The organism is Shewanella sp. NFH-SH190041, assembly GCF_024363255.1.
Lineage (GTDB): Bacteria > Pseudomonadota > Gammaproteobacteria > Enterobacterales > Shewanellaceae > Shewanella.
The window spans coordinates 1728190-1843532 of record NZ_AP026070.1; the positions used below are offsets into that span (position 1 = coordinate 1728190).

Annotated in this window: 85 protein-coding genes and 1 pseudogene (2 of these 86 only partly in view); 38 read left to right on the forward strand and 48 right to left on the reverse strand. The window is 47.6% G+C overall.

The genetic code is table 11. The annotated features are described in order from the left end of the window. Positions 1 to 280: the final stretch of a L,D-transpeptidase family protein gene (locus tag NFHSH190041_RS07685; RefSeq protein ID WP_261924644.1), read on the forward strand. The gene continues 1070 nt to the left of window position 1, outside the view; the window shows 280 of its 1350 coding nt (coding positions 1071–1350); its start codon lies beyond the left edge, outside the window; the stop codon is at positions 278 to 280. A gap of 356 nt (positions 281 to 636) precedes the next feature. After that, complete coding sequence (gene rplY / locus NFHSH190041_RS07690; RefSeq protein WP_261924645.1) at positions 637 to 924, forward strand: 50S ribosomal protein L25; 288 nt, start codon at positions 637 to 639, stop codon at positions 922 to 924. A gap of 447 nt (positions 925 to 1371) precedes the next feature. Here the strand turns inward: rplY and NFHSH190041_RS07700 are convergent, their stop codons facing one another. Together NFHSH190041_RS07700 and NFHSH190041_RS07705 are read right to left on the reverse strand one after the other, a co-directional pair. Next, positions 1372 to 5202, reverse strand: coding sequence for a translocation/assembly module TamB domain-containing protein (locus NFHSH190041_RS07700; protein WP_261924647.1), 3831 nt, complete (start codon positions 5200 to 5202; stop codon positions 1372 to 1374). Further along, positions 5202 to 7013 (reverse strand): autotransporter assembly complex protein TamA, encoded by a 1812-nt coding sequence (locus NFHSH190041_RS07705; RefSeq protein ID WP_261924648.1) that lies wholly within the window; start codon positions 7011 to 7013, stop codon positions 5202 to 5204. The genes NFHSH190041_RS07700 and NFHSH190041_RS07705 overlap by 1 nt, the downstream gene beginning before the upstream one ends. A 175-nt stretch (positions 7014 to 7188) precedes the next feature. Here NFHSH190041_RS07705 and NFHSH190041_RS07710 point away from each other — a divergent pair, with 175 nt between their 5' ends. The 3 genes from NFHSH190041_RS07710 (at position 7189) to NFHSH190041_RS07720 (ending at position 14456) form a co-directional block, all read left to right on the forward strand. Continuing rightward, a complete protein-coding gene (locus NFHSH190041_RS07710; protein ID WP_261924649.1) occupies positions 7189 to 8217 on the forward strand; it encodes an isoaspartyl peptidase/L-asparaginase family protein in 1029 nt (342 codons plus the stop codon). Between the two features lie 224 nt (positions 8218 to 8441). Next, the gene (hrpA, locus tag NFHSH190041_RS07715) at positions 8442 to 12314 is read left to right on the forward strand and encodes an ATP-dependent RNA helicase HrpA (protein WP_261925078.1); all 3873 of its coding nucleotides are present in this window, start codon (positions 8442 to 8444) and stop codon (positions 12312 to 12314) included. Between the two features lie 192 nt (positions 12315 to 12506). Further along, positions 12507 to 14456 carry an ATP-dependent DNA helicase RecQ gene (locus tag NFHSH190041_RS07720; protein ID WP_261924650.1) on the forward strand — a complete coding sequence of 650 codons (1950 nt, stop codon included), beginning with the start codon at positions 12507 to 12509 and terminating at the stop codon, positions 14454 to 14456. Between the two features lie 287 nt (positions 14457 to 14743). Here NFHSH190041_RS07720 and phaC read toward each other — a convergent pair whose 3' ends face one another. The 3 genes from phaC to NFHSH190041_RS07735 form a co-directional block, all read right to left on the reverse strand. After that, entirely contained in the window at positions 14744 to 16552 is a 1809-nt protein-coding gene (gene phaC / locus NFHSH190041_RS07725; protein ID WP_261924651.1) for a class I poly(R)-hydroxyalkanoic acid synthase, read from the reverse strand. Positions 16553 to 16608: 56 nt separating this feature from the next. Continuing rightward, a complete protein-coding gene (locus tag NFHSH190041_RS07730; RefSeq protein WP_261924652.1) occupies positions 16609 to 16956 on the reverse strand; it encodes a phasin family protein in 348 nt (115 codons plus the stop codon). Between the two features lie 97 nt (positions 16957 to 17053). Continuing rightward, entirely contained in the window at positions 17054 to 17794 is a 741-nt protein-coding gene (locus NFHSH190041_RS07735) for an SDR family oxidoreductase (protein ID WP_261924653.1), read from the reverse strand. 352 nt (positions 17795 to 18146) lie between these two features. On the opposite strand from NFHSH190041_RS07735, the pseudogene NFHSH190041_RS07740 reads away from it, so the two are divergent. Next, positions 18147 to 19505 (forward strand): annotated as a pseudogene (locus NFHSH190041_RS07740) (DEAD/DEAH box helicase); the annotation flags it as partial. Between the two features lie 498 nt (positions 19506 to 20003). Here the strand turns inward: NFHSH190041_RS07740 and NFHSH190041_RS07745 are convergent. Then, positions 20004 to 21161 carry a porin gene (locus NFHSH190041_RS07745; RefSeq protein ID WP_261924655.1) on the reverse strand — a complete coding sequence of 386 codons (1158 nt, stop codon included), beginning with the start codon at positions 21159 to 21161 and terminating at the stop codon, positions 20004 to 20006. 1481 nt (positions 21162 to 22642) lie between these two features. On the opposite strand from NFHSH190041_RS07745, the gene NFHSH190041_RS07750 reads away from it, so the two are divergent. The 6 genes from NFHSH190041_RS07750 to NFHSH190041_RS07775 all read left to right on the forward strand — a co-directional run bounded on the left by NFHSH190041_RS07750 (position 22643) and on the right by NFHSH190041_RS07775 (position 29750). Beyond that, entirely contained in the window at positions 22643 to 22996 is a 354-nt protein-coding gene (locus NFHSH190041_RS07750) for a c-type cytochrome (RefSeq protein WP_261924656.1), read from the forward strand. Position 22997: 1 nt separating this feature from the next. Then, a complete protein-coding gene (locus NFHSH190041_RS07755) occupies positions 22998 to 24224 on the forward strand; it encodes a sulfite oxidase (RefSeq protein ID WP_261924657.1) in 1227 nt (408 codons plus the stop codon). After that, positions 24224 to 24670 carry a cytochrome C gene (locus tag NFHSH190041_RS07760; protein ID WP_261924658.1) on the forward strand — a complete coding sequence of 149 codons (447 nt, stop codon included), beginning with the start codon at positions 24224 to 24226 and terminating at the stop codon, positions 24668 to 24670. Before NFHSH190041_RS07755 ends, NFHSH190041_RS07760 begins: the two co-directional genes overlap by 1 nt. A 2-nt stretch (positions 24671 to 24672) precedes the next feature. Next, positions 24673 to 25116 (forward strand): c-type cytochrome, encoded by a 444-nt coding sequence (locus NFHSH190041_RS07765; protein WP_261924659.1) that lies wholly within the window; start codon positions 24673 to 24675, stop codon positions 25114 to 25116. Positions 25117 to 25605: 489 nt separating this feature from the next. Then, positions 25606 to 26703 carry an efflux RND transporter periplasmic adaptor subunit gene (locus NFHSH190041_RS07770; protein WP_261924660.1) on the forward strand — a complete coding sequence of 366 codons (1098 nt, stop codon included), beginning with the start codon at positions 25606 to 25608 and terminating at the stop codon, positions 26701 to 26703. Further along, on the forward strand, positions 26703 to 29750 hold the full coding sequence (locus NFHSH190041_RS07775; protein WP_261924661.1) for an efflux RND transporter permease subunit: 3048 nt from the start codon (positions 26703 to 26705) through the stop codon (positions 29748 to 29750). The genes NFHSH190041_RS07770 and NFHSH190041_RS07775 overlap by 1 nt, the downstream gene beginning before the upstream one ends. Before the next feature lie 69 nt (positions 29751 to 29819). On the opposite strand, the gene NFHSH190041_RS07780 is transcribed toward NFHSH190041_RS07775, so the two are convergent. Next, positions 29820 to 34214, reverse strand: coding sequence for a hypothetical protein (locus NFHSH190041_RS07780; RefSeq protein WP_261924662.1), 4395 nt, complete (start codon positions 34212 to 34214; stop codon positions 29820 to 29822). Positions 34215 to 34910: 696 nt separating this feature from the next. On the opposite strand from NFHSH190041_RS07780, the gene NFHSH190041_RS07785 reads away from it, so the two are divergent. After that, positions 34911 to 37307, forward strand: a complete 2397-nt coding sequence (locus NFHSH190041_RS07785; protein WP_261924663.1) for a hypothetical protein — start codon at positions 34911 to 34913, stop codon at positions 37305 to 37307. A 21-nt stretch (positions 37308 to 37328) separates the two neighbouring features. On the opposite strand, the gene NFHSH190041_RS07790 is transcribed toward NFHSH190041_RS07785, so the two are convergent. After that, on the reverse strand, positions 37329 to 37799 hold the full coding sequence (locus NFHSH190041_RS07790; protein WP_261924664.1) for a glycine zipper 2TM domain-containing protein: 471 nt from the start codon (positions 37797 to 37799) through the stop codon (positions 37329 to 37331). A gap of 335 nt (positions 37800 to 38134) precedes the next feature. On the opposite strand from NFHSH190041_RS07790, the gene NFHSH190041_RS07795 reads away from it, so the two are divergent. After that, on the forward strand, positions 38135 to 38737 hold the full coding sequence (locus NFHSH190041_RS07795; protein WP_261924665.1) for a YceI family protein: 603 nt from the start codon (positions 38135 to 38137) through the stop codon (positions 38735 to 38737). A gap of 115 nt (positions 38738 to 38852) precedes the next feature. Here the strand turns inward: NFHSH190041_RS07795 and NFHSH190041_RS07800 are convergent, their stop codons facing one another. The 10 genes from NFHSH190041_RS07800 to rmuC all read right to left on the reverse strand — a co-directional run bounded on the left by NFHSH190041_RS07800 (position 38853) and on the right by rmuC (position 57959). Beyond that, positions 38853 to 39863 carry a D-alanine--D-alanine ligase gene (locus NFHSH190041_RS07800; protein ID WP_261924666.1) on the reverse strand — a complete coding sequence of 337 codons (1011 nt, stop codon included), beginning with the start codon at positions 39861 to 39863 and terminating at the stop codon, positions 38853 to 38855. Between the two features lie 114 nt (positions 39864 to 39977). After that, a complete protein-coding gene (gene recD, locus NFHSH190041_RS07805; protein WP_261924667.1) occupies positions 39978 to 41912 on the reverse strand; it encodes an exodeoxyribonuclease V subunit alpha in 1935 nt (644 codons plus the stop codon). After that, a complete protein-coding gene (gene recB / locus NFHSH190041_RS07810) occupies positions 41909 to 45712 on the reverse strand; it encodes an exodeoxyribonuclease V subunit beta (RefSeq protein ID WP_261924668.1) in 3804 nt (1267 codons plus the stop codon). The genes recD and recB overlap by 4 nt, the downstream gene beginning before the upstream one ends. Continuing rightward, positions 45709 to 49200 carry an exodeoxyribonuclease V subunit gamma gene (recC, locus tag NFHSH190041_RS07815; RefSeq protein WP_261924669.1) on the reverse strand — a complete coding sequence of 1164 codons (3492 nt, stop codon included), beginning with the start codon at positions 49198 to 49200 and terminating at the stop codon, positions 45709 to 45711. Before recC ends, recB begins: the two co-directional genes overlap by 4 nt. A 217-nt stretch (positions 49201 to 49417) precedes the next feature. Beyond that, positions 49418 to 51547 carry a DUF3488 and transglutaminase-like domain-containing protein gene (locus NFHSH190041_RS07820; protein WP_261924670.1) on the reverse strand — a complete coding sequence of 710 codons (2130 nt, stop codon included), beginning with the start codon at positions 51545 to 51547 and terminating at the stop codon, positions 49418 to 49420. Continuing rightward, a complete protein-coding gene (locus NFHSH190041_RS07825) occupies positions 51538 to 52620 on the reverse strand; it encodes a DUF58 domain-containing protein (protein ID WP_261924671.1) in 1083 nt (360 codons plus the stop codon). Before NFHSH190041_RS07825 ends, NFHSH190041_RS07820 begins: the two co-directional genes overlap by 10 nt. Next, a complete protein-coding gene (locus tag NFHSH190041_RS07830) occupies positions 52617 to 53525 on the reverse strand; it encodes an AAA family ATPase (protein ID WP_261924672.1) in 909 nt (302 codons plus the stop codon). Before NFHSH190041_RS07830 ends, NFHSH190041_RS07825 begins: the two co-directional genes overlap by 4 nt. 57 nt (positions 53526 to 53582) lie before the next feature. Beyond that, positions 53583 to 54341, reverse strand: a complete 759-nt coding sequence (locus tag NFHSH190041_RS07835) for an EAL domain-containing protein (RefSeq protein ID WP_261924673.1) — start codon at positions 54339 to 54341, stop codon at positions 53583 to 53585. Between the two features lie 130 nt (positions 54342 to 54471). Next, entirely contained in the window at positions 54472 to 56388 is a 1917-nt protein-coding gene (locus NFHSH190041_RS07840) for a transglycosylase SLT domain-containing protein (protein WP_261924674.1), read from the reverse strand. Positions 56389 to 56459: 71 nt separating this feature from the next. Next, positions 56460 to 57959 carry a DNA recombination protein RmuC gene (gene rmuC / locus NFHSH190041_RS07845; protein WP_261924675.1) on the reverse strand — a complete coding sequence of 500 codons (1500 nt, stop codon included), beginning with the start codon at positions 57957 to 57959 and terminating at the stop codon, positions 56460 to 56462. 196 nt (positions 57960 to 58155) lie between these two features. Between rmuC and msrP the strand changes: the two genes are divergently transcribed. Further along, positions 58156 to 59184, forward strand: coding sequence for a protein-methionine-sulfoxide reductase catalytic subunit MsrP (gene msrP, locus NFHSH190041_RS07850; RefSeq protein WP_261924676.1), 1029 nt, complete (start codon positions 58156 to 58158; stop codon positions 59182 to 59184). Between the two features lie 100 nt (positions 59185 to 59284). After that, positions 59285 to 59875 carry a protein-methionine-sulfoxide reductase heme-binding subunit MsrQ gene (gene msrQ, locus NFHSH190041_RS07855; RefSeq protein WP_261924677.1) on the forward strand — a complete coding sequence of 197 codons (591 nt, stop codon included), beginning with the start codon at positions 59285 to 59287 and terminating at the stop codon, positions 59873 to 59875. Positions 59876 to 59951: 76 nt separating this feature from the next. On the opposite strand, the gene NFHSH190041_RS07860 is transcribed toward msrQ, so the two are convergent. Continuing rightward, the gene (locus NFHSH190041_RS07860) at positions 59952 to 60275 is read right to left on the reverse strand and encodes a hypothetical protein (protein WP_261924678.1); all 324 of its coding nucleotides are present in this window, start codon (positions 60273 to 60275) and stop codon (positions 59952 to 59954) included. Positions 60276 to 60659: 384 nt separating this feature from the next. On the opposite strand from NFHSH190041_RS07860, the gene NFHSH190041_RS07865 reads away from it, so the two are divergent. Genes NFHSH190041_RS07865 through NFHSH190041_RS07875 form a run of 3 tightly spaced genes read left to right on the forward strand, consistent with a single transcriptional unit; the run spans position 60660 to position 63624 of the window. Next, the gene (locus tag NFHSH190041_RS07865) at positions 60660 to 61154 is read left to right on the forward strand and encodes a putative 4-hydroxy-4-methyl-2-oxoglutarate aldolase (RefSeq protein WP_261924679.1); all 495 of its coding nucleotides are present in this window, start codon (positions 60660 to 60662) and stop codon (positions 61152 to 61154) included. Positions 61155 to 61189: 35 nt separating this feature from the next. After that, a complete protein-coding gene (locus tag NFHSH190041_RS07870; protein WP_261924680.1) occupies positions 61190 to 63064 on the forward strand; it encodes an AsmA family protein in 1875 nt (624 codons plus the stop codon). After that, complete coding sequence (locus tag NFHSH190041_RS07875; RefSeq protein ID WP_261924681.1) at positions 63064 to 63624, forward strand: BsuPI-related putative proteinase inhibitor; 561 nt, start codon at positions 63064 to 63066, stop codon at positions 63622 to 63624. Before NFHSH190041_RS07870 ends, NFHSH190041_RS07875 begins: the two co-directional genes overlap by 1 nt. A 75-nt stretch (positions 63625 to 63699) precedes the next feature. Here the strand turns inward: NFHSH190041_RS07875 and NFHSH190041_RS07880 are convergent, their stop codons facing one another. Both NFHSH190041_RS07880 and gloB read right to left on the reverse strand, forming a co-directional pair. After that, positions 63700 to 65247: a LysM peptidoglycan-binding domain-containing protein gene (locus NFHSH190041_RS07880; protein ID WP_261924682.1), complete on the reverse strand. Its 1548-nt coding sequence runs from the start codon at positions 65245 to 65247 to the stop codon at positions 63700 to 63702. Positions 65248 to 65357: 110 nt separating this feature from the next. After that, positions 65358 to 66167 (reverse strand): hydroxyacylglutathione hydrolase, encoded by an 810-nt coding sequence (gloB, locus tag NFHSH190041_RS07885; protein WP_261924683.1) that lies wholly within the window; start codon positions 66165 to 66167, stop codon positions 65358 to 65360. Between the two features lie 165 nt (positions 66168 to 66332). Here gloB and NFHSH190041_RS07890 point away from each other — a divergent pair, with 165 nt between their 5' ends. Next, on the forward strand, positions 66333 to 67091 hold the full coding sequence (locus NFHSH190041_RS07890; RefSeq protein WP_261924684.1) for a class I SAM-dependent methyltransferase: 759 nt from the start codon (positions 66333 to 66335) through the stop codon (positions 67089 to 67091). Next, positions 67088 to 68005: a LysR substrate-binding domain-containing protein gene (locus tag NFHSH190041_RS07895; protein WP_261924685.1), complete on the forward strand. Its 918-nt coding sequence runs from the start codon at positions 67088 to 67090 to the stop codon at positions 68003 to 68005. The genes NFHSH190041_RS07890 and NFHSH190041_RS07895 overlap by 4 nt, the downstream gene beginning before the upstream one ends. A gap of 172 nt (positions 68006 to 68177) precedes the next feature. Here NFHSH190041_RS07895 and NFHSH190041_RS07900 read toward each other — a convergent pair whose 3' ends face one another. The 6 genes from NFHSH190041_RS07900 to NFHSH190041_RS07925 form a co-directional block, all read right to left on the reverse strand. Then, the gene (locus NFHSH190041_RS07900) at positions 68178 to 68855 is read right to left on the reverse strand and encodes a response regulator (protein WP_261924686.1); all 678 of its coding nucleotides are present in this window, start codon (positions 68853 to 68855) and stop codon (positions 68178 to 68180) included. A gap of 13 nt (positions 68856 to 68868) precedes the next feature. Further along, complete coding sequence (locus NFHSH190041_RS07905; protein ID WP_261924687.1) at positions 68869 to 70488, reverse strand: sensor histidine kinase; 1620 nt, start codon at positions 70486 to 70488, stop codon at positions 68869 to 68871. 115 nt (positions 70489 to 70603) lie between these two features. After that, positions 70604 to 72118 carry a tripartite tricarboxylate transporter permease gene (locus tag NFHSH190041_RS07910; protein WP_261924688.1) on the reverse strand — a complete coding sequence of 505 codons (1515 nt, stop codon included), beginning with the start codon at positions 72116 to 72118 and terminating at the stop codon, positions 70604 to 70606. A 3-nt stretch (positions 72119 to 72121) separates the two neighbouring features. Then, complete coding sequence (locus NFHSH190041_RS07915; RefSeq protein WP_261924689.1) at positions 72122 to 72622, reverse strand: tripartite tricarboxylate transporter TctB family protein; 501 nt, start codon at positions 72620 to 72622, stop codon at positions 72122 to 72124. A 3-nt stretch (positions 72623 to 72625) separates the two neighbouring features. After that, on the reverse strand, positions 72626 to 73585 hold the full coding sequence (locus NFHSH190041_RS07920; protein ID WP_261924690.1) for a Bug family tripartite tricarboxylate transporter substrate binding protein: 960 nt from the start codon (positions 73583 to 73585) through the stop codon (positions 72626 to 72628). Positions 73586 to 73617: 32 nt separating this feature from the next. Further along, positions 73618 to 74847: an OprO/OprP family phosphate-selective porin gene (locus tag NFHSH190041_RS07925; protein ID WP_261924691.1), complete on the reverse strand. Its 1230-nt coding sequence runs from the start codon at positions 74845 to 74847 to the stop codon at positions 73618 to 73620. A gap of 358 nt (positions 74848 to 75205) precedes the next feature. Here NFHSH190041_RS07925 and NFHSH190041_RS07930 point away from each other — a divergent pair, with 358 nt between their 5' ends. Continuing rightward, a complete protein-coding gene (locus tag NFHSH190041_RS07930) occupies positions 75206 to 75664 on the forward strand; it encodes a copper resistance protein NlpE (protein WP_261924692.1) in 459 nt (152 codons plus the stop codon). Positions 75665 to 75783: 119 nt separating this feature from the next. Here NFHSH190041_RS07930 and hypA read toward each other — a convergent pair whose 3' ends face one another. The 12 genes from hypA to nikR form a co-directional block, all read right to left on the reverse strand. After that, the gene (gene hypA, locus NFHSH190041_RS07935) at positions 75784 to 76131 is read right to left on the reverse strand and encodes a hydrogenase/urease nickel incorporation protein HypA (protein ID WP_261924693.1); all 348 of its coding nucleotides are present in this window, start codon (positions 76129 to 76131) and stop codon (positions 75784 to 75786) included. 27 nt (positions 76132 to 76158) lie between these two features. Continuing rightward, positions 76159 to 77178, reverse strand: a complete 1020-nt coding sequence (hypE, locus tag NFHSH190041_RS07940) for a hydrogenase expression/formation protein HypE (RefSeq protein ID WP_261924694.1) — start codon at positions 77176 to 77178, stop codon at positions 76159 to 76161. Continuing rightward, positions 77168 to 78343, reverse strand: a complete 1176-nt coding sequence (gene hypD / locus NFHSH190041_RS07945; RefSeq protein ID WP_261924695.1) for a hydrogenase formation protein HypD — start codon at positions 78341 to 78343, stop codon at positions 77168 to 77170. The genes hypE and hypD overlap by 11 nt, the downstream gene beginning before the upstream one ends. Beyond that, the gene (locus NFHSH190041_RS07950) at positions 78343 to 78588 is read right to left on the reverse strand and encodes a HypC/HybG/HupF family hydrogenase formation chaperone (RefSeq protein WP_261924696.1); all 246 of its coding nucleotides are present in this window, start codon (positions 78586 to 78588) and stop codon (positions 78343 to 78345) included. The genes hypD and NFHSH190041_RS07950 overlap by 1 nt, the downstream gene beginning before the upstream one ends. Continuing rightward, positions 78588 to 79397, reverse strand: coding sequence for a hydrogenase nickel incorporation protein HypB (gene hypB, locus NFHSH190041_RS07955; protein WP_261924697.1), 810 nt, complete (start codon positions 79395 to 79397; stop codon positions 78588 to 78590). Before hypB ends, NFHSH190041_RS07950 begins: the two co-directional genes overlap by 1 nt. A gap of 152 nt (positions 79398 to 79549) precedes the next feature. Continuing rightward, the gene (gene hypF, locus NFHSH190041_RS07960) at positions 79550 to 81967 is read right to left on the reverse strand and encodes a carbamoyltransferase HypF (protein WP_261924698.1); all 2418 of its coding nucleotides are present in this window, start codon (positions 81965 to 81967) and stop codon (positions 79550 to 79552) included. A gap of 137 nt (positions 81968 to 82104) precedes the next feature. Further along, positions 82105 to 83931 carry a hypothetical protein gene (locus NFHSH190041_RS07965; protein ID WP_261924699.1) on the reverse strand — a complete coding sequence of 609 codons (1827 nt, stop codon included), beginning with the start codon at positions 83929 to 83931 and terminating at the stop codon, positions 82105 to 82107. Positions 83932 to 84005: 74 nt separating this feature from the next. After that, positions 84006 to 84542: a HyaD/HybD family hydrogenase maturation endopeptidase gene (locus NFHSH190041_RS07970; protein WP_261924700.1), complete on the reverse strand. Its 537-nt coding sequence runs from the start codon at positions 84540 to 84542 to the stop codon at positions 84006 to 84008. 65 nt (positions 84543 to 84607) lie between these two features. Further along, on the reverse strand, positions 84608 to 85300 hold the full coding sequence (gene cybH / locus NFHSH190041_RS07975) for a Ni/Fe-hydrogenase, b-type cytochrome subunit (protein WP_261924701.1): 693 nt from the start codon (positions 85298 to 85300) through the stop codon (positions 84608 to 84610). A gap of 12 nt (positions 85301 to 85312) precedes the next feature. Then, on the reverse strand, positions 85313 to 87016 hold the full coding sequence (locus NFHSH190041_RS07980; RefSeq protein WP_261924702.1) for a nickel-dependent hydrogenase large subunit: 1704 nt from the start codon (positions 87014 to 87016) through the stop codon (positions 85313 to 85315). 3 nt (positions 87017 to 87019) lie between these two features. Then, a complete protein-coding gene (hyaA, locus tag NFHSH190041_RS07985) occupies positions 87020 to 88159 on the reverse strand; it encodes a nickel-dependent hydrogenase small subunit (protein ID WP_261924703.1) in 1140 nt (379 codons plus the stop codon). Between the two features lie 288 nt (positions 88160 to 88447). Beyond that, on the reverse strand, positions 88448 to 88858 hold the full coding sequence (gene nikR, locus NFHSH190041_RS07990; protein ID WP_261924704.1) for a nickel-responsive transcriptional regulator NikR: 411 nt from the start codon (positions 88856 to 88858) through the stop codon (positions 88448 to 88450). 192 nt (positions 88859 to 89050) lie between these two features. On the opposite strand from nikR, the gene NFHSH190041_RS07995 reads away from it, so the two are divergent. From NFHSH190041_RS07995 to NFHSH190041_RS08015, 5 genes are read left to right on the forward strand one after another with little or no spacing between them, the layout of a single operon-like run. Then, positions 89051 to 90619 carry an ABC transporter substrate-binding protein gene (locus NFHSH190041_RS07995; protein ID WP_261924705.1) on the forward strand — a complete coding sequence of 523 codons (1569 nt, stop codon included), beginning with the start codon at positions 89051 to 89053 and terminating at the stop codon, positions 90617 to 90619. Next, positions 90616 to 91596: an ABC transporter permease gene (locus NFHSH190041_RS08000; protein ID WP_261924706.1), complete on the forward strand. Its 981-nt coding sequence runs from the start codon at positions 90616 to 90618 to the stop codon at positions 91594 to 91596. The genes NFHSH190041_RS07995 and NFHSH190041_RS08000 overlap by 4 nt, the downstream gene beginning before the upstream one ends. Then, a complete protein-coding gene (locus tag NFHSH190041_RS08005; RefSeq protein ID WP_261924707.1) occupies positions 91593 to 92456 on the forward strand; it encodes an ABC transporter permease in 864 nt (287 codons plus the stop codon). Before NFHSH190041_RS08000 ends, NFHSH190041_RS08005 begins: the two co-directional genes overlap by 4 nt. After that, positions 92453 to 93400 (forward strand): ATP-binding cassette domain-containing protein, encoded by a 948-nt coding sequence (locus NFHSH190041_RS08010; protein ID WP_261924708.1) that lies wholly within the window; start codon positions 92453 to 92455, stop codon positions 93398 to 93400. The genes NFHSH190041_RS08005 and NFHSH190041_RS08010 overlap by 4 nt, the downstream gene beginning before the upstream one ends. Then, positions 93388 to 93978 (forward strand): ATP-binding cassette domain-containing protein, encoded by a 591-nt coding sequence (locus tag NFHSH190041_RS08015; protein WP_261924709.1) that lies wholly within the window; start codon positions 93388 to 93390, stop codon positions 93976 to 93978. The genes NFHSH190041_RS08010 and NFHSH190041_RS08015 overlap by 13 nt, the downstream gene beginning before the upstream one ends. 144 nt (positions 93979 to 94122) lie before the next feature. Here NFHSH190041_RS08015 and trhA read toward each other — a convergent pair whose 3' ends face one another. Beyond that, entirely contained in the window at positions 94123 to 94800 is a 678-nt protein-coding gene (gene trhA / locus NFHSH190041_RS08020) for a PAQR family membrane homeostasis protein TrhA (protein WP_261924710.1), read from the reverse strand. Between the two features lie 280 nt (positions 94801 to 95080). Here trhA and NFHSH190041_RS08025 point away from each other — a divergent pair, with 280 nt between their 5' ends. The 3 genes from NFHSH190041_RS08025 (at position 95081) to NFHSH190041_RS08035 (ending at position 97652) form a co-directional block, all read left to right on the forward strand. Next, positions 95081 to 95653 carry an SUKH-3 domain-containing protein gene (locus NFHSH190041_RS08025; protein ID WP_261924711.1) on the forward strand — a complete coding sequence of 191 codons (573 nt, stop codon included), beginning with the start codon at positions 95081 to 95083 and terminating at the stop codon, positions 95651 to 95653. Positions 95654 to 95832: 179 nt separating this feature from the next. Beyond that, entirely contained in the window at positions 95833 to 96162 is a 330-nt protein-coding gene (locus tag NFHSH190041_RS08030; protein ID WP_261924712.1) for a hypothetical protein, read from the forward strand. A gap of 2 nt (positions 96163 to 96164) precedes the next feature. Further along, positions 96165 to 97652, forward strand: coding sequence for a putative metalloprotease CJM1_0395 family protein (locus tag NFHSH190041_RS08035; RefSeq protein ID WP_261924713.1), 1488 nt, complete (start codon positions 96165 to 96167; stop codon positions 97650 to 97652). Positions 97653 to 97686: 34 nt separating this feature from the next. On the opposite strand, the gene NFHSH190041_RS08040 is transcribed toward NFHSH190041_RS08035, so the two are convergent. From NFHSH190041_RS08040 to cmoA, 7 genes are read right to left on the reverse strand one after another with little or no spacing between them, the layout of a single operon-like run. Beyond that, positions 97687 to 98778 carry a DUF3541 domain-containing protein gene (locus NFHSH190041_RS08040; protein ID WP_261924714.1) on the reverse strand — a complete coding sequence of 364 codons (1092 nt, stop codon included), beginning with the start codon at positions 98776 to 98778 and terminating at the stop codon, positions 97687 to 97689. A 1-nt stretch (position 98779) separates the two neighbouring features. Then, complete coding sequence (locus tag NFHSH190041_RS08045; protein WP_261924715.1) at positions 98780 to 100564, reverse strand: M3 family metallopeptidase; 1785 nt, start codon at positions 100562 to 100564, stop codon at positions 98780 to 98782. After that, positions 100527 to 101483 carry an alpha-L-glutamate ligase-like protein gene (locus tag NFHSH190041_RS08050; RefSeq protein ID WP_261924716.1) on the reverse strand — a complete coding sequence of 319 codons (957 nt, stop codon included), beginning with the start codon at positions 101481 to 101483 and terminating at the stop codon, positions 100527 to 100529. Before NFHSH190041_RS08050 ends, NFHSH190041_RS08045 begins: the two co-directional genes overlap by 38 nt. A 1-nt stretch (position 101484) precedes the next feature. Next, positions 101485 to 102993: a UUP1 family membrane protein gene (locus NFHSH190041_RS08055; protein WP_261924717.1), complete on the reverse strand. Its 1509-nt coding sequence runs from the start codon at positions 102991 to 102993 to the stop codon at positions 101485 to 101487. Beyond that, complete coding sequence (locus tag NFHSH190041_RS08060; RefSeq protein WP_261924718.1) at positions 102993 to 103748, reverse strand: ATP-dependent zinc protease; 756 nt, start codon at positions 103746 to 103748, stop codon at positions 102993 to 102995. Before NFHSH190041_RS08060 ends, NFHSH190041_RS08055 begins: the two co-directional genes overlap by 1 nt. A 20-nt stretch (positions 103749 to 103768) precedes the next feature. Further along, on the reverse strand, positions 103769 to 104764 hold the full coding sequence (gene cmoB / locus NFHSH190041_RS08065; protein WP_261924719.1) for a tRNA 5-methoxyuridine(34)/uridine 5-oxyacetic acid(34) synthase CmoB: 996 nt from the start codon (positions 104762 to 104764) through the stop codon (positions 103769 to 103771). Beyond that, positions 104761 to 105492 (reverse strand): carboxy-S-adenosyl-L-methionine synthase CmoA, encoded by a 732-nt coding sequence (gene cmoA / locus NFHSH190041_RS08070; protein WP_261924720.1) that lies wholly within the window; start codon positions 105490 to 105492, stop codon positions 104761 to 104763. The genes cmoB and cmoA overlap by 4 nt, the downstream gene beginning before the upstream one ends. 736 nt (positions 105493 to 106228) lie before the next feature. Here cmoA and aspS point away from each other — a divergent pair. From aspS to NFHSH190041_RS08105, 7 genes are all read left to right on the forward strand, one after another. Beyond that, positions 106229 to 108007 (forward strand): aspartate--tRNA ligase, encoded by a 1779-nt coding sequence (aspS, locus tag NFHSH190041_RS08075; protein ID WP_261924721.1) that lies wholly within the window; start codon positions 106229 to 106231, stop codon positions 108005 to 108007. A 473-nt stretch (positions 108008 to 108480) separates the two neighbouring features. Beyond that, a complete protein-coding gene (locus NFHSH190041_RS08080; protein WP_261924722.1) occupies positions 108481 to 109227 on the forward strand; it encodes a YebC/PmpR family DNA-binding transcriptional regulator in 747 nt (248 codons plus the stop codon). A gap of 349 nt (positions 109228 to 109576) precedes the next feature. After that, positions 109577 to 109972: a hypothetical protein gene (locus NFHSH190041_RS08085; RefSeq protein ID WP_261924723.1), complete on the forward strand. Its 396-nt coding sequence runs from the start codon at positions 109577 to 109579 to the stop codon at positions 109970 to 109972. Positions 109973 to 110294: 322 nt separating this feature from the next. Beyond that, positions 110295 to 110816, forward strand: a complete 522-nt coding sequence (gene ruvC, locus NFHSH190041_RS08090) for a crossover junction endodeoxyribonuclease RuvC (RefSeq protein WP_261924724.1) — start codon at positions 110295 to 110297, stop codon at positions 110814 to 110816. A 16-nt stretch (positions 110817 to 110832) separates the two neighbouring features. Continuing rightward, positions 110833 to 111447, forward strand: coding sequence for a Holliday junction branch migration protein RuvA (gene ruvA, locus NFHSH190041_RS08095; protein ID WP_261924725.1), 615 nt, complete (start codon positions 110833 to 110835; stop codon positions 111445 to 111447). A gap of 9 nt (positions 111448 to 111456) precedes the next feature. Then, positions 111457 to 112461 (forward strand): Holliday junction branch migration DNA helicase RuvB, encoded by a 1005-nt coding sequence (gene ruvB / locus NFHSH190041_RS08100; protein ID WP_261924726.1) that lies wholly within the window; start codon positions 111457 to 111459, stop codon positions 112459 to 112461. Positions 112462 to 112819: 358 nt separating this feature from the next. Further along, positions 112820 to 114013, forward strand: coding sequence for an amino acid aminotransferase (locus tag NFHSH190041_RS08105; protein ID WP_261924727.1), 1194 nt, complete (start codon positions 112820 to 112822; stop codon positions 114011 to 114013). A gap of 145 nt (positions 114014 to 114158) precedes the next feature. Here NFHSH190041_RS08105 and yvcK read toward each other — a convergent pair whose 3' ends face one another. Continuing rightward, entirely contained in the window at positions 114159 to 115079 is a 921-nt protein-coding gene (gene yvcK, locus NFHSH190041_RS08110; protein ID WP_261924728.1) for a uridine diphosphate-N-acetylglucosamine-binding protein YvcK, read from the reverse strand. Between the two features lie 162 nt (positions 115080 to 115241). Between yvcK and NFHSH190041_RS19655 the strand changes: the two genes are divergently transcribed. Then, positions 115242 to 115343, forward strand: partial view of a glucosaminidase domain-containing protein gene (locus NFHSH190041_RS19655; RefSeq protein ID WP_315972978.1) — the beginning only. Its footprint extends 1233 nt past the window's final position; 102 of the gene's 1335 nt are visible here — the first part of the coding sequence; it begins with the start codon at positions 115242 to 115244; its stop codon lies beyond the right edge, outside the window.

The window sequence follows — 115343 nt, forward strand, 5'->3', positions numbered from 1 at the left end:
GCATGGGACAACCCAGCGAGGGGATTTTTCTCGTAGTGATCGTGCCTTATCGGCAGGGTGTATTCGTATGGAACAAGAAGGCGAGTTGGCTGATTGGTTAACCACAACGCACTCGGCGGCGAAACGACCATTGTTGTCTGAGTTAGCGACAGGACAGACTCAATCCGTGTGGTTGAACTCATCTTTACCTCTGCACACTGTGTATTGGACCGCTTGGATGGATGGGCCAAATCTTGCGCAGTTTCGCAATGATATTTATCATCTGCAACCTTTGCCTTAGCTTATCGGTTTAAAGTCGGTTTGAAAGATAAACTGACTTTAAAGTTGTTGCTACTGTTGGATGATGAGTTTGGTCAATCATCGTTAATGAGTGGAGGGGGGGAGAGTAATTGATATCAGCAAGCTGTTTGGGGTCGGCTATTTGGGCATTTTGCTCTATTTCGCGACTATGAAATAATATGGCTTTGCGTTCGGTTACGACAGGCCGCACGATAGCTTAAATCCAGTAAGGCGATTTGTTGCTATTGCTGCTTGTGCCACCACATCCCCTATGTTAGTATTCGCGCGCTTTATTTGCGTCGGTATTGGTCGAAAATACTGACACGTTAATTTTTTTATATTTAAGTGAGAAACAACATGTCTTACACTATTGAAGCACAAACCCGCACTGACTTGGGGAAAGGTTCGAGCCGCCGCCTGCGTCGTGAAGGTAAAGTACCAGCTGTAATTTACGGTGCTGGTAAAGAAGCCGTTTCTATTGTTTTTGATCACAAAGCTATCATCAACATTCAGACCAACGAAGACTTCTACACTTCTGAACTGACCATCGTTGTAGATGGCAAAGAAGTTAAAGTACGCGCTCAGGCTATGCAACGTCACGTATTCAAGCCAGTTATCGAGCACGTTGACTTCGTATACGCTTAATACGATTTCTCGAAAAAAGCGCCTTTATGGCGCTTTTTTTGTATCTGCTCGTTGAGCTATCGGTGAGGAAGTCGCGACTTCCTAGGGGCTGTTGACCTTTCGAGTTTGTTTTTGCAGCGATTTGAGGGTTCTTTATACAAGGCAGAGGCTTTGATAGGTAGTTGCGCTACCTGATAAGCCGATAACGCAGTAGAAAGGAACCTCAAACGCTGCCCGAAGGGTTCGGCTAAAAGCGTTTTACTCTTTGTTGAGCGGTTCTTGCTTAGAATCACTAGGCGACAAACCACTCGCCGCGATTAAAATGCTTTTATCTCGAAAAAAATTTAATCACGAAACGTCAACAGCCCCTAGCAATTTAATGCCAAAGGCGCGTTACTCCTTGTACTTTACACCAATATCATATCGGCAGTGGACGCTATCAACCCATTTTTTGGGGCACTGCAAGTATCAAAGATCGAAGCTGTAGTAGATATCCAGAGATTGTTCCAAACTGCCGGAGACGGTTTCCAGATACAATCGACTCATCAAATAATACCGCACAGTGAGTTCATAACCCGGATTAAATACCCCAATACCGTATTTCACCATCAAACGTTTCCCCAGATACCCACTGATCGCTACCCGCCCATCATCGTTAGCATCCAACTGAATATTGGAAATGCCGACTTTTTCCATCAAATTGGTAGCGGTATCTCCTAGATTGCCAATGGCTCCTTTACCCAATTGAGCACTCAAGCTCAACGCCGCGCTCATCATCAGCGCATCATTTTGTTCTTTATTGTTAAAACCGCTACCTTTGATGATATAAGACAGAATTTCTGCCTGCTCCATTGCCGGGTTAGAAAACAGTGTCACAGAGGGCTTTCTTGGCGTACCCGTGATACGTATCCCGGCAGTGACTTCACCTGAGTCTTCTTTTACATGGCGGACGGCTTCAATGTTGAGGTTTGGCATTGCCGGAGGGCCAACAAATTGCAGCTCACCGGTATTGATATCTAATTTTTGTCCAAGGAAACGATAACTGCCGTTAAATACCTGAATTTCACCAAACAGCATAGGGGGACGCAGTGGTTGTTGCTGTAAGGTTAATGTTCCACCTAGGTTGGCGGTTAACCCCATGCCTTCGATGCTGACTTTATTCGCCACCTGTATATTTAAATCCATGCTAATAGGGTAGGGCTTTTGTTTAATTGCTGCGGCAGAAATGGAATCTTTGTAGACTAAATCTGATGATACTGGAACGCCGCCCGCTGCCATTTGTACAATCTTTATTTGCCCAGCCGGAATATTAATATTACCACTGATATTTGTCCCTTTAGGGGAAAAGCGGATATGTAAATCCGGTGAAACTTGCACAATCGCCAGTGGTGGAAAGATAACTCCCAGAGATTGTCCTTTTAATGACACATTTCCCCGTGGGTTGCCATCTTGCCAATTCAGATCCCCTTTGAGCTGACCTTCACCTGCTCCCATATGCCAGTTGCCGTGGATATGAGCTTGTTTGCCAGCAAAACCGAGCTCCAGATTGATTTTATCGGCCAGAGTCGGGTTAGCACTGGCGGAAAATGCCCCATCGTTAAGCTGAACTTTGCCACTGAGCAGTGGGTCGGATAGCGTGCCGCCCAAAGTCAGATGGCTGGCGATTTGGCCTTTTAGGGTTGCTAACTGGGGTAAGAAGGCCAACAGGCCATCAAGCTTGACTTTGTCAATATTGATTTGGCCCTTGAGTTGGCGATCTGGCGTAACATTGACTGCAACATGGGCATTAAGCTGCGCCAGCTCACCTGCATTGATATCGGCATCGATACTAAATTGTTGGGCATCTAATTGCGCGGTGATATGCGCGCCGCGATAGGGAATAAGGGCTGCGGGTTGCTCAGTGCGCGACACGGTAATATTGCCGGGTTCAAAATCCAGTATCATGCTGGCACTGGGCTTTTGCTGGGGAGCCCAATTTAAGGTTGATAACAGCTTGGCAGGGCCATTCCAGCGTACTCTTGGTGGCATAAATGGGGTTAGAATGTGGCCGGGGTTACCGGAGAAGCTAATTTGCGCATCCCCTTGTGGCGCTATGGCTACCGGGTTATCCAAACACAATTGATTTCCGTCATTTGTTAGGCAAAAAGCACTGAGCGAGCCTTGATTTTTACGTGCTGACCATTGTCCTATCACTGGCTTATCCAGTTTCCATCGCCCCAGTTTGGATTGGAGATCTAAGGTGTCTAACACTAAATCTAGCTGTTTTTTCTTTTCATCATATGTACTGTTAAGGTGAGTTCTGATACCAAGATCACCTTGGCTACGCAATATCAGCTGCTGTTTGTCTCTGTTACCGTTAGTGTGTAATTCCACCTGTGTTAAACGGTATTGTTGTAGCTGAAGTTTATTGCCATGCACAACCAGTTCAAATGCATTTTGCCCAAGTAGATCCATCCAGCCAATAATACGGGCTTTAGCCAGTTGTACCCCATTAATAACAAGGTGATCCGCTTTGGCTGTAAATCTGGCTTTGGGGTGATGTTGATCGCCGCTAATATCAATATCGGCTTCTAATTTACCTGCCGCATTTTTCAGCCAGGGCGACAATGTCGGCACCGATAATTTTCCTTGCAAGCGCCAGTTATCATTAACTTGGCCGCTGGCCTGAAATTCAGCGCCCAGTGCTTTGGCGATTAGGGAGTCGGTTTTGATATGCCAGCTGTTATCTAAGGTTAAATCGCCGCTTAAATCTAATGGATAACCCGCTAGTTGCCCATAGATGGCCATCTGGCTAAGACCCACTTGCCAGTTATGGGCATCATAATGCCCCATGGTGGTAAAGCTGGCGTCGATATGGCCTCTGGGTAAAGTGGTGTGATCTGGTAAGGTGACCATTTCCGGGCGCAGTTTTTGGCTTTGTACTTTGCCCTGCCAGTCCAGTGCCAATGGTTGCTGTTGGGTGGGGAAAATATAATCCAGCAGTCCGCTGATATGCAAAGAGCTGTCTTTTGCAAGTAAGGATAAATGGGTGATATCCAGTTTACCGCCAGAAGAGGAAATATGATTTTTCAGCTCTGTTGCCAGTTTAGTCGCAGGGAAATACGGGGTGGTAAATTCCCCCGAGGTGACTAATTGCTGGTGGGATAATGATCCAGACGAGATGATTTGCACCTCTTTACCCACATACTGAGGACGGGTTAGCGGCCAGCGCAATTTATTCGCCGAGGCGAATATTTGATATGGCATCTCCGGGTTAGCTAAATTGACATTGCCTTTCAGACTAAGCCGAGTGTCACCATTTCCCCGGACTGTCAGCGCTAGATGGCTAAAATCACCGGATGCTAGTAGCGCAAGGTTTTGCTTTTTTAATCCCTTAATCAAATTGTTAGCATTAAGGCGGGTGTTGGCATTGACATAGAGTGGGTAGTGACCGCTAAGATCAATTCGGCCTTTAATGTCAGCCCTTCCCAGAGGGTGCTTGACGTGGAGCTTGCCGATTTCAACCAAGGTACCTAAATATTGGCCAATAAGATCAAGCTGAGCGAAATGGTCTTCACGATGACCAAGACGCAACAGACTATCTGTTAAGGCTGCATGGTCAACGATCACGGGCACAGGGTTAAAAACTCTGGGCAGGTGGGCCATCGCCCATTTCTCTACTGAGGCCGTGTGTTTATCCTGCGGGCTTGTTGGTTGGTTATGGCCTGAGCCTGACAAGGGAATATCCACTAATAGCCCTTGGCTGGTCAGATTGTGCACTCGTATCCCTTCTCGGGGCCAGTCAGCGGCTAAGGTCAGTTGCTTTGCATTAAAATGCATATCATCGACCCTGACTTTGACTTGGTTGAGTTTGGCGTGTTCTAAGCTGATGGCAAAGGGGAGCGTGACAACCTCATCTTTGCGGGGCTGGGATGTTGGCTTTTTGGGGGTACCACTGGTAAATGCATTCGTATCCACAGCAACATTAACGCTGCTGGCTTGCAGTTGGGAGACGCATAGCTGGCCATTGAGCAGACAAGATGCCTGCCAGCCCAATTTAAAGTCAGTAACAGCAACATGCACCCCATCCATAAACCAGCTGGCATCACTGAGTTCAATATCCCGGTTGAGACTGCCAGATTTGTAATGCACGCTAACATTAGGCACAAAAGCATTGGCCAGCATCACTGTGATCCTGCTGCCAAAAGGGGTGCCAATTAGCAATGCGGCGGTGACCAGCAGTAATAGGGGGATATAAATGACCACCCGGATGGTATTTTTAAGGACAGCGCGCATCACAGACCAGGCTGATATCACCATCAGAGGACGCTCCCCATGGTTAGGTGAATACGCCACTGTCTATTTTGGGTATCGGTTTTGTTGAGGCCAAAACCAACATCCAATTTGATAGGGCCAACTGGCGAGAGCCAGTGCAATCCGGGACCCACAGCGATAACTGGTTTAAACTGGCCTTTATCATAGGCGTTACCAGCATCGACAAATGCGGCAATACGCCAAGTTGGGGTAATGTAATACTGATATTCGATGCTGCCAACAGCCAGATAGCGGCCACCAACGACTTCGCGTAGTACATCATCGCCTGTTTTTGTATCCAGATAAGGCCCCAGTTCTTGATAACTGTAACCACGGATACTGCTGTCACCACCGGCAAAATAACGTAGTGATGGTGGGATTTTAGCTAAGTCACTATCACTGGCAATATTGATCCCTAAATCAAGCCGAGTAACAAAGCGATGTTTTTTGAAAAAAGTGTCCACCCATAGATAACGAGCCTGTAGTTTGATTAATTGTGTTGCAGAGCCTAAATTCGGGTCGCCATATTCCACGCTGTAAGAGGTTCGGTACCCCGACATGGGATCCAAGGTATTATCGCCCCGGACTGTTTTCTGCAGCCCAACACCAAATAGCACAAATTGAGGGTCATATTCTGTGCCAGATTGTTTGTAACTTTCCTGCAATGCCTGGATGGAATAGCCTAATAACCAGTTACTGTGCAGTTTTTGCTGACGGATAATTTCAACCAGCCCTTTGGTCGACTCCAGTTGACCTGTATTAGTAAAGTCCCGCGCTTTGGCATCATAAATTTGTGTCACACCATATTTATCCCGTAATAACCCCAGTTTAATTTGCAATTTGTCATCCAGTGGATGCGACAAAGGGATGGTATAGGTTGTGAGAAATTTGGGTCGTTGGCGTGACCACTCGATACTGGTCTCTTGGCTGTGTCCCCAGCGGTTTAATCTTGGGGTTCGCCAAGTCAGACTGACTCTGGGCTGGAAATTATTGTCTGCGGTGTTGCCCAAGTCGACCCCAAAACCAAGATCTATGGTGTCATGGGGTTTTGGCGTCAGTTGTACCCGGACTGGCACCTTATCGTTGCGAATGGCTTCAATTTCCGGGATAACTTTAATATTGGCAAAATAGCCGGTCTCGATAAGTGCACTATTCAGGGCACTTAGCTTACCGGTGGAGTACGGCGCATCGGGTTGAAAAGGAATTAAACGTTGCAGAAACTCTGGTGCCAACTTGCTGCCATCGAAACTCACGCGACCTATATGGTAGCGCTGCCCAGAACTGAAATGCAGCGTGATGGTGGCAGAATTGATATCGCGATTAACCGTAATACGCGACGTAATATATTTGCCATCAAAATACCCCTGAGCAAGGGCCAAGCTCAATAACTGACTTTTGACTTCTTCATAAGTACCCTGATCCAGCACATCACCGGGGCGCATATTGACGCTTACAAGCCACTGGTTAAAGGCAGGATCATTGCGCATTTCACCATCCACGCGAATATCCACATAGCGAATATGCACGGCAGGTCCTGGGGTGACTTGAATATTCAGTAGCCAGGGCCCGTCACCATCCCGGGTGACCTTTTGCTCGTTTTTACCATGAAAATAGCCCAGTGACTGCAATGCTGCAGTGACATTATCACTGACATTAAACAGATAGGCTCGGCGCTGCACATCAGAATCAGGCAGGGGACCTAGGTGAGCAAAAACATTGTTCGTCAGTGCTTTATTCAGTCCATGTACTTCAACCCGTAACCAGTCATTTTTATCACTGCCATCAGCCCGTGCTGTAGCGGAAAATATCAGAAACATGAGTAACAGGCAGGACAGAATAACACGTGACTTTAACATTATGGGGGTAATGGCCCGGGTAGGATGTTACAGGTTTTGTATATTGTCGCTGTAATGCTGGTTAGAGGCAAGCAAGCATTGAATTTAGTCGCGCAAATGGCTACAAAGAAACCTCTTATGAAAGAGGAACATAATAATGAAAAAAACCATCTTATCTGTACTTACCCTGCTGGCACTGTCTCAAGCAAGCTTTGCGGCCGATGAAAAGCCCTTTGCCATAGCCATTCATGGTGGCGCCGGTACGATTTCTAAGGCCAATTTAACCGAATCACAAATTCAACAATATAAAGATAAATTGACTGAGGCGGTGAATGCGGGCCATCGTATTTTGGCCAAAGGTGGTGACAGTACCCGGGCGGTACAGGCAGCGATTAATGTTCTAGAAGACAGCCCATTGTTTAATGCTGGTAAAGGGGCGGTTTATACCTATGATGGTGGACATGAGTTAGATGCCTCTTTTATGGACGGACGCACCATGAATGCTGGCGCTGTAGCTGGCGTGCGTCATATTAAAAATCCCATTGATTTAGCCATTGATGTTATGAAACATTCCCCCCATGTCATGCTGTCTGGCAGTGGGGCTGAGGAGTTTGCCTTGTCTCGTGGCTATCAACTGGTAGCACAAGAGTATTTTGATACCGATCACCGTTACCGCCAGTTAGTTAAGGCCAAACAGAAACTGATGGATGCCCAAGTTGCGACCAAGGACTATCAGGCAAGCATTTATCGACTGGATTTGGAATATAAATTTGGCACTGTGGGCGCTGTAGCGCTGGATAAACAGGGCAATTTGGCCGCCGGGACGTCAACGGGGGGGATGACAGTAAAACGGTTTGGCCGTATTGGTGACTCACCTGTGATTGGTGCTGGCACCTATGCGGAAAATGGTGTGTGCGCAGTATCTGCTACTGGGCATGGTGAATATTTTATTCGTTACCATGTGGCTGGGGATATCTGTGCCCGGGTGAAATACCAACAAAAATCTATTATTCAGGCGGCAGATGAGGTGATCAATCAACGTTTAATTACTGCTGGAGGTACCGGGGGGGTGATCGCTATTGATCAACGCGGCAATATCGCTACCCCATTTAATACCGAAGGCATGTATCGTGCTAGCCGCAGCAATAATGATGTCGCTACTGTGATGATTTGGCGGGAACAATAATTTCTTGTGTTTATGCACGGGGTTTAAATCGCCGTTATAAGGCTTATCTGGCAGCAGTAAAGGACGCCATCTGCCAGATGGCGTCTGATTGCGATAAGTCTTGCTGTGGTGAATTTTTCACCTGTAAGGCTACAAAAGTGTCACAGGTGTGAATCTGTCATACCAATTAAAGGGTTAAGTTGCTAGGATCGGCTCTCTTTGTTCCCGGTATTGGTATTTGGATTTTGAAATCGGACAATCATCCCCTGTCACCTGCCTTTCTCTCCCAGTGTTTTCAGCAGGATGCGGCTTATATCCGCCGCCGTCTGTACAGGTTAAATAAAGACGCGGATTCCCCGGAAAAAACAGCTGCACTGGAGGCGTTGGTTTCGCGGGCTGAGCAAGCCCGGGAAAAGGTGCATGAGCGATTAGCCAATCGGCCGGAAATCCAGTACCCGGACAACTTGCCGGTATCGCAAAAACGCGATGATATTGCCAGTGCCATTATCAATCACCAGGTGGTGATTGTGGCCGGTGAAACAGGCTCAGGTAAAACCACCCAGTTGCCCAAAATCTGCCTTGATCTGGGTCTTGGCTCCCGTGGTTTGATTGGCCATACCCAGCCCCGTCGATTGGCTGCCAGAAGTGTGGCAACCCGGGTGGCAGAAGAGTTGGCAACGCCACTGGGTGAGGCGGTGGGCTTTAAAGTTCGTTTCGCCGATGCTATCAAGCCTGAATCATATATCAAGCTGATGACTGACGGTATTTTGCTGGCAGAGCTGACATCAGACAAATGGCTGGATCAGTACGACACCATCATTATTGATGAAGCCCACGAGCGTAGCCTTAATATTGATTTTATTCTTGGTTATCTCAAAAAGATGCTGCCGAAACGGCCGGATCTAAAGGTGATCATCACTTCGGCAACCATTGATGTAGAGCGTTTTTCCAAACATTTCAATGATGCGCCTGTGATTGAAGTTTCGGGCCGTACCTACCCGGTGGAAACCCGTTATCGGCCACTTTTGCAGGAAAATGATGCCGATTTAGATTTGATGGACGGCATTTTTGCCGCCGTCGATGAGCTGGTGGCTGAAGGGCCTGGCGATATTCTGATTTTTATGAACGGTGAACGGGAAATCCGTGATACTGCTGAGCAGTTGAATCGGCGTAATTATCGCGATACGGAAGTGCTGCCCCTGTATGCCCGCTTGTCCTACGGTGAGCAGTCTAAAGTGTTTAGCAGCCATACGGGTCGACGTATCGTGTTGGCGACTAACGTGGCAGAAACCTCATTGACCGTGCCCGGGATCCGTTATGTGATTGATCCGGGAACCGCGCGGATCAGTCGCTACAGTTATCGCACCAAGGTGCAGCGTTTGCCTATTGAGCCTGTCTCTCAGGCCAGTGCGAACCAACGCCAGGGGCGTTGTGGCCGGGTCGGGCCTGGTATTTGTATTCGTTTATATGATGAACAAGATTTTTTAAACCGCCCGGAATTTACCGATCCTGAGATCCTGCGTACTAACCTCGCATCGGTTATTTTGCAGATGTTGGCTATCGGTCTTGGTGATATTGCCGCATTTCCATTTATTCAGCCGCCAGATTCGCGCCATATTAAAGATGGCTTCTTACTGCTGGAAGAGTTACAAGCAGTACAGTTACGTCAGGGGCGGTTACAGCTGAGCCAGTTGGGACGGCAATTGTCCCAGATCCCATTAGATCCCCGCTTGGCTCGTATGGTGGTGGAAGCTGCTAAAGAAGGCTGTTTGCAGGAAGCCTTGGTGATCACTGCCGGTTTGTCGATTCAGGATCCCCGTGAGCGACCACTGGATAAAAAGCAGGCATCTGACGAGGCGCATCGCCGATTTGCTGATAAGGATTCAGATTTTGTCAGCTGGGTGAAACTGTGGGATCACTTGAAAAGCCAGCGCCATGCCCTATCTGCCAGTCAGTTCCGCCGTACGTGTAAACAGGAATATCTGGCCTATCTGCGGGTACGGGAATGGCAGGATCTCTATACCCAATTGCGTCAGGCAGTGCATGATCTGAAATGGAAGCTCAATGATACGCCAGCAGACTATGACAATCTGCACCGGGCATTGCTATCGGGTTTGCTTAGCCATATTGGCTTTAAGCAGGAAAATAATGAGTATCTGGGGGCGCGAAACCGAAAGTTTTTTGTCTTCCCCGGCTCGCCACTGGCGAAAAAAGGGCCGAAATGGATTATGGCGGCAGAGCTGACGGAAACCTCGCGTCTGTTTGCCCGCTGCTGCGCCAAAATCAATCCCGAGTGGCTGGAAACCTTGGCGGCACATTTGGTGAAAAAACAGCATGTGGAGCCACACTTTGAGGCGAAACAAGGCAGTGTGGTGGCATTTGAAAATCAAGTGCTCTACGGCCTGACCATTGTAAACCGTCGCCGAGTGCAGTTTGGTCCGATTGATCCGGTTGAGGCGCGAGCCATCTTTATTCGCAGTGCGCTGGCTGAAGGACAATTGAAAACCAATGAAGCCTTTTTCCGTCACAACCGTGCACTGGTGGAAGATGTCGAGGCATTGGAGCATAAATCCCGCCGCCGGGATATCCTGGTGGATGAAGAGGTATTGGTTGAGTTTTATGATCAGCGTCTGCCCCAAGGCATTTATAATGCGCCTAAGTTGATGCGCTGGTGGAAACAGGAAAAGCGTACCCAGCCTGAGTTGCTCAATTTCGATCCTGAACTCTTGATGAAACGCAGTGGCGATCATGTCTCAGCACTGGATTTCCCTGATACTTGGCATACCGGCAATCTGACCTTGCAGCTCAGTTACCATTTTGAACCGTCAGCAGAGGATGACGGGGTCTCTGTACATGTGCCGGTAGCACTGCTGAATCAGATTGATGATGATGGCTTTGACTGGCAGGTTCCGGGGTTACGGGAAGAAAAGTGTATTGCGCTGATAAAATCGCTGCCGAAAAATTTGCGGCGCAATTTTGTCCCTGCGCCAGATTATGCCCGGGCCAGTGTGCAGGCAATGACGCCATTTAATACCAGTTTGACTGAAGCGCTGTGTAAGCAGTTATTGCGCATGACGGGTACCCGTATCAGTCCGGAGGATTTCGATACAGCCCAGCTAGATAAACATCTGCTGATTAACTTTAAGGTCGAGGATGATCAGGGCAAATTAGTCGAGCAGGGGCGGGATATCAATGCGCTGCGGGATAAGCTGCAAGGTGTGGTCGCCAAGGCCATTCGCAATGTGGCACAAAAAGGCATTGAACAGCAGGAAATCACCCAGTGGAGTTTCGGTCAGCTGCCTAAGCAGTATCAGCAGCGCCGTGGCAGCTATGAAGTGAAAGCCTTCCCTGCGCTGGTGGACAACCAGTCTTCAGTGGAAATTAAATTATTTGATGATGAGTTTGAGGCAGAAAAAGTACACCGTCAGGGGCTGCGTCGTCTCTTGCTACTCAATATGCCATCTCCGGTGAAGCACCTGCAGCAGGCGCTGCCCAATAAAGCCAAACTGTCGATGTACTTTAACCCCTTTGGGCAGGTGCAGTGGTTGATTGATGATATTATTGATGCCGCCGTGCAGCAGTTACTGGATGAAAAACAGCTGGATATCCGCAGCAGCGATGAATTTGATGCCGGTAAAGATTATGTCCGTGCCAGCTTAAATGAAACCGCCGAGGGGATTGCCCTGAAAGTGGAGCAGGTGCTGACGCTGTACAACCGCATTAAAAAGCGGCTGAAAGGTAAAATCAGTTTGGATATCGCCTTTGCCATGAGTGATATTCAATCTCAGCTCGATGCGTTGGTGTTTAAAGGTTTTGTTGCGGCCACTGGCTGGCAACGGATGGCAGATTTAGTGCGTTATCTGAAAGCCATTGAGAACCGGTTGGAAAAATTACCAGTAGACCCGACCCGTGATCGCTTGCATATGCAAACGATTCATCGAGTACAGGATGAGCTGAAAGCCCAATTGGCCAAGGTACCTCGGTTGCAGCCGGTACCAGATAATTTACAAGAAGCCCGTTGGTTGATAGAGGAACTCAGAGTGTCTTTCTTTGCTCAGATGTTAGGCACCAGTGTTCCGGTATCAGAAAAGCGGGTGATGCAGGCCATCGCTCAGTAATTCTGATATTTGATCAATCAGTGCAGGCTAAAACCGGTGGCAACAAGCAATGTTGCCACCGGTTTGTTTTATTAGGGGCAGCAGACTGTTTATGGTTGAATTTTGTTCGATATAACAGCGTTTTAATCGCAGGGAGAGGTGTGCCGCCTAGTCATACTAAGCAAAATCTCTCGTAAGAAAAGGTGACAAATTATGTATGCAGACAATGTGGCGCAAACCTTGGCAGGCGTCTTTGGTTTTGCCCAATTACGGCCGGGACAGCAGCAGGTGGTGGATACGGTATTAGCTGGCCGCTCTGCCGCCGCGATTTTTCCGACAGGTTCGGGTAAATCTCTGTGTTATCAGCTGCCAGCTCTGCATTTACCCCATCTGACGTTAGTGATTTCGCCACTGATTGCACTTATGCAGGATCAATTAGCATTTTTACGCAGTAAAGGCATTGCCGCAGCGGCACTGGACTCTAGTTTGGAGCAGCACGAGCGGCAGCAGGTGATGCAACAGCTGCGCAATAATGAGTTAAAGATTCTGATGATTTCTGTCGAAAGGCTAAAAAATGAGCGATTTCGGCAGTTTCTCAGCGGGATCCCTATCAGCTTGTTGGTGATTGATGAGGCCCACTGTATTTCTGAATGGGGGCATAATTTCCGCCCAGACTATCTTAAGTTGCCGCACTATTGTCAGCAGTTCAATATTCCTCAAGTGTTGCTGCTGACTGCGACCGCTACAGCAAAAGTCATTGCCGATATGCAGCAAAAATTTACGATTGCTCCGGATGACGTGGTGGTGACCGGATTTTACCGGTCGAATTTGACGTTAGCGGTGCAGCCTTGTGCTGAAGCTGATAAACACGAGCAATTATTGGCACAACTAACGACTTTGCCGCAACCTGCCATCGTTTATGTGACGTTGCAGCATACCGCTGACACAGTTGCAGACTTTTTGTGCCGTCAGGGGATGAATGCCAAGGCGTATCATGCCGGTATGGACAGTGAACTGCGCCGGACGATACAGCAGGGATTTATGGCCGGCGAATATGACTGTATTGTGGCCACCATTGCATTTGGCATGGGGGTTGATAAGGCCGATATTCGCACAGTGATCCATTACGATTTGCCTAAATCCATTGAGAATTACAGTCAGGAAATTGGTCGCGCTGGTCGTGATGGTAACACTGCTTATTGCACCGTATTAGCTAACCGTGAAACCTTGCCGGTGTTGGAAAACTTTATTTATGGTGATACGCCGGAGCCGGAGGCCATTGCAGCCGTCATTGCCCAAATCGCCACTCACAATGAACAAGGGCTGTGGGAGGTGATGATTAATCGCTTATCTCAGCAGTGTAATATTCGCCAATTGCCCCTGAAAACCCTGTTGGTGTATCTAGAGTTGCAGGGCATTATTTCGCCACAATACAGTTATTTTGCTGATTACCGCTTTAAATGTTTGCGCCCAGAGGCGCAGATCATCGCCGCATTTCAAGGCGAGCGCCAACAGTTTGTGTCGGCGCTATTTAGTGCATCAGCAAAATCACGGATTTGGCATACGGTAGATTTCACTACCCTGTGGCAAGCTTATGGTGCGGAACGTAAACGGGCGGTGGCTGCATTGGATTATTTTGCTGAGCAGGGCTGGATTGAATTAGAAAGCAAACAGATGACCGAGGTTTTTCAGGTGACGGCGCCACAGCAGCTTAACGGGGCGGCAGGGCAGCAATTGACGGCTGAGTTGGCCGGGCTGTTTGCTGCCAAAGAGCAAGGGGATATTGCACGAATACACCAGATGTTGTCGTTATTTGAAAGCCGGCAGTGTTTAAGCCATGGATTAGCGGCTTATTTTTCGGATCATCAAGCCCCTCATATCTGTGGGCATTGCTCTGTTTGTCAGGGACATGGTGCGATTCTTCCTGCGCCGACTGATAGCCCGCTGCCACCATTAAATACCTTGCAGACTTGGTGTCAGCCGTTGCAGGCAGCAGGGCAGGCACAAGGGCTGGCCATCTCAGCCGGTACTTTAGCGCGTTTTCTATGCGGTATTTCCTCGCCACTGAGTGGTCGGCTAAAGGCCGGTAAAATGCCAGGATTTGGGCAGTTGAGCCGCTATCCCTTTGCCCGGGTACTTGAAGCGGTGAATGCTTGCCTTTGAATGGCTGCGTGCAAACAGTACTTAATACAGCACTTGATACAGTATTGAAAAACACGCTGCCGAGCGAATGGGCTCGGCAGTGTGGTTAAGGGCTAAGGCTTTGAATATGCACTATTAGAGATTGCTGGGAATCAATAGTGCAACGAGTAAAGAGTGCCGTAACTTAAGAGCACAGTGACTTAAGAGTGCACGGAATTTTATCTTCAGTACAGCTGACGGGCTAAATGCCCACCTTGATTGAGCTTGTTGATTGACATTAAGCCTTAATACGTCAGTGTGATAGTCGTTTATAAGCTAGCTTTTGCCTCGTTAATCGGCAGGGTTTGCATCACATATTGCCCCGGCGCGGGCCGCTGATTGGGGTATTGCCCGTGATTATCTGCGGGTGGCTTGATGCGTTTTTTCGGGCTATGACCACATAGCCATTGGTGCCAGCTTGGCCACCAGGAGCCACTTTGATGATGGGCTTGACTGAGCCATTGTTCAGCTTGCAACTCACTGTCGTTACTGTCATCCCCAGCGGTGAGCGCTGAGCCTTGCCAGAAACCGTATTTCTGTTGTGCTGGGGGGTTGATAATACCGGCAATATGACCTGATTCTCCCAGAATAAAGGTTTTCTCACCGCCTAATTGCATGGCGCCGCGCAAGGTACCCTGCCAAAGAGCAATATGATCATCCCGCGTTGAGACAAAGCAGCTAGGCTGACTGATTTTGGCCAGATCCAGATAGACGCCACCAATTTTGATGCCGCGCTTATTAACCAGTTGATTGTCAAGATAGAGCTGGCGTAGTAAGAAATTATGTACCTGCGCGGCCACATTGGTGCTGTCACTGTTCCAGAACAATAGGTCAAAATCCACCGGACTTTCACCCTTTAAATAATGCTTGATGTAATAGTGCCAATAAAGGCTGTTTTCTCGCAATAAACTGAACGTGGCACTGAGACTGCGACCATCAAAATATCCCCGCTCATTGTTTTGTACCGTCAAGGCTTGGATCAGCGTGTCATTAATATATGCGCTAAGTTCACCGGGTTGGGAAAAGTCCAACAAGGTAGTAAAAAAGCTGGCAGATTTAATCCTCGGCTTCATCCGTTTAGCGGCGAGATAGGCCTGTGTCATGGCCAGTAACGTACCGCCAATACAGTAACCGGCTGCATTACATTGTGATTGGCCACTGATGCTGAGCACGGCATCAATGGCGCGATTTACCCCCTCAAGAACATAGTCATCAATACACAAATGCTGTTGGGCTTTGCCCGGGTTACGCCAGGAGATCAAAAATACACTGTGTCCCTGCTTAACTAGCCAGTCCACCATGGAATTTTTGGCACTTAAATCGAGGATGTAATATTTATTGATAAATGGCGGCACAAACAACAACGGGGTCTGCAAAACGGTCTCTGTTTGCGGGCTGTAACGGATAAGCTCAAATAATTCATTGGTAAACACCACTTGTCCTGGTGTTGCCGCCACGTCTTTACCCGGCGTAAATGCCTGTTTACCTGTCATGGCAATATTTAGAATATCATTGCTGGCATCAATATCTTGCTGCAACTGTGCCATCCCTTTAAATAGATTTTGCCCTTGCTGTGCCAAGGTTAATTGCAGTAATTCAGGATTGCTCATGATGTAATTGCTGGGTGACATAGCATTGAGCATTTGGCGAGTAAAAAATAACAAGCGTTCCTTACTCTTGGGTTCTAGATCTTTTAAGCTATCAATTGTTTTAATGAGGCTGGCGGCATAAAGCAAATAGGATTGTTTGATAAAATTAAACCAAGGTTGTTGCCATTGCTGTGCCTGAAAGCGTTTATCATCTTTAGCTGGCTGGACAATGTCGTGATCAGTATTGCCTGCCATTAACTGTTGCCAAATTTGTAACTGTGTTTCCCACCATTGTTGTTGTATCTGCATGGTGCTTTCAGGCTGCGCTGATGCTGCAGAAAAAAGATTCATATTATCGGCAAGATTAAGCTGTTGCATCGCATAGTTCACCCCATTACTCTGAGGTGTTTCTGTCTGATAATTCTGCCACCATGTTTGTTGGGCTTGCTGCATATCTTTGAGATAGTCAACAAAGAAAGGGGGAAACATAATCACATCCTTGTTAAGATAAATGCCCCTAGTACAGCACTAGGGGCGGAACAACATTATGCTTTAGTTGCTGTTTTAATATTGTCTGATGTTAATTTGTCGATATCTTCTTTAAAAGATTTAGCAATAGTTTGCATTTGATTACTATCATCAATTAACTGTTGAGATAGCTTATTGAGATTGGCAAGTTGTTGACCATTAAACGCTACCATAGAATTAATATCTTTAATTTCACTAGCCGCTTTAAACTGTGATAACCCCAGTTCGCCATATGATTTCATTGCATTGAGTTGCAATTGAGTCATTTGCTCTACGTGTTTAGCTAATAAACAATTGAATTTATTCAGTGGTGCTAAGGTTTTTTCTGTTTGTTCAGAAAAGAGTTTGAACATTTCTGTATACATAGTATTTCCTCTTATTATCGCCATTACATCTCTTCTGGCTAAGCTAATGGCTTAACGTATTTTGAGTTCAGAAGAGAAGATCCATTAAAAGCCGTTATTAGTGCATATAAAGGCCACCATTAAGCGAGAGGGTTTCTCCAGTTATATATGCTCCCCCTTCACCAGCCAGATAACTGACTGCTGTGGCGATTTCTTCTGGTGTTGCGAGACGCTTTAAGGGAATACTCTCAACGATATTGTCTAACACCTCTTGACGAATTGCTTGCACCATGGGGGTTGCTGTATAACCTGGGGCGACGACATTTACCGTTACACCACTTCGAGCGCCTTCCAATGCCAGCGCTTTACTGAAACCAATCATTCCCGCTTTAGCTGCACTGTAATTAGTTTGACCAAATTGGCCTTTTAGCCCATTGACAGAGGAAATATTGATGATTCGGCCACCTCCTTTTTCACACATAGCGGCGAACAGAGGCTGGGTAACATTGAAGAGGCTGTTGAGATTGGTATTGATGACCTGGTGCCATTGTTCGGCTGACATTTTTTTAAATGCACAATCCCGAGTTATACCTGCATTATTGATTAAAATATCAATCACCCCGTATTGCTCTGTAATAGCAAATAATTGCTCCCGGCAATGTTGACTGTCGGTGATATCCATTTCAAATAAAATAACCTGGGTAGAAGTGAAACCTGCTTCATCAAACCAAGCTTGTGCTGTTTCACGCTGTCCTTTACTGTAAGTTGCGATGATTTTGATACCATCCTTTACAAGTTGTTTGGTTATAGCGGAACCGATTCCACCTTTGGCACCGGTAATGAGGGCAAGTTTTTGCATAGATAGACCTGTTGTTAGAACAATATTGATTAAAAAACCGAAAGATTCGGCAATTGTCTTAGATACAATTCCCTGTGCATAACAACAGCACAGCCACTATGTCATTACTGATATGCATTTTTAATGACAGCTAATGATTTCAAACTATTAGGAGTAAAAGAAGCAGTCATTAGCATGATTTTTATCCTCATATTAACATCGTCCATTTAAAGGATATCGGTGTGATTTAACGCCATTGAGATGTGAAAAGTTGATTTTCTCGGGGTTCTATTATTGATATAGGTATTCCGTGGTAGAATGCCGCCCCATTTTTAGTGGCACCGTTTTCTGGGTGCATTTGTGCGGAATTACTATGTTATTTGCCAAGCTTGGATTATCCCCGGCCCTGGTATCAGCCGTTGCTGAGCTGGGTTATCAATCACCAACACCGATCCAGCAGCGAGCGATTCCAGCCGTTATGCAGGGAAGGGATTTATTGGCCGCTGCCCAAACGGGTACCGGAAAAACGGCCGCATTCGGTTTGCCGTTACTGCAGGTTTTGGCTGGCGGCCAGACCCAACGCAAAAAGCGGGTTCGGGCGTTGGTGTTGGCGCCTACCCGGGAGCTAGTGGCGCAAGTGGCGAGTAATCTGCAGCAGTTTGCTGTAGGGTTGCCACTGAAAATTATGGCAATGTATGGTGGTACAGGGATCGCGGCGCAAAAACAGCAGTTAATCGATGGGGTTGATGTCTTGGTGGCAACGCCAGGTCGGTTGCTGGATATGTATTCTCAGCGGGCGGTGTATTTTGAAGAAGTGACCATGTTGGTGCTGGATGAAGCCGATCGTATGTTGGATATGGGCTTTATTGATGATATCAACCGTATTCTCGAGCGGTTACCATCTGAGCGTCAGAATCTCCTTTTTTCTGCAACCTTATCTCCTCGTGTGCGTGCATTGGCGAAAACGGCGATTGCTAATCCGGTGGAAATAGCGATGGCGATGCCAAGTAAAACCGAGATTGAGCAATGGCTCGTCACAGTAGATAAAGATAAGAAATCTGCCCTGTTAGCCCACCTGATCCAGACTCGGGGCTGGCAGCAGAGCTTAATTTTTATTGAAACCAAACATGGCGCCGCCAAATTGGTAGAGCAATTAGCCAAGCGTGGCATTGTTGCTGAGAGCTTTCACAGTGGTCGCAGTCAGGCGGTGCGGGAACAGTTACTGGCAGATTTTAAATCCGGCGCCATTCAATATTTGGTGGCGACAGGGGTTGCCGCCCGAGGGATCGATATTGATAATCTGCCCAGAGTGGTGAATTACGATTTACCATTCCCTCCAGATGAGTATATCCACCGTATTGGCCGAACAGGCCGGGCCGGTCAACAGGGGGAGGCGGTGTCATTATTGTCCAAGGATGATTTTAAAAATCTGTGCATGATTGAATCGCGTCTAGGGCATTTGCTTACTCGTGTTGAGGTAGAGGGGTTTGCGCCGCGTAAGCCTGTGCCGGTATCGATATTAAACTATGTGCCTAAATCACGTCGTCAAGATGCCCAGGGGACAGATACGCCGTCTCGACCACAGCCTAAACCCCAACCCCGATTGGGTAGCGGATCAGTATCTTCTCGAAATAATCATGGTCATACCGGTAATTCAGGTGCTCGCGACCAAGCCCCTAAGTCGCAGAGGTCGCAGGGGGGAGCTGCTGATGCATCACCTTGGCAATCTGCGACTGACAGCACAGACAGTGCAGATCTTGCTAAGACGAAATATCAAAACCGCCAGATTGAGGCAAAAGCGGGAAGCCGGCAGCGTACGGATAAGCAAAATCAACGTCGGTCTAATGAACCGCGAGATAGCCGGGGAAAGGCTCTCGGTTTTACGGGGTCAAGCGATACCAAGATAGATAATCGCGCGGGCCAGAGCCGCACAACACCGCGAAGTGCTAGTTTGCGGGAGGATAAGCATCAAGTTGAAGGTCAGCCATTTAATCCTTGGGGTAAAGGTCGGCAAGATTGATGCGGTTGAGTGTATTGCTAATACCAAGTGGTTATTGAAAAAGCAGTACAATAAAGTGATTGGCTAAAAACTAAAAGCTGCAGAGGATGTCCTCTGCAGCTTTTTATTAGTGGCAATCTTTATTACTGATATCGATTGAGTCCTAGCAGGGGATTTACTGCCGTAAGGGCACCATTGATTATGATGCCACTTGTTTGGTTGATAACAGCACTAGAAGGTGTAACGTATTCCGATGGCGACGCCATTATTTCGTTCAGCTTTAACGCCGTCGACAACATAGTTACTGAAATCCAGCTGAGTTTCGACATAGGTCAATAAGGTAGGATCCCACACATAGACACTGCCGAAGATCAAATACTGCGCTTGTGATTGGCTGACTGTCGACATGTTAATGACCCCATTGTTATTAACCGGAAAACTATACGGATCACTAGCATCTAGATTGTTATAGGCCGCATAGGTTTGCAGTCCTGAGTCAAAGCTGTAAGCGACAAATGCCTCTATACCATACGCTTCAGGGAGCAGATGCCCATTAGCATCGGTATCATGGAATTTGTTCATATTATAATTGGCGGCTAGGTACCAACCGTCAGAGAGGTTACCCCAGGTCACGCCAATACCGTAGATTTCATCATTAGCATTAATGGGTAGCTTACTGGCACCATTATAGCCACTGAATTCACCATGGTTACCGCCAATTGCTACGCTAAGGTTGTCATTGATTTGATAACTTAAAGAGGCGCCGAAAGTGTCGTCATAATTTAACGTGCTATCAGCACTATTAAATGCGGAGACATCAATGCTGTTTTGCTGTAGCTGTGTTTGCAGACCCAGGCTTAGTTTGCCCCATTGCTGACGATACTGTAATGCGCGATCGGCTCGGCCGGTACCGTCTATCCCTCCAGAACCATCCAAGGTATAGACCCCAGAAGCTGCACCACCCCAGACATAGGCATTATCCGTATTGCCGGTCACGTCATACCAGACGCTCCATTGCTTACCGAAACTTAATTGGCCATATGTTTGATGGCTGAGGCTGACATAAGCCAGACGATTATTGAAAACTTGATCGTTTTGCGCAGTAAATTGGCTTTCTTTGTTATAAACCAGGCCGACATCCCCAAAGGGATTGACTCCCCACTCCATACTGGCTGCAGTTTGCCAGTTGTGATCGATTTTATGGGCAAAATTAAGACTAATGCGAGAGGTACCATTGACCACCTCTGTGGTGCTGTCTGTATTTAACAGGCGGATATCGGCGTACCCTCCAAGGCTAATACTCCTGTCAGCATCTTTAAACAGTAGGGTTTCTGCCTGAGATGGGGCGGAAAAACAGAGCGCGATTGCAGCGCAGAGTGTTTTGTTCATCAATGGCCTTCCTGTTTGTTGTGAGGTTAAATACGACACACCCAGTTGTTCAATCTTGGTATTTCTTTTATATCAACCTTTTATTTCAATAAGTTGGTAGTGATAATCATCAAAAACAAGACGTTATGATTGTTCGCTCGATATAAAAAACTATTGAGTGCGATTTGTCCAGTTGAATATGTTGCTTTGGTACAGAATATATCTTGTTATCGGCAAAGTTAACAAATTTTTAACCTTTAGTTGGGTTAAAAGTAAGATAAAATCTCTAACCAATTATTTTTAAATGTTTTTTAATCAGCCATTTTTTCGCTTTGCCATCAATATAGGTTCAACATGCAACAGAACTGACTTACTGGTGCAATACAGCTTGCTTGGGAATCGTTTGTGATTAAGGCATTTCTGTGGGCGAACACAGGGTTATCGGTACTGATTGTTATTCTATTCAGTCATTGATAATGTGTTTCAGATGATAAGACTTAACTTTAACTTTAACTTTAACTTTAACTTTAACTTTAACTTCAACGTTAAATTAACCCTGATAACTAGCACGTTATGTCATGAGTATTAGACGGATTTCATAGCATAACCTAAACAGCAAGCGTGTTATATCAATACAGAGAGCAGCATTATATTGATGGCTAAATATAACAGTCATTTCAATTTACTATTATGTAATTAATTAAGCTTGGTTGGTCATTATATACGCTATGATGTTGATTCAACTTTGCAGCATATTGTTAATGCAGTAGCATAGTGAGGCGAATTTTATTTTTAGAACTGTAAAAAACACGCTATATCAGTATCAAAGTGTATCTATAGTTATAGATAATATCAGGATATTGTATTTATACCAGCCCCAATGCAAGCCCAGAAAATCTTAGTGTTAGCGCACAGATTTGATATTTTTTGATAAGTTTTTAGCTTTGTTAATGTGATTCTGCACGGTAATTCAAGCTGTTTTGTGAGTTGCATCAAGCAATGAAATGCGTAAGCTGACGATAAATAAAATTACTGGCGATTAATTATTATTGATTAACTGCTCGCAATATATTAGCAATATAACAATCATCAGGTGTAATTATTTACTGCAGTGCAGTATATAAAAGTAACGTATTGAACGTATTGATTGAATACTGTAAATCAGTAATGATGAAGTAGAGTTTGGGATATATGTGATTTGAATATTTATCAGTAGTTTGTATTGGATATATAAATTCATTATTTAGTTATCTTCAATGATAAGGTTTTTATATCTATTGCTGCTGTAGTTACTATTCATATGAATTTTATTACTTGGTAATTGTTTTATCCTGTTAATATAAAGTAAATCATATGGTTTTCTGTATTTAATGGATTAATTCAATTGTCTATTTGAATTAATCTTTAAGTACATATAAAAATAGATGTATATAGTAATGAGCATTAAATTGCGGTGGGAAATATAGAGACAAGTATTAGCTAGGTAGAAAATAAGGTTGGATATGTTCAGTAAATATAATAATAACAGCAGGTACAGACTGCTTATTTGCAGCTTGTTATTAAGCTCTTCCTATGCAGTGGCTGGCGCTGATGCGAAACCAGACACTGAGCAATATAACAAATTGCTGGATATGTGTCAGGCCTGCCATGGTGAAACGGGTGTTAGTGCATTTAGCAGTATTCCTCACTTAGCGGGGCAAAATAGTGATTATCTGGCGGTGCAGTTACAAGCCTTTAAATCTGGTGCACGCCCGGATCCGACCATGACTAAAGTTGCACGGTTATTATCCGAGCAGGATATTGATCATCTCTCCCGTTATTTTGCGCGGGCAATAGCTGATAATAAGGACAAATAAAATGGCTATCGACAGACGTTATTTTTTAAAAGGGGCCGTTGCCAGCTCTGTGGCCGCAATGCTCCCGGTTAATTGGGTATTTGCTGCTAACCGTCCACTGGGATTTGTGCCATTGGATATCAGTTCACTGACTTGGCAAAGTGCCTCGCAGTTGCCAGATTATTTTCATGTACTCAATACCAACCCTGTTAATGCCCAGCCAGCTGAACATATGCTGGATCCTGTTACCACCCCAGCAGATGTAGCCTTTATTCGCTGGAATGGTAAATTGCCTGATTTTGCCAATATTGATCCGCAGAAATGGACGTTTACTGTTGACGGCGAGTCTTGCAAAAATCCGAAAACTTACACGCTAGCAGAGTTGAAAAGCCGTTTTACCCATCATACCCGCAAACTTACCATTGAATGTGGCGGCAATAGCCGCAGTGAATTTTACCCCAATGCTAAAGGTAATCAGTGGAGTAATGCCGCGGTGTTTTGCGCAGAATGGACCGGGGTGCTGGTACGGGATGTGTTGAAGGACTGTGGTGTAAAAGATGATGCCGTGTATACCGGCCATCATGGTGTGGATAAACATCTGAGCGGCAAAGGTCCGGCAATCTCCCGCGGGGTTCCAATTGCGGCCGCGCTGGAAGATGATGCCTTGATCGCTTGGGCCATGAATGGTGAGGATATTCCCTATATGCACGGTTATCCGCTGCGTATTGTGTTTGGTGGACGGCCAGGCTCTGTTTCCCATAAATCAGCAACCGGGATCAGTATTCGTAACCAAGTGCATGATGGTAAGAAGATGGCGGCTCCGGCTTACAGCGTGCCAGATTATCCGGTGGCACCGGGTGAAAAAGTCGCCAATAAAGATTTTGACATCATCGAGGAGATGATAGTGAAATCCTTAATCACTTACCCTCAAACCGGAACAGAAATTAAATTAGGTCAGCCGCTGGAAGTGCGCGGGCATGCCTGGGCGGGGATGCGTGATGTGAAGAAGATGGAGCTGAGTTTTGATTATGGTGCGACTTGGCATCAGACCAGTTTGACGCGCCCGGCGAATAAAACGGCTTGGCAGCAGTGGCGTCTGTCACTGGATCTGCCTAAAGCTGGTTATTATGAAATTTGGGCTCGGGCGACGGATGATCAGGGGGTGACACAACCGGTTGTTCAACCTCAGTGGAATCCCAAAGGTTATCTGTTTAATGGCTGTCACCGCATCGCGGTGAGGGTGGTGTGATGATGACTCTGACACGATCTTTATGGCGGACTTGGCATCAAGGTAGGCGACTTTATGGCGCATATAGGGCGAGATATCTTGGCATTTGTGCAGTATTGCTATTACCGCTGACAACTCCCGTTGCCCTAGCAACCGAAGCCCAGTATCCGGTTGATCCCACTTCTCAACTGATCATGGCGCCAGGATGGGAATTGGTGCGAGGGCAGTGTAATGCTTGCCATACCAGTGCCATTATTGCGCAAAATCCAGGTAATCGTAAGGTGTGGCGTGAGACGCTGCAATGGATGATTGATACCCAGGGGTTATGGCAGTTATCTGATACTTGGGAGCCAGTGCTGGATTACTTGGTTGCTAATTATGGCGAAAAACAGGTTGATATGAGTCGCTTCCGGCGCATGCCATTGCGCCCTGAGCAGCAACCCCCAATGCCACAGGCCGAGGAGTAGCCATGATAAAACAATTTACCAAGGGATCACGCCAAGCATGGCTGAGTAAACTAGCTGTTTGTGGGTTGCTCTTGTGGCTGGGGAATGTATTGCCCGCTGTTGCTGCGCCATTGGCTCACAATCAGTTTAATCAGGCATTGATCAAACTGGATCTTACACTGCCAGAGACGCTACTGTCGCATCAGGCTGATGTCGCTAAGGGTAAGATTTTGGCTCAGACTCGCTGTGAAGCTTGTCATGGCAGCGCCATGCTCAAGTTGATGCCGCAATATCCGGCCTTGGCAGGGCAGCAGCCGGCGTATTTGGTCAAACAGCTGTTGTCCTTTCAAACTGCCGCTCGGGTAAACCCGATTATGCAGGCCCAAGCAACCGGGTTAACCATGGCACAGATCAAAGATGTGGCGTTATGGTATGCAAGCCAGCCTAGAGTAGCGTTACAGCCATGAGTCACTTTGCTTATTTCACTGCAAGGATAGGTATGTATCCAGAAAACTCACAATGGTGATGTGCTAGGGTAATAGGCTAAATCCCCGGCAGAGCCATGCTCTGTCGGGGATTAACGTTACTAGAGTTAAAGATAACGGGCGCGATTGTAATATGGTTATCTTTTGGGCTTTGCGCTTATCTCTTTTAGTCTCTTAATCTCTTAGTTTTTTAGCTTCCGCTGAGATTTATTGGCAGTGTATCCCTGCTGATAACAGAGGGTATAGCTGTCTTTAGCCATTTTTATCAATGAGTATTTCAGTTTGTCTCTTCAGCTTCAGAATCCTCCCAATTTTATTACTAGTTTTTTGTTTATTGACAACAATTATGTAAATAGTGTTGCTAATGTACTGATAAATATTTGATTTTATGCGGGCGCTCACAAAGTGCTGACTTGGAGGGAAAACGCGGCTTGTTAACATCAAGGCTGTCACAGTTTGATGGAGCAGTCAGTGAATACCTTATTATCCCCTACCGTATTGGTTTTTATCTCAGGTTTGGGGCTGTTAACCGCCTGTGGCGGTGATGAGTCAGTCAAATCTCAGCAAGGCGCGGTAAAGTCCACTGCACTGCAAGCCGCGCCGGCCGCCCGACCAGCCATGGTTGAAACCCTTAGCGGGGATGACATGCATGGGCTGAGTTTCAGTGGCGTCGTGCAGCCAGCGCAGCGCGCCGAGTTAGCCTTTAGGTTAAATGGCAATTTGATGCGGCTAAATGTACAGGAAGGGGATAAGGTCACAGCAGGTCAAGTACTGGCGCAGTTGGATCAACAGGAATTTAAGTTGGCATTGGATTCTGACGCAGCCCAGTACCGTAAGGCTCAGGCGGATCATCAGCGTGGTGCAGAGCTATTCCGTCAGTCCGGGGTCATTTCTCAAGCAGAACTGGAACAGCTGGAAACTGCTAAAGCGCTGAGCCATAACCAATATCAGGATGCAAAGCGCAATCTAGCTAATGCAACCTTAACGGCCCCGTTTTCCGGTGTTGTGGCCCGGCGTCTGACCGATAACTACACCCAGGTGCAGGCGAATCAACCGGTATTAGTGCTGCACAATCTGGATGAATTAGACGTTGTACTGCATGTGCCAGCGCAATTATTCTTGCAATCTGGGCAACGTCACAAAACCGCGTTGGCGAAATTGGAAGGGATTACCCATCCACCGCTACCGCTGACCTTCAAATATTTTTCCAGCGATGCAGATCCCCAGACTCAGACCTATGAGGTAGTAATGACTTTTACCGATCGTCAAGGTGTGAACGTGTTGCCGGGGATGAGTGTGCAAGTGCTGCCTGGAACCTCGACCACGGCATCATTACTGACAGTGCCCTTGTCTGCAGTGCAATCTGACAATATTGGTGGTCAGTTTGTTTGGTTAGTGGGAAAAGACGCCAGAGTGCAGCAACAGCAGGTGACAGTGGGTCAATTACTGGGTGAGCGGGTGGTGATTGATTCCGGTTTATCACTCGGGGATAAGGTGGTGATTGCCGGTGTTGCAGCCCTGCGCAGTGGCTTGCAGATCCGGCCTGTGGATATTAAAGGGGCTAGCTGATGAATATTGCCCGTTATGCCATCGCAAAACGCACCAGTCTGTGGGTCATTATTGTGCTCCTGTTGTTGGGTGGCTATCTGAGTTATCAAAAGCTCGGTCGCTTTGAAGATCCGGAATTTATTATCCGTCAGGCGGTCATCACGACGCCTTACCCTGGCGCTACCGCGCAGGAGGTGGCTGATGAAGTGACGGATGTGATTGAAAGTGCTGTGCAGTCGTTGCAGGAATTAAAGGAGGTCACCTCGGTTTCTAAACCCGGTATGTCGGAGGTCACCGTTGAAATGGCGTTGGCTTTCTCCGGCACAAAAGCCGAGCTGGATCAGATTTGGGATAAGCTCAGGCGCAAGATCACCGATGCGCAGCGGGCTTTACCACCCGGCGCAGGGCCTGCAATAGTGAACGATGATTTTGCTGATGTGTATGCGCTGTTTTATGCCGTTACCGCTGATGGTTACAGTGACCGACAATTGCAGCAGTATGTTGATATGTTGCGGCGGGAATTAGCACTGGTTCCCGGTGTGGCAAAAACCCAAACCTTAGCAGAAAAACAGGTGCAGATTTTTGTCGAGATTTCAGCCCAGAAACTGGAACGTTTCGGTGTCTCGGCCAATCAGGTTTATCAGGTGCTGCAAAAGCAAAATCTGGTGGCCACAGCCGGTGATTTTACCGCGGGCAGCATGCGCATTGCCGTAATGCCTCAGCGCAGTGTGGCTGATTTTGATCGCCTTAAACAGATGCCGATTGCATTGGGTAATCATGGCAAAGTGGTGCATTTGGCGGATATTGCCGAGGTGTATCAGGATTATCAGCAGCCAGCGCGATTACTGATGAGCTATAACGGCCAGCGGGCAATCGGGCTGGGGATCTCTAATATTAGCGGCGGTAATGTGGTGGAAATGGGGGATGCCGTTAAGGCGCGGTTGGCCGAGTTGGACAGCTTGCGTCCCATCGGCATGGAGCTGCACCCCATTTCACTGCAATCAGATTCTGTGCGTAGCTCAGTGGCCGATTTTGTTGATAATCTGATTGCGGCGGTCGTGATTGTATTTCTGGTTTTGCTGATTTTTATGGGGGTACGCAGCGGCATTATTATCGGCTTTGTGTTGCTGCTAACCGTAGCCGGTACCCTGATTATTATGTTGATTGATGATATTGCCATGCAGCGGATTTCGCTTGGCGCGCTGATTATTGCGCTGGGCATGCTGGTGGACAATGCCATTGTGGTCACTGACGGTGTGCTGGTGCGTTTGCAGCAAGGTCAAGCGCGAGAGCAGGCCATTGAAGAGGTTGTGCAATCTACTATTTGGCCGCTGCTGGGTGGTACCATCGTAGGTATTTTAGCTTTCAGTGCCATTGGGCTGTCACCCAGTGATATGGGGGAATATGCCGGTTCGCTATTTTGGGTAATTTGTTACTCCATGCTGCTGAGCTGGTTGTTTGCCATTACGGTCACGCCCATGCTATGTCAGCGGTTTTTAACGGTGAGCCCACAAGCTAAGCCGCAATCTGGGCGGATCCTGGCTGGCTATCGTCGATTACTTTTGTTGGCGTTGCAGTATCGAAAAACCATCGCAGTACTCTTAATCGGTCTGTTATTGGCTGGCATCAGTGGCATGGGACAAATTCCGCCCGGGTTTATGCCAGATTCTCAACGGCCACAGTTTGTGGTGGATATGTACTTGCCTCAAGGAACGGATATCCAGCATACGGCGAAGGTATTGGCGGAGATGGAACAGCATGTTGCCCGGCAAGAGGGTGTGGGCAATATTACCGCCTTTGCCGGCGGCGGTGGTTTACGTTTTATGTTGACCTATGCCCCAGAATACCCTAATTCCGCGTATGGCCAATTGTTGGTTGATGTGGCTGATTACCGACAAATTAGTGGCTTGCTAGAAACATTGCAGCATGAATTGAGTGATGCTTTTCCCGATGCTTCGGTAAAAGTGTGGAAGTTTATGTTAGGCCGAGGCGGAGGCAAAAAAATCGAAGCCGGGTTTAGCGGCCCGGATGCGCGGGTACTGCGGCAATTAGCTGAGCAGGCGAAAGCCTTGATGCGTGAAGAGCCAATGCTGATTGCTGTGCAAGATGACTGGCGACAACAGGTGCCGGTGGCAAGACCGGATTATATTGACAGTCGCTTGCAGCAATTAGGATTGACTTCCTTTGAGGTCAATCAGGCATTAGCTCAGACATTAACTGGCCGACAGGTCGGCGTCTATCGGGAACATGATGAATTGATCCCCATTGTGGTCAGGGCGCCGGCTACAGAACGCAGCCATCAGCGAGCCATTGAAAATACCGCGGTATTCAGCCCACAGTCTGGGCAGATGATCCCGGTATCTCAACTGGTGAGCTCGGTTGATGTTATCTGGCAAGATGCCATGTTACGGCGTATCGACCGTATCCTGACCATTTTGGTGCAAGCCGATCCGGCTCCCGGGGTACTGACTAATGATGCGTTTGCGGCGATACGGGATAAAATTGACGCTATGGCGTTGCCTCCCGGTTACCAGTTGACTTGGCATGGTGAATATAAGGCATCCCGCGAGGCCAATCAGGGCTTGGTTATTTCCGCGCCTTATGGCTTTACTGCCATGATCCTTGCCGTGGTCTTTATGTTTAATGCGCTGCGCCAGCCTTTGGTGATCTGGCTGACTGTGCCACTTGCTGTTATCGGGGTTGTGGTTGGATTGGTGTTATTCCAGACACCATTTGAATTTATGGCAACACTGGGCTTTCTTAGCTTGATAGGTATGATGGTGAAAAATGCCATTGTACTGGTGGATCAGGCAGATAATGAGATTGCGGCAGGGCGAGATAGGTTTGACGCCGTGGTCAGTGCGGCCCTTAGCCGGGCAAGACCTGTGGTATTGGGCGCACTGACAACCATTATGGGCGTTGCGCCTTTACTGTTTGATCCGTTCTTTAAAAGTATGGCGGTAACCATTATGTTCGGTTTGCTGTTTGCTACAGGGTTGACCTTGATCGTGATCCCGCTGTTATACGTTGCGGTAATGGGAATAAAAACACCCGCTGCGGACAGTTGAATCTCTTGTTAAACAATTTGCGAGTAATAAAAAAGCGCCGTTAAGGCGCTTTTTTATTACTTCAGCAGATTATTGTACGAAGGTTGCTTTTACCGTATCGACAGCAATACCGTAACGTCTATAGACCCCACTGACTTCTAGCGTATATTTATGACCTGCGATGAGTTGACTGTCAAAATTGGCTCTAGGCATATCATAACTATAATAGTTGTAGTAAAGATCTAGTGTAGTGTTGCCTACAATGCTGTGATCTGTTTGATCAATCAGGTTGTAAACCGTTTTGTCTGAGCCGTAACCATCTCTGTTATAAAATCCACCCGGGCTGTTGATTTGGAAATGATATTTACCGCTTTCCGTTACCTCAATAGTCCAGTCTGCTGTAGTGCCAGCTGTACCATAGTACATATAGCTTTTCCCTAACTGATGATAAGGCTTGGATTTCAATTCACCTTTATTACTGGCTTTATATCCGACACTGCTGTAATTCATAAGTGTGCCATCGGGGGATGTTGTTACACAAACGAGGGTTTTATCACTGCAAGTTTTAGCAACAAAGGTCGTTTTAAAGTGCTCAACAACGTTATTGATAGCAGAGATAAATTGAGTTACCTCAGCCTTATCTAGCGTTGATTGATGCACTTTACTGCGGATGTTGCCTAATGCCAATGCGGCCTGAGAAATGGCATTAGCAGGATAACTTCCGCCAATTGGGTGGATAGCCAATTGGGTTATCGTCGCTTTTGCTTGTTGTAGCACTTGTTCTACATCTAGGGCTTGATTATAGACATTACCAATCTGTTCAAGCTGCTGTTTCATTTGGTTGATCTCAGTTGGATTGAGATCCCCTGACGCTGCAGCCTGTTGAATTGCATTAATTTGACTCAATGCTCGCTGACGATAAAAGTCGGCTTCTTTGATATCAGATGGTGCTGAGATGCGTGTTTTTTCAGCAGTGATATTATTGTTCAGAGAGACTTGCAGATACTTTCCTGCATTATCTTCAACATGCAGTTTCGATGTTCCTACATCAGCAGAAATAAACTCGATTTTGACGGCATCGACAATCAGCGGTCCTTTGAGCATTTTTTCAGCGCTGCGGTTGTGAACCGTGACCTTGTAAGACTGATTGGTATCCTTGAAGACATAGGTCCCCAAAGAAATATATTCGCCATCCGGCATTAATGGATAGTCGAATGGTGCAGGGTTATTGACCCCTTTTACCATATTAAACAGGTGATTTGGTGATTCTCCTAATGTTGAATACACATGGTACAGCGCACCGGTTGTTGCATCATTAGCAGAGAAATAGCTGCTGGATTGGGCAAAATCAGACGGAGCTCTGACACTGATATGGTATGTGCCCGGCTGTTTTACCTTAAACCACCAAGCGGCTGAGTCACTGGCATCTTTAGCAAACGCATAATTATTGTTCAGCGCAGTGCTGCGATCAGTTTTTTCTATCCAGCTGCTGCCATATTTGGCAAATGCAGCATCACTATCATCGATAATACAGCTCGTGCCTGCCTCACAGGTTCTGACTGCATGTTCATCTGAACTGATTTTGGTCGCTGGCTTAACGTTTTGATAAGGCTCTTTGGTGCTCAGATAACCGGCCTTTTGTACCTGCATCGATTCACCGTTATGGGAAAAGAAGTCACTGACTTCGCCACTCATTTCAATGAAGAGTCCGGCTGAGCGTTCCAATGAATCTTTTGCCTGAGGCAAGTATGGCGCCAGCGTCATAATATCTGACATGCCTAAGCCATTCTTCATTGCATAGTCAATCAGTCCTTTATTATCGGCATACAAACGCTTGTAATTATCCAGTGCGATTACCGGCATAATATGGCTGCCTTGATTAAAGCGTGAGACAACTCGCAGCGGCGTATCTGCCTGTTGTGGGGTTACGGTAAAGCGTTGTCCGGTATCTCCGTCTCGCCCTTGAACACCTGTCATACCCAGTAAATGGATGATAGGTTCAGTCCCTGCCAGCGGCGCAGCCAGTCCATGATCCAATGGCGCTGTTGGTTTGTTGTCAGCACTGTTTGGGATAGTTTGATCCCCTGGCGTGAATTGCGGTTCACCATTGTCAGAATACACTTGATAGCCATCAGTATCAGTGACCGGCGCGCCACCAACCACTTCCGCCATATACAGAGGAGTATTGGATTGCTTCAGCAGTGAGGCAAAGTTAATTGAGTCTGCACCATCAATCACATTCTGCATACGATACAGGTATTGCTCTAATGCAGCGCTGCCAAATTCCAGATTCATTGACGCAAATGCTTTGGCAATGGTTGGCCGGAAACTAGGGGAATTTTCCAATAACTTAGGAATTGCCGCGCCGGTAGTCAGCAGACCTGCTGCGCGGATTTTTGGTAATTCGGTATTGAATTTCTGCACTTGTGGGTTGTTGTTCACCGCCACAAATGGCATACCTAAAATACCGCCGAGAGAATGGCCGACAAAATACACCTGGCTGGTATCAAAGTCAGGCTGTCCATCGCCGTCAATATCAATATTTTTCAGACTAGCATTCAGATTCAGTAAGTCGGAGACAGCTTGACGCATACGATCACGCTGACTGATAAAGTTACCAAAGTTCATGAAGGTTGAACCTGAGTTACCTACCGGGCCGTTAAGACCATCCCATTGCATTGGGATAACGTTGCCTTGATCGTCTCGGGTAACATTAAAATGACGTTCACCGATGGTGTTGACCTGTGCCAACTCTTTTTCTAATTCTTTGCGCTGAGCATCATCTTTATTGGTCTTGATCTGTTCTGCTAATTGTTCACGCAGGGAATGCATACCAAAGCCAATAAAAGGTGATGGAACTTTAAAGCCCATGGCATCAAGGGTGGGGGCAATACCGTGCAGAGGCAGATCCATGGCAATCGTGGCAAAACACTTATTTCCTTGTCTGTGCGTTTTACACAGGGAAGCTAGGGCAATGCCGGTGGAAATACTGTTACTGCGATCACCAAAAATACCGTGCTGAAAAATCACTACAGGCCAGCCATTTGCAGGCTTATCTGTTGATGGGACTGTCACTAAGAAAGGCACTCGCTCAGTGGTTTTTTGCGCGGGGTAGGGCGAGGTATTGCGGGTATTAAGGTTATTATTCGTACCTGGCTCCGCCGCCCACTGATCCTGATCAAACTGGTTCAGTGATGCTTGAGTGACGTGCCCCTGCTCATCTTTTTTTGGGGCTTGGAGGTAATAAGGCAGGTCAATATAGCCCTGACTAAAGGTTACCGCTGGAAACCCCATGCCTTTATTAAATAACAAACCTACATATTTACTCGCGCCCAATGCGGATTTCACACTGGCTAATTTCCCTTTAACTTCATCTTCCGGCACATTTAAAACATAGGCGACAGTACTGGGATCTAAATTATCCAGTAATTGCCCAACTTGCTTAATAAAAGGGGCAAATAAATCCATAAACTGCAAATTGTGACGGATCAGCCCCACAGTGCGTGGTTGCGGCAGTTCATCCGCGGGCAGTGGTGTGCGGGCTTGTGCGTTATCAGCTTGAGTTGCAGAGTAGCCTTCTGCCATTAATGCTGCTTTGGGGCTGGCTAATGCCAATAAATCCAATGGGCTGCGAGTGGTGGTAAAGGTATAGGCATACGCGATGTGCTTAGTCTGCTGCGTAAATTCACCCTTATTTAAGGTCGGCAGTACGTGCTTGGCAAAAGCCTGCCAGGTATGTACAACCTTGTTGAGCGGATCGGCATTATCAGTGGCTTGTTCTGCTGCCAGATATTCGGCTGATGGCGTCAGCGCAGCTCCCTCAGTATCTTTGATACTGTCGAGCATAATGACCAGATATTTGGTATTGGGTGCCAGCGGGGCCAATGGACTGATACGGATCACATTCGCTTTGCCATCAAGTGAAATGACATTGGCGCGGAAAGATTGTTGCTGCAATTTAGCCGCATCAATAACGTTATGATTTTGGATAGAGAAATTGGCTAATGCCATATTATCAATATCGGGTTGGTCTGCAGTACCAGGGATATTTTTCAGTGGGATCAGGAAAATATTCTGTGACTTACCACTATCGTGCACTGAGGCAGGATCAGGAGCCTGATTAAAAGTAATATCAAACTGGGCGCTGGTGGAAAAGCCATCCATATCGGCTAGGGTGGTATTGGCTTGGGCATTGACCATACCGTCAGTTGAGACGGAAACCCTAGGCGCAAATTTGTCACCAAAGCGCAAATCATTTACCAAATCTAACTGTTGTGCCTGAGGGGCAAACTGGGCGTGAAATTCAGATGTTTCTGGCTTAACGCCTTCATCGCCACAGGCATTTAATAAGCCCAGCATCATTAAAGGCACAATTGATTTTATATTTTTATTAAATTTAAGCGTGTTGTTAACATCTTTGAAAAACACGTAACCACCTTGATAGGTAAAATAACCAGCGCGGTAAGATACTCTGAAAAATGTCACGCCGCTATATTCTGCTGCACATATCAGACCAGTCAGAATATAAAGTTGTCTTTTATGTAATGAGTATGACAATTTATTTTGTATTATCCGGTTCCTTTGTTTAACTATTGGCTTGATATTGTTTCTTGCTTGTGTGTGTTCGGTGAAACATCCATCCGAAATCTTAATTTTGGTATTAGCGATGGCTGGTAAATCTCAGATGAGTCACATAAACGCTGTAACCCTGTGTTACATTTTAAATAATTCATATTTAATAAATTACTTTTAATCTGAATTTAATTTAGTGAGATAAATGGTGATACGCCATCTAGCCATATTATTGATGTTATTGGCATTGACGGGTTGTTTACAGCAAGAGCAGGAGGTAAATACTCCTATTCGTGAAACAGATGCCGCATCGGTTGTCACAGTGACCCCTCAGCACACACCAGCCGTAGTTGAGAAAAAAATACCACTGAGGTTGTTCATACTAAGGCATCGACTGAAAATGTGGGTCAATCGCCGTTAATCTCCCAGGTTACAAATAATGTGGCTGCGAGTGAGCATAATACTGACTCGTCAACGTTACCTCTGCATTCTTTGCCTCCCCAGATCCTTACCTGGGAGTCGATTCCGGCATTACAGCTATGGGCTGGAGAGACACGTACAATCACATTGCCTCTGCAACAAACACAAGTATTACCAGTACAATTTTCGATGAGTCCAGCTTCAAACTGGATAACATTGGACGCCCACCATGGTCAATTGATCCTAAATCCGGCATTAGCTGATATTGGTTCTTATGAATTTGAGCTAACAGCTTCATCTGCTCAGGCTGTAGCTGTCACCAGGCTGTTGGTGGAGGTCGTTGATAAATCGCCCCATATACAATTTTTATCACCTCTGTGGCTACAGGCTCGTGGGGGGGAGTTAACGCAATTCAAGTTAATAGCCAGCCATAATCATCATCACACGTTGACGTATCAGCTGATATCTCCCCAGCCTTGGATGAGCTTTGAGCCAGATAGTGCAACGCTAACAGTTCAGGCTGATAACACTCAAACCGGTGATTATCCGGTGAAAGTTCAGATAACTGATGGCGAAATTACGACTCAGGTTGATTTACATGTTCAAGTATTGCGAAATTATCGTGATGCCAAATTGACGTTCAGGTTTGATAATAAAGAAGCTAATCAGTTAGTTTATCTTGGCATTAATGTTAATAATGGCGCTGTTACTATAAAAGAAACTGTTTCTGAGAATAAATCAGCGCTAAAACATAATCGCTTATCAGTGGGAGATAGGCTTGAGCTGGCTATTGAAAAAACCAGTAATCATCAGGTGTGTACCCTGGAATATGATGAATTGATATTAACGGATATCCCTCAATCCGTACGAATCTCCTGCTTGACTCCTGTCAGCCAGTCCTTTGCCCATGCAGAGCGTAGTTTTTACCTGCAAGAAGGGGCTTTTGATCCCGATCCTTATGATCTAAAAAATGCACTAGGACAAGAGATTCGTGAGCGTCCGACAGTAAAATTTAGCGTTGATAATCCCCAAATCGCTACGGTTGAATATTTAGGGAAGGAAAAAGCACTGAAAATTGTGCCCCATAATACAGGGACTGTCACAATAACGGCAGAGCCCGCTGGTGAGTTTTATGATGTACATAATAATGCCAGCTATACCGTGCATATTCTGGATAAAACCCACGCCATTCGAACGGAGTTTTGTCAAATCAACTGTGTTGATGGTTATGGAAAATATCAGGCGTTGGTTGCTGGGCGATCTGTCACAGTAAGGATGTATGATATCAAAGGTGATTTTACCTTTCAGGCGTTAGATGATGCCGGTCGGGTCTTGTTCAATTCCGCATTACATTGTGACAGCATTAAAGGTCCACAGGTATCTTATCAGCTTGATCAAACCTGTAATGTTGAACTGCCTAGCGAGGCGGTTGTTGTTAATGGCAGATATCAACTTATCCCAGAGGGTAGTGTTACCCCTGTTATTGATATTGCCCCTAATATCTTTTCAGCCAAAGAGTTAATCGTGACCCTGGTTCGGGTAAAGGTAAACACTAAAAATGACGGTCAGTCTTATTTGGGCAGCTATAACCTGTTTCCTGATCGTCGAAGTGATGATGAAGCTTTAGAAGATATTCGCACATTGTTACAGGATAAATTTGCCTTTACCAAGGTATCTGTTCGGGTACATCCCACAATCATAGAATTTACTTCTGACTCGTGGAAATATTCAGTATTGGATAAAGCCATTTCTCGAATAGATGCGATGCGTGCAAGTGATTTGGGACGAGGATTTGCTAACCGTAATGTGTATTACGGGTTGGTGCCATTGCAGCCTAAAGCCAGAACCTTAGGGGTAGGATTTGTGGGGAGCTCTGCTGGTATTGATGCCTCAACCGGAAATCTACCTCCCCGGGATATAGCCCAATGCCGGGGTAAAGCTTGTCTATATCGATTTTATGGCACTTTAGTGCATGAATTGGGTCATACCTTAGGTATTGGTCACGCGCCTTGTGGCTCAACGGCATTCCCTTCATTAGGTTGGAAATATACCGATTGGAAACGAGGTTATAAAGGCGTTTTAAATAACAGCCCCATTTGGCAGCAAAGTAGTAAAACCTTGATGTCACCTTATTATGATTCAGATGTGAACCCCGGGGATCGTTATCCCGTGTTTGATATCATGGGGTACTGCCATGGTTTTCAATTTTCTGAATATAATGTTTTTACGCTACTGAATAACTTACGACGTTATAACAAGTTTGAGTACAACGGCCCCTTGGCCATGGTAGAGCCTGCGGTGAATACTGTGTCATGGTTAATTTCTGATACAGATATTGAGTTGCAACCTTTGCATTCTGGACAGAACAATCTTCTACCAAACAGTGATTATCGGGTTGAGGTACAGACGGATAAAGGCATACATCAACTTATGGCAACGCAACGCCCCTTGTTTGATCAGCATCAAAGCCTATATCAAGTTAATGTACCGGCTGATGAAATCATTCTGCAGCTTACGTTAGTTGATAACAAAGGGCAGGTGCTATTCCATCGAACATTCTCACCTGCCGGTTTTTTACCTGAATAGTTGATTTAGCTCTACCCTGGATTAATTCGCTGGTACCACTCTGGCACTGCCATTAAGGCTGAAAATATTTACCCGCTCACCGACCCTAAAAATCATTTTAGGGTCGACTTGTTGCACAATGGCGATAGTTTCACCATTATCCAGTCGAATAATCATATTTACGCCTTGGCGGGTGTCGATGGCCTGCCCGGCCTGGCTGCCTGCCGCCGCACCAAGTACGCCGCCCCCAATTGCCGCAATCTCTGCACCTGTGCCACCGCCGATATCAGATCCTAGCAAGGCTCCGATGGCACCACCTGCAAGGGTTCCCAATGCATTACCATTTTGTCCCTGCAACTTTACCGCATTCAGTTTTAAAATTGTGCCTGTTTGCACGGTTTGAATTTGTTGCGCGTCAGCAACTGTGTAGGCATCGCCATATGGATTAGTGGCGCAACCGCCCAGTCCGAACAGAGCTGTTAGCACCAGAGCGCCTAATACTGTGTGTTTCAAAATGCCTCCACTTCAGCGAGTTCTGACTCAGCATAAGAGCAGAACATGATATTCAGCTGACATTATAAAAATGAAGTCCGGGGAAGGTTCAAGTATGCGGATAGAAATGAACAGATTTTCATCAACAGGATCGCTCTGATTAATGTCATAACGGATGATGAATTCCCGTTGTGGTGCGTATACATGCTGTGATCTGTGTCAGAGGCAATTGGCTATGCTGGGTAATTGCGGGCTTGCAAAGTCTCTTTCCCTTAAATGAATGAAGTATTGATTTAGGGATTACGGATGTTCTATGGTGAGTATGTTACTTAAACGTTAATCACGGGAGCATAAATATGAAACGTGTCTTGAGATTCTCGGGTCACCGCTTATTGGGTCAGGCAATGTTGGTTGGTGCGGCGCTATTGGCAAGCACTGCTGCTGTGGCTGCGAACTATAGTCTGGACAGTGCTAATTCGAGTGTGAGTTTTGCCACCATCAAAAAACAGTATGTTGTTGAGCCTGCAACCCTGACAGGGATGAGCGGCAGTTACAAGGGTGGGCAATTTGAGTTTAGTATTCCGCTATCCAGTGTCAGTACCGGGGTACAAATTCGTGATATGCGTCTTAATCAGCTATTTTTTGAGTCGCAGAAGTTTCCTGCGGTAAAAGTCAGTGGCCAGTTCAACACCAAAACCATGGCCAAAGATGGCGTGCTCAGTGCCAAAATACCCGCTAAAGTGACCTTGTTTGGCCAAACTAAGCAGATTATGTTTCCGGTAACAGTGCTGAAAGCCGGTCAGTTTATGCAAGTCAGCTCATCGGCGCCTGTGATTATCAACGCTGCGGACTTTGGTATTCCGGCAGAGAATCTGAAACGTTTGTCTGCCACAGTCGGGGGCATTCCCTTATCTGACAAAGTGCCGGTAGATATTAATCTGATTTTCCGTCAACGCTGATAAGCTGTTGTGAGTTGTCAGTCCGTGTAAACCTTTTTGCAGAGATAAAAAATCCAGCCTAGGCTGGATTTTTTATCTCATAACTTGTGGTTAGAGACGAACCACAACTGCGCGGTTATTTGGATGCGAGTTGCGCCAGGATGTTATCGCGCAACATCACAGTAAAATCATCGCCATGGGCTTTGAGCATTTTCGGGAACATGGAAATCGGCGTCATACCTGGGAAGGTATTAATTTCATTGAGCAGGATCTCATTGTCCTGAGTGAGGAAAAAATCAATCCGGGACAGATGACGCAGTTTCATGCCCTTAAAGGCTTTGATGGCATAGTGGCGGATTGCATCAATAGTTTCTTGACTGAGATCCTCTGCCTGTACCTTAGTAACCGCCTGGCTCTGAGCGTTATATTTTTCATCAAAGCTGTAAAAGGTGTTGCTGGCACAGATGATTTCACCTGGTACAGTGGCGACTACCTCGCCCTGATATTCATACACAGCCACTTCCAGCTCTCTAGCAATAATGGTTTTTTCCACAATCACATAAGGGCTGAAGCTGAATGCTTCATTGAGCACAGTTTCAATTTGCTCAGCGTCGTCAACTTTATAGCAGCCTACAGATGAGCCTTGGCTTGCGGCCTTAACAAATACTGAGCCCCATTGGGCTAGCGCCTCTGCAGTACGATTAACGGCCTGTTCACCGGGCTCATCGAGAAACAGATATGGGGTATTGGGGATACCTAGCGCTGAAAACCACATTTTGGCGGTGATTTTATTGAAACAATTGACACTGGCTTCACCGCGGCAACCAAAATAAGGTAGGCCAATCAGTTCGAACCAAGACTGAATATCCCCTGTTTCGCCGGGATAGCCATGAATACAGGGCACGACATAGTCTACTGGCCAAGGGCTGCGATTATTATCTGCAAAAATAACTTCCCGGTCACAGGTCAGTTGGGCAAAACTGTCATCTTCACAGCGGTAACGGCCATCTTCCAGCAGTTCCAGCCATAACAGATTAAACTGTGGCAAGGTGGCCAAGTTGGTTTTTAGATAGCCAGCTGATAGCAGGGAAATCGCATGTTCACTGCCACCGCCACCGCACAGCAACAGTAGGTTATATTGGTTCATTGTTTCTCCGGGAGCCCGTTTTGTGTCGTCAGTGTAAGGAGCCGTTAGCTAACGGGCAAGCTATGAGTGTTGTTAAACTGGTCAGTTAGACCAGGTGTTTGATATATAGCAAATTTATTCGTTTTGTGACCATAGGCGCTGCGCCAGTCCTGATGCCCGTACTGTCGGATGCAAACAGGCAGCTTCAAATACCTTCTGACTGCCAAGACAGATAAAGTGCGTTTTGGCTCGGGTGATAGCGGTATAGATCAGTTCTTTGGTCAGCAGTTGCCGCTGAGCCGGGCTGGGTCTAGGGGGAAGTACTAACGCCACCGTCGCAAATTCACTGCCCTGGGACTTGTGCACTGTCATGGCAAAACAGGTCTCATGGCCAGGTAAACGGGCCGGTAATACTTTAAGGACACTGCCATCAGCCTGAATAAAATGGGCCATTAGACGCTGACTATCATTGCAGGGCAGAATAATACCAATATCCCCGTTAAACAGCCCAAGATTGTAATCATTACTGTGAATAATAATGGGCCTGCCGGGGTAAAACTCCTGTCCCGGCTGGATAAATCCCGCCTGTTTCAATGCGGCAGTCATATGGGCATTGATGCCGTCAACCCCAAATTCGCCTGCCCGTGTGGCACACAGGATCCGAAAGGCGTTATATCGGTCAATAATCTGTTCGGCAGTGAAATCTGGCCGGTGGATCACTTCCAGATAGTGGCGGTAATACTCACAAGCTTGGGTTAATAATGGCGTAAGTCCGCGGCTTTTATCTCCGTTACCATGATCCAACCAAGTCAGCTCATGGTGCCCCTGTTGCCAGGTCTGCTGAATGTCAGCTTTATCACTGCGATTGACGGCATTAGCCAAAATGCCGATCCCCGCATCGGTGGCAAATCTGTGGCTGTGTCTGAGCATGCACAGGTTATTACCAATACCGGGGTTGGAACTTATCAGCCCGGCCATATCGGTATGGCACAGTTGGGACAGCTGGGTGGCAAAATCAGCGCTGTAGCGCATTTGCCAATTATCTCCGCTGCGAAGACCCGCACAGATATCGGCTAATACTGCTCCGGCCTCCACTGAGGCCAATTGATCCTGATCCCCCAGTAAGATTAATCTGGCATGGGGCGGCAGCGCATCAAGTAGCCGATCCATCATAGGTAAATCAACCATGGAGGCTTCATCCACAATCAATAAATCCAGATGCAGCGGGTTATCTTTATGATGGCGGAATTTATGCGAACCGGGGATCACCCCTAGCAGTCGGTGCAAAGTCGCAGCGTCTTCCGGAATACGGGCAATCACTTCAGCATTAAGATCGCTGGCCTCGGCTTTATCGGGAGAGGCTTTACTGAGCTGTTCCAGTAGACGCCGTTTAGACGCTTTGATGGATTCCGTCAGTCGGGCGGCCGCTTTCCCTGTAGGGGCAACCAAGCGGATGGTCATCTCTTTGTTAAGGCAAAGTAGCATCAGCAGTTTGGTGACCGTGGTGGTTTTGCCGGTTCCAGGTCCACCGGTAATCACGGCAAAACGCTGACAAATTGCTGTGGCGGTCGCTACTTTTTGCCAGTCAGTGTCCTTACTGTCTGCCATTGGTGGAAATAATTGCGCTAGGGCAGCAGCTGTGCCCGCCGGGACAGGTAATATCTGGGCCGCCATTTGCTTTAGCCGTTTCGCTACTCGCAGTTCAAAATCATAATACTGTTTCAGATACAGCCGGGAGCCATCAAGGACCATAGGCGTATTATCCTTGCCATCTCCCACGGCAGGCAGCGCGGCAATGGCATTGAGCAGCGTAGTAAGTGGCGCATTAATTTGAATTTGGCTGCTGCGCTCCAGCATAGGGTTAGCTAAATTAAGCTGCGCCAACGGTAGACAGGCATGCTGGGCTGACAATTGTCGGCTGAGTAGGGCACAAATCAATATAAACAGGGGTGAATCATCCCGATGAATCGCGGCCATCTGCAGAGCAAAGTGGCGATCCAGCGGCGTGAGTAGGCGCTCTTGCTCCCACTGTTGCAGTAACTGGCCGATGGGCTGGGTAGTTTCAATCATAATGTCAGTTCCCATTGACTGGTAGCAGCTTGCTGACCGCTGAGTAAGGCATCCAGCGCATCTATCAGGGCAAAATCAGGTTTATCAAAAAAGACGCCACAACCAGGTTGCGATGCGGACATGCCCCGCAAAAACAGGTAATAGCAGCCGCCAAAGTGCTGCTGGTAATCGTAATCTGGTAATTTCAAACGCAGATAACGGTGCAGGGCAAGGGTATAGATAATGTACTGCAGATCATATCTGTGGCTGTGAATGGCTTGGGCCATATTCTCTTGATTGTAAGCGGGATAATCATCCCCCAAGTAGTTGGATTTATAGTCGGCAATGTAATAGCGGCCTTGATATTCAAAGGTCAGATCGATAAACCCTTTGAGCATGCCTTTAAATTCATCAAATTTCAGCTCACCACCATAACCAAAGCGCGCTAACAGTTGTGATAAGGCGATATCTTTCAGCCCACGATCCTGCAGCCAGCTGGCGTCATCGCCAAGAGGCAAATAAAACTCAAGTTCAACCAGCTTATGTGCTTGGTCAAGCTGGGCCAGTTGAATTGGATTACCTTTGTGCCCTGTCAAAGGTGCATGGAGCAGATCCAGATACCAGTCGGTTAAGATCTCTTGCCACTGCGCATCAATACCGTATTGCTCCATCGCCCCGGGTAAGCAGGTCGGGAGGCCGGTCTCTGCCCGGGTGAAATCAATCAGCTCCAGCACCAAGTGCATAAAGGTACCGGCATTAGCGCCTCGCTCAAAGGTAAAGCGACTGGGTTGAGGTTCAGTGTCTGCTTGCTGCAAAATGGCATCATCACTGAGTTCCTCATCCCCGGCACCGGGCTGAATATATTCATGGGGCAGGTGCTTAACCAACCCAGAATAGCTGCCAACTCGCCAAGGCACTTGTGGCCGCTTGGCTGGCACTGCCGGAGAGCAGGGGAGTTGCTGTTGCTCACTAGCCCCCTTAAGTTGCGTCACTTGGGTTGTCGGTATTATCTGACTGACACTGATGGCCTCACAGGCCAAGGTTTGGGCGGAGGCAGTCATGGTGTCGGCATCACATTTGTTATCTTGGATCCCCAGTAAATAGCCAATCGCGGTATTGGCAAGATAACTGTTGATACCGGATTTATTCATGCGGCAATGGTTGGCTATATAGAGATAGCAGCGGTACACCGGCCGAGTCAGGGCAACATAGAGTAGACGTAAATCTTCCGCCATCACCTCTAGCTTGCATTGCTCCCAGCCATCGTCACTGCCATTTAAATCCCAGATTAATTGGTCATCTCTGTGGTAAAGCATGGGGGCAGGGCGACGATTGCTGTCCCGCGCCAGACTGACAAAGGGAATAAAGCAGATGGGGTATTCCAGCCCTTTACTTTTGTGGATGGTCACGATTTGTACCAAGTTCTGCTCACTGGCCAGTCGCAATTGTTGCTCCTCACCACTTTGACCTGTGCCCAACTCCTGTTCAAACCACCCCAGTAATGCCGCGATACCATCAAGCTCTGCGGATTTTTGTTGCAGAAGTTCGGCCAGATGACGAAAATCAGTCAGCCGTCGCTCGGCATCGGGTTCGCGAGAGAGTCGCTCCAGTAATTGACATTCATCGGCCAACAGTAATAGGGCGGGCATAATACCGCGCCGACTCCAGAGTTCGTGCAGGCGCATAAACTGCTCTAAGATCTTACTGCGCAGGTTTTCTGACTGATTGAATTCATGGATGGTGTTGGCATCATAACCCAATAGACGACTGGCCATAGCAGAGCGGATCGCCGTTTCATCGCGGGGATTGGCCAAAGCTTGCAGGATGAGGGCGATCTCTCTGGCCTCAGTCGTTTGCATCACACTGTCCCGGCTTAAAAATACCGCGCCCACCCCCCGGCTGCGCAGTGCCTGCTCCATTACCGCTGCTTCATTGCGATCGCGCACCAAAATAGCAATATCCCGGGCCTTAACTGGTTCGGTATGGTCTTTATTTTGTAGTAGACATAAAGGCTCAGGCGCCGATGCACCATTGAGCAGTTGGGTAATTTCTTCCGCAGCATCGGCAGCCAACTGGCGTCTAGCCGTCGTTTTATTCAGGCCATCTTTACTATGCTCCGGCAGCAGGCGTAATTGCAGCGCGGCTAGATTGTTATCCGGGCCGATAAGTTGTTTGCTGCCATCATCTTTAGCATTGACACTATCAAATGGAATAGCGTCATTAAGAAATGGCTGCGCATGATGGGTAAATACACGGTTTACCGCAGTCACCATCGCTTGGGATGAGCGGTAATTCGTGGCCAGATTATATCTGTCCGGCGTGGCGTTACGGGCCTGAATATAGGTGAAAATATCTGCGCCACGAAAGGCATAAATTGCTTGTTTGGGATCCCCGATCATCAACAGGGTGTTGCCACTTTCATGGCACTGCTGTGTGGGATAAATCCCAGAAAAAATCCCGTATTGCAGTGGGTCGGTATCTTGGAACTCATCGATCAGCGCTACCGGAAAGCGACTGGCAATACACTGACGCAACCGCTGGGCAATCCGCGCCTGATGGTCATCGGTGTTTAACGCTGTGTCCTGGGAATGAATCTGGTCTTGCTCGCTACCATTTTCCTGATGTGAATTTTCGCTTGAGTTTGAGTCTGAGCCTGAGCTTGAATTTGAACTTAGGTTTGACGTTTGGTTTGTGTGGCTATCGGGATTGGCTCGGCTGTGCTGTCCCAGCGCTAAGGCCAAGGTTAACAGCAAATCATCTGGACTAAGTACATTACGCTCTGCTTTGAGCGCCATAAATCGGTTTTCAATTTGCTCCCGGGCGGCGTACAAAAATGCTGGCAGTAGGGCGGCAATAGCCTCGCTAACCAGTTCAATTTGCACCAGCGCCTTAGCTTGCTCGGCCTCAGGTAGAATGCCACCTTTTTTCAGTTTCAGCTGAGACAAGGACAGGGAGGTTAATAGTTTGCTGTCGGGCAATCCTGCTTGATATTTTGCCCAATTGTCCATTCTGGCAAGCATAGTCGCCAGTTTTGGATAGCCATCACTTTCTTTACCGTAACTGGTGCCATTAAGTGGCAGACTATGGAGCAGTATTTCGGTTGTTTGACGCTCCTGTAGCCAAAGCTCCCGCAACATTTCAAGCTTGCTGGTCAGTTGCTCACACACTTGGCTAAAGGGCGGTGGCGTGGTGTCAGCACTGGCTTGGCTGGCACCAAACAATGGCCGTAATTGTCGGCCTAAATCGTCTGGAGTATCAAATTTTGCGGCAATGGCGCCGGCCAGATATTCTGGTAGTTGATAGCAGGTATAACGCCAGTAATCACGTACACTTTGGCTGAGATACTGACTGTCATCCAGGACAAATGTGGACTCAAACAGCAGGGCAGATTCAAAGGCCATATCGGACAAAATCCGCTGGCAAAATCCATGAATGGTAAAAATGGCCGCTTCATCCAGAGATTTAAGGGCCAGATCCAACCGTCTGCGGGCAATGGGTAGTTCAGCGGCCTCCGTTGCTGCAAAGAGCGTGTCAATAAATGCATCTTCGACTGGCAGACCAATAAAGCGCTGATAACAGAGTTTGATCCGTTTGCGTATTCTGTCTCTGAGTTCTTCCGTGGCGGCGTTGGTAAAGGTCACCACTAAAATCTGTTCACAGGTCAGCGGCGCGGTATCACCATGTCCTAGTAGCAGGCGCAGATACAGGCCGGAGATAGTGTAGGTTTTGCCGGTACCCGCACTGGCTTCGATAAGCCGCCGACCTTTTAATGGCAAGGTCAGTGGATCTAGGGTATGCAACATAGCGTCAGCGTGACTCATGGGCGGGTCGCTCCTTCAACATAATTGGCCAATTCTGACAGTTTGTCATGGTGATACAGGCTGAGCATGGGACCTAAAATGGTATCGGCTAATGTAGCAAAACCGTGTGGGCCGTCATCGAGTAAATCGTCGGGAAAGCGAAATAGCCGTGCTTGGAAGGGATCTGCACCATCACCGTAGCCAGCGTCATCGAGCCAGCTGGGAGCCAGCGCATCAAAGATCTCAGAGTCTGAAACACTGTTGTCATAACTTAATTCCAGATAAGCCAGTGATGTTTTGGCCATAAATGGTAGCGGTGTTGCCTGACCGACAAAAAATAGCTCAACCAGCTGTTGCAGCAATGTCTGGGCCTGTTCTTGGGTCAGTGCCGCGAAACTGTGGAAATGACCCATATCCAGTAAATAAGCGCCCTGATGGCGACCACTGGCATTTAAACACAAGTGACGCAGATAGACCCTGAGCAGATCTTTCGGTTTGGTCGTCCCGGGGCGGATATTGACCAGCCCTTTGGCGTAAAGATCATCAATGCGTCCGACAAGTGTCAATGTTGAGTCTCCCCGTGGCAGGGTGAGCGCAATATCCACCGGCGGTGCTTTGGGGCAAACCTGCCCTTCTTGTGCGCCTCGCAGATAACGGGTTCGCTCAATGACCGGACCGATATCCCGGCGGTATTGCGCCAGTAATAAATCATCAAAGGGCGCCATCGGCAATTGACCATCAGCTTTGAGTCGGCTCAGCAGTGCCTGACTGACTTCCCCATCGGGCTGTTGCAGCGCGTCTTCCATCATCATCAACTGCAACTGGTAGCGCTGCAGTGCATTGAGGCTAAAGGGTTCATCATCTTCCCGCACGTCCAGAGCCAGATTGAGCTCCACCTTTAAACTACGTTGGCAGAAATATTGCGCTGGCGAGCGGTAAAAGCGGATAAGGGCTGACAGCTCTAATTCCTGTGCGGGCAACTGAGCCAGACTGATTCCCTGCGGTGTTGCCAGAGGCGCGGTAATAAAAGCGGGCAACGGTTGGATTTCTGTGTTGTCTGGAGGGCACCACTGACTGGCAAAACTGCGGGTCAGACCGGATGTGGTACTACGGTATAATCTGGCATCAAAAGGTTGAAGCGGTTGAGTGATTAACAATTGCTCGCTGAGTTTCTCTGAGGCCGCATCACTTTGAGCCAGTTGTAATGCTGGCGCTGATTGGAGGGTAAAGCCTGCCGGCCGATAACACAGTTGGCAATACTCCAGCAATTCGCTAACTAGCATAGAGGGATTGCGTTCACGGTTATCCCGTTCACTGTGGCCAATAAAACTGATATACAGCTGGTGGCGGGCAGATAATAGCGCCTCAAGAAACAGATATCTGTCATCCAGTCGGCGGGAACGGTCACCGCGCCGCGGCCCGAAATGCGCCATTAAATCAAATCCTACCGGGTACTGGATTCTGGGGTAGATACCGTCATTCATCCCCAGCAGACACACCAGTTTAAATGGAATTGAGCGCATCGGCATCAGGGTACAAAAGTTGACACTGCCCGCCAGATAACGCTGACCCACTCGGGATTCCGTTAGCGAGGAGGTAAACCATTGGTTCAGAACCCGGATAGATAAATCGCCACCAAAACCCGATTGGTCGGCTTCATTACGGAATTTTTCAATGGCCTGCCGGATTTCATTTAAGTCACTGCGGACACTATCATCCAACGGCTCGGCACAGTAGAAAGCATCGAGCAGATGAAGTAGCTGACTGACCCGAGTGGTGATATCAGCCTGTTGACTAAGCAGCGTTCGGGCAATATCCAGTGCTTCAATAAAATTAAGCAGTTTTCCCAGTGCTTGAGATGCCTGGCCTTCAATGCCTGCAAGCGGCAGATCGCCATGATACAACAAAGTATCATCTCCCAAGGCGTAGCCTAGAATCATTCGTCTGATGCCAAAAGCCCAAGAATATTTATCAAATGCAGGCAACCCTTGTTGTTCACTGGCTTGTTTGTCCCGCCCCCAACGAATACCTGCGTGTTGCAACCATTGTTTCAGTTGCTCTAATTCATCGGCACAGATATCAAATCTGGCTAATACGGCAGGAACTTCTAACATGCCGAGGACTTCAGTGAGACCAAAACGGCTGCGATCTAACATAAGTAGCGTCAGAAAACTGTTGATTAACGGGGATTCCTGCGCGGCGCCGCGATCGGCAATCGCATAGGGAATATAATGATCTCCCCGTTTGGCGGAGAATACCGCATCAATATAAGGGGCATAAGCTGAAACATCCGGCAGCATCACCACAATATCTCTGGGTTGCAGTGTCGGGTGACGGCGAAACATTTGCAACAGGTGATCGTGCAGGGTTTCAACTTCCCGCAAGCCACTGTGGCAGCTGCGGAGGGTGATGGAATCATCATCTTCCGCCAGTATCCGGCGTTTGGCGGTATTGAGATAAAACTCAGGTTCAGGCCGCAAACTCTCTCCTAGGGTTTCCATATCCAAAATATCTTGTTGCACACCGCTGAGCAGGGTTTGCGTGCCTGGGTCGACATAGCATTCATGTTGGGCAAGATGGTCAGGATCAAGCTCTAGCAGCATATCCAGCATTTCCCGTCCCATTTTGCCATTATTCGCCAGCAGGGGATTTCCCACCTCCAGACTCTCTTCCCAATGTTCCGGTAATTGCTTTTTCTCACTGTAGGCCAATGACATTCTGGCTCGGGCTTTGGCATCAACAATATCGCCCCAGTAATGCTGGCAGGGGCTGAGGCTAAGCATAAAAACATCCATGCGCCGCGCCACCGCGGCCAGAACATCCAATGTTTGTGGTGCCATCGAGCTTATGCCGAACACAAACAGGCGAGGTGGCAGTGCTGCAAGGGATTGCGCCGGATCAGTTAGTGCACTGATAAGCGCTTGATGCAGGTTAGCCCTGTGGTAATGGCTCTGTCCCAGTTTATCACAGTTGTAATGGATAAGTGCCCGCCACAATTCTGGTTGCCAGCTTTGCTCAATCGGGAGGGGGATTGGTTCTTCCTGTTGTTCCCAAGCCAAGATCCAATCCGGGCGATATACCAAGTATTGGTCAAAGATATCGGCGATACGTCCTGCTAGCTGAAATAGCTTAAGGGCCAGCTCTTCACTGTTTTCTCGCTCACCAAGGTATTGACGCAATGGCGCAAAATTTTCCCGGGTGATGATCCCCGGTAAAATGGCCATGAGTTTCCAAGTCATTGCTGGCTTGGTAAAAGGGTTTTCTTTGGGAACGCCCTCTAGTAGCAAATAACACAACTGCCAGATAAAGCTCGAGGGTAGAGGAAAGTTTTGCGCCGCAGATACACCATTATGGCGGGCAATTTCCAATCGTAGCCAAGTCGACATGCCGGGACTTTGAACCAGAATTTGTTCGGGTTGCAGCAGTGGACCGCCATGGGGAACATTGATTAAGTTAGCAAGTTGCTCTGACAGCACTTCCATTTGATTTGACTGAATATAATGCAGCATGGCGGACAGGGTTGTGGGAACAGGAAGCCATTTTATGTCTTTGATTTGTTGGCATCAACTTTGGCTTGTTTCATCGCCATATCACTCAGCGCGCATCGTGATGAAGCGAATAGCAAACGATATTTAAATCAATGGGAAATACAAACGTGATGCGAGATGACAGCGTAACAATCTGCTGATTGAGCCTCTTGCCAAATCGGGGTAAGAGGCGTTTATTTTAGTTTGTGCTTGGGGTGTGATGACCTTTATGCCAAGTCGGGGCGGGCAGGGTAAATTTTAGTGCCAGCCGGAGTTGTCTCAGTTTGCGGATAGTATGGCGCTTCAACTTTGGCTCTGGGGATGGAGCATATAATACGGTTTCCAACATTTGGCAAACATCACTGACAGCGCTGTGGTAAGTGGGTAAATACTTGGCCGTTTTGACCGCAACTTGGGCTGGGGTATCGGCAATTTGTAATGGTACGCCTTGACGTTGTAGCTGGTGGCACAGACTGGCATAAGCATAATACAAGGCATTACGTTTTCTCGGGCGTAATAGACCTGCATACCAAGCCAGTAATAGGCTGATCAGGGCAAAGGCTCCCAGCATAAATAGGATCAGGCGACTGTTGTCTGTGCCGCCAAGCATTTTTTGCCACAGTTGCTGCTGTCGTTCGGGATTAAAGCCTAGCACCCAGACTGTCCAGTAATAATCGAATCCGGCAAAGCGCATTCGTAATTGATTGAGCCAGGGAACAGTTTTGAGTTGCATACTGGAAAGGGGATGGTCTTCCAAGTAACTTTCTTCAGGGCTAAAAACAGCATCAAAACCACTCAAGACTCGCTCTGGGGCAACCATGGCGGTGGGATCATATCTGACCCAGCCTCTATTGGGATGCCATATTTCTGCCCAAGCATGGGCCATATACTGGTAAACACTGACATAGCCAGCAGTGGGGTTGAATTCGCCCCCCTGATAACCGGTTACCATTCTGGCCGGTAGCCCGCTTGCGCGGGCGATAATCACCATTGCACCAGCATAATGCACGCAGAAGCCAGCTTGGTTGTGAAACATAAAATCATCAATTTGATTGCGCCCTAGCGGTGGCGGGCTAAGGGTATAGAAAAACGGTTGCTGATAAAAATATTGCATCAGCGCTTGTATTCTGGCTTCTGGCTCGGGGTATTGCTCCGCCAGTTGCTGAGCAAAAGCTTTAGTTTGCGGATTAACATCATGGGGCAGGGTGAGGTTATTGCGCCATTGTCGCTGGGATAACTGCTTATCCAAGGGCGCACTGGTAAATGACGCCACATCATATGCCATTTTCTTATGTATCGGATTGAGTGCCAGCAGGCGGTAGTCTTCTAGGTTGGCCACTTTATCTGACCGGCTGTAAGCCAAATCCAGCCCAAATAGCCATTGGTTGCCGGATGGCTCAGCAATAACCTGATAACGCAAAGGGTTACCTTGGGGAATATTACGCCCTTGTTTAGTTAGTAATACTTGTTGCTGATGGGTTTTTAGCCCACTACTTTGCTGCCATTCACTGCCGTTGTAGCTATCCAGTACGAGTGCGCGCCAGTAAAGTTGCTCATTGGGTGGTTGTTCGCCTTCAAAGGTGGCTCGAAACGCCAGTTCTGGTGAGCGGGTCAATCGTTGAATATCGCCCGGGCGGATTACTTCTGACAGGCCCGTTGGCGTAGTTTGTGGCTGAGGTACCATCCATAGTGGCGGAAAGCGCGGCAGCATAATAAATAATAATCCAGCTAAAGGCAGACTAATGAACATCAATTTGGCGCTGTCTAACAGGGTGTCCAAGGCTCGGTTTTTTCCTTGATACAGGCTGATAAGAGCACAGGCATTAATTAGTGCGATTGAAAAGAGATGGAGGGTATTACTGACAGATTGATTATCAATAAATGTAAGAGCAATAAGGAAATAACCGACCAACACAACCGCTTTTACATCCCGTTGCTGGCGCATTTCAATAAATTTAAGGGCATACCCCAGAATTAACAGATTTATGAGTGCGTTGAGTGCGCCAAGCTGCGAGGTGATCATCACCAGTGTAACTGCCGCGGCAAGCGCCAAGATACTCACCAACATTTTTGGTGGTTTGGCAACTCGCCCAAGGAAAATGCCGGTTCGCCAGATAAAACAGATGGCGCAGATAGCCAGTGTCCAAGGTGTTATTTTACTGTAGAGGGGGATCAGTACCGCAATGTTGATGATCAATAGCCAAAAAAGGGTTCTGCGGGGAATATTGTGATTAACCGTGGCAGTGCCCTTTGAGGGCGCGCTTTGGTTTGAGGTATTTATTGACCTATGGTGCCCTAACACCCGGAAAAGTTCTTTGGTTAGCTGCATCTATCAGTCTCCTGATGAGCGGCTGTAAATGAAACCTTATCCGTGTGTTTTGGGGAAAATTCTGGAGCACTATGATGATTGGGGGCGTCAGCATACTTTCCGGCGGGTGGGTACATGGCTAAGGCGTGTTGGCAACTTTGCCGATGAGTTTCATCACAGCCTGGTGCGATAACCGTTTCTGCTAAACGCAATCCGAACGATTGCTGACGCTGGCAGTAAAACTCCACTAAATAACTCAGCGCGCTGAGATGTCGCTCAAGATCGTCAGCCTGTGACTGCGGCAATGTAAGCCAAATACAGTGGTGTTGAGGTTGCTGAAATTCTTTGACCAGCATCCCTCTACCTTGAGCCCATTGTTTCCAAGCGACCTGTTTGAGTGATTCACCACTGACGTAGGCTCTTAAACCGCTAAATTCATCAACGCCATTGACCGGTGCGCTATTGGTTTGTTGTGATGCTTGTTGGTGTTGCCGGTAAATTGTTGCGGAGTCAGGTTCAATTGGCTTGGCAAAAACCAGGTGTTCGATAGCCATATCTTGTAGTGACCATACGCGACACAACCCCATAGGATATTGAGAACTAATACATAAGCGCCCTGGTGATAATTTGCCTCGGCGGGTTTGACGATAAGCAATGGCTGTTGGTGCTGCTTTTGCTGTCACCCGAGCGAGCTGCTCCGGGATATTGTCTGCAAACCCCAATTGGATTTGCCAACTGAGGTGCTGACTGCTGAGATTGATTGGAACTGCGAGGGTTTCATCTGCGTAGACTTGAGGTAAATTCCCCAGCCTGAGTTCAAGCCCTGCCAGATTGCGATATCCTAGTACAGCGCAACTGGTAAAGAGACTGGCCATCAACAATGCGAGGGCAATAATCAAGTTGTTTTGATAGTTAATCCCGAATAGATATAGCATCATGGCCAGTGTCAGCCAGCATAGACCAAAAGCCGTGGGCAAAATAAAAATCCCTTTATGGGATAAAGTTTGCTGTTTGGCCGCAGGCAACCGGTGAGCTAACCACCGCTGCCAACGGGGATATAAACGACTTTGTCTAAATAAAGCAATAATCGTCATTGGATGGGATTCACTCCGGCTAGGATCCTGCTGCTGACGGTTTCGCCTTGTAACTGACTGCTAGAGCGGATCCTATGCTGGGCAACAGCGGTAAATACGGCTTGCACATCGTCCGGTAACAGATAGTGACGATCATGGATGACGGCCCAGGCTTTAGCAGCCTGTAGCAAGGCTTTACTGGCACGAGGCGAGAGCCCGTAACCTTCAGTTTGATTCCGAGATGCCTCAACCAGCGCCAGAATGTAATTGAGCAGAGCATCGGATACACTGACATCATCCACACAGTGTTGTAATTGAACCAAATCGCTTGGGGTCATACATTGTGGCAAGGTGTCTTGGTAGGGGAGCATGCCTTCGCCTTTTAACATGGCTAACTCAGTCATACTGTCTGGATAACCAATGGACAGTCGCATCAGAAATCTATCCAGTTGGGACTCTGGTAGTGGAAATGTGCCGGATTGCTCTGTGGGATTTTGGGTGGCGATAACAAAAAAAGGTGATGGCAGTGGGTGGGTTGTGCCATCTAAGGTGATTTGCTGTTCAGCCATGGCTTCCAACAGCGCACTTTGGGTTTTGGGACTGGCACGGTTTATTTCATCGGCCAGTACCATCTGACGGAAAATAGGGCCAGGATGAAAGATAAACTGATTTTGATGTTTATCAAAAATGGTCACGCCGAGAATATCTGCCGGCAACATATCGCTGGTGAATTGAACTCGCTGGTAGCTAAATCCTAAGCTTTGGGCCACGGCTTGAGCCAAGCTGGTTTTTCCCATACCGGGTAAATCTTCAATCAGCAGATGGCCTCTTGCCAAAATACAGGCTAATGCGAGCTTAATTTGCTCAGGTTTGCCTAAAAGTACTTGTTCAAGCTGCTGAAGAAGATTATGTACCTGCTCTGTCATCTTACCTCCTTGTCGGCCAATTGGGGAACAGTCGGTGATGATGACAGCCCCAGCTAATCAGCTTAGCAGCTGCTGGGGCATCATGAGGCAGTCTGGTTCAGAAAATAAAGCTTGATCGAACAGTAAAGGAATGGTTTTCGGTGGAGTAATAAATCTGTCTTTGAATAAAAAACCTTGCACTAAATCAATACCAAGTTGCTGGGCCAATTGGAATTGCGTTTCGTGTTCTACACCTTCCAAAATAGTGGTTTTACCGCTAAGTTTGGCAAATTGGATAAGCGACTGCAGCATATGCCTATGATGGGGTACATGAGTACGGGACAACCAAGAGAGGTCAAACTTGATACTGTTGACCTGTCCGAGCAACTCAAGAGACAACATAGTATTAGGCGCCCCGACATCATCCAGTGCTGTCGGGATACCCAGTTGGTTGAGTTCTTTTACCAGTGCGATCGCTTCGTTAGCGTCATTGACACAGATGTTTTCGATGATTTCAACAGTGACTAATGGATTAGCAGACAACATATTGAACAGTTGCTGTTTGTTTTCAGGTGTAACTGCATGGGGATCAAGGTTAATAAACAGCATATGGCCCATAGGTGCCCAGTTTAGCTGAAACTCTTTTGCTTGTTGTTCTATTTGTCCCAGTAATGCATGCGTTACATGGATATGTTCGAAAACGATATCTGGGGCAATTTTTTCGCCATTTTCATCGGTAAATCGGGCGAGGGCTTCATAACCAACAGTTTCCCGTGTGTCTGCTTTCACCAGCGACTGGTATTCACAGCCCAGGCGGAGTGATCGTATGTCTATCATTTGAGGGATAATTTTGATTTAAGCGAGAACGGGATATTTACCTATCATGCTCATTGATACAATCTTGTTTACCAAAGTATTAGTTTGTTTCAGTGTTTTTGTGCGGCACATCAGATTTATACATAGTGAACTAATACTGATATTGACTTTCATTATCAGATAATAATGGGTAAGTTGCTTTATGTTGTAGGAACTCGTAAATCATCCGATAGCTAAATACGGCTTTGACATAATCTCGGGTTTCCTGAAATGGCATTGACTCGATAAAGGCGATAGCATCTAGCCGCCCTTGACTACGGCGTAACCATCGTTTGACGTTGCCTGGGCCGGCATTGTAAGCCGCGGTGGCGAGAATACGGTTATCGTTGAATCGCTGTAATAGCTCACTGTAATAAGCTGTGCCAAGATTAATATTTAAATCAACTTGATAAAGTTGCCGAGTGCCGGAGTAAGGTAATCGATTGGCTCTTGCGGTGGCTCGGGCCGTCGCAGGCATGAGTTGCATCAATCCCCTGGCGCCAACAGGCGAGGTGGCTAGGGGATTGAATGTACTTTCCCGTCGGGCAATGGCTCGGATTTCATCACTATTGACCTCAAAATGGGCTGCGGCCTGATGGAATTGATTGGCATAAGCCAATGGAAAGCGCAGACGAACATAGTTCCAACTGTTAGCCAGAATGCTGCCTTGAACCCCGAGGGCATGCCAACGGCGCTGTTCTGCCATGAGTAGTAATTGGCCCTGGTGTGTGGCCGGAGTATTTTTTAGCAACCAACGCCATTCCGCTCTTGCTGCTGCGGTTTTATTGAGTGATTGCAACTGTTCTAATCTTTGCCAGCTGGGGTGCTGTTTTAGTTTACGTTGTAAATCAGTGATGGTTTTAGGTACAGCTTCATTGAGTGATATGGGAATACCGAGCTGATGGGCAGCGACAAAACCATAAAAATTACGTTCAGAGGCGATGGCGGTCAGTAATTGTTTTTGTTGGCTTGGCTGTTTCGCGATTCTGGCCTGCCAATAACGCCAACGGGCTTTATTAGCACTGTAATTACTTAGCAGAGGTAATGTCGCCGCAACCTGAGTCATATTTTGCTCGCGGATAGCCCAGCGCAAGCGCATTTCAATTAGCTCATCAGAGTTCAGTAATGGCAGCATCATATCAACATACTGGGCTAAGGACGTTTCCTGACGAATGAGCACCCGCCTGACCAGATAGTGGTTAAGTTGCTGACTTTGAAATGTACTGAAACGCGACTGTTTTTGATACTGCTGGTAAAGTTTCACCGCTTGATTGATATCTCGCCGGGCTAACCGTCGTAGGCCTGCATCAACAATATCCCCCACAATAGTGGCTTTACCTTGATATTGCCGGATATGTCTGAGTTGTTTGGGATCGCGATATACCGCCAATAGTACTTTAGCTTGGGGCTGATGAGCCGTAATTTTCCGGCTCAGCCAACTCAGGAGCCCATATTGGCGGGCATCAAATGCAAGCAGCATCCGTTGCCAAATGAGAGCTTGAGTACGATGCCCGGCTTTTTGCCATTCTCGAAATAAAATATCGCAGGCTTTGGGCTGAGAATAACCGTGTAGCCACAGATTTTTGGCACCAGCAAAGGCTAATTGCTGATTACCTTGCTGTAATTGGGCGCGAAAATAATAGCACTGTAACTCGGTATCTCGCGGTAAGGTAGGGCTAATACGAAGAAAATCCTGCCAACGTTTTTGTTTCCCAGCGCGTTTCAAATAACGATGACGAAGTGGATCATAAAAGGGGGTCTGGCTGAAACGTTCAATTGCCACTTGGGCTTTATTCCCCTTGAGTTTGGGTATGTTGGCCTGATGCAATTGGTAATCGAGATAGACGGCCAACGGATAATTATCTAATTGTTTGCGTAGGGTACGGTATGTATTCATATGCCCTTTGCGAAGGGCATTTTGTGCATCAAGGTATTGCTGTTGTGCTGCCGTGAATGCGTGCTGTGCTGCTGTTGCTATTGATGGGAGTAAGAGACTGGCAAACAGCAGAATAAATACGCGTTTTAGCATAGTGTCGGCTTCCTTTCTAACTTTTTGATGACAATGTCCGGCATATCCGGATCCCCTGTCAGGTTAAGCGGTCACTGTGTTACTTGAGTATCATCCAGTGACTCGTTCAACGCACTTTCCAGCAAGATATTATCCAACTGTTTACTAGAGTCTACTCCAAGTTGCTTCATCTGGTGAGCTTGGCGGATAAGATTTCCTTTCCCGGTGCTAAGTTTGCCCATAGCGGCTTGATAACTACGGCTGGCGGTATCAAGATTACGCCCCAGTTTTTCCATATCGTCCAGGTAACCGCAAAGCTTATCGTAAATTCGGCCGGCCTGTTTAGCGATAAGTTGCGCATTACGATTTTGATATTCATAACGCCAGATATTATTGATGGTTCGCAGCGCCACGAGCAAATTAGTGGGACTGACGAGCATGATATTGTGTTCCAAAGCAAAATTCACCAGACTCGGGTCTTGCTCTAGCGCCAGTAAAAATGCCGGTTCAATGGGAATAAACATCAGCACGTAATCCAGACTTTTTAATCCATGGAGTTTTTGGTAGTCCTTCTGCCCCAAGCCACGGATATGGTTGCGCAATGATAAAATATGATCCCGTAGTGCTTGAGCCTGCTCTATCTCATTGGTTGCAGTGTAATAACGCTCATAAGCAATTAATGACATTTTGGCATCGATTACCACATCTTTGCCTTCCGGCAGATGGACAATAACATCAGGTTTAAACTGTTTGCCGTTATCATCTTTTAAATTCTGTTGCGTGTCATATTCATGACCTTCTCGCAGGCCGCTCTCTTGCAATACACGATCGAGGATGACTTCCCCCCAGTTACCTTGCTGTTTATTATCACCTTTGAGTGCTTTAGTTAGATTGATAGCATCTTGACTCATTTTTTGGTTCAAATGTTGCAGTTGCAGCAAGTGGTGTTTCAGTGAGTTGCGTTCGTTTTGCTCCTGATTATAGGAGTCCAGAATTTGCTGTCTGAATCCTTCCAGTTGCTGTTTAAGGGGGCCAAGTACCCCATCAAGCTGTGTAGCATTCTGGCGCTGAAAATTGGCGCTTCGTTCTTCAAAAATTTTTTGGGCCAGATGTTCAAATTGAGTTGTTAGCCGATTTTCAGCGGTTTCTAAAAGGGTGATTTTATCTTGCAGGGCTTTTTCATTTGCGGTAAAGGTGGTCGATAGCGTTTGCTGCATGGCGTTAGATTTGGACAATGCCAGTTGCAGTTCCATGATTTTGTGTTCTTTGGTTTTTATATTGTCTTCAAGTTCGGGGATACGATCAGCCTGAGATTGCGCCCGTCCAAATTCAGCGGAGCGCTGTTCCAACCGTTGCCGAAAAAAATTAACTTCGTCACGATACTCATCAAGCTGTAGTTGAGTATGTTCCAGTATGGCATTGGCTTCTGTAAGTTGCAGTTGATGCTGTTCCTGCAGTTCATCACGTATTGCCTGCCAGCGTTGCCGGGTAAGGCGTTGATTGCAAAGTGCGCCAACGAGTAAGGTTAATATGATGATAGCTGCGAGAGCAAAGAAATGGGCTGGGGTTAATCCGATTAAAAAAGAAGCCATGAAATCATCCGGGAAAGGCCATAAAAACAATGACACAAGAGTGTCACGGCAACTATTGTGCTTCAAGTGGTGATAGGGAAATAGTGTTATTTTGTTTATTCAATCAAGCTTTTAAACTCAGTTGCAAGATTTTAATCACAACACCTGTCTTATATTCGGTTACCTATTTCCGCAAACGAAAACTTAGGCAGTCTTAATGAGCAGACATTTTATCCGTGGTATTAGACGTTCAGCCCGCTGGCAACTGGATGAAAATCAAGCAACATCGGAATCAGTATTTCGGGCTCGACGACAGATCTTACAAAGTATCGGTCTTGGAACCATTGCTGCCAGTTTGCCAGGGGCGGTACAAGCGGGTCTGTTTGATTTGTTTGGGGAACAAAGTGGTTCGGAATTTAAAACGCAGCCACTTAGTTATACCCAGCCCCCCAAGTTTGCTGTTGGTGATCAATCGTTGACGCCTTATCAGAAGGTAACGACCCATAATAATTTTTATGAATTTGGCACAGATAAAGACGACCCCGCCAAAAACGCTCAAAAAATGCAGGTTGACCCCTGGCATTTATCCATCAGTGGTGAGGTTGAGCGGCCTGTGACCTTGGATTATGACGATTTATTTAATTTTGCACTGGAAGAACGGGTATATCGGCTCAGGTGTGTGGAAGCCTGGTCTATGGTAATCCCTTGGGTGGGGTTTCCCCTGAGCCGCTTATTACATCATGTTGGGGTGAAGTCCAACGCTAAATTTGTAGCATTTGAGACGGTATTTGATCCGACTCAAATGCCGGGTCAGCGTAATGCTCTGTTTGGAGGAGGTATTCACTACCCTTATGTTGAAGGGTTAACACTACCGGAAGCGATGAATGAATTAACTTTTATTGCCGTGGGGCTGTACGGTAAAACGTTGCCACCACAAAATGGTGCGCCGGTACGCTTGGTTGTACCGTGGAAATATGGGTTTAAAAGTATCAAATCTATCGTGTCTATCAAACTGACTCACACCCAACCTCCGACAAGTTGGCAGCAAATTGCCCCCCATGAGTACGGTTTTTATGCCAATGTTAATCCTAGTGTTGATCACCCCCGCTGGTCACAAGCATCTGAGCGGCGTATTGGTCCAGGTGGATTATTTTCCGCAACGAGGATCCCGACGCAGCTATTTAATGGGTATGGGCCGGAAGTCGCCTACCTATATAAAAACTTAGATCTAAAAAAAGCATTTTAATAATAGGTATAGGGCTAAATTTGTGCAGGATTAAGTCTCCGCGCATTCAACCCCGAAGTGCACCACAAATATCTTTAGCAGCATATGTAACAGGAATTATATGGCTCGAGTATTCGCTTTAAAGTTGGTGATTCATCTAGGGGGGCTATTACCACTGTTGTGGCTGACATTGGCTGTTTTTACTGGCGAGTTAGGTGCTGATCCTGTGCAGAGAATCATCCATTTCACTGGATTGGGGGCGTTAAATCTGTTGGCGGTCACGCTATCTGTTTCACCACTTACCAAATTGTTGGGTAAAGGTTGGTTACTGCAGGTTAGACGTTTGTTAGGGCTTTATTGTTTCAGTTACGCGACTTTGCATATCTTGTCTTATTTTGCACTTGATTTATTGTTTGCTTTCCCCATGCTATTTGAGGAGATAGTAAAACGGCCCTATATCATCCTAGGCGCAACGGGATATGTATTGTTGCTACTTCTGGCAATCACTTCAATCAATAGTTTGAGGCGTATAATGGGTCGCCGTTGGCAGGCTTTACACAATACAATTTACCTTTGTGCGATTATATTACCGATCCATTTTTATTGGTCGTTAAAGTCAGGCTGGATTGAACCTGTATTTTACGGGGTATTATTTGGTGCTTTGTTATTGTTTCGCTCATCAAAGATAAAGCGGATAATTAAACTAAAATAAAGCAATAAACCGAAACAAATATTTACAAATAAACCCTCCCGGTTAGTTAAATACCAGGAGGTAAATAAAATTTAATTTATTTTTTATTTTGTTCCAAGTCAGCCATGATAGTCACTACATCTTGGTAGGACATATTCAATTCCCGTGACAGGTTAATAATTTTGGTTTTATAAGTTTGTACGCTTTCTCGTTGAACAAGTGCTTTCTTTTTCTCGTCAACCAGTTCATTCACAACTTCCTGAAGTAGCTCTAAACGGCGTAGGCTGTAATCCAGAGAGTTTATATACTTAGCCATTTGAGGTTTATTTCTTGCTTGTTCAAGATCGGCAGAATGCTTTTTATCGTACCCATACTGATCTAGTGCGGCTAACGCACTTTGTAAATCGAGTTCTTTGGTCATAAACATTATCACTTAACATTGCGAAGGTGCCACGGCTGTGGCTGTGAGATTAATCACAAACATATTTTTAAATTATAAGCAGATATTTAGCAGACTCAAAGAAATTTATTTTATTCTGTAATCGGCTTAGCATATCTGCCGTAATGTTGAGCCAAATAATCCGTTTAATAATATTGTATTACCTCTTAAAGTGCAGGCTCTGTACTCTCATGTCTACACCACTTTATCTTAACCAACATTAATCAGTTAGCCTATCTCATGGTCGTTTTGCCTTTTATTTTGTGTAGGCGATAACATCGACATGACCAAAGCTGATGTAAGCCTGACTTGAGGTGTCATCACGATAAGAGTAATCTAAACGCTTATACTGCAAGGAGGCTGAATATGTTAGATCTTTTGCCTGATTTATGTGATTCCTTCCCTGATAAACTGTCTGTATTCCCTTCAATATTTAACCAGTTTGGCGGTCGACGTATTTTTTGTGGTCAAGTTGTTACGGTTAAATGCTTTGAAGATAACTCGCAAGTCAAAAAACTACTGGCTCAGCCCGGAGATGGAAAGATATTGCTTGTGGATGGTGGCGGTAGTCTGCGATTTGCACTCTTAGGCGATATGATTGCCCAGTCGGCAGTTGATAATCAATGGGAAGGCATTGTTATTTATGGTGCTGTGAGAGATGTTGGCGCTCTGGCGCAGATGGATATTGGCATTCAAGCACTCGGTACTGCTCCGCGAAAAACGGTTAAGCGAGGACTTGGGGATGTGAATATCCCCGTTGAAATTGCGCAACACACTGTGCTTCCAGATATGTATTTGTATGCTGATGATAATGGTATTGCGATAAGTCATCAGGCATTAGACCTAGTGAATCCAGCCTGATTGTAATTGGTATTTTTCCATAATAGGAATAGGTTATGAAACTTTTGAAGTGGTTTGGGATAACGCTGCTTGTGGCAGTGATTGCGTTAGTGTTGTACTTAACACTGATTTTTAATCCCAACGATTTCAAGCCTGAGATTATTGCTCAGGTAAATAAACTGACCGGTCGAGAGTTGGTGATCAAAGATGATTTGAATTGGACTTTTTATCCCACGCTGGGCATCAAGTTGGGTGGGGTGAGTTTTTCTAACCCGGATGGTTTTACCCCTGTACAGATGTTGACAGTAAAATCAGTGGTTGCAGAGGTAGCATTGATGCCACTATTGACAAAAGATGTCAAAATTGATGCGTTAAAGCTCGATGGCCTAACATTGAATTTAGTGACGAATAAGCAGGGAAAAACCAGTTTTGATGGTCTAAGTGCAACGGGTAAAAGTAAAAATGCGACGACTAACTCTTCGTCGGAAGGTATAGCGACAAACCAAGCTGCAGCGACACAATCTAATGTGGTTCTTGCCGAGTTAAGTATTGGTGGTGTCGATATTTCCAATACGAGAGTTAATATCATCAATCAGCAGACCGGTACTGAGCAGCATTTCATTTTAGATTCTTTCACTCTCGGTCAATTTTCGCTGGGACAATCTGCAACCTTGGCATATGAGGCACATATTGTTATGCCCGATCTTCAGGTGAATACACAGGGAGATGGTCAAATTTTGCTTGCAGCAAATTTAGGCAGTATTGAGTTGTCTAATCTAACGGTAAAGACACAAGTAATGGGTAAAAGCATCCCAAATGGAAATATCTCAACAGTACTGAAATCTGATATTGCAGTTGATTTACATCATAAACTAGCCAATGTTAACTTAGTTGCACTGAATATCGGTGATATTAATATTAAGGGGAAAGTTGCAGCAGAATACGGTCACGTTACTCCGTCAATCAACCTTGCATTGAATATTGGTGACATTAATCTCAATGACTGGTTACCGCCTAAGTCTGATGCGGCATCTGCAGAAAAGCATGAGCAGAGTAAAAGTACGCCGCCCCGCACAACCAAGGCTACTGAGCCTGATTTAACGGGGATGTCTGCAGTTAATTTGAATGCCGATATTAAGGTTAAATCTATTAATCTTGATAAATTGCATACTGAAAATTGGTTACTACAACTTTCACTACACCAAGGTATTCTACAGCTGAAAAAGCTCAGCAGTCAGATGTATGATGGCCAATTAGATTTATCTGCTACATTGAATGGGCAGCACGATGTTGCTCGTTATGAGTTTAAACAGTCACTTACAGGGGTACAGATCCAGCCGTTATTGCATGATGTTGCTGGGGTTAATTTTCTTTCGGGTAATGCGAATTTCTCTGTCAGTGGTTCTGGTCATAGCTTGATCCCGGAAAACCTACAACGCAACTTATTAGCACAGGGGCAATTCGCTATTAAAGACGGCTCTCTGTATGGGGTGAATATCCCCCAGATGATCAGAAGTGCTGAGGCGAAATTAAAAGGTGATTTTAAGCAAGGCGATCAGGAAGCTTTGAAAACCGATTTTACCAGTTTGACTGGCAGTTTCAGTCTGAAACAGGGTATTGTGAATAACCCGGATCTGGATATGCAGTCTCCACTTATCCGTTTATCCGGTCATGGCGATGCAGATATCATTAATCGTTCTATTGATTACTCCCTTATCACCAAAGTCGTGGCTAGCTTGAAAGGGCAGGGGGGAGAGCATCGTCATAAAGGGTTAAAAATTCCTTTCCGTATTACAGGCACGTTTACGCAGCCTAAATTTGCTTTAGATACCGATGCACTGTTAAAACACAAGGTGCAGGATGAAGTGAAGAAAGTTGAGGATAAGTTAAAACAGCGTTTACTGGATAAACTGGGATTAGGAGGTTTCTAATGAAGAAGGTGACGGTGGCACTCTTGTCTGGAACGTGTTTTATGATGTTGGCTACAGGTTGCCAGAGTAGTGTGGCTGAGCAGACAAAAATTGATGCACCCAAACAGACATTGGCAGTGACGTCGTCATTGATGCCTGACACTGTCATTACTAATTTAAGGGATAAGCGTAAGCCTATGGGGCATGTCGTTCTCAGCGGTACCTTGAGTCAGGAGACAGTAGCTGGACAAGCTGCAAAATTGACATTAACCGTGACTAATCCTACATCAAAGCGCATTGCACTTGAGTTTCATTCTGGCATGGTGGCGGATATTTGGTTATTGGATCCTAACGGGCATCGGATTTGGGCTTGGTCTGAAGGCATGATGTTCACTCAGGCTGTGATGCAGCAAGTTTGGCAACCCGGTCAAACGATGACAGATCATTTTCAGGTTCCAGCTAAAGTGATGGCAGAAGTGAATGCCCCTGGATTTAAATGGGAAGCTAGATTTATGGGGCGAGTGTTACAAGGTAATGAACCAGCGATGACACCGATTTCACTGGATGTTGTAAGACCTTAATTTTGAATGTCTTATTTTTCTAAATAAAAAAAAGCAGCTTTGGAGCTGCTTTTTTTTATTTATTTTCTCTGTGGGTTAAACGCTGATTTTAGTTACATCAACAAACAGTTTCAGCATTTGTCCAGGTTGCAGGTACTTTTCATGCTCCAAACTGTTCCAGCGGATAAGATCATTAACAGTGACATGGAATTTACCGGCAATTCGTGCCAGTGAATCACCAGAACGTACTTTGTAATTAACCGTACGCATCACAGAAGACTGAGTTTGGTTATCGCTGACTTTATTGGTCCAAATGACTAATTTTTGGCCGATATGCAGCGGATCTTTCGGTGCCATACCATTCCACTTAGCCAACTGAGAAACTTTGACATCATTTTCTCGCGCGATTCCCCATAAAGAGTCACCACTTTCAACGGTATGTTCAAATTTATATCGAGCACGTTTTACCCGTTGTTGACGCAATAGGCGCTGATCTTCCGACAGGGAATACAGCTCAGGATCTTTTGCGGCTACCGGAATTAACAGATGTTTACCGGCAATAATCGTATTGTCGCTTAACCCATTTACGGCCCGAATAACTTCAGGGGTCGTGTGGTACGTCTGCGCGATAATACCGATACTATCCCCGGACTTAATTTTATATCTTAACCAATGTAGACGTTCACTGGAGTCAGTATCAGCTAATGCACGTTTAAATCCAGAGGCTTTATCTACCGGAACAACCAGTGTATGCGGCCCTTCAGGGGCGGTAGACCAGCGGTTATAGCCAGGATTGAGTCGATGTAAATCCGACAATGTCATATCCGCTAAATCGGCAGCAAATGAGAGATCAATTTGACTACCAACATTGATCACATCAATGGCGGGTTTATTAGGAATATGCGCCAGTTTTATCCCGTATTTATCTGCATGCTTAATCACATCGGCTAGCGCCAGCAATTGAGGCACATAACGTTCTGTCTCTCGAGGTAAATCTAAAGACCAGAAGTCGATCGGCAGGCCACGACGTTTATTTTGCTTTACAGCATTAAGCACCCGTCCTTCGCCGGTGTTATAAGCTGCAATGGCATACAGCCAGTTCCCATCAGTTTTGTCATGTAAATACTGCAGCATATCTAATGCCGCGTGGGTTGCTGCTGGTACATCACGTCGCCCGTCATACCACCAGTTCATTTTCAAACCGAAATATTTGGCCATCGGAGAGGTAAATTGCCATAAACCAGAAGCTGACCCGTGTGAATAGGCAAAAGGGTCAAAGGCACTTTCGACAATCGGTAACAGCGCTAGCTCAATTGGCATATTGCGCTTTTCCAGCTCTTCAGTAATCAAATACATGAAGGGTGCTGCTCGCTCAGAAACCCGGGCGAGATGTGCTGGATGTTTGATATACCATTCACGGTATTGTTTAACCAGTTTTTTGTCAGGTACCGGCATGTTCATTTCCAACCGGATACGTTGCCATACATCAGTAATGATGATGGGAGGCGGTAATGGGGCTTCTGGAACTGGTGCCGGCGGGACAACTACCTGCGGAGCAGGCTGATGAGCCTGTGTGCTGTCAAGTGTTTGGCAGCCGGAGAGCAGGGCAAATCCCCCCGCCATAAAATAGAACGATAGGCGCATTACGTGGAGCTATCCTCTGTTACTCATGGATTTGGGTACGGTGTTGTTGGTTCTCTAAGCCGAAAAACAACATAGCTTAGTTGAGATATCCGACCATTTTATCCGATTTCTCAAAAGTTGTCTTTCCATTGTCTTAGTTGAGTAAATACTTGAGTGCTGTTGCTAGTTTTTTGACCGCAATGATTTGCAACTTGGGCTTGAACTGAATGTTCGTTGCAGCGCAGAAATGGATTAATCCGTTTTTCCAGACCAATACTGGATGGCAGGGTGGGTAAATGATGTTGTCTTTGCTGTTGGCACCAATCTAGGTACTGGCGGATATCACTGTTATTGGGTTCTACCGTTTGGGCAAACGCTAGGTTAGCCAAGGTGTATTCATGGGCGCAATACACCTTCACATTATCATCGAGCGTGGCAAATTGCGCCAGTGAACGATACATTTGCTCGGCAGTACCTTCAAACAATCGGCCGCAACCGCCAGAAAACAGAGTATCACCACAAAATAGGTTGTTTTGCAGCAAATAAGCAATATGCCCAGAAGTATGACCGGGTACAGACAGTACTTTAGCGCTGCAGTTTAACTCAGGCAGAAAAATCTCTTCGTTACCCTGAAGGGCGCTCGTTATGCTCGAGATAGACTCCTGTGCTGGACCATAGATTTTGACATCAGGAAAGGCAGCTTTGAGCCTAGCAATACCGCCTGTATGATCACTATGGTGGTGGGTGAGTAGTATGCCGGACAAATGGCTGTTATTTGCGGCGAGATAATGTAGCACTGGCGTGGCATCTCCGGGATCAACCACATAGGCATCTGAGTGTTCAGCCCGATGAATCAGCCAAATATAATTATCATTAAAGGCGGGGAGTGGGATAATCGTCAGTGTGGCAGCCATATTATCTGTTGCAGCAGGTGTCGACATGATGAGTTGGCCTGTAAAATGAGAGATACGGGCAGTTTACCTCCGCAATGACTTGCCTGTATACCCGAGTTACTTCAAGATGTTGACTAAACACTACTGAGTCGGCTTGTTAGTGGAATATGTGTCTGACTTAGTGTCGATTTTTCTGATGTGATGGAGTGTCAATTGCCTCATTTTCAGCGCAGCCCACTGCCAATCAGTCCTGCTCATTGGCAAGATTTTCCGAATGGCGAGCATATTAAGCAGCAGGTGGAACTGGCGATGGCGCCTTGGTGGCCTCGTATTTTCGGCTATCACCTACTCAAGCTAGGGCCGCTTAGTGCTGAAGTGGATAGCCAAGCTTGCACTATTTTGCATCAATTTAGTGTCTTTGACACTCAAGGGGCTGCACTGCGGGGGGATATTGCTCAGTTGCCGTTGCAACATGCCAGTGTTGATGCCGTATTAGCCAATTTTGTACTGGAATTTGAAGCCAACCCTTATCAGGTGCTACGTGAAGTTGATCGGGTGTTAATTAGTGGCGGACAACTGATATTAACCGGCTTTAATCCCCTGAGTATGGCATTTGCCGGTAAGCTTTTACCTCGATATCAAGGTTGCCTGCCTTGGTGCGGACATTTCTTTTTGCCATCTCGGGTCAAGGATTGGTTGGCGCTGTTGGGATATCAGGTGATTTGTGATGAACGCCTGCTGTATCATCCCCTGTTTGGTGCAATGGATAACGCAACGCGCTGGCAACAGGCGCTTGCCTCTTGGCTACCGGGGGCTGGCAGCCTCTATCTAATTATTGCCCGCAAGTTAGAGAGTCCATTAACCCCTATTCGTGAAAAGCACAAAGTGCGACGACCACGCTGGCAAACTGTTCCTAGCGCAGGTCGGGTTCAGAGTGACACGCCATCCGGGGCAGAGTTAAAACGTCAATGAGAATTACCCTGAAACAACTGATGGTCTTTGATGCCATCGCTCGAACCGGGCAGGTTGCCCGGGCTGCTGAGCAGTTAAATTTATCATCTCCTGCAACCTCTATGGCGCTGGCTGAGTTAGAAAAACAGCTTGGGGCGCGATTATTTGAACGGCGGAGTAATAAACTGCAGCTCAATGCTCAGGGCAGTTTGCTGTTGCCGCTGGCGGCAGATGTGTTAGAACGTGTGGATCAGATTGAGCATGCTTTTAGTCAGCAAGGTAGTGGTTTACGCGGCACTTTAACCGTGAGTGCCAGTTCCACCATAGGCAATTATTTGCTGGCGCCTGCCGCCGTGGCATTTAGCCGCACATACCCAGATGCCCAGGTACAGCTGGACATTTGCAACACTAGGGAAGTGATTGATGCTGTGGCTCAGGGGCGAAGCGAATTGGGCTTTATTGAAGGGCATTGCCTAGATCGACGCTTAACCGTGGAAGGGTGGTTCGGTGACACCTTGTCCGTATTTGCTGCGCCTGATCACCCGTTGGCGGGCCAAGAGGTGACCATCAGTAGTTTAGGCGCTGCGCGGTGGATCCTACGGGAAGAAGGCTCTGGTACCCGAGAGATTTTTATCAGTGCGGCCATGGGGCAGGGATTATACCCGGATGTGGCATTCAGTTTCACCGGCCAAGAAGCGGTAAAACAGGCTGTACGGCAAGGCGGAAGCTTGGGAGTACTGTCATCTCTGACGTTGGAGCAAGCATTTGCCCGGGGGGAATTGGTCCCTGTATCCGTGCCGTCTTTACAGCTTAAACGGCCTTTTTATATTATCAGCCATAAAGGTCGGCGCGGCTCTGCTTTGGGGCGGGCATATCGCAGTTTTTGTGACGGTTGGGCTGAGCAGCACCTGGGGCAGCATTTGATCTCTCACTAAATCCAAGTCCCTCGAAGTAGCAGTGTCTCTGGCTATAGCGCATGGCTACTCTTAAGCCTTTACCGTATTTCCTTGGCCGAGAGTGAAAGAATCGCCATAGTAATTTAGCTGTTTAATTCATTAGCTTGCCCATCTAGTCATTGCGAGCTTACTCACTTTGGCTCTTATGGGGTTAATTACGTAAATAGTGCCGCTCAGGCCGGCCAACCGCGCCATAGTGTTGATTAGCTTTTAGCTCGCTGCTTTCAACCATATATTCCAGATAACGTCTGGCGGTGGAGCGGCTAACACCAATTTGCTCACCGACCTTGACGGCCGTGATGCTGCTGCCAGCCTCTGTGTTATTAAATAGCTGGCGGATTTTCGCCAGCGTCAGAGGATCGACCCCTTTGGGCAGTCGTGGGGAAGGGGGAGCATTAACCGGGCAGTCCAACATGGTATCGACCATGGATTGCGTCAGCTCAGCGCGGACATTAAGGGTCTGCTGTTTGTGTTCATAGCGATTTAGCGCTTGGGCTAGGCGGGACAGCATGACAGGTTTCACCAGAAAGTCAGAAATGCCCAGCAGCATAGCCTGCTGTAGTACATCCACTTCCCGCGCGGCAGTCATCAATATCACTTCACAGCGAATATCCTGTTGTCTCAGTTCTGATAGCATGGTCAGACTGTCACCATCTGGCAGATAAACATCCAGCAGCAATAAATCTGGCACGACAGCATTGATCAGACTGCGGGCGGTGTGAAGGTCATTGGCGATCCCCACCACCTGATATTGTTGGGTAGAAAGTAAATACTGGGTCAGAAATTGCGCGACTTCGATTTCATCTTCAACAATCATGACACTGTGCATTGGGTTTGGCTCCTTATGCAATGGGGTGATGTTTGGGCAAATAAACGGTCAGGCGTGCACCGCCAAGTTCGGCATCTGCCCATTCCAGTGACCCATTGCAGGCATCTAAATTACTACGGACAATCAACATACCCACCCCATGACGGGGATCGGTTTTGCTGCTGTAATTCGGGCTGCACATACGTGCAAAGGCGGCGTCATCCAGTCCAGGCCCTGTATCCTCCACATCAAAAATCCAGTCAGTGGCGGTTTCATCTAAGGTAATAAGCACCTGTGGAGGTGTGTTGTGACTGTGCTGGCTGGCCGCGTCGATGGCGTTATCGATAAGGTTGCCAAAAATGGCAATCATCTGTTCATGTACCTCAGGCTCGGCTATCTGAGATAAACGGCTATCAGGGCTGAGTATCAGAGCAACATTCATCTCTCTGGCTTTATGGTACTTACCCATTAATAGTCCGGCGATGGTGACATCCTTAATCTGGGCTAACAATTGACCTATTTGCTCTTGCCAGCCTTGGCTTTCCCGGCCGATAAAGTCAATCGCCTTATCATAAGCGCCAAGCTGCAGCATTGCTCCCAGCGTATTGAGTTTATTGGCGTAATCGTGGGTTTGCACCCGTAGTAATTCAGCAAAACGCTGCACATTTGCTAATTGCCGGCTGAGTTTTTCCACGTCATTAAGTGGGCTGAAGGTAAGTAATAGCCCCGGCGCTTCATGGTTGATCTGAAATGGTTGGCGGGAGATAACCAGAGCGTGGTTATGCTCGTACATTTCAAAGGCATCCAGTGGAATTTGTGGATCAGACAGTAATAATCCTGCCCCTTTGGGCAGCAGTTGCTGTAACTGCAGAGGTTGAGAGGTGACTGCCGGGTGGGGCAGTTGCAATAGCGTCGCTGCTTTGCGGTTATATTTACGGATCTCCCCATTGGCCTCAAGGACCATCACCCCGACGTTAACGGTATTAAGAATGGCATTTTGCTCGGAAAATAGCCGGGCGATTTCTCTGGGCTGCAAGCCATGGAGTAATGTTTTCAGCCGCCGGGCCAGCCAAAGTGCCGCCGTGCTGGCCAAGATAAGTGCCAGCAGCAGGGTAAAAAGGATCACCAGCCACTGCTGGTTAATCCGTGAGCCCAGAGACTGATGTAAAAAGCCCACTGAGACCAAGCCAATTATCTGGCCGCTGGGGTGGTAAACCGGTACTTTGCCGCGGATAGAGCGCCCTAAAGTACCGGTGGCGTGGGATATATATGCCTGACCTGCCAATGCTTGCTGGCTGTCCCCGCCAACCATGGTTTTACCGATTTTCCCAGCCTGAGGATGGGCAAGTCGCGTCAGTTGCGTATCCCCAATAACAATAAAATCAGCCCCAGCAGCCTGTTGCAGGGCGTTAATGGTTGCCAAAAATTCGTTATCGCTTTTCCCTTGGTTTAAAGCGTGTATCACATCTTGTCGACTAGCGATCAGGTGAGCAAGACTTAAGGCTTTAGAGCCGGTTTGACTGGTAATGTTATGGCTAATCAGCTGGTAACTGACAACGCCAAACAGCAGCGACAGCAGCAGACATAAGCTGATAACAGAGATCACCAACCAGCTCTCAATGCGCCGCGGCGAAGATAGGCTGAGTAATGACATGGGAAATCATCTTTTTATTATTGTTTTAACTGAATTATCCCCATTTCCGCTGAAAAGGAAATGGGGATCACCTTAGGGTAACAAATTGATTAATTTGAAGATGAAGTGTAAGCCGTTAAGCTGTCACCGGTGTGGCTCTGCGCTGACGAATAAAATCAATCAGTGGAATCGCCAGTACCGCAATAGCCAGCAGCAAAATGCCGAGTGTGAGTGGTCGCTCCCATAAAAATGCGATTGAACCGTCTGATGCCAGCATGGCGCGGCGGAAATTTTGCTCTATCATGCCGCCGAGAATAAATCCCAGTAACAGGGGGGCCATGGGAAATGCCAGCAGGCGTAATACCAGCGCGATAGCAGAAAAGCCTACCATCAGGTACAAATCAAAAATATTGAATGACACCAAGTAGACCCCAATCAGGCTGAAAAACAGGATCATGACCGTCAAAATGGTTTTGGGTAGCGCCAGCGCTTTGGCAAAGTAGGGGATCAGCGGCAGATTCAAGATCAGCAGCACAATATTGCCAAAGTACATGGATACAATCACTGACCAGAATACCGCCGGGTTATCCTGCATCAGCGTTGGTCCGGGTTGAATCCCATAGGCCACTAGAGCCCCCAGCATAATAGCTGTCGTGCCAGAGCCGGGGATCCCCAATGTCAATAAGGGCACAAATGAGCCGGTACAGGCGGCGTTATTGGCGGATTCTGGTGCCGCGACGCCCCGAATAGAGCCTTTACCGAAGGCGCTGCGCTGCTTGCCCTTGGCCAGATTTCGCTCAGTGCCATAGGCCATAAAGCTGGCAATGGTGGCACCGGCGCCGGGCAGTACACCAATAATAAAGCCCAGTAAGGAGGAGCGGCCGACAACAGGCGCCATCTCTTTGACTTCAGCGCGGGACAGCTTGGTACTACCAATATCGCCGGTTGAGGTTTGCTCAGTTCCTGTTTTGCCGCTGGGTTTTATCACATTAATCAGCGCCTCAGACAGGGCAAAGGTGGACATGGCGATAAGCAGGAAACTGATACCATCCAGTAAATCCGGTTGATTGAAGGTAAAGCGCTCTGAGCCAGAGAAGGGATCGATGCCCACTGTGGCCAGACACAGGCCAAACAGAGTCATCATCATGGCTTTGAGAAAATCGCCACGGTTGGAAAAGGCGGCAATGGCTGTGAGCCCCAGTAGCATTAACACCACATAATCCCCAGACTGAAAACTCAGTGACAGTTTTGCCAGTGTGGGTGCTGCGACCATTAGCATCAATGCGCCTATGGTACCACCAGTAAAGGAGGCATAAGCCGCAATCGCCAGCGCTTTGCCCGCATAGCCTTGCTGCGCCATCGGATAGCCGTCAAAAGAGGTGGCAACCGTACCGGCCACACCGGGAGCATTGATTAAAATGGAGGAGGTAGAGCCACCGAAAATGGCCCCATAGTAAACCCCGGCCATCAGTATTAGCCCAGAGCTTGGGCCGATACTGTAGGTCACTGGGATCATCAGGGCGATAGCGGTCATGGGCCCGAGCCCTGGTAACATACCGATAAAGGTACCGATAAAGCAGCCCAGCACTACATAGAGCAGATTATGCAGCTCAAAGGCGGTGGACAGCCCGACAAACAGTGCATCAAACATAAATTATTCCCACATGGTTCCGGTTGCTAGATAGATATCCAGCACCTGGGTCATCAGTAACCAGAAAAGCAGTACAACGGGAATGGTTGCGAGCAGCAGCACTTTGCTGCGCCGCTCTCCCATGATGTAAAACCCACCCGCCAGAAACCCGAGCGTAGCAAGAATAAAACCAGCGGGTTCCAGCAGCAGGGCATACAGCAGCATCAAGGCAAACAGCAGGGCAGTGCGCCGGATATTGCCGGTGTTTTCCTGCTTGCTGTCAGCTTTGACAGTAGGCGATGTATCACGGTTGGCCGCATCTGCTCCAGTTTGCTTTAGTAGACAAACCACCAGCGAGATAAGGCAGATCACCATGCCGGCAATGCCATAGATTTTCGGCATAGTGGCGCTGGTGACCACTTCATATTCCTCAAATGGCAGCAGGGGAATATGCCAAGCCATGGCGCTGTAAGCGGTGAACAGCATTAAAAACAACAGACTGCCAAGCAGATCGCGGCTTATCATCTATCAGCCCTCCCGGATAAATCCAAGCTGCAACATAATGGTTTTCAGCTGCTGCTCTTGTGCCTCAAGTGAGGCAACAAACGCCTCCTTGGTGAGAAAGAGATTACGCCAGCCATTTCGGCTACGAACCTGTTCCCATTGGGGGGTTGTGAGCAGTTTTTCCAGGGTGGCAATATAGCCATCTACTTTTTGCGCGCTGATGCCGGGGGCGGCAAAAAAGCCTCGCCAGTTAACAAAAGACATGTCATAGCCAAGAGACATAATCGTTGGGATATCCGGGTAATCACTGACCGGTTGATCTGCTGTGATCGCTAAAATGCGTCCCTGACCACTGTTGTGGATTTCTAAAGCCTCACTAAACCCGGTAGACAGGATATCTGCTTCACCGGATAACAAGCCCGCTTTGGCCTGACCGCCGCCATCATAGGGGATATAACGCATTTTGGCGCCATTGAGCCCGGCTGCGCTCACGGCCTGAGCCGCGACTAAGTGATCCATACTGCCCCGGGCGCTGCCGCCGCCCACTTTAAATTTATGAGGGTTGGCTTTAAAGCGGACCAGCACATCTTGCCAGCTTTGCAGGGGAGAATCATTGCGCACAACAAAAGCACCAAAATCGGCAATCATGCCGGCCACCGGGGTTAAATCCCTATAGCTGAAAGGAATACGGCCATTAAGGGCGCGCAGGACAATCGGCGTGGAGTTGACCATCAAAATATCGCCGGGTTTATTCTTGGCTTCAATCAGATGGGCAATGGCGCGGCCACCGCCACCGCCAGACATATTCTCAAATGAGGCATTGTCAACTAGCTCAGCTTTGACCAGTGCCTCACCCACGCCGCGGGCTGTGGTATCCCAGCCGCCACCTGGGCCACCTGGAATAAGGAAATGGATTTCAGCCTGGGCTAAGCCAGATGCCGTCGCCAGCAGTGCGCCGGCTAACAGGGATGTCAGTCGTTTCATAACAAAATTCCTTTTAATGGGATAAGGCTGAGTTAGAACAGATATTGCAAGCGTGCGCTCATGGCATTGCCATCTGTTTCCGTGCCGATAAGTGCTTTAGCGCCCGGGCCGTCAACCTTGCTGTGAATAAGGTTGAGCATCACTTTTGTTTTGGGGCTGAAATAATAGGAAGTGCCCAAGGTGTAAGTTTGTACTTCAGTTCCCTGCTGGGCGGATGTGGCATCCATGCTCGATACCCTAGCGGCGAGCTCCCAAGCATTACTCACTCCTTTGGGCTGTTTAAATACGGCGCTGCCTTTGGAGTAACTGCGTTGCTCTCCGGTGAGGAAATAACTGGCCTGCACATAGTAACCACCATAGGTTTCACCATCGAGGGGGGAGGTTGGGTCGCTGGTATCCAGCGTTCGCTGGCCATATTCGGCTTGTAATAGCAGTGCATCATGCTGCCAAGCTAATTCAATTCCACTTTGTTGCATGCTGTTTAGCGCAACAGTTTCACCACCACTGGCATAATTTAGTAGGCGTACATTGGTATCCCTAAGCTCGCCCCGGGCGAATTTACTGCTCAGGTCGCTGTCTCCCATGGCGCGATGTGAATACCATACCCCGGCATGTTTAACCTTTCCGGGCGTGGCATCAGCCCAAGTCAACCTGCCACTAAGTGCCAGCTCCAGCGCGCCATCAGCGTTTTCACCACTGGCGCCGAAGGCATCATTTTTATAGGCACCTACGGCATAGCGCAGCCCGCTATCAGCAAAGTACTGACTGGCAGCAACGCCCCAACGGAAATAGGGGGACAGGGTATTGGCCAGCATACTGCGCTCAATTAGGGCAATATGTTTACTGCTGGTCAGGGCATCTAAGCTGATATCTTCCCGCAATTTACCCGCCGCCAGTTTTAGACCATTACCAAACCCGGAGTAACGTAGTCGAGCCATGACAATTTCAGCTTCTTCAGCAAAGTCCAGCAGCAATTTGTAATCCCAGTCAGTGTGCTCACTTTCGACATAGACTCGCGCTCGACGGGGAAACAGTGACTGGGCATTTTCCCCTTGATTATCTGCGTTGTAAGCACCATTGAAATAGTTGTAATCCAACTGGATCCGGCCACCGAATTCTAAATGACCGAATTTTTTACTCAGTTTACTGACTTCCTGCTCCAGTGCGGCGATTTTATCATCCTGTGACTCAGCAATAACCTGAGGGGCAAAGACAGCAGTATTTAAGGCAATGAGGCTGGCCAATATGCGAGGTTTGCTCATAGCGTTCTCCATTTTATTGATTTTATATTCCGTTGAATGCGCATTGTTTAAAACTGTGCTGCAGGAGCCTGCCTTTGCAGACCCTCATCAGCCATAAAAGCTGAATAATTGCGAATATATTGAAAATAAAATGTTAATTAAATTTTTGTTCGTAAACTCTATACCTGATAATAAAAATTAATCTGTGTATAAAGTGCATGAACAAAATGAATTTAATGATTACTGTCATATGACAGCGCGCCTATAAAAGAGATAGGCGGGCTAATGGCAACGGGGATATCAATTTTAGATTGTGCTGATTTTCAAGGCTAAATTAGTTAAAATTTACGCTCTTAATGATTTTGACTGATGTTTTATAATGAATAAACGACGGATGACTTTCCTTGCTTTATGGCTTTTGCTGGGGTTGGCGGGGTGTGATAATAATCTCAATACTCAATCGAATTTAGCCGATAAGCTACAAACAAAGCAGGATACCCATACTGTGACAGTATCTCCTGGAATAAATAACGCGGTGAATTCTGCCCTTTGGCAGGGCAGTTATTATGGTACGTTGCCCTGCGCTGATTGTAGTGGCATTAAAACCGAACTGACACTGACTGATAGCCGTTTCACATTAACATCCGTCTATCTGGATACTGATACTCAGCCTGATATTGAATCCGGTTTATTCAGTATAAATAAAACCAATAATCATATTAAGCTATCCAATGGTTACCTTTATCTGTGGCAGCAGGATAAATTATATATGCTGGATGCTGACGGCAATCGGGCGACAGGGTCATTGGCGTCTTTTTATACGCTAAGTCGAAAATGATGGCTTGTGGGTGAGAGGTCATTCACCTATGGATATTATTTGTGCTGTGAATAAAAGCAAAAGGGAATAAAGCATGCTTTATTCCCTTGCGTAACGTTCAGATAAGTCACTTTTGCCGCTTATTCGGTATCCAGCTCAAGCTGCATCAGATACATATCTTCGCCATCGGTTACCTTGGTATTAAAACTGCCGCACTGAGGGCACACCACAGTGCGCTCTTCTGGCGTACTGTCTTTCCCACAGTCATGGCAGTGCAGCACCAGGGGCTGGATTTGCATCTCCAACGGTGCTTCCGAGCACAGGGAGTCGAGCTTGAAGGTATCGTAAGCCGTTTGCAGCAGCCCAGGTTCAATCCCGCTAAGTACTCCCACCTTAATAGCAACGCGAGTCACTTTATTGGCTTGGTTTTCCCGGGCAATATTGTCGCACTGTTCTAACAGGGCATTAACGATGGAATATTCGTGCATGCTTACTCCTTTCTCTGATGCGACATATCAGCAAATTCTTGGCAGTAGTTCACCTTGAGGGACATCCAGATAACGGCTGGACCCCCAAGGGGAGTTGAGGATCACCTTGCCATTGTGCTCCCGGCAGGCATGGCCGATAACACTGGCATTGGCACTGCAATTGATGCTGCGCAGCAGCGATACCGCTTGGCTAGCTTGCGCAGCAGGCAGCGCGAGAATAAAGGTGCCTTCGTTTGCCAAATCATAAGGCTCGAAACCAAACAGTTCACATAGCCCGCGCACCTCATCGGCAACCGGGATATCGGCTTCATTGATAGCGATGCCCATTTCAGATGCCCGGCTCCACTCATTGAGTACGGCAGACAATCCTCCCCGGGTGGCATCGCGCAGAGCATGGATATCCAGCCCGGCATCAATGAGCGTTTTAACCGCTGGCCATAGGGTGGCGCAATCAGAGGTTAACTCTGACTCCAGCGTTAGCCCTTCGCGCCCCATTAAAATAGCCGCACCATGGCGTCCGATATCCCGGGATACAATAATGGCATCACCATCAGCAACATGGTGGGCAGAGATGCCGGCATGTTGAATATGGCCCACCCCAGTGGTGGTAATAAAGATGCCATCTGCGCAGCCCCGAGGCACCACTTTGGTATCGCCACAGACAATTTTGGCGCCGCTTTTAGCCAGCTCATCGGCCATGGTTTGCACAATTACGCTGAGATCGCGGTAAGCAAAGCCTTCTTCAATAATAAAACTGGCAGACAGATATTCCGGTTTTGCTCCCATCATTGCCAGATCGTTGACCGTACCGGCAATGGCCAGCTTACCGATATTGCCGCCGGCAAAAAACAGCGGTGAGACGGTAAAGGCATCTGTGGTAAAGGCGCACTGACCAGTTAATTGCAGTGCGGCGGCATCTTCTTCTCGGCACAAAAGTGGATTGTCAAAAGCTTTGAAGAACAAGGATTTAATCAGGTGATTCATCTCCTGTCCACCGCCGCCATGACTTAGCTGAATGGATTTTTCCAAACGGATATCATTGCTCATCAACGGCTCCTTGACTGGCATGTTGGGATGACGCTGCCGGGGTCGCCACTGGCGTCATGGAATAACGGAAATAGGCGTTACAGGCGCCTTCTGAGCTGACCATGCAGCTACCTAGTGGTGTCTGTGGGGTACAGCCGCGGCCAAAGACCCGGCAATCTTTTGGCTTTGCATGGCCTCGAAGAATATCGCCACACTGACAGGCCTTATGATCCTGAATTTCTGCGGTGGGCAGAATGTCGGCAAAGCACTTTTCTGCATCCCGATAAGCAAACGCGGCTTTTAGCTGCAAAGCGGAATGGGCAATTGGCCCCAGCCCTCGCCAGCGGAACTCTGGCCGCACTTCAAAATAACGCTCAACCAGCGCCTGAGCGGTCAGGTTGCCGTCCATGGTGACGGCGCGGCTGTATTGGATTTCCAGCTCGGCCTTGCCTGCAGCCTTTTGCCGCACAATTTGCAAAATGGACTCCATCACATCCACCGGCTCAAACCCAGCTACCACCACTGGGGTGTGGTAGGTATCTACGGCGTGTTGATAGATTTTTGCACCGGTGATCACACTGACATGGGACGGACCGATAAAGGCATTCACCCGCACCGGCTCATCCGCCATCACAGCATCAATGGCCGGTGGCACCAGCACATGGTTGATATGAAACTGCAGATTGTTAATCCCCATCGCCTCTGCTTGCGCCAGTAATACTGCCGTCATCGGGGTAGAGGTTTCAAAGCCAATCGCGAAAAACACCACGGTTTTGTCTGGGTTTTCCTGGGCAATTTTCAAGGTGTCTAGAGGATCATAAATCGGGCGGATATCACAGCCCTTGGCTCTAAACTGAGCCAAGCTGCCGTGGGAGCCGGGCACCCGGATCATATCTCCCAGTGTTACCAGGATAACATTGGGCTGGCTGGCAAGCGCGGCAGCATGGTCAATACGCTCTTTGGGCATAATGCATACCGGGCAGCCGGGGCCATGGATAAATTCAATATTATCCGGCAGTAACTGGGGTAGGCCATATTTCATAATGGTGTGGGTATGACCCCCACACACTTCCATGATGCAGATTTGCTCATCCAGCGCGGCCGCTTCTGTGCGAATATCTGCTGCTAACTGCCGGATAGTCTGGGGATCCCGGAAACCCTCATAAAGGGATTTGAGTTCCAGCATCAGTACTGCTCCTGCTGTTCCAGCGTGTCAACGATTTCACGGTACAGTGCCAAGCTCTCCATGGCGGCTTGCTCATCGATTTTGTTCATCACAAAACCGATATGGATCAGCACATAATCGCCGATGGCCAGCGGCTCAGCCATCAGGTGGCTGCTGACTTTACGGCGCACGCCCATGGTATCGACAGTGACTGACATTTCTTCAGGATGCAGTTCAACCACCTGGGATGGAATAGACAGACACATTAGTTGTTGCTCCGGTTATCAGCCAGCCATTGGGCAACTGCCTGCATGGAGGCCGCATCCTTGGTAGACACTTCCAGTACAGTGGCATTGGGGTTGAGTTTTTTTACTGCTTCACGAGCTTCTTCGATACTGAAATCGAAGTAAGGCAGCAGGTCACATTTGGTGATCAACACCAGATCGGCACGACGGAACATGACCGGATATTTTTCAATCTTGTCATCACCTTCAGGTACTGATACCAGCACGATATTTTTGTGGGTACCGACATCATAGCTTGCAGGACACACTAGGTTACCGACGTTTTCCACAAAGCAGATGTCCAGTCCATCCAGCGACACATGATGCAGGGCGCCATGCACCATAAAGGCATCCAGGTGGCAGGCACTGCCGGTTTGAATTTGATAAGCATCAATGCCTTTGGCTTTTAACCGGTCGGCATCACGGGAGGTTTCCAAGTCCCCTTCCACCACGGCATATTTGAGCTGGGTATAATCAATCAGGTGCTCCAGCAGGGTGGTTTTACCACTACCAGGGCTGCTCATCAGGTTAAAGCCGGTAACACCATGGGCTTCTAGGTGTTCACGGTTATGGACCGCTTCCATATCATTTTTGTCGAGGATCTTGTGGATCACTGACAGGGTCTTTTTGTCATTCAGCTGTGGATTAGTCATCAGGGTCTCATCATGGCTGTGCTCATGATGGTGCCCGTGCTCATGACTATGCTCATGGCTGTGATCGTGATGATGACTATGCCCATGGCTATGATCGTGCTCATGGCGTGTCAGGGAGCAACCGCAATCTTTACACATAAGAGTACCTTGTCTTTAATTTACCGCTTTGACTGTTATCCGCAGATAACCGCAATTGTTCATCTAGATCCGGCGAAATTGCCTGCCGGACCGCTATCAAATTTTTTCACTGCCATGCTTTATTGCAGACATGAGTTTTGAGCCGATGCGGCTCAGTGGTGTAACCCATACCAAAGTTGCCCCAGCGCAATACCGGCGTCATTGACTGGCACTTGGCCTGACGATAATACGCTGTGACCCGCCTGTTGCAGCCCTTGACGGCACAATGACAGTAATAATCGGTTCTGAAATACGCCGCCGCATAAAACCACGGGTAATGCAGGATGGGCACGTGCTTGGCCGATCACCAATTTGGCTAATGCCTGAATAAACCCTAAGGCGATTTGCTGCTGCCGGTTTTGTGTCAGTGGGGCGGCTTGCACGGCGCTGAGCATCTGGGCAAACAGCCCATGACTGTCCCATTGTTGTGGGTGCTGGCCAACAGCGACTAGGGTAAAGCAGCAGTCGGCATCAGCGGGGTGTTGATGCTGAGGGTGATCCGCCAGATAAGCACTCGCCAGTTGTTCCAGCTTCATTCCGGCTTCGCCTTCAAAACCGGTATCGCCCAGGAGGCCAAGCAGGGCTGCAGCAGCATCAAAAAGTCTGCCGGTGCTGGAGCTGGCAATACAGCGCTGCTGTTTACGCCACAGTGTATGAATATTATTCATCATTGTAGCCGATACATGGGTCAGTACCGGAAGATTGAGCGCCATAATTTGCGTCGGAGAATAGTGGTCAAACAGCAGCGCCAGCAGCACCCGCCAAGGTTGTTTGACCGCTTGCTCCATCCCGATCAAGCTGACAGGACGCCAGTGTGCCAGCCGTTGAAAGCCCTGCAAATCACAGCGCAGCATCTCGCCGCCCCATAGGGTGTTATCATCCCCAAGCCCTGTGCCATCAAAACAAAATCCCAATACCTCACCACGATATTGATTCGCTGCCATCACCGCCAGCACATGGGCATAGTGGTGTTGCAGCGATAGTAACCTGATGGCCGGATCGGCTTTGGCGGTTTCAATTGCCCAGCGGCTAGAGAGATAATCCGGATGCAGATCATGTACTAGCATCTTTGGTTGGGTTTGATATAGATGCTCCAACGCCTCACGGCTTTGCTGAAAATAGTGCCCAGCAGCAAGGGAAAACAGATCGCCAATATGGGGGCTGAGTAGCATTTTACCCGCAGTTGCTAAAGCCAGGGTATTTTTTTGTTGTGGCCCGACGGCTAAGATGCTGTGCCCGGTAGTTGATGTGGCGGCGGGGGCATCTGTAGATTGAGATAATGCTAATGTGAGCGGCGCATAGCCCCGCGCCAAGCGCATAATTTGTAGCTCACCATCAATTACCTGTACCACGCTGTCATCACAAGGGTGAATAATCGGCCGATTATGATCCAGTACCAGATCGACCACATTCCCCAGTTTGCTCAGTATGGTGTTGGCATCGCTAATAATGGGCTCACCGGAAATATTGGCGCTGGTGGCGACAATCGGTCGCTTAAGCCGGGAGAGCATTAAATGGTGCAGTGGGGTATAAGGCAGAAAAATGCCCAGACGCTCAAGCCCCGGGGCAATGGCATCACATAATGCGATATCTACATACTGTGCTGTGGAGGCTTTTTTGGGGGCAGACTGTTTTTGGCCGAACGATTGCTGTTTGGCGGCCAGTTGCATTAATACAATTGGCCGTTCGCGGCTGGTTAATTGTTGCCATTCGGCATCATTGCCGCGGACGAGGTGTTGCGCCATCTCAATATCAGCTGCCATTACCGCCAGCGGTTTTGCCGGGCGGTGCTTACGCTGCCGCAGTGCTGCCACAGCTGTTTGATTGGTGGCATCACAGATAAGATGAAATCCCCCCAACCCTTTTACCGCCACAATCTGCCCGGCCAGAATGGCGGCAATGGTTTGCTCCAGTGCATCATTACGTTTAGCTAAGACCTGCCCCTGGTTATCAAGCAGGGTTAACTGTGGGCCGCAATGGGGGCAACTCACCGGCTGAGCATGATAGCGCCGGTTGCATGGATCATGATATTCCCGCGCGCAATCCGGGCACATGGCAAAATCAGCCATCGCAGTATTGGGCCTGTCATAGGGAAGGGCGCGGATGATGGTGTAACGTGGCCCGCAATTGGTGCAATTGGTAAAGGGATATTGATAAAAACGGCTGTGGGGATCGCCCATCTCGGTGAGACAATCTTCACAGCAGCTCTTGTCTGGCGAGACAGACACACTGATGGCGCAGTCATCCTGACTGTCCAGAATAACAAATTCCTCTTGATCATCTTGGCAGGCAAGGGAGGTGACACTAATGGCATCAATCTGAGCTAGTGGCGGAGGCGTTGTGTGCAGCAACTGACAAAATTGTGCCAGTGTATTGCGCTCGCCCTGCAGTTCAATGGTGACACCGGCAGCATTGTTTAATACCGAGCCGCTAAGCTGCAATTGGGTTGCCAGTCGATATACCCAGGGACGAAATCCGACCCCCTGAACAATGCCGGTAACCTTAATTTGTTGTCGTATCACGCTTGCCATGGGCGCCTATTCCTCTTGTCTGCAATGCGCTGGATGCAGGATGGTAACAGCCGGGATCTTGCCGGGCAATTTGAGCTAATGAGCTTGGTGCTCTCTTGGGCCAACAGCGAAAAACTGAAGGCCCTGTTTGGGCTAAATTAACGACGGCGGCGCTGTTTTAAATACAGGGCGCCCGCAGCGCAATTTGCCCCATCTAATGGCAAACGACGGTTAATCAGTAGCTCAAAGTTCTTGCCGATACGTAATGCCAGACATTGAGCCAGCAGTGAATTAGCCATCTCATCACCAGACAGGGCTACGCGGTCGATACCCCATTTCTGATCCAGATGTTCTATCCAGTTGGCAAAATAGTCGGCCATGGAGTCGTGCACGCCAAAAGCGATATGGGGCGCACTGTCAGGATCGGCAAGACGAAATGCCATCACGGAACCTAGGGTGCGCAGCCAGTCGATAGAGAGACCTTGATCTTCAGCCAGTGTCACCAGCGGATAATCAATGCGTGGGGCATTTTTACCCTGGTGCTGTTGCCCAGTAAATTGCAGTGCTAATGCCAGCGAGCTAACAGTGTCCTGAGGGCGGGCATCTGTTGTGGTATCAGCCGCCTCAAGCTGCCCAAGGTCGAGCAAAATAGCCGCGCAGGCAGATAAGGCAGATAAACTGGCACGGCTTTGTGGCTCGGCGGCAAAATCATAACGTGCCAGACGGGCTAACGTGGCCGGGAATTTTTCCGCAAATCGGGCAGTGACAGCAGCCTGTTTACCCTGTTGCAGCGCGGCCAGAATATGGGCACCGTGCTGGGGCAATGTTGGCAACGTCAGGAAGGTTTGCACATTGGTATCATTATCTGTGTAGACCAGCTTGCCGTCATGGGCGGCAGAGAAATATAGCCCTGCGGTTTTCGCCACATTGAGTGGCTGTTTCGCCGTGTTGCCTGCAGCAATCTGGCGCTCTAATAAAGCGCCGAGTAGGGCACTTTTAGCCAGCTCATCGCTGTTATGTATTTCCCCTGTGTGGGTATCAAGAGGGGTTAAGCTGAGCTGTTGTTTGCGCCAATTGGCCTGCCAATGGGCTAATGTCGCATCGTCGTGCAGTGGCTCTGGTGCTGGCGTTAGCGTTAAGGCGTTGTGAGCGGTGATTTCTGCCCAGCCAGCATCATGGTGACTGCCCGGCATCCAAGTGAGCTCAGTGCGAGGCGCGCCGGGGCGGATAAAGACAAAATTGACCCCGCGTTGACGCAGTATTTCAGCCAGTACAATCAGTTGGCGCTGATAACTGAAACAGAGACGGTAACCGGCATCTGTCAGGCGAGTATCGCTAAAGTTATCGCTGGTTTTGCATCTGGCGCGGATAAAAGGCTTTTCCAGTGCAGATAAAGCCAATACTTGATCGGTATCCAGTGCAAAAAATTGATTCAGGGTATTGGGATTGCACACCAATAGATCGGCCAGCCCATCCCGGTGGGCAAAAGGCTGGTTTAGCTGCAGCGCAGTACCATCCGCCAAGGTAAGGGTTTCGCCTTCAAGCAGCTTATTGGCGAATGCGGTCAGTGCAGCACGGTTGTTTGCTTCCACTTGCTGCCATGGTTTTTCTCCCTGACAGACTGGGCAAGTGTGCAGAAGGTTGCCAAATTCTGGGGATTGATTGTCCCCAAATGCCGTGAAACAGTGTTGGCAGTAATCCTGCCATTGGGCACTGGATAACGAGATGGGCGTTTGGGTACCCAGGCGGGTCTCAACCGGCCGGATTTGGCTGCCGGTCAGCCAGACAGACATCAGGAAATCAGCCGCGATCTGTTCAGCCAATTGCTCTAGGGCGGTTTGTTCACCTTCGGCTTCAATGATATAGCTGCCCTGCTGGTAGGCAATGGTGATGTCCAGTGTCGGATGCTGCAAATAACGGTTGCACAGCTGGGCGTAAAAAGGCACCTCACGGGCACATTGGAGTTCAAAACGGACTAATTTCATCGGAAAAATCTTCGTGTGTATCGGTTGTCGCTGTGGCCTAGGGCTATTGCCGCTGACCTGTCTGCCGCCGGGAATTAACTGCGCTTATAGGCATCCGGGATCAGGCTGTTGATATCCACGTCAGCGACTTTATCGCAGCGGATCCCCAGACTGTCAAAATGTTTCAGCAGCACTTTTTCCATGGTAGGAATCGCCGCATGAACGTTTTCGGTTAAGCCAAGGTACATAGGCTCAAGTACAGTTGGTGTTACGCCGAGCACAAAAGTTTTTGGCCGATCGCCGACAATTTCCATCATGCACAGGGTTTGCAGCATCTCGACTTCATGGGCGCTGCCTTGCCAGTCCACTTCTGGCGGTGCATTGTCAAAATCGAAGAAGTACACTTGACCCGCTTCCACGCCAGCGGCATTGACCGTATCAACCACCACCAAGTAATCATATTGCGCCAGAATCGGGGTTAACCCCTGAGCCAGGGTACCGCCATCCATGGTGTCGATTTGGTGCTCATCATGGTGAAACTGGTATTTTTCAGACATGTAGTTAACAAAATGTACCCCGACGCCTTCGTCAGCAAACAGTACATTGCCAATGCCCATTAATAAGATTTTCATCAAAAGCCTTATAACAGCGTCGCCGGGAGTAAAGACCCCCGGCGACGTTTCAGATCAGAACAAGATTAGTGATGGCCATTTTCAGGGTGATAATCATACCCGGAAACAATGGAATCCACTGAGTTGTGCTTGAAGCGGATACCCATCCACACTGCCATGTAGACATGGATCACCACGAAGATGATAAATGCCCAGGTAATGTAGTGGTGCCATACCCGTACTTCAGCCAGACCGCCCATTAATTGGGTGATCCACATGGCAGGTTCCCACAGGGCGCCGCCAATACCTAAGTGGTATACGTTGGCATACAGCACCAGACCTGTGATGCACATAAAGACGGCAGCCAGGGTGATCCCCAGATAAGTCACAAATTGCAGCGGGCCATACACACCAGCGTGTGGCAGATGTCCCATCCACAAATAGGATTTTAACTGGGTGATCCAGGATTTTACGCTCATCACGTCTTTCAATGACTTACGTTCAATATCGTCCTTGCTAAAGAAGAACAGATATGCCCGAGTCAACGTCACGGCGATCAGCACAAAACCGAAGATCTCATGGGCCAGACGGATCCAACCCTGTACCAGCACATCGCTGCTTTGCGGCGCGACCAAAAATGGCCAAGCGATGTAAAAGCCGGTGATCACCAGAGCAACAATCGACATTGCCCGAAGCCAGTGGCAGATCCGGATAACACCGGAGAAAATGTGCTGTCTGACGTACAGCACTTTATTCGTGCTTACATTGGTACTTGACATAAAGCCCCCTTATCACAGAGCGCTGGGATCAACACGGAACTCGCTCAGTGATTTACCCTTGTAGTCCATCACATGTACAGAACAGGCCATACATGGGTCGAAGGAGTGGATCACACGCACAACTTCCAGTGGTTTTTCCGGCTCGGAAATCTGCAGACCAACCAGTGATGCCTCATATGGACCCACTTTGCCGTTGCTGTCGATAGGACCAGCGTTCCAAGTGGTTGGTACCACAGCCTGATAGTTTTCAACCAGCGCACCCTTGATGCGGATCCAGTGGCTCAGCAGACCACGTGGCGCTTCAATCATGCCAAAGCCTTTGTATTCCTTGTCAGGATCGATACTTGGCTGGATATAGGTGGTTTCATCAGAGTTGATGTTTTTCACCAAGGCATTGAAGGTACGGTCACAGTTGCGGGCATTGATCAGACAGTGCAGCATGCGGGCAGCGGTACGACCCAGAGTAGAGAACAGTGCCTCAGTTGGCAGACCGGTTTGACGCAGGAACTCATCAACCACTTCAACCACTTCTTTAGTGCCGCGGGCATAGTTCACCAAAATGGCAGATAGCGGGCCTACTTCTACAGGTTCACCGGCATAACGTGGTGATTTCACCCAAGAGTACTTACCGGCTTCATCCACAGTTGGCAGTTTGCCATAGATGGTATCACGCTCGATAAATGGCGTGTGGTCAGGGATGGTAGTACCATTCCATGGGTGTTGTGGGCCTTTAGCGCTATACCAAGCATGGGCAACGTCTTCTTCGATCTTCATAGGATCAACGTCTTCAACCTTGCTCAGATCGCCATTGCGGATAATGCCTTGCTTGAACAGGTGATTATTTTCACCCAACAGCAGTTCATTGGTCGCCATAAAGTTACGCACATTGGCGCCGCCCAGTACGCTGTTTTCATTTTTGTAGGCTTCAGCCGCCATCAACAGATCTGGGTAGTAGCAACGCTCAATAAACTCTTTTACATGGGCCGTTTTCTGTGCAAATTCTTGCAGACGAGCAGGGCTCAGCATATCCCGTACAGAGGTGATACCACCCACCACAATGGATTGTGGGTGAGGGTTTTTACCGCCCCAGATAGCCATGGTTTCAGCAGCGATACGCTGCACTTCCAATGCCTTCAGATAGTGGCTCAGACCAATCAGGTTCTGCTCAGGGCTGAACTTGTAAGTCTTATTACCCCAGTATGCATTGGCGAATGGGCCCAGTTTACCGCTGGCAACCAGTCCTTTCACTTTTTCCTGTACTGCGCGCAGCTCACCTTCACCGGCAGCCATTGGCGTAGCTGAGTACTTCATCGCCACTTGTGCGGCTTTAGCAGGATCGGCACTCAGGGCTGATACCACGTCAATCCAGTCCATTCCGGCCAGAATGTAGAAATGCACAATGTGGTCGTGCATATGCAGGGAATCCAGCATCAAAGAACGCAGGTATTGTGCGTTCAGTGGCACTTTTGCGCCGATGGCGTTTTCAACGGCCATGGTACCGCACAGGTAGTGGGAGAAAGTACACACACCACAAATACGTTGAACCAGCAGACCCACATCATAAGGGGTACGGCCTTTCAGAATGATTTCCAGACCACGGAACAGGGTGGAAGATGCCCAGGCTTTCTTCACCACATTGTTTTGATCCAGTTCAACCTCAATGCGCAGGTGACCCTCGATACGGGTGATTGGGTCAATAACGACACGTTTACTCATGGATTATTTTTCCTCGTAGGTTCCTGCAAAAATGCTGCCGATGGCATGGGCACCAATGCCCACAGCGGTTACGCCTAAGATCACGGCGCCCACGGTATCCGCGGTAGCATCCAGGCCATGAAGTAATTGACGGCCTAGTGGTTTTTCGAAATCGGCCATGGTGTCCCAGAAGTCTGGTTCTGAACAGCCGATACAACCGTGACCGGCCAGCACTGGCCAGCTGGTGTGAGAGTTGAAGCGCTCGGTTGGGCAGTTGTTGTAGGTGTAAGGTCCTTTACAGCCCACTTTATACAGGCAATAGCCATCTTTTGCGGCTTGATCGCCAAAGACTTCTACGAACTCACCGGCATCGAAGTGACCACGGCGTTCACAGTTGTCGTGTACCCGAGCACCGTAAGCCCATTTTGGCCGGTTGAACATATCCAGCGCTGGCAGCTTGCCGAACATGATGTAGTACATCAAGGTACCAGTGATGTTGGTTTCGCTTGGTGGACAGCCACCTAAGTTGATCACTGGCTGATCGATCACAGCTTGTACGCCTTTAGCCCCCGTTGGGTTTGGCGCAGCAGCTTGCACACCGCCGAAGGAAGAACAGGTACCCACGGAGATAATCGCGGCGGCACCGGCAGCGGCTTCTTTAATCAATTGCATGCCGGTTTTGGCATGGGGGCCAATGGTCAGGAATGAACCATTGTTGGCAGTTGGTACCGCACCTTCGACTGCCAGCAGATAACGACCATGATATTGCTTCATGGCGTGTTCCAGATTCTGCTCTGCCTGCATGCCGGCAGCAGCCATCAACACTTCCTGATATTCCAATGACACATAATCAAAAATCAGCGTGCTGACATCTGGGGTAGTCGCACGCAGTAATGATTCACTGCAACCGGTACATTCGGCCAAGTTGAGCCAGATTAGCGGAACTCGGTCAGCCAGCTCAGCGGCTTCGGCAACCAGATTGCTGAAAGGCAGTGGCAGGGCCAGCATGGCCGTCATGGCCGCACTCCATTTCATGAAGTCGCGGCGGGTAATGCCACTTTGCTCCAGCTTTTCCCGCAGGGAAACCGACTGACGTGCTGGTAGCTGACGCAGGCTCTCCAGACGTTTTTTTCCCAGCTCATAAAGGGCAGCATGTGTATCCATGGGTTAACCTTATGTTTCTGTTTAGTTAATGTACGAGAACAAGTACTCACGAGGTAATTATTTTACGGTTTCTGTAAAAAACCTAAGGTGATATAAATCAAACTTTCATAAAGCATTGTGACCTTGGTTGCGCTTTGTTCGAGGTCGGAATTTCAAGGGTTTAGGGGGAATATTAACGGCGCTTAAATCGGATTATTCCTGCCGATTTTATGTGCTTTAATGGGGGAAAATAACATACCACTCCTCGTCGGCATTGGGAGGAGTGGAAATGAACAATTGGGGGTAAATTTAGACGGTGCCAGCTCGGCTTAGCCGGGCCAATGTCACCCCTTTCAGTGCTGAAATGGTATTGACTAATTGGTTTAATTCACAGGCTTGTCCCTTGATAATAATGGTCTCTAAACAGTGGTGGTGATCAATATGAACATGGGTGGAACAGAGGATGTGAACTAGAGCATCGTGTTGAATAGTAACTAATTTTTCTGTTAATCCCCGTTGGTGGTGATCAAACACGAGTGTTAACACACCGACCACATCTTCACAGCTGGTATTCCATTTTTTATCGACAATCCGGTCGCGGAATAGATCCCGGATATATTCAGAGCGTGACTGGTATCCGCGCTCCTGCTGATCATTGTCAATTTCATCCAACAAGGACTTGGGCAGGGATACGGTAAAGCGTATGGTTTCGTCATTCATGGCTATGAAGTCCGGATCAAAGAGTGATGGCAGATGGTAACGTAATTTGCCCCTGCTGGGGCACTGGGATTTATCTGATATAAGTCAAAGATTAACGAAAATTCAGATAAAAGCCCGTGTGAAAATGACAAAACTGGTGCAGTATTACGATTATTAAATTCGTAATACTGTTTACAGCAACGGTTCTTTCCCATGAAATGGCTGCCTTCTTTGACACTGGCCTGTTCACTGGCCGTAATTCCCGCAATTTGTAATGCAATGCCCCAAACGCTGACAATTTCCCTTGGCGCTGAACCTGACTCGGGCTTTGACCCTGTACAAGGATGGGGTAAATACAACAACCCACTATTTCAATCGACCTTGGTACACCGTAGCGCCGATCTGAGCCTAAAGCCGGAACTGGCTGATAAGTGGCAGTTATCACCTGATCGCATGAGTTGGACGGTTCAGTTAAAACCTGGGCTGAAATTCTCTGATGGCAGTGTGTTAGATGCCAATGACGTTAAATACACCTTTGATACCGCAGCAAAATCGACGTCAGAGCAAGATCTCACTATGGTGAAATCCGTTGAAGTGAAGACCCCATTGGAATTGGTTTTTCACTTAAAACATCCGGATATCAGTTTTGTGGATCTGCTGGCGACCTTGGGGATTGTCCCTTCTGACAGTTATGGTCCAGGTTATGGCAATCACCCAGTGGGTTCTGGTCCCTATGAGATGGTGCGCTGGGATAAAGGTCAACAACTCGTCGCAAAAACCAACCCTTATTACATCGGGCACAAACCTGAATTTAACCGTTTGGTGATCCTGTTTGGTACTGAAGACAGCCGCTTTACCCAATTGCAAGCCGGTCAGTTAGATGTAGCTGCTGTGGTACCGCGCTATGCGCACCATATTCCAGCCGGGTACAAACTGTGGCGTATTACCAGTGTTGACAGTCGTGGCGTGGTATGGCCGATGACACCACCTGAGCCTCGGCCGGGCCATCCGGGCGAAATGATTGGTAATGCGGTCAGTAGCGATCCGGCTATCCGTGATGCCGCCAATTTAGCTGTTGATCGCAATGTTCTCGTTAATCAACTGCTTGATGGTTATGCCCGCCCGGCTTTTTCCATTGCCGATGGTTTGCCATGGGGTATTAAACTGACGGCTCCCAAGGGAACAATGACAGAACGTCTGGCGCGCGCCAGAGCCTTATTGGCCAAAGCTGGCTGGCAGATGAAAGACGGGGTGCTGCAAAAACAGATTAACGGTAAAACTGTGCAGGCCAAAATGACGCTTTACTATTTGGCCGGGGACAGTATCCGTGAGCAGCTGAGCTTAGCCGTGGCCCAAATGCTGAAACCTCTGGGGATTATTTTGCAGCCTCGGGGGAACAGTTGGGAAGTGATTGCCACCAAGATGTTCCGTGAGCCAGTCATGATGGGATATGGCAGCCACAGTGCCAATGAGGTGTATTTTACCCACCATAGCCGTTATGCCGGAGAAGATTTCTATAACTCAGGCTATTACCAGAACCCTAAAGTTGATGCTGAGCTTGATAAAGCTCGTCAGGCAGACTCTTGGGCAGCATCATTGCCTTACTGGCGTGATGCAGAGCGTTTAATTGCTAAAGATCAACCTTGGACTTGGCTGGTGAACCTTGAACATCTCTACGCGGCTAAGACCTGTATTGATTTAGGTAACCCAGGTATTGAACCCCACGGTCATGGCTGGCCTCTTATCAACAATATTACTGACTGGCGCTGGACCTGCCGATGAGTGAGCGAGGCAAGCGCTTGTTACAGGCGCTAAGCCGGTTGATACTGCAGTTATGTTTGGTGGTATTGCTGGCTTGGGCTCTGCTGGCCATGTCCCCCCTGGATCCCATTAACGGATATCTGGGGGGGAATCTTTTTGGCTTGTCAGTTGAGCAAAGAGCACAACTGGTACACCGACTCGGGTTAGATCAGAGTGTTGCCACCCGCTTGTGGCAGTGGTTCAGTGCACTGTTGCAGGGTAATTGGGGCTTTTCCAATTTATACCGTCAGCCGGTGGCTGAGGTGATCCGTCAGCGTCTGCCCGTGTCTTTATTGCTGCTGGGGCTGAGCTGGCTAGTCAGCTTATTGTTGGGATATTTGTTGGGGCTGTATGCCGCGTTGAAGCAACACCGTTGGCAGGATAGGTTACTGCGGCGCTTAGCGTGGATGTTGGCTGCGATTCCTTCATTTTGGCTAGGGATGATTTTTATCAGTGTGTTTGCTGTTGGCCTGCATTGGTTGCCAGTGTGCTGCGCTGCGCCCATCGGTGTGATGTTTTCGGAACAAACCTTCTGGCAGTTTATCCGCCACTTTACTTTACCGGTTCTAACCCTGTCATTGGTGCATATGGCGCCAGTACTGTTGCACACCCGAGAAAAGGTACTGGATGTACTGGCCAGTGATTATGTGGCTTATTCCCGTCAGCACGGCGATAGCGATGGCACCATTATTCGTTTTCACGTGATTAAAAATTCTTTGCTCCCCGCGGTGGTGTTGCAATTTGGCTCAGTTGCTGAGCTGTTCGGTGGCTCTTTACTGGCGGAAACCCTGTTTGCTTTTCCTGGATTGGGGCAGGCATTGGTTAAGGCCGCGTTGGCTCAGGATACGGCATTATTGATGGGCGGCACGCTGATTTCGGCATTACTGGTCTTTGCTGGCAATGCCATGGCCAATATTCTGTCAGAAACCTTGATGCCGGGGCGGAGGAGTCAGCAATGAAACAGGGAAATCAAGATATTGCTGCTCATAGGGATCTTAATGCTGCAGCTGCTACGGCGTCATTGACCGGCAGCGTTTGGCAATGGCTGGCTTGGGGCGCAGTGGTGTTATTGATATTAGTGTCTTGGTTTTGGCCCACAAGCGGGCTGGATATCAATATCTTGGCGAAAAATCTGCCACCTTCTGTCAGCCACCCCTTTGGCACCGATTGGTTAGGCCGAGATATGTTAACTCGCACGCTAAAATCCTTACTGACCAGTATCTGGGTTGGTGGGTTGGCTGTGGCGCTGAGTGGCTTACTGGCGATGGGGTTAGCCATGCTGGCAATGTTCAGTCGCATCAGCCGCATCTTGGTCGACACTGTGGTGGATGTGTTTATGTCCATTCCCCATCTACTGTTATTAATCTTATTGTCACTGGCCTTCGGTGGTGGAGAGGCTGGGTTGATTGTTGCGGTGGCGCTGAGTCACTGGCCGCGGCTGACACGATTGATGCGGTTTGAGATGTTGTCTGTGACTCGTATGCCTTTTTATCAGTTAGCCAGACAATTTGGCCAAGGTCGCTTTGCGGTGATGCGTCGCCATATGCTGCCACATATTTTACCCCAGTGGCTGGTTGGGACCTTGCTGTTATTTCCCCATGCGTTAGTCCATATGGCGGCGTTAACTTTTCTGGGGTTTGGTATGGACCCCTTGGCACCGACCATAGGTGGGATTTTATCCCAGTCCAGTAACTATCTGCTCAGTGGTCAGTGGTGGTTAGGTGTTTTCCCGGGCGCTTGTCTGCTTATCCTGTTATTACTTTTTGCTTATATTGCTGATCGGGCTAACCGTTATGTCCGGCTAGGGGCACATATATGAGTTATCGTCATCGTTTAGTGCAATTGCTATTGGCAGCGTTTCCTCGGCAAGGGTTTGTCAGTGAGCCGTTTAGCCAGGTTTACTCTGCTAACCCAACCCCAAACTCAGAACCCGAGCCAACACCGGCGTTTGTATCAACTGCGACCTTGCCTTCTTGCGCAGCACATTCTGCTTCTGCATTAGCTAGGCCTGTTAGTCGGGAAAGTGCCATGGCACATGTCGGGTTAAATGTGACTGATTTAGGGGTTCAGGCCGTATCGGGACAATGGCTGCTGCAGCCGTTGAGCTTTTCGCTGCAGCCGGGACAGATCATGGGGGTGATCGGTGGCAGTGGTAGTGGTAAAAGTATTCTTGCCGATGCCATGATGGGCGTAGTTCCCCGGGGTTTTAGGCGGCAGGGGGAAATGTCGTTACCCCACACTGATATGGCGTTGGCGGCTCAAAGCGCTGCGGTGCTGGATCCTTTACGCCGGGTCGCGACACAGATCCGGCGGCGATTGGCATCTGATGCTTATGGCCAAAACTCAAGTATGATGGCGTTGGCACGCTTACCGCAACAGGTTGGTCACTGCTATCCCCTTGAATTATCAGGCGGAATGGCAAAACAAGCGTTATTGACACTGGCAGAGGTGCAGCAACGTCCTTACTTGATCGCTGATGAGCCTTGCTGTGGCTTAGATTCAGCCGCAACGACACATTTATACCAGCACCTAAGACAGTTAGCGGATGAGGGGCGGGGCATTATTGTCATTAGCCATAATCTGCGGGCTTTATGTCAGGTTGCCGATCATTTGCTGGTTCTACGTGATGGCGAATTAGTCGAGCAAACTACACCGATGGCGTTGGCCTCTGGGCAGGTTTCGGATTACAGTCGGGCATTGTGGCAATCATTGCCGGAGAATTGGCTGCTTGATACGGCAAAGGATGTTTTATGCTGTCGTTAACCGGTGGCATGATTGCCCATCAGCGGCAGATTATCTGCTCGGACTTAACCTTATTTCCAGGTGAGCGAGTGGGGTTAGCTGGGCCTAGTGGGGTCGGTAAATCATCTTTGGCGCGAATATTGGCTGGGATGGATAAACCGTATCAAGGACAACTTGTGCTTCCTCCTGTATCTGTTGGACAAGCGAATCCTGTGCAGTGGGTGATACAGCAGCCGGAATATGCATTTAACCCTAGATTAACCTTGGCTCAAAGTCTGGATGAAGCTTGGCAAGGTGAGGATTACACCGTCTGGTTTAAGGCGCTGGATATCGATCCTCAATGGTTGTTACGTCGCCCTGGTGCGCTGTCGGGGGGGCAATTGCAGCGCTTGAACTTATTGCGGGCATTGCTGCCCACCACTGAGTATCTTATTTGTGATGAAATGACGGCTCATTTAGATATGCTGACCCAACAAAAAATTTGGCAGGCATTACTCGAAATTGCGCGCAATCGACAATTAGGTTTGTTGATCATTTCCCATGATGAGCATTTGTTGAGTCGGGTATGTCAACGCATTGTTCATTGGCCAATAGTATAAAAAACGCTACGTCATGAACATGCTGTTTGCTGTGAAGATAGCGAGCTAACATCATCGCTTATGATACTAACGTTATTGCGCCCAAGACTGACCATGACAAAGTGTTGGGCGTGGTGGCGTGTTATTCCTAAGTGGTTGAGTAAACTAAATGACCGCCAAATAGACACACAAAAAGTGACTCAATGCACCGAGTAGAACAAATACATGCCAGATAGCATGGTTGAATGGGATTTTTTTCGCTACGTAGAAGATGACCCCCACACTGTAAAATAACCCGCCAGCTAACAATAAATTGAAACCGGTATCGGATAGGTTGGCAATCAGCTCAGAAATCACCGTCAGGCACAGCCAGCCCATCAATAGATATATTCCAACGCTAAGCTTTTCAAATCTGTGTATAAACAGAGTCTTAAATACAATGCCGCCAATGGCCAGCGCCCAGATAGCTGCCAGAATAATATCGGCTTTGACACTGTGCAGCGTGATTAGCATCAATGGGGTATAGGTACCGGCAATTAGCAGGTAAATGGCCAGATGATCGGCCAGTTTCAACCCGTGTTTCCAACTCGGGATTTGTATACTGTGGTATAGGGTGGAGCAGAGAAACAGAATAATGATACTGGCGCCGTACACAGCTACGCCGAATAATTGGACGCCATCCAAGGTTGACCAGCCCTTCATCAACATCATGACCAGACCGATAATGCCTAAGATGACGCCAACGCCATGACTGATGGCATTGGCTAACTCCTCACCGAAGGAGTAAAGATTAGAATGGAGCGGAAGTTCTGCTGAAATGGCGCTTGAAGTACTGCTGGGCATGCCGAATACCGGATAACGGATAATGAATTCAGTCTAACAGCCCTCATTAAGCACGACAATGGTTTAGCGTACATGTGTTCGCTAAGTGAAAGGGAATTAACCTTACTATATAAGTAACCGTTTAAGTTGCGATCATTCAGAGGATATGGTCGTTAGCTGTAGCAGGAAATAAATCTTAAATGGTTATATTGATAAAGCCTTTAAGTACAAGCTGCTTTGGCAATTTAGCTCACCAGTATTGACTTTTTGGGCGTAAATTAGGGTGTTGAAGTTAAACATTGTGAATAAATATAAAAAATTTTTAGAACGTCATGGTTGGACAGAAAAACGACAAATCAGTCTGCCTCAGGAATATTACCGTTACGATATGGGTAATGTTGCAAAGACAATAATCGCTAATCTTTATGGTTTAACGTTCAAAGAAAAAGCCCCAAATAGCAATTTTTTCTATGAGCGAACTTTTTTAATGCAGCATGAAAGTTTTGATTTCTTTGATGAATATTTACAAGAGGCAATTGACGATTACGAATTAAAGTTAAAACTCTATCCATTAGGTAAAATGTCTGAATTTAGTGGTTATGTTGCGATCGATGATTATGGCAACTTTTTCTTTTGTGATGGCGGATTATGGTTTTACGGTAAAAATTTGCATGAATTATTGGATGTGATTGTTTTTAGTACACATCCGGCAATAGCAATTGACTACCCAGACTCGCCAGATAATCAATATAAATTGGGGAGTCAAAAATATTTATCAGGTGGATTGAGAAGAACATATTATGGCAATAATGGTATCGCCACCCAGTGGTTATACGATAAAAATGTGGGGTTAGTGCCTTATCCAGAAGAGTAGAACTGTAAAAATGAAGCAGATTTATTTATGCTCTTAAACGATTAGGTTGCTATTTGCTTTTATCTACCGCCTTACCCTCCCAGTCAAACTGCGTAATGATACTGTACAGAGGTGGATTTATGTCCAATACTCAATCTATATGCATTGCTTATGGTGATTATGTGTGTAGGAGGTAGATTATGCAGATTAATTCACTTATGTCAGCGGGTGTGGCGGGGATCCAATATGGTCGCACTGATGTGACTCGCGCTACGATAGATGTCGCGATGTCAACACATCCCAATAATACCCCTAATTCAGCAGTGTCATCACAGGCAGCCGAAGTCAATGGCGAAAATGGTCAACAGCTTGCCCATAATAGCAATGAAACCATGATAATTGATTCGACGCAGTCTGTTCCTGGTGCGTTAATCAGTGCTGGCGAGGCCGCACAGCAGGTACAGGCATCTGCGGGTGTTGTCAGTACGGGGTCTGAAAATCTCGGTACTTTGGTGGATATTCAGGTGTAACCATGGTTGGCGCTGCAGCGCTTTTTACCGTTACTCAAATTGGTACGACTTCTACCAATCACACTCCTAGTGCGCAAGATAAGTCCCGCTTATCATCAACTTTCCCGTTATCCCATCGGGCGCTTAAGCAAAATAATCTTATTGTTAATGCAACCGCCCCTGATGCGGCTAACCATAGTGACAGTGCTAACCGCATCAGTACAGGCATTGATAAGAGTCGTAATCTTGCTGTAGAATCAAAGCAATACTTTAATGCCTCTTTGTCCGCGCACCATGCATCGGTACCGCATTTATCATCATTGGTTTCGAGTCACTATCCGACTTCTGGTCGGTTATCGAATCATGCTCTGCGTAGTGAGATGACTGGCCATAGTACTGCTATGTTGCCTACTAGCATAAGCAGAATAAATGAACAAGTTAGCCTCCCTAAAGTTCAGATTGTTCACTCGGCTCAACCATTACTGACTCGGTCGGCGACTAATGGTGATGCTGGTGTCGACACTGATACCGGTTATCAATTAGGCCGCGGCGTGATGCATGCTCAGGGAATAAGTACCGTGTTGTCATCATCGACAACGGTGGCGAGGCAGCCTACTAACAGCGTGTCTGAGCCTGTTCAATCTCAAGTTAATACCGCAAAATCGCAGTTTGTGTCTTCACAACCATCCCAATTAAACATTCCTGCATATATGCAGGTACCACTGTCCCATTCTGGAACGAGTCATGCGTCAGTGATGGCTATACCTCACAACACATTCTCTCCAGTTGCTGATATGGGGGGGGCCCACTTAAGTAAAAACTCAATTGCAACTGTAGTAGGCGATACTATCTCATTAGATGGCTCAGGTATGCATTGGGATAATGATGCTGTTCCCCATGCTGATGGTAAGATGTTACCGCGGCAGAGTGTTGCGCATCATAACGCGACTCAATCTGGGCGTGGATCTCCAAGTTTTGGGGATATAGCAAATCATGCTGATGGCCCTGATATCGCTGGGCAGAATAGTTATCCGCCGGATAATCATCAATCTGATCCTGCTATCGACGAGCAACCACAGTCTATTAGTGCGGCAGCAGAGCTTGCGGCGCTGCAGATTCGGGATAAAGCTGTGCGGGCCCATGAGCATGCACATTTAATGATAGCGGGGCATTTAGCTCAGAGTCCGCACTATAGTTATCAACGGGGCAGTGATGGTCAGCGTTATGCGGTAGATGGCGAAGTCAGTATTGATATTGCGCCCATACCAGGCGATCCCGAGGCCACCATCATTAAAATGCGTAAAGTTTATGCTGCGGCCTTGGCTCCGGTGGATCCTTCCCTTGCTGATTTGCAGGTCGCTCAGCAGGCTATGGCACAAATACATGATGCTCGGCGCGAATTAATGGTTGAGTCGGGCAAATTTAGCTTGCTTGCTCCCCCAACCCGTTACAAAGCAGCGATTCCTGAAGCTGTGTTGACATCTTTGGCGGCAAATGAAAAGTCATTTTGATATGCATTTACCGCCAGTTATGGTCCGTTACTTGCTATTTAGCGGAAGTATCATCAATTTTTTTGGCGTTTACCATGGCTGGCAGATGTTTACGGGTGACCTTCAGCTTGGCTAGCAGCGGGCCTTGATGCAGTTTCTCAGGCCAATTAAGCAGCATCAGTGCTAATACATTACGATGTTCTCCCAGTGTGAGGGACGGATTGCCCTTGGGAGAAGGGATAATATTCTCTTTGGGATCAAATGCTGCCATGACTGCTGATTTGGTTTTTTGCACCACACTATGGTCGGCTTGATCAGTTAACAGAAAACTGATCCCCACCTCAGCAATAATATCCGGGGTACCATCGGCAATAATTTTATCAATATGACGATTGAAATAATCAAGGATCCAGCCAAATTCAGCAGCACTGACTGGCTGTTGGTAATAACCGCTAGCAGCAAAAATAAAATGGGTCATACCGTAAATTTTATTGCGAAATTGGGCTTGGCTCAGTTTACCGTCTTTGCTTTCTGGGTAGGTTGCCAAAAATGCCTTTTTATAAGCATCACGGTAATCCCCCACACCGATTTGTTTGGCCCAATATACATAGTTAGCTAACTGTGCCGCCCAAGCTCGGATCATGGTTTTATCTGTCAGGGCAGGGCGTAGATCCTGCTGCTTTAAAATTCGGATTAATTTGTGATGACAGGGGCCGGTGACGCCTAACTCGTTCATCCGGCTGGCAGGTCGCAGCAGTTTGTCAGCATAGAATAAAAAATCAGGAAAAGATTTCAGCGCTTTTTTTCTGGCTTTGGCCCTAGGACCATTGCCCAGTTTACTGATGGCTAACTGCGCTGCTTGGCGGATAAAGGCAGGAGCATCAGCTTGACAGGCGTTCCATGCCTGAGATGTGGTCACCGCATATAAATCCACTAAAGCGCTGTTGGCGTATTTGTCATCCCCTGTCATGCGGTAAAGCCGGATACCATAATGCCCCTGCACCCTTGGGGGAAGTTGATATAAATGATTTTCCAGATTTTGTTGGATACGGGCAGAGACTTGTTGCTGTGATAATGTGCTAGCACTAGCCAGTAATGGTGTTATCAATGCGATAAGTAACAGAGCAGGTCGGGCTAGGGGTAACATATTAGAGTCTCCGGATCAGTTGTTCTGGGGTGACAGACTTACCCAATAACAATTGCAATTGCTGTGACAGCGTCAGATCACCTTCGTTAATCAGCAAGGTGCGGTATATCACCAGAGGATCAGCCTTTGCCTGTTGGGCTATCAGTGTGGCCATTGCCTGCTGCCATAAAGGGAGATATAGCTGAGGACCACTATCTACCATGGCTGAAAAGCTGTAGCGATAACTGGCAGCCTGAGGCCAATGGGCACCAAACCCTGCTGTAAAATCCTGAGATAATAACTGCTTATCTTTTCTTGTCAGTGACTTCGATCTATTTTCATATCCCAATAATGCGACTTTTGCGCGAAAAATATCTAACTGATGACGGTAAGTTTTTGCCAGTACCAATCTGGCATCTTCTGGTTGGGGATGGCTGATTGTAAGTTGACGGCTGAGATAGTCTGTTAACCATAACCGGCCAATATCCCGGCTGGGTGAGCGCAGATTATTAAGATAAAATCGACTGCCCGCCTGACTGAGGCTAATGGCCGTTGCAAGATTGGCGATCAATTGTTGCTGTTGCCCCATGGTGCGGATTTGCTCCGGATAGCTCAATATACCTGCACTAAATTGATGTCCAATCGTTGGACGCTGCAACAATTGAAAGCCACTGTGCACCGTGGGGTGCAAATACCAATCACCTAATAAATGCCCATTTTGCCATAGCCGCCAGATGTGCGGTTCAGGCTGCTCAACGGTGATCCCCAAAGGCGCTAGTTGTGCTAACAAGGTTTGCATTAATGCCAAGCTGGATTGTGCTTGATATTTAGCTCTTGGTAACTGTTTTAATTGTCTGCCAATATCCCAAGGGGCAACCTGAATGTTCTGAGTTTGCTGCTGCAAGAATTGCCACACGAGTTGTGGCGTATTGAGATAATCGCTGCGCAAGGTAAAAGTGGCATAGTTGTCATAACCTTGGGCTTTAGCCTGTTGCTGCCTTAGCGAGATAATACGCTGCAATGGTGCAGTATTTCGTTGTTGCGCTCGCCCCTGATACGCCTGCCAGACCGATTGGCGACATACCGCATCTGGCTGCAGGAGCAGATAATGCGCAACCGTATCATCAATGTGGCGGGCTTTGACCTCAGCTGATGGGGTTTGGCTATCAGGTATGGTGTGGGGATGGTGATCAATCTGAACGGAGGCGGTGGGTTGCGGGGTTGCCTGCTGAATAAGTGGCGGCGGTAAGCGGCACTCTGGGCTGATAATATTCAGACTTAACGCTTGATCCGCCAGGTTAGTGATAAAACTAGCCTGTGCAGTATGCAGTTTAGCTTTATCTTCTTTATTTAACTGCCTGCTGATAAGTTGCTGTAAATGCTCGCCCAGTTGCTGTAACTCAGCTTTATTGCTGTGGTGTAGCTGCTGAGTTAATGGTGGCAGGTCTGGTGACTGGCTGAGGTTTTGTACCAGATCAGCCAAGTGAAGTTGGCAGTTAAGCAGTGCGTCCCGGTCATCCCGTGACTGAGGCAATTGGCGTAATAATGCTAACCTGTCATTAAGGTTATTGAGCCCGATAAATTGTCGCTCCAGTATCATGGCCGCCGACTCGGGTGGCAGAGCGAGCAGTGATGAGAGCTGTAAGGGCAAATAGTGCCGGCATTGTTGTATAAACGCTGGCACTGTCTGCAAATATGGGGACTCTGCACCTTGACGAAAGCTGCCGGAAGATACCGGTTGCACTGGCGCCGCGAGTGCAACCGTAGCGTTAGTGATCAGTAGTGCTGCTAAAATGGGCTTTCGCATAGGCGACCCGTTCTTCCACTGACATCGGTTTCCCCCGCAGAGATTCGACATGCTGTAACATGGGGAGGATCCCTCGGCCATTAGCGATTTGGATCGCAAGGCCTGGACGGGCATTAAGCTCCAGCATTAATGGTCCTTTGCTTTGGTCCAGCACCATATCGGTCCCTAGGTATCCCAATTCACACATTTCATAGGCACTGGCGGCCGTGTGCAGTAGGGTATCCCAATGGGGCACCTGAATATTGGTCAGTTTTAACCCGGTATCAGGATGAAATTCAATGGGTTTATTGAACTGCACCGCATGCAGTCCTTTCCCAGTGCCCAGATCAACGCCAACCCCGACCGCGCCTTGGTGCAAGTTCGCTTTTCCATCTGAGGCACTGGTGGATAAACGCAGCATGCCCATCACAGGAAAACCTTTAAATACAATCAAGCGAATATCGGGTACGCCTTCATAGCTATAACCATCAAACACAGGATCAAACTCAATCAGCCCTTCGACAATGGCCACATCAGCTTTGCCACCAAGGGAAAATAACCCACTGAGTGTATTGGAAATATGGCGATCCATTTCCGCCGGTGACACCTCAGTGCCACTGGGTTTGAAAAAGCGGCCATTTTCCACATGGGTAATCACCATAATACCTTTGCCACCAGAGCCTTTGGAGGGCTTGATAACAAAACCGGTACGCCCTTGCACCATTTTGGGCAACTGGCTGATTTCATGCTGGGCCCGGATCACGCCGATCAGATCCGGCACTGCAATATGGTTAGCCAGTGCCAGCTGTTTGGTGGTCAGTTTATCATCTACCCGCTTATAAAATTTTCGCGGGTTATAGCGGGAAATATAATCAATATTGCGTTTATTCATGCTCAGCACGCCCGCTTTACGCAGCTGCCATGGCCAGGCGAAGTTCATATTACTCTCCCGCCAGTGGTTTAAAACGCTTCAGTTCCATCAGCTTGTAGCCGGTGTATTGCCCCATCACCAACACCATAGCGAGAATGACTAAGTGGATACCTAAAAAGTTAAATACCCAGTGCTGTACCCAGGTGGCACTCATGGCGAGGTAAGCCAATGTGGCCACTAACAGGCTACCGCCGCCCTGAACAACCACTTCTTTGGCACCTTCTTCTTCCCACAGAATGGACATACGCTCGATAGTCCAAGCCAGAATGATCATCGGGAAGAAGGTGATGGTCAGTCCTTCACTGAGGCCGAATTTATAAGACAGTACGGTAAAGAGGCCAATAATGCCTATCACCACAATAATGACCGCTGATATCCTCGATATCAGCAATAAATTCAATTTCGACAGATAGGAGCGGATCATCAGGCCAAAAGCGACAATCAGTAAAAAGCCGACTAAACCTGTTAGCAATGTGGTTTGGATAAAGGCCAGCGCAATCAGTACAGGCATAAAAGTACCTGAGGTTTTAATGCCGATAATCACCCGCAGAAAAACCACCATCAGCACGCCAACCGGGATCAGCAAGATGCCTTTGAACAGACTCTGTTCTTCCAATGGCAACTGATACAGGGAAAAGTCCAAGGCACCTTCTTGATTTTTCATCATATCGATGGAAGTGGCCAAAGCACTGCGGGTATCTTTCAGCATGGAGAAAGTGACTTGAGATTTATACCCTCCGACCACATCTAATACCGAGTTGCCATCTCGCTCCCACAACAGCACGCTGTCAGGCCGGCCAGCTTTACCGTTAACCACATCAAATAGATACCATTGGCCATCATCATAAACTTCCGCCAGCGGTACTAATTGTTGGCGACGGCGCAGGTCTTCCAGATACAGGCCATTGACTTCATGGGCAGGAATACCTTTGTCATGCAGCATATTGACAAATAAACGGGTCGGGTTATTACTGCTAAGCAGTAATTCCACGTTTTGACTGCGATCCCGGGCACTGAGGGTTTGCATTAATTGCCGGGCAAACGTGAGATTATTGGCACTACGGGACCAAGCCTCGTTAATCACTTGCTCTGCCGCGGTTTTTTCTGTTGCTGGCCAGATGTACAGTTCAGGTGTGTTAGGCGTTTTGCTTGCGATGAGCTTGTCTTGTCCCGATGGCACTAAGGTCAGTTTATAGTAGAGATCTTGCTGCCCCACAGCCTGGCGCGTAGACCAGATTGCTCGGCGATTACCATCAATTTTGGTGACGCTCAGTCCGTAGCCAGGCGAACTGGCATTTTCACTGAGGATCTCAAACGCAGGATCTTGTGGTAGGGAGAAAGACACCTCAGCGGGCTCTCCGGTACCGATAAAGCTCACTTTGGCATCTACTGCCCAGCTTTGTACCTGTTTACCCGGTAGGAAAGGCACGTTGTGCTCGATACCGCGGTAGATACTGCTACCTAATCCTAGAATAAACAGCAGAGCTACCAGAATATAAAAGGGTTTGCGAGACTGCATTACTTCTCCTTGGTCTCGTGTTTGATCGTGTCAGGTTGAGGTTTGCCATGAATATAGCTTTGGCCGACATCCACCACTGCGATGTCTTTCATAAATTTGCGCCCCAGTAGCAAGGGGTATTCTAAATGACGTCTGTCGGTAAGGTTGAGATCGGTTTCGGCAGCATAACGGCCAATTTTCAGGTGGGCTCGGATCACGGGTCGCCGATCATCTTGAGTATCGGCATCCTGTTTGATACGCACAAAGCGCTCGACTCGAGATTCAAAAGTCTGAGCCGGTGCTTTGTCCCCATGGGTGTGAACATCAAAGCGTACCCATTGATTGCCATCTCGTTCGAACAACACAATATTGCGAGCATCGAGGGAGGAAGATTCTGCACCGGTATCAATGCGAGTATTAAAACTGGCTTTTAATTCATCAACATAGATATATTCTACTTGGCCAAGCAGGAACTTATCTCCCAGCGTTTCCGGGCACTTTGCTGGCACTTCGACGATTTTGGTCTCTTCTGGTTGTTTTAGCCCATCAATGGCGAGCTGTAACGCAGACACTTGCCCTTGCAGTGCGGCCAAGGTTTTACTTTGCTGAGCATCAACCTTATCCAGCTCAGACTTGAGTTGAGCAGTATTTTGACTCAGTGACTGGTTGAGTGTCTCAGCATCAACCGGGATCGGGCCCTTGGGCTGTTTCGCCGTCATGGCACAGCCGGAGAGTAAGGAGGCCACTAAGGCCAAGGAGAATGTCTGCTTAAGCATGTTAGGTCCCGTTTATTATTTTACAGGGTGAGTTCTTGGTTGGGTTGTACTTTCCTAGCAACGATAGTGGCGCGCTTGGGCGCGGAATGTCCTTCTACCGTCCGGCTGATATCTTGAGGATCGAGATAATCCACCAAAGATTCATTCCGCATCCAAGGGGTACTGCGTTGTTCTGCCAAAGAGGTGACATCCAGGTTGACACAGCGCACATCGGCAAAGTCACACTTTTCCAACCAAAGGGTCAATGCCGCTACCGATGGCAGGAACCAGACGTTGTTCATTTTGCCATAACGCCCTGGTGGCACCAGGACAGTATTTTCATCACCGTCCACCACCAGGGTTTCTAATACCAATTCGCCACCATCTTTAAGCAAATCACGCAATTGCAGCAAGTGATCAATCGGTGAGCGGCGGTGATAAAGCACCCCCATGGAGAATACAGTATCAAATTCATCCAATGGCGGTAGCTGTTCAATGCCCAGTGGCAGCAGATGAATCGGTAGGTTCTGACCAGTGAGCTTTTTTACTGCTTCAAATTGGCATAAAAATAGTGCTGATGGATCAATACCGACCACCCGCTCAGCACCATCTCCGAGCATGCGCCACATGTGGTAACCGCTACCGCAGCCCACATCGAGCACAGTACGGTATTTCATTGGTGAGATATGAGGTTGTACCCGATCCCATTTCCAGTCACTGCGCCATTCAGTATCAATATGCACGCCATGCAGATGAAACGGCCCTTTGCGCCAAGGATGCAGTAATTGCAGCAGATTGGTCAGTTTTTCTTGCTCGCCACGGCTGAGTTGCTCTCCGGAGCCGACAGTCACACTGGTACTAAGATCCAACATATCCGGTGCCGGATAATTGAGTTTATTGATGACCTTTTCCCATTTTGGCAGATTGCCATGGTTATTTTCCCGTTGCCAATTACCTAAGATGGCAGGCAGTGTCTCTAGCCAAGGCTGCAGGGTTGAGTCGGCGATTTGTTGGTAAAAAGAGCTGAAGCTGATCACTTGATGGCCACCATGGAGGTAAAATTAAAACACTGGAACCAAGGGCTGAAATGGCTAAATCCGATATTACGTAGCCGAGCTTCGTGCACGGGCAGGGTATCGGGTTTCATGACATTTTCTAACGCACTGCGTTTTTGGCTGATCTCCAGCTCGCTGTAACCATTGGCGCGCTTGAAATCCAGGTGCTGGGCATCAAGCAGGTCTTGAATCGTGTTGTCTTCAAAGCGCACCTTTTCTGATAACACTAAAATCCCTCCGGGGTTTAGCCCGTCATATATCTGTTGTAATAGCGCTTGTCTGTCAGCGGGAGGGAGAAACTGCAGCGTAAAATTCAGAATGACCATAGAGGCATTATTGATGTCGATATTACGGATATCGCCCAAGATCAAATCAACTTGGGTATCGCTGACATACGCGGCCAGATTTTCCCGGCAACGGCCGATCATGGATTCACTGTTATCGACAGCAACAATATGACAGGCGCGTCCTTCAATTTGACGCCGGACACTGAGTGTGGCAGCGCCAAGGGAGCAACCTAAGTCATATACCTTGGTCTGAGGTTTGACAAATCTGTGGGCAAAATCGCCCAGTGTATTAATAATTTGGGCGTAACCTGGCACAGAGCGGCGGATCATATCGCCAAATACTCCGGCTACCCGGTTATCAAACTGAAAATCGCTTATCTGCTCGGAAGGAAGCGCATAGATAGTATCTTGAGAAGATGTCATCGAAACATGGTTTACAGAATTTAATAGGGCATTTTAGCGTTTTGCCAAAGCCAGCAGCAAGTCCGGCTCTGGCTATTTGTTGCTTTATTTCTACTTAAAGGCTGTTGATACATATTATTAACATAAACCTAGGGTGCAGATGAGGTTATTTTGTAGCTTAATTTACAAACCGATAGGTTAGTTAATATCGATATATCAAGTCACCTATTATTGGCATTTAATCATAAGAATGTGTGCTGAATGTTTCGTGTTATATCGAGAGTCATAAGAATTTACTGTCACTATGTCAATAAAGCGAAGATTGATGGGGGATCCAATATAGGGTGTTTCTGTTTATATCCATATAAGGATATAGAATACCATTATGTCCATAGATGGGGAGGTTATGTCAGCGCAGCCTTTTAGCGATTGCTTGGACATATTCGTCGAATAACGAGCTGACAACTTCAGTGCTATATCGCGATTGGAGACAAGACGAGACCTTATTCACTTTCGTCGTTCAGGGAGATAGCTGAACGATAAAATAGAGAGTGTCAATATTTGCGATGAAATGATTAAAAATCGGTCATTTATGCAGATGAGGGAGCAAGGTCACTGTTAAGGCGCGGCAAACTGACGGATACTTCACCGACTGAGCTTGAATCATTTTGGTAATCGACATTATTTCTCTATAATGCCGCTTTTACTTGTGTTGAATATTTCTCCAGTACCGGTGACCGGAAAAGGATAGAGCTAGATGCGCACTCATTATTGTGGAGACGTGAATAAGTCTCACGTTGGACAAGAAGTTACCCTGGTCGGTTGGGTTAACCGCAGCCGCGACCTGGGTGGCGTGGTATTTTTAGATTTACGTGACCGTGAAGGTCTTATTCAGGTGGTTTACGATCCGGATCTGCCGGATGTATTTGCTGTAGCCAGCAGTCTGCGCAGTGAGTTCTGTGTTCAGGTTAAAGGTGTGGTTCGTGCCCGTCCTGATAGCCAGGTTAACGCTCAGATGCGTACCGGTGAGATTGAAGTGCTGGGTAAGGCTCTGACTATTATCAATGAAGCCGCGCCTCTGCCACTGAGCATGGATAATTTCCAGAATAACAGTGAAGAGCAACGCTTGAAGTACCGTTATCTGGATCTGCGTCGTCCAGAAATGGCCCAGCGGTTGATTTTCCGCGCGAAGGTGACCAGCGCAGTACGTCATTTTATGGATAGCAATGGCTTTTTGGATATCGAAACTCCAATTCTGACCAAAGCAACACCAGAAGGTGCCCGCGATTACTTGGTACCAAGCCGGACTTACAAAGGCCAGTTCTTTGCCCTGCCACAATCACCTCAGCTGTTTAAGCAGTTGCTGATGATGTCAGGTTTTGATCGTTACTATCAAATCGTAAAATGTTTCCGCGATGAAGATTTACGTGCTGACCGTCAGCCTGAATTTACCCAAATCGATATTGAAACTTCATTTATGAGTTCTGAGCAGGTCATGGCGAAAACCGAAGAAATGGTTCGCGGCCTGTTTATGGAACTGCTGAATGTCGACCTGGGTGAATTCCCGCGTATGACTTGGGATGAAGCGATGCGCCGTTTTGGCTCTGATAAGCCTGATCTGCGTAATCCGCTGGAACTGGTTGATGTGGCTGATCTGCTCAGCGGTATCGAATTTGCAGTATTTAAAGGTCCATCGGAAGATCTTGAGGGTCGCGTAGCCGCCATTTGTGTTCCTGGTGGTGCCTCACTGAGCCGTAAGCAAATTGATGATTACACTAAGTATGTCAGTGTCTACGGTGCTAAAGGTCTGGCTTGGATGAAGGTCAATGATCTGGCAGCTGGCATGGAAGGTATCCAGTCTCCAGTACTGAAATTCCTGTCTGAAGAGATGGTTAAGGGAATTTTGGCTCGCACTAATGCTAAAGATGGCGACATCCTGCTGTTTGGCGCTGATAAAGCTAATGTGGTTGCTGAAGCCATGGGCGCGCTGCGTCTGAAGCTGGGTGAAGATTTTGAACTGCTTGAGGGACAGTGGCGTCCGCTGTGGGTTGTCGACTTCCCAATGTTTGAAAAGGCCGATGGCCGTTTCTATGCGGTACACCATCCATTTACAGCTCCTCGAGGCGTGAGCCCTGCTGAGCTGGAAGCTGATCCTGGTCATGCGGTATCAGATGCCTACGATATGGTGCTGAATGGTTGCGAATTGGGCGGTGGTTCAGTGCGTATTCACCACTCAGATATGCAGAGCGCAGTATTCCGCATTCTGGGGATCTCTGATGACGAAGCTAAAGAGAAATTTGGCTTCCTGCTTGAAGCATTGCGCTACGGTACGCCACCACACGCAGGTTTAGCATTCGGTTTGGACCGTCTGGTGATGCTGATGACAGGCTCTCAGTCTATTCGTGATGTGATGGCATTCCCGAAAACCACCACAGCAGCTTGTCCGCTGACCAATGCGCCAGGTCATGCTAATCCAGCCCAACTGGCTGAATTGGGTATTGCCGTTGTGGCAAAGCCTGTATCTGACGAAGCATAATTGTTTGTCATCAGCCGGGACTGGTGTCTCGGCTAATATATTATTGGCACTGTGTATTAGCCTGTTATTTCAGCAGACTAACGCAGTGCCTTATTCATCTCAGCTTTGGATAAGAAACAGCGTAATCTTCTGATTGAAATACAGTCTTTACTTGGACCCTCTTTCCAGTCGGAGATTTTTGCTGATAACAAGGCGAATTGGCGCGTCAATAGCTTGCCTATTGCAAGTCAATTCAACACAGTTACCGGTAAAAATAGGCACTGGAAAGGCGTTATGTTATCCGCAGCTGAGGTTTATTAATGCCGACGTTATCTTATCCACGGCGACTGACTGCAGGACGGAGGACGAAAGAAGCAAATCCAACACGACATAATATTACCTACAACCGTGGGTGATATGTGGTGGAACCATAGATGTCGGCAGGCGGATGTTAGCCGGGGAACAGGGATGACAGCGGCCAGAAGGAGAGAGATATGGCAGGTCACAGTAAATGGGCCAATATTAAACACCGTAAAGCGGCACAGGATGCCAAACGCGGTAAATTGTTTACCAAATTTATCCGGGAATTAACCGTAGCAGCCCGTGAAGGCGGCTCGGATCCTGACTCTAACCCACGTTTGCGTGCGGCCATTGATAAAGCATTATCCAATAATATGACCCGTGATACGGTCGATCGTGCTATTAAGCGCGGCGCCGGTGAAATGGATGGTCAGGTATTGGAAACTATCATTTATGAAGGTTATGGCCCAGGTGGGACTGCTGTGCTGGTGGAATGTATGACAGACAACCGTAACCGGACTGTGAGTGGGGTACGTAATGCTTTTTCCAAGTCCGGTGGCAGTTTGGGTACCGATGGCTGTGTGGCTTATATGTTTACCAAACGCGGTGTAATCTCTTTTGAAGCTGGCATTGATGAAGACACCATTATGGAAGCGGCACTTGAGGCTGGTGCCGATGATGTGATCAGCAATGATGACGGTTCGATCGATGTTTATACCACGCCTGTAGATTTCGGCGCAGTAAAAGATGCTTTGGATGCCGCTGGCTTTAATGCTGAAAATGCTGAGGTCACTATGGTTCCAGATAATAAAGCTGAGTTGGATGCTGATACTGCACCAAAATTTATTCGTCTGATCGATAATCTGGAAGATCATGATGATGTACAAGAGGTTTATCACAACGCTGAGATTTCAGATGAGATAATGGAAAATCTGGAATAAATTACAGTAATAAGTAAGCTTAACATGCCAATTATTATGAAATAATAATTGGCATTATTTTTTTAAATGAATACAACTTTAGAAGTTTTGCAGATGGCTTTGCCTGACTTAAAAGGCTATCCTTCCTAAAATTAATTACTGTCAGAGGCGGTATTTATCTGCAAAAGTTAACTGAAAATTGTATTGTCACATTCTCAATATCTGCTTATTAATGTGATTTCATTATCAATGAAAAATATTTGTTGTTCGTGTAGTGAAATTTAAGCAGCAATTTGTATGAATTTAATAAATACGAAAAAGATTTAACGCCTATTGATATAGGAAGTGATGAGTTATGGAATAGGTAATTATGAGCTATACGTTACACGCTTATTTTTTGACAGATAATGAGCAAAATGAAGGCTCAGTCTTTGACAGTATCAAGGGTTTGTTTGCTAACTCTAAAGATGCAGTGTTTAGTGAAGATAGAAATCCATTCACTAAGCAGAATATTTTAAGATTAACAATTGATAATTTTTATACAATTACTTTTTTATTTGAAAAAAGTAACCATGTTCTTGAAGATTTTAAGGAAATTAAAAAAGGAAAAAGAGCTAAATCAAGAATTAGAATATTGTTTGGAGCTGATCCAGATAATAACTTCGACCATATTGCTGTAATGATTTACGACTTTTTAACTAAACTTGATAATGTTTTAATATACAATGTTACCAATAGAAAGATCTTATACGAGACACCTTGTTAATTAATGAAAGCTACCATTCATCCGTGTGTTATTCAGTAGAACAAATTGTATGAGGCTGTAATGGCATAACTGATAAAACTAATTTCGTTTGGCGCATTAGATGTGATTGATTTTTGTTCACACCTCTAAAGGTTGAGATCATGCATATATACATCAAGGCGGCTTCAGCCGCTTTTTTTACAGCTCAATACCTGTATAATTAAACAGTGGTTTACTGGCGAATGTATTATAAAGTCAGTTCAAGGAAGATTTTGATTCGCCTATCAGGAAAGCTAACAATGATGCTTTACCAACATACAATCAGTTTATTGGGTTATGCAGTATGACGATTATTCTGGGGGTTGACCCAGGCTCGCGGATCACCGGTTATGGTGTGATCCAATGTCAAGGCCGACATCAACTTTATCTTGGCAGTGGCTGTATTCGTACGTCCTCCACTGAACTGCCTGCCCGGCTTAAACAAATTTTTGATGGTATATCAGAGATTATCCGCCAATATCAGCCAGAACAATTCGCCATTGAGAAGGTGTTTATGGCGAAAAATGCTGATTCTGCCCTGAAATTAGGGCAGGCCCGGGGGGCGGCGATTGTGGCAGCAACAGTGGCAGGACTACCGGTGGCCGAATATAGTCCTACCCAGATCAAAAATGCCGTAGTGGGCACGGGTAGAGCAGAAAAGGCCCAGGTGCAGCATATGATCACCCACCTGCTGAAACTTCCTGCCTCACCTCAGGCTGATGCGGCGGATGCACTCAGTATCGCTCTATGTCATTATCATACTTGCCAAAGTTTGGCTGCCATGGGTGGTCGGGCAACACGGCAAACTTACGGTAGATACAAATAACGGAACATAAGAAATTATGATTGGAAGATTGACAGGCACTGTTGTGGAAAAACAGGCGCCGGATGTGGTCATTGATGTCAACGGTGTTGGCTACGAAGTGCAGATGCCTCTGACCTGTTTTTACGAACTCCCCGAATTAAATCAACAGGCGTTGATCTATACCCATTTTGTCGTTAGGGAAGATGCTCAACTGCTGTATGGCTTTATCAGCAAACAGGAACGCTCGCTATTCCGTATGTTGATTAAAGCCAATGGTGTTGGGCCAAAGTTGGCTTTGACAATCCTTTCTGGCATGACAGCTGCGGAGTTTGTTACCTGTGTCGAGCGGGATGATATTGCCACCTTGGTTAAATTACCTGGTGTGGGCAAAAAAACGGCAGAGCGCTTATTGGTCGAGATGCGCGATAAGCTGAAAACCTTGATGGATGCAGCCGGTGCCGCTGGTGAATTCCAGTTACAGAGTAACTTTACCCCAGCGCCTGTAGTGAATACGGCAGAGGAAGATGCGATAGCGGCGCTACTGGCATTAGGTTATAAACCTGCCCAAGCGAGCCGAGCTGTCAGCGCGGTGATTTCACCAGAGATGGACTCAGAAACCTTGATTAAAGCTGCGCTTAAGTCAATGCTGTAAGGAAAAATAATGATTGAGGCTGACAGGCTGATACAACCCCAGATAATGGGCGCGGATGAAAACGTTGACCGGGCGATGCGCCCTAAACTGCTGGATGAGTACACAGGTCAGGATGATGCTCGGGCTCAGTTAAAAGTCTTTATTGCTGCGGCAAAGCGTCGTGGTGAGGCGCTGGATCATATGCTGATTTATGGCCCGCCAGGATTAGGTAAAACCACCTTGGCCATGATTGTGGCCAATGAAATGGATGTCAGCATTAAGTCTACCTCAGGACCCGTATTAGAAAAGGCGGGTGATTTAGCTGCATTGCTCACCAACTTGGAAGAAGGCGATGTATTGTTTATCGATGAAATTCATCGGCTAAGTCCTGTGGTGGAAGAGATTTTGTATCCGGCAATGGAAGACTACCAATTGGATATTATGATTGGTGAAGGGCCGGCAGCCCGCTCTATCAAGTTAGATTTACCGCCTTTTACCTTGATTGGTGCCACGACTAAAGCTGGTTCACTGACTTCACCACTTCGGGCCCGATTTGGTATTCCGCTGCGACTGGAATTTTATAATGTTGATGATCTTGCCTGCATTGTAAAACGTTCCGCGGGTGTAATGGATATCGCTATGGATGAAGATGGCGCGCGGGAAATTGCCAAACGCTCTCGCGGAACGCCACGGATCGCCAATCGACTGCTGCGTCGGGTACGGGATTATGCCGAAGTGAAACATGATGGGGTGATCACCTCTGCTGTGGCGCAGTCAGCATTGGATCTGCTGGATGTTGATGGTGAAGGTTTCGATTTTATGGATCGCAAATTACTGCTGGCCATTATTGATAAATTTATGGGTGGGCCTGTTGGGCTGGATAACCTAGCAGCAGCGATCGGTGAAGAGCGAGACACGATTGAAGATGTGCTAGAGCCGTTTTTAATCCAGCAAGGTTTTGTGCAGCGAACCCCAAGGGGGCGGATTGCAACCCATAGAGCTTATCTGCATTTTGGACTGGATAAACCGGATTAAGGATCAATGATTCTCAACAAAGGAGCCTGAATGGCTCCTTTTTACTATGTTTTCATTTAGCTGCGATGAAGTGATGTTTTACTGTGACTAGAAAGTGCTGTTAGCGGTTTAAGCCAATATGGGTTAAACAGCCCGACTAAAGCACGTCGTTCTGCAATTAAGGCTACTTTTTTATTAAGTACATTTCAGTTGTGGGCTTGGATCAATATTCGTTAAAAAGATCTGGCAAATTTTTGTGATCTAATAATAAACATGGCTTTTATATTTCGTTGTTAAACACAACTGTTATTTCTGCTTTGGGGGTGATATAAAATTAATCCCCCTACCGATAGTAATAATAAAAGCAGGATAAAAATCAATGATATTTTCCGAGGTACCCCAAGCATTAGCTGATCCGATCCTAGGCCTAAATGATGCCTTCCGTGCCGATCCCCGTAGTGACAAAGTTAACCTCGGGGTGGGGATTTATAAAACTGAAGCCGGTGACACTCCTGTGCTTGATTGTGTTAAACAGGCTGAAGCGTTATTACTTCAGCAGGAAAGCAGTAAAAACTACCTCGGTATCGATGGAGTACCCGCTTATAATCAAGCCGTGTTGGCACTGTTGTTTGGCGCAGAACACACATTATGTGTAAATGGTCGGGCGAGGGCGGCTCAGGCGCCAGGTGGTACTGGTGCTCTTCGCGTTGCTGCAGAGTTTATCCGCAATCACACCGCATCCCGTACGGTATGGATCAGTAATCCAACATGGGCAAACCATAAAAATGTATTTGAAACCGCTGGATTGACGGTGCAAGAGTATCGCTATTATCAGGCAAAAGATCACAGTATGGATTTTGCTGCCATGCAAGCTGATCTGGCCCAGGCCCAGCCTGGTGATATTGTGCTGTTACACGGTTGCTGTCATAACCCGACGGGAATTGACCCGACACAGACGCAATGGCAACAAATTGCGCAGCAGTGTTTGCAACAACAATTAGTGCCACTGTTTGATTTTGCTTATCAAGGATTTGGCGCTGGTATTGAAGAAGATGCCGCTGGATTACGTTTAATGGCTGAGACTGTGCCAGAGATGCTGATAGCCAGTTCATTTTCGAAGAACTTTGGGCTCTATAATGAACGGGTGGGAGCGGTGACTCTGGTTGCGGAAAATCGTGATACCTGTGAACGTGGGTTTAGCCAAATTAAACATACTATTCGAGCGAACTATTCCAATCCTCCGGCACATGGTGCGTTGATTGTCAGTACGATATTGCATGATGAGACTCTACGGGCTCTTTGGCACAGTGAAGTCACCCAGATGCGGGAGCGGATTGCAGCGATGCGGGAATTATTTGTCGCCAGTTTATCTGCGGCAGGTGTTAATCAGGATTTTAGTTTTATTGCCCGGCAAAATGGCATGTTCAGTTTCTCCGGTCTGACTACAGCACAAGTCGCGCGTTTGCGCGATGAGTTTGGTATTTATATTGTTGGTTCAGGCCGGATCAGTGTTGCCGGGATGACGCGAGAAAATATGCCGGTGATTTGCCGAGCTATCGCTGCAGTGTTGTAATACTAGAGCTACAGCATCCACTTTAGTGGAATATGGCTCTGACGCGAGAACATCGAGTCCGCAGTCAAAATAGTGAATGATAAGCATTAAAAGGCAGCATGGCTGCCTTTTAATTTGCCCAAAATATGAAAATTGGATTTAGCCCTTAAAGCTCTGGAATCCGTTCTGGTAGCAGTATTTCGCCAAGTGCCTTGGCCAGAGCCAGTTTGTCATGACGCCCTGGTTGTAATTCACTGTCCAATTGCCGGTAATGGAATATGCCATTATCCTGCTCAGCTAAACCATGGCACAGTACATGATCAATAATAGTTTTACCAATGACAGTCTGGCAGAAGTCTAGGCGCTGCTGGAGAGACTGTTCACCAGCGGCTGAATGCTCTGCGGTAATATTATCAATAAATATGATTTTGGCTTGGCTTTGTTGCAGTGCATTACCAATTCCATCTGCCAGTAATACCGGCATTAAGCTGGTGTAAAAACTGCCCGGACCCAATAAAATGACTTGGGCTTGACGAATAGCATCACAAGCTTCACAGGTTGCTTGGACTTTGGGTTGCAAATCCAGTGCTAACGGCGCAGAAGTCATCGCATCGACGGCTAATTCGCCCCGCACCGTATTTCCTTGAGAGTCAAGCGCCACTAAATGGGTCGGCTGTTCTGACATCGGGATGATGTTAGCCTCAATATTGAGTAGATTTCGGATGAGGTTAACGGCTTCAAGTGGCCGCACACAGAGCTGATCCAATGCGAGTAGCATTAAATTGCCTAGATTATGTCCACTAAGGGCGTTATCACCATCAAAGCGATGCTCAAATAGTAAAGAGCCGATAGAGGGGCGCGGAGCAACTTGAGATAAGCAGTTACGTAAGTCTCCCCAGGCGATACAATGCTCGGTTTCCCGTAATCTTCCGGTAGAGCCACCATTATCTGTTGTGGCAACAATTCCGGTTAAATCATTGCCTAGAAAAGATAAGCTGGATAATACACGGCCGAGTCCATGGCCGCCCCCAAGCGCAACAACACGGGAACACGCGGTTAGCTTGCGGTCATAAAAGAGTGAAAACATACCTCATCCTGATGCATGAAAAAAACATTCACAGAAGCTAATTAATCCTGATAGTTTAACCGATAAACTCATCTGACCAAGTACGAAATTGGTTAAATGGGATAGATAACTTATAATGCAGAAAAAACATTAGCGTTATCTGTTGATTTAAAAGGTAATAAATTGAAAACAGGTCGTTTGGGTATTCTCACTATTTCGCTGTCGCTGGTGCTGGTCGTGGTTTATGGACTGCGAGTATACCTGCTGCCGGTTAAGGAACATCGG

Excerpts from the sequence above, each read along its gene's own strand:
- rplY (WP_261924645.1), top strand. The coding sequence starts at position 637 with ATGTCTTACACTATTGAAGCACAAACCCGCACTGACTTGGGGAAAGGT.
- NFHSH190041_RS07700 (WP_261924647.1), bottom strand. The coding sequence starts at position 5,202 with ATGGTGATATCAGCCTGGTCTGTGATGCGCGCTGTCCTTAAAAATACC.
- NFHSH190041_RS07705 (WP_261924648.1), bottom strand. The coding sequence starts at position 7,013 with ATGTTTCTGATATTTTCCGCTACAGCACGGGCTGATGGCAGTGATAAA.
- NFHSH190041_RS07710 (WP_261924649.1), top strand. The coding sequence starts at position 7,189 with ATGAAAAAAACCATCTTATCTGTACTTACCCTGCTGGCACTGTCTCAA.
- NFHSH190041_RS07720 (WP_261924650.1), top strand. The coding sequence starts at position 12,507 with ATGTATGCAGACAATGTGGCGCAAACCTTGGCAGGCGTCTTTGGTTTT.
- phaC (WP_261924651.1), bottom strand. The coding sequence starts at position 16,552 with ATGTTTCCCCCTTTCTTTGTTGACTATCTCAAAGATATGCAGCAAGCC.
- NFHSH190041_RS07730 (WP_261924652.1), bottom strand. The coding sequence starts at position 16,956 with ATGTATACAGAAATGTTCAAACTCTTTTCTGAACAAACAGAAAAAACC.
- NFHSH190041_RS07735 (WP_261924653.1), bottom strand. The coding sequence starts at position 17,794 with ATGCAAAAACTTGCCCTCATTACCGGTGCCAAAGGTGGAATCGGTTCC.
- NFHSH190041_RS07745 (WP_261924655.1), bottom strand. The coding sequence starts at position 21,161 with ATGAACAAAACACTCTGCGCTGCAATCGCGCTCTGTTTTTCCGCCCCA.
- NFHSH190041_RS07750 (WP_261924656.1), top strand. The coding sequence starts at position 22,643 with ATGTTCAGTAAATATAATAATAACAGCAGGTACAGACTGCTTATTTGC.
- NFHSH190041_RS07755 (WP_261924657.1), top strand. The coding sequence starts at position 22,998 with ATGGCTATCGACAGACGTTATTTTTTAAAAGGGGCCGTTGCCAGCTCT.
- NFHSH190041_RS07760 (WP_261924658.1), top strand. The coding sequence starts at position 24,224 with ATGATGACTCTGACACGATCTTTATGGCGGACTTGGCATCAAGGTAGG.
- NFHSH190041_RS07765 (WP_261924659.1), top strand. The coding sequence starts at position 24,673 with ATGATAAAACAATTTACCAAGGGATCACGCCAAGCATGGCTGAGTAAA.
- NFHSH190041_RS07775 (WP_261924661.1), top strand. The coding sequence starts at position 26,703 with ATGAATATTGCCCGTTATGCCATCGCAAAACGCACCAGTCTGTGGGTC.
- NFHSH190041_RS07785 (WP_261924663.1), top strand. The coding sequence starts at position 34,911 with ATGAGTCCAGCTTCAAACTGGATAACATTGGACGCCCACCATGGTCAA.
- NFHSH190041_RS07795 (WP_261924665.1), top strand. The coding sequence starts at position 38,135 with ATGAAACGTGTCTTGAGATTCTCGGGTCACCGCTTATTGGGTCAGGCA.
- NFHSH190041_RS07800 (WP_261924666.1), bottom strand. The coding sequence starts at position 39,863 with ATGAACCAATATAACCTACTGTTGCTGTGCGGTGGCGGTGGCAGTGAA.
- recD (WP_261924667.1), bottom strand. The coding sequence starts at position 41,912 with ATGATTGAAACTACCCAGCCCATCGGCCAGTTACTGCAACAGTGGGAG.
- recB (WP_261924668.1), bottom strand. The coding sequence starts at position 45,712 with ATGAGTCACGCTGACGCTATGTTGCATACCCTAGATCCACTGACCTTG.
- recC (WP_261924669.1), bottom strand. The coding sequence starts at position 49,200 with ATGCTGCATTATATTCAGTCAAATCAAATGGAAGTGCTGTCAGAGCAA.
- NFHSH190041_RS07820 (WP_261924670.1), bottom strand. The coding sequence starts at position 51,547 with ATGCAGCTAACCAAAGAACTTTTCCGGGTGTTAGGGCACCATAGGTCA.
- NFHSH190041_RS07825 (WP_261924671.1), bottom strand. The coding sequence starts at position 52,620 with ATGACGATTATTGCTTTATTTAGACAAAGTCGTTTATATCCCCGTTGG.
- NFHSH190041_RS07830 (WP_261924672.1), bottom strand. The coding sequence starts at position 53,525 with ATGACAGAGCAGGTACATAATCTTCTTCAGCAGCTTGAACAAGTACTT.
- NFHSH190041_RS07835 (WP_261924673.1), bottom strand. The coding sequence starts at position 54,341 with ATGATAGACATACGATCACTCCGCCTGGGCTGTGAATACCAGTCGCTG.
- NFHSH190041_RS07840 (WP_261924674.1), bottom strand. The coding sequence starts at position 56,388 with ATGCTAAAACGCGTATTTATTCTGCTGTTTGCCAGTCTCTTACTCCCA.
- rmuC (WP_261924675.1), bottom strand. The coding sequence starts at position 57,959 with ATGGCTTCTTTTTTAATCGGATTAACCCCAGCCCATTTCTTTGCTCTC.
- msrP (WP_261924676.1), top strand. The coding sequence starts at position 58,156 with ATGAGCAGACATTTTATCCGTGGTATTAGACGTTCAGCCCGCTGGCAA.
- msrQ (WP_261924677.1), top strand. The coding sequence starts at position 59,285 with ATGGCTCGAGTATTCGCTTTAAAGTTGGTGATTCATCTAGGGGGGCTA.
- NFHSH190041_RS07860 (WP_261924678.1), bottom strand. The coding sequence starts at position 60,275 with ATGACCAAAGAACTCGATTTACAAAGTGCGTTAGCCGCACTAGATCAG.
- NFHSH190041_RS07865 (WP_261924679.1), top strand. The coding sequence starts at position 60,660 with ATGTTAGATCTTTTGCCTGATTTATGTGATTCCTTCCCTGATAAACTG.
- NFHSH190041_RS07870 (WP_261924680.1), top strand. The coding sequence starts at position 61,190 with ATGAAACTTTTGAAGTGGTTTGGGATAACGCTGCTTGTGGCAGTGATT.
- NFHSH190041_RS07875 (WP_261924681.1), top strand. The coding sequence starts at position 63,064 with ATGAAGAAGGTGACGGTGGCACTCTTGTCTGGAACGTGTTTTATGATG.
- NFHSH190041_RS07880 (WP_261924682.1), bottom strand. The coding sequence starts at position 65,247 with ATGCGCCTATCGTTCTATTTTATGGCGGGGGGATTTGCCCTGCTCTCC.
- gloB (WP_261924683.1), bottom strand. The coding sequence starts at position 66,167 with ATGTCGACACCTGCTGCAACAGATAATATGGCTGCCACACTGACGATT.
- NFHSH190041_RS07895 (WP_261924685.1), top strand. The coding sequence starts at position 67,088 with ATGAGAATTACCCTGAAACAACTGATGGTCTTTGATGCCATCGCTCGA.
- NFHSH190041_RS07900 (WP_261924686.1), bottom strand. The coding sequence starts at position 68,855 with ATGCACAGTGTCATGATTGTTGAAGATGAAATCGAAGTCGCGCAATTT.
- NFHSH190041_RS07905 (WP_261924687.1), bottom strand. The coding sequence starts at position 70,488 with ATGTCATTACTCAGCCTATCTTCGCCGCGGCGCATTGAGAGCTGGTTG.
- NFHSH190041_RS07910 (WP_261924688.1), bottom strand. The coding sequence starts at position 72,118 with ATGTTTGATGCACTGTTTGTCGGGCTGTCCACCGCCTTTGAGCTGCAT.
- NFHSH190041_RS07915 (WP_261924689.1), bottom strand. The coding sequence starts at position 72,622 with ATGATAAGCCGCGATCTGCTTGGCAGTCTGTTGTTTTTAATGCTGTTC.
- NFHSH190041_RS07920 (WP_261924690.1), bottom strand. The coding sequence starts at position 73,585 with ATGAAACGACTGACATCCCTGTTAGCCGGCGCACTGCTGGCGACGGCA.
- NFHSH190041_RS07925 (WP_261924691.1), bottom strand. The coding sequence starts at position 74,847 with ATGAGCAAACCTCGCATATTGGCCAGCCTCATTGCCTTAAATACTGCT.
- NFHSH190041_RS07930 (WP_261924692.1), top strand. The coding sequence starts at position 75,206 with ATGAATAAACGACGGATGACTTTCCTTGCTTTATGGCTTTTGCTGGGG.
- hypA (WP_261924693.1), bottom strand. The coding sequence starts at position 76,131 with ATGCACGAATATTCCATCGTTAATGCCCTGTTAGAACAGTGCGACAAT.
- hypE (WP_261924694.1), bottom strand. The coding sequence starts at position 77,178 with ATGAGCAATGATATCCGTTTGGAAAAATCCATTCAGCTAAGTCATGGC.
- hypD (WP_261924695.1), bottom strand. The coding sequence starts at position 78,343 with ATGCTGGAACTCAAATCCCTTTATGAGGGTTTCCGGGATCCCCAGACT.
- NFHSH190041_RS07950 (WP_261924696.1), bottom strand. The coding sequence starts at position 78,588 with ATGTGTCTGTCTATTCCATCCCAGGTGGTTGAACTGCATCCTGAAGAA.
- hypB (WP_261924697.1), bottom strand. The coding sequence starts at position 79,397 with ATGTGTAAAGATTGCGGTTGCTCCCTGACACGCCATGAGCACGATCAT.
- hypF (WP_261924698.1), bottom strand. The coding sequence starts at position 81,967 with ATGGCAAGCGTGATACGACAACAAATTAAGGTTACCGGCATTGTTCAG.
- NFHSH190041_RS07965 (WP_261924699.1), bottom strand. The coding sequence starts at position 83,931 with ATGAAATTAGTCCGTTTTGAACTCCAATGTGCCCGTGAGGTGCCTTTT.
- NFHSH190041_RS07970 (WP_261924700.1), bottom strand. The coding sequence starts at position 84,542 with ATGAAAATCTTATTAATGGGCATTGGCAATGTACTGTTTGCTGACGAA.
- cybH (WP_261924701.1), bottom strand. The coding sequence starts at position 85,300 with ATGTCAAGTACCAATGTAAGCACGAATAAAGTGCTGTACGTCAGACAG.
- NFHSH190041_RS07980 (WP_261924702.1), bottom strand. The coding sequence starts at position 87,016 with ATGAGTAAACGTGTCGTTATTGACCCAATCACCCGTATCGAGGGTCAC.
- hyaA (WP_261924703.1), bottom strand. The coding sequence starts at position 88,159 with ATGGATACACATGCTGCCCTTTATGAGCTGGGAAAAAAACGTCTGGAG.
- nikR (WP_261924704.1), bottom strand. The coding sequence starts at position 88,858 with ATGAATGACGAAACCATACGCTTTACCGTATCCCTGCCCAAGTCCTTG.
- NFHSH190041_RS07995 (WP_261924705.1), top strand. The coding sequence starts at position 89,051 with ATGAAATGGCTGCCTTCTTTGACACTGGCCTGTTCACTGGCCGTAATT.
- NFHSH190041_RS08000 (WP_261924706.1), top strand. The coding sequence starts at position 90,616 with ATGAGTGAGCGAGGCAAGCGCTTGTTACAGGCGCTAAGCCGGTTGATA.
- NFHSH190041_RS08005 (WP_261924707.1), top strand. The coding sequence starts at position 91,593 with ATGAAACAGGGAAATCAAGATATTGCTGCTCATAGGGATCTTAATGCT.
- NFHSH190041_RS08010 (WP_261924708.1), top strand. The coding sequence starts at position 92,453 with ATGAGTTATCGTCATCGTTTAGTGCAATTGCTATTGGCAGCGTTTCCT.
- NFHSH190041_RS08015 (WP_261924709.1), top strand. The coding sequence starts at position 93,388 with ATGCTGTCGTTAACCGGTGGCATGATTGCCCATCAGCGGCAGATTATC.
- trhA (WP_261924710.1), bottom strand. The coding sequence starts at position 94,800 with ATGCCCAGCAGTACTTCAAGCGCCATTTCAGCAGAACTTCCGCTCCAT.
- NFHSH190041_RS08030 (WP_261924712.1), top strand. The coding sequence starts at position 95,833 with ATGCAGATTAATTCACTTATGTCAGCGGGTGTGGCGGGGATCCAATAT.
- NFHSH190041_RS08035 (WP_261924713.1), top strand. The coding sequence starts at position 96,165 with ATGGTTGGCGCTGCAGCGCTTTTTACCGTTACTCAAATTGGTACGACT.
- NFHSH190041_RS08040 (WP_261924714.1), bottom strand. The coding sequence starts at position 98,778 with ATGTTACCCCTAGCCCGACCTGCTCTGTTACTTATCGCATTGATAACA.
- NFHSH190041_RS08045 (WP_261924715.1), bottom strand. The coding sequence starts at position 100,564 with ATGCGAAAGCCCATTTTAGCAGCACTACTGATCACTAACGCTACGGTT.
- NFHSH190041_RS08050 (WP_261924716.1), bottom strand. The coding sequence starts at position 101,483 with ATGAACTTCGCCTGGCCATGGCAGCTGCGTAAAGCGGGCGTGCTGAGC.
- NFHSH190041_RS08055 (WP_261924717.1), bottom strand. The coding sequence starts at position 102,993 with ATGCAGTCTCGCAAACCCTTTTATATTCTGGTAGCTCTGCTGTTTATT.
- NFHSH190041_RS08060 (WP_261924718.1), bottom strand. The coding sequence starts at position 103,748 with ATGCTTAAGCAGACATTCTCCTTGGCCTTAGTGGCCTCCTTACTCTCC.
- cmoA (WP_261924720.1), bottom strand. The coding sequence starts at position 105,492 with ATGACATCTTCTCAAGATACTATCTATGCGCTTCCTTCCGAGCAGATA.
- aspS (WP_261924721.1), top strand. The coding sequence starts at position 106,229 with ATGCGCACTCATTATTGTGGAGACGTGAATAAGTCTCACGTTGGACAA.
- NFHSH190041_RS08080 (WP_261924722.1), top strand. The coding sequence starts at position 108,481 with ATGGCAGGTCACAGTAAATGGGCCAATATTAAACACCGTAAAGCGGCA.
- NFHSH190041_RS08085 (WP_261924723.1), top strand. The coding sequence starts at position 109,577 with ATGAGCTATACGTTACACGCTTATTTTTTGACAGATAATGAGCAAAAT.
- ruvC (WP_261924724.1), top strand. The coding sequence starts at position 110,295 with ATGACGATTATTCTGGGGGTTGACCCAGGCTCGCGGATCACCGGTTAT.
- ruvA (WP_261924725.1), top strand. The coding sequence starts at position 110,833 with ATGATTGGAAGATTGACAGGCACTGTTGTGGAAAAACAGGCGCCGGAT.
- ruvB (WP_261924726.1), top strand. The coding sequence starts at position 111,457 with ATGATTGAGGCTGACAGGCTGATACAACCCCAGATAATGGGCGCGGAT.
- NFHSH190041_RS08105 (WP_261924727.1), top strand. The coding sequence starts at position 112,820 with ATGATATTTTCCGAGGTACCCCAAGCATTAGCTGATCCGATCCTAGGC.
- yvcK (WP_261924728.1), bottom strand. The coding sequence starts at position 115,079 with ATGTTTTCACTCTTTTATGACCGCAAGCTAACCGCGTGTTCCCGTGTT.